Origin of the sequence: Pseudomonas sp. HN8-3 (assembly GCF_020790195.1) — a bacterium.
Lineage (GTDB): Bacteria > Pseudomonadota > Gammaproteobacteria > Pseudomonadales > Pseudomonadaceae > Aquipseudomonas > Aquipseudomonas synxantha_A.
Window position 1 is genome coordinate 3,029,951 of the sequence record NZ_CP086206.1, and the last position, 113,111, is coordinate 3,143,061.

Genomic DNA, 113,111 nt, shown 5'->3' on the forward strand with positions numbered 1-113,111 from the left:
ACAGCGTGGACTTCGGCCCGGTGGAGCAGGCCCAGCACGCCGGGCGCTGGGACGATACCGCGCTGATCCTGGAGGACGCCGCACGCCGTTTGCAGGCAGGGGGCGCCGAGTGCGTGGTGCTGTGTACCAATACCATGCACCTGGTGGCGCCGGGTATTGAGGCGGCGGTGTCGATTCCATTCCTGCATATTGCCGACGCCACGGCGGCCGCAGCCCTTGAGGCCGGAACCTTGACGGTGGGTCTGCTCGGTACCGCGTTTACTATGGAACAGGACTTCCTCAAATCCCGCCTCGCCGCCCAGGGCCTGACCGTGCTGATACCGGACGCGGAAGAGCGCAAGCAAGTGCACCGAATCATTTATCAAGAGTTGTGCGTGGGAGTCATCAGCGACGCTTCGCGCCAGGTGTATCAGCGGGTGATCCGGGCGCTCGCCGCGCGCGGCGCCCAGGCGGTCATCCTCGGCTGCACGGAAATCTGCCTGTTGATCCAGCCCGAACACAGCGCCCTGCCGCTGCTGGATACCACCGCGCTGCATGCGCAGGCTGCGGTGGCGTTTGCTCTAGCGGATTAAGCCGACTTGCGCAGGCGCGCCATGCTCAGGGTGTCGACAAACGCACCGTCACGCAGGGCGTAATCGCGCAACCGGCCCTCCACTTCGAAGCCGAACTTGCGATACAGGTGATGCGCGGCTTCGTTGTCGGCATACACCGTCAGTTCCACGCGGTGCAGGTTCATCCAGTTGTCGGCGACGTCCAGCGCGGCGGTCAACAGCCGCGAGCCGACGCCCTTGCCCTGCCAGGCAGTCGCCACGCCCATGCCGAATGAACCGACATGGCTCTGACGCACGCGCAGGTACTGTTCCAGGCCCAGTTGGCCAACCACTTCACCGCCATGTACTGCCACCAGCTGCAAGCGCCGCTCGTTATCCATCACCAAACGCTTGCGCCAGGCTTCCACCGATTGGAAAGGCATTTGCAGCACCTGACGGCAGACCGCCGGTTCGTTGTAGAGCGCGGCGACGCCCTCAAGGTGGGCCTCGGTAAAGCGCTGGATCACGATATGGGGCTCAGGTGTGTGCATTGCGTTTCATCCTTTGAAAGACCAATGGCGGACCAGTGTAGGGGCAAAGTCAGCCGCCTGACGAGCCCGGCGTTTTCCCACACATCAACCAGTGCCATCCTGCATCTGAACGATAGCAGTCCAGCCGTGCAACATCGATACTCAACCCAGGCCCTGCCCCCTGACCCCAGGCCCCGGCCTTCACCCTGTGACGAGAACAACAAAAAAAGTCCCACAGAGGAATACCTATGAGTCGCCTTGATCCCAATGGCCTGTTGCAGGCCTTCAGTACCCTGGCCCTGGATCTGCAGCGCCTGGCCCAACATCAAGACATCGAACATTTCCAGCACCATGCCCTGGCACGGCTGAGCCAGTTGCTGGCATTTGACAGTGCCTGGTGGGGGCGCGCGGCGGTGATTGACGGTATGCCGGAGGAGCACAACAGCTACCTGTACCATTTACCACCACACTACCTGGCGGACTGGCAGTCGATCCGCCATCTGGACGTGACCGTCGGCCGAGTGCATGCAACACCCGGCCAGGCCGTGATCATCGACATGCGCGACCCGGCCAATGGCAGCGCCTTGAATTGGCTGGGGCAGCGCCACGGCCTGGGCCAATTGCTGTGCGTGATCCATATCGACCCGCAAACCCACCTCAGCGACCACCTGACGCTATACCGCAAACCCGGTGCGCCCAGGTTCAACACCCATGACTGCCTGCTGCTCAATAATCTGATGTTGCATCTGGTGGCGGCAGTGTCCGCGAACCAGATCCGCACGCTGGTGGCCATGCGTGAAACCCTGACCAGCCCACGCAACCTCGCCTTGGCTGTATGCGACCCTCAAGGCGTATTGCAATGCGCCGAGCGCGGCTTTATCGACATTTTGCTCAGTGAGTGGCCGCGCTGGAGCGGCCCTACCCTGCCGGTACAACTGGATGAACGCGGCCATGCCGGCAAGCACATTCACATCCAGGTTTCGGCAGTGGGCGACCAGTTGCTGCTGGCGGCGCGCCTCAACCGTGCACTGCCCCAGTTGAGCCCGCGAGAGAACGACGTGGCCCAGGGGTTTGGCGAGGGCAAGACTTATAAGCAAGTGGCCCGCGACCTTGGCCTTTCACCCAATACGGTACGTCACCATCTGCGCGCCATTTACACCAAGCTGGGGGTCAACGACAAGGCGCGTATAGCGCACTTGGTACACGCCCCACCCGACTGATCCTCGCCCTTTCAACTTAAGCCTTTGCCACGCTCGTTTTCACGGTCGCGGGCAACTGTTGCCCGTTTTTTGGCTGCCCCTTACAAGAGACGCCTTGCCATGATTCATTCACCTCTACGCAAGATCACAGTGTTGCTTGGCGGCACGCTGCTCAGCCTCGACAACCAGGCTGCCGACCTTAACGCTCGGGACTTTTTTGGCGCACCGGCGGGCACCAGCCTGGGGGTGGTGTACCTGCCCGCCACCCGTGCCGGCGATTTCCATGGGCCCGCCGACAGCACCGGCAAGGCCGACCTCAAGGTCAACGCCCTGGCCTACCGCCAGGTGTATTTCACCGACGCCTGCGGCACGCTGTGTACGCCGCAGTTCATCCTGCCATTTGCCGACATTACGGCGCGCTTGCCCGGCACTGAGCAGCGCACCCGCGAGCGCGGCCTGGGCGATCCACAAGTGGGCGGCACGCTGTTTTTCATCAACGACCCGGCATCGCGCACCTACAGCGGCCTGTTGAGCCTGATCACCGTGCCTCTAGGTGAGTACCACAGCCAGAACCCGGATGTGTCCCCGGGTGCCAACCGTTGGGGCGCCACCTTTGTCTACAACTACACCCAGGGCATCGGCGATAACTGGGTGGTGGAAGCCAACCTCGAAGCCCAGTTTTACGCCAAGAATGACGACTATTTTGGCAGCGAACTCAAGCAAGCCCCGCTGTATCGCCTGCAAGCCTTTGCGTCCTATGACTTCAGCGCCGCCACTTACGGGGCACTGCGCCTGATCCAGGCGGATGGTGGTGCGCTGCGCATCAACAATCTCCGTATCGACGATACCCACAAACGCTACACGCAACTGGGCCTGGAACTGGGGCATTGGCTCGACACCCAGAACCAACTGATGGTCAGCCTTTCGCAAAACGTCGCTGCCTCCAACGGCTATGCCGGGACCGAGGCATTGCTGCGTCTGGTCCATGTGTTCTGATCCCCATTCCTGGAGTTTGAAAATGCCTACTCAACCCTCTGCGGCAAAGGCACGGCTGGCAGCAATCGTGCTGTTTGCCGCCATCACCCCGACCATCCTGATGACCGCACCCGCCGTGGCCGCGCAGTTGGCCAGCGAATGGCAACTGAGCCCGGCACGCATTGGCGATTTGTTTTCCGTGGAGCTGGGCGCGATGAGCCTGGCGACCTTGCCTGCCTGGTGGTGGCTCAAGCGCGTTGACTGGCGCACCGCGGCCCTGATTGCAGCGCTGCTGTTTATCGTGGCCAATCTGTTGTCGATGCGCGCCGACACCTATGCAGCGTTACTGGCGCTGCGCTGTGCCAGCGCCCTGGCCGGCGGCTCATTGATGATCCTCTGCTTGGCCAGCGCCGCCACTACCGCCAATCCCAGCCGTGTCTACGGGCTGTGGGTGATGGGCCAATTAGTCGTCGGTGCACTCGGGCTGATCGTACTGCCGGGCTTGTTCGAGCGGTTTGGACTGAACGCCTGCTACCTGATCCTGGCAGGCTTGATGACCCTGTTGCTGCCTCTGGCCCGGGCGTTTCCCGCTGGCAATGCCACGGCACCGGCAAACCACGGCCCTTCATTGCCTGGCTCGCGCTGGAAAGCCGCGCTGGGGGTCGGCGCGGTCCTGGCCTTTTACATCAGCCTGGGCGGTGTCTGGACCTTTATCGGTGCCTTGGGCGCCAGTGTCGGGATTTCCCCGCAACACAGTGGTGAGGTACTCGCCATCGCAACCGTAATGGGCATTGCCGGCGCCGCGAGCGCGTCGCTGATTGGCGGGCGACTGCCCCGAGCAATTCTGTTGCTCGGGGGTTATGCGCTGATGGTGGCGGCTGTGCTGCTTTTGCTCGGCGAGCCAGCGCTGCTGCGTTTTGCCCTGGCGGCGCTGCTGTTCAAGTTCACCTGGACGTTCATCCTGCCGTTGGTGCTGGCCTGCCTGGCCGCCCTTGATCACAGCGGCAAACTCATGAACGCCTCCAACCTGGTGATCGGCGGTGGCCTGGCCATCGGCCCGGCGATTGCCGGCCGCCTGATCGAGGCCAGCGGCGGGTTCACCCTCCTGCTGCTGGGCGCTGCCGTCATCACGTTGCTTTCCCTGGTGATGATCTTCACCAGCCGTCCCAATCACCTCACCGAACTGGAGCCGGTATGAACCGAACCACCGCATTTTTCTTCGATGAAATGAGCCTGTGGCACAGCGCAGGTGCGCACGCGCTGACATTGCCCGTAGGCGGCTGGGTACAGCCGCCGGCTGGCAGCGGTCATGCCGAATCCCCGGAGACCAAACGTCGCTTGAAAAGCTTGTTGGATGTGTCTGGATTGACGCGTCATCTGCACCTGCTTAGCGCACCGCCGGCCAGTGAAGCAGACCTGCTACGGGTGCACAGCAGCGCTTATCTGCAACGCTTCAAGGCCCTGAGCGATGCTGGCGGCGGCGAGCTCGGCCCACAGGCGCCGATTGGGCCGGGCAGCTACGAGATCGCGAAACTGTCTGCGGGCTTGACCATCGCCGCCGTAGACACGGTGCTCAAGGGTCAGGCGCACAATGCCTATTCCCTGTCTCGGCCGCCTGGGCATCACTGCCTGGCAGACAGCGCCATGGGCTTCTGCTTTCTCGCCAATATTGCCATTGCCATCGAAGCGGCCAAGGTCCATAACGGGCTCGGCAAAGTCGCAGTGATCGACTGGGACGTGCACCACGGTAACGGCACGCAATCAATCTTCGAGGAGCGCGCCGATGTGTTGACGGTTTCACTGCACCAGGACGCTTGCTACCCACCGGGCTACAGCGGCGAACGGGATCGTGGCCGGGGTGCCGGTCTGGGCGCCAACATCAATATCCCGCTGCCACCGGGCAGTGGTCACGCAACCTATGCGCATACGATGGAACGCATTGTGCTGCCCGCCCTGGAGCGTTTCGAGCCAGAGTTGATCATCATCGCCTGCGGCTATGACGCCAATGCCGTCGACCCACTGGCGCGCATGTTGCTGCACAGCGAATCGTTCCGGCTGATGACCCGCAGCCTGCGCGAGGCAGCCGAGCGTTTGTGCCAGGGCCGTCTGGTGCTGGTGCATGAAGGCGGTTACAGCGAAGCCTACGTACCGTTTTGCGGGTTGGCGACTCTGGAGGAATTAAGCGGCGTGCGCACCGCGGTGCAAGACCCAATGCTGGAGTTTGTGCAATTGCAGCAACCCGGTGCGGCGCTGCAAGCGTTTCAGGAGCAGTGGGTGGAGCGGTTGGCGCAGGGGGTCAGCGATTAGCAGCAAGGCGCCACACCCGCGCAATATCCGCGGCGCGCTCGCGCAACAGGCGTGGCGCCTCGCTGCAGGCTTGTTCCAGGCTCATTGGTCCCGACGGTAGGGCAAATGCTGCATCCACACCGTGGGCATACATCTGCTCGTAACCGTCGCCCAAGGTGCCTGCGATCACAATGACCGGTACGCCGTGCTGGCTGGCGATGCGCGCTACCCCGAACGGGGTCTTGCCGCGCAGGGTCTGAGCGTCGAAGCGGCCTTCGCCAGTGATGACCAGGTCGGCGCCGCGTACGGCGTCTTCGAGGCCGACCAGTTCGGCGACCACCTCCACGCCCGGACGAAATTGCGCACCGAGGAATGCCTTGGCCGCGAAGCCCAGACCACCGGCAGCACCACTGCCGGGTTCGTCGCGCACATCCTTGGGCAGCACCTGGGCGCAGTGGTGGGCGAAATGGTCAAGGGCGGCGTCCAGTTGTGCCACCTGCTCGGGACTCGCACCTTTCTGCGGGCCGAAAATCGCTGAGGCACCGTGAGGACCGCACAGGGGGTTATTGACGTCAGCAGCGATCTCAAAACGCACCTGCGCCAAACGCGGGTCGAGCGTTTCAAGGCTAATACACGCCAGGCGCGCCAACGCCAGCCCACCCGGGGACAGCGGCTGACTTTCTGCGTCAAAAAGTTGCACACCCAGGGCCTGCATCGCACCAGCCCCGCCATCGTTGGTAGCACTGCCGCCAATCGCCAGGATAATACGCTGCGCCCCCGCATCCAGGGCGGCGCAGATCAACTCCCCGGTGCCATATGTTGTCGTCGAACACGCGTCGCGCTGGCCGGGCGCGACCAGTTGCAAACCACTGGCCTCGGCCATCTCGATAATCGCGGTATGGCTGTCGGCCAACCAGCCCCAACGCGCCTCGACTTCGTCTCCCAGTGGGCCTCGCACGGTTTGCCGGCGCAACTGGCCATTGCACGCGGCAAGTACCGCATCCACCGTGCCCTCACCGCCATCGGCCATCGGGCATTCGACCAACTGCGCATCCGGCCAGACCTGGGCCAACCCTTCGGCAATGGCCTGGGCCGTGCCTGCGGCACTGAGGCTGTCCTTGAACGAGTCGGGGGCGATGATGATCTTCATGATGGGCTTTCTCCGGTTTTTATAATGCCCATGCTGCCAGTTGGCCTGGGCAATGACGCCGGTCCGATGCACAAGTGCAGGTGGGGTTTGTTGGTCATTTCTACAAAGCCTGCGCCTCCAGAGGCTGAGGCAACAACTGCACGCCCAGGTATAAGGTAAGCATACCGTCGAGGGTCAGCGGGTCGACGCCGCTGAGTTCGGCAATACGCTCCATGCGGTAACGCAAGCTGTTGTGGTGGATGCCCAAGGCATCGGCACACGCCTGGCTTTGCCCGTCGTGCTCGCACCAACTGCGCAAGGTCGCCAGCAGTTGCCCATTGCTATCCTTGGCCAGCACCTTGCGCAATGGGTTGAGCAGCTCGTCCAGCGCGTCGTCGTTTCGATGACGCCAGAGCATGACCGGCAGACGATAACGGGTGAGGGTCAATAGGCGTGTTTGCGGCAGGAGATCGCGGCCATAGGCAAGTAGATCACTGACCCTGCGGTAACAGCGGCGCAGCCCTGGCAAGCCATCCGCTTGCCCGCCAACCGCAACACGCAGGATAGTCCAACCCAGGCCGTCGAGCTTTTCCAGCAAACGCGGATTATCGACCTGCACAGCGGCAGGCCGGCACCACAGCAGGGAGAACTGCGCAGGGCTGACGCACCAACTGTCGGGATAGCGGCTGGTAAGCCAGGCACTCAAGGCTTCTGCCGATTGGCCCGGGCCCAGTTCGAACAGGTATGGCGTGCGCGCCAGATGCGGTTTGAGGCCCAGTTGCCGGGCTTCGTCCACCAGGCGGGGGGAGTCGCCATTGTCGGCCAGCAGCAAGGCCAGCAAATCATCGCAACGCTGGCGTCGCCATTGCTGCTCAGCTTGCTGATGGCGGTGGCTGACCAACATTTCAGCCGTCATACGCACCAGTTCGGCATAGGTGCGCAGGCCATCGGGTTCGCCGGTAATTCCCAGCACGCCGATCAGCCGCTGATCGTGCATAAGCGGCAGGTTAATGCCCGGTTGCACGCCCTTGAGATGCTTGGCGGTCTGCCCGTCGATTTCCACCACCCTGCCATTGGCCAGGACCAACTGCGCCCCTTCGTGACGAGTATTGATACGCTCCGGCTCACCGCTGCCGAGGATCAGGCCCTGGCTGTCCATGACGTTGACGTTATACGGCAGGATTGCCATGGTGCGATCGACAATCTCCTGCGCCAAGTCATGATCCAACTCGAACATGGGGCTAATTTCCTGAAAAGACGGGTTGTTCACCGGCACAGCGCAAAGGCGGCTTCGCTGTGCGCCGGCACAAAGACAGTCGCCCATCACGTCGCCGAGACTGTTGGGGCGGTCAACGTTACCCTCGCGCCGCGAAAAATCATAATAAAGAGAGAATCCCCATGTCACAGAGCGCTACTGCCGCACTGGCCAGCGATGACGATAAAAACGCCATCTACAAGCGCATTACCCTGCGCCTGATCCCCTTCATCTTTATCTGCTACCTGTTCAATTACCTCGACCGGGTAAACGTTGGCTTTGCCAAGTTGCAGATGCTCGATGCGTTGAAGTTCAGCGAAACCGTATACGGCCTGGGCGCCGGGATTTTCTTTATCGGCTACGTGCTGTGCGGCGTGCCGAGCAACCTGGCACTCACCCGGTTCGGCCCACGGCGCTGGATCGCGTTGATGATGATCGTGTGGGGGACGCTGTCTACCTGCTTGCTGTTTGTGACCACGCCGACGCATTTCTACACCTTACGCCTGTTTACCGGTGCCGCTGAAGCCGGCTTCTTCCCCGGCGTGGTGCTGTACCTCTCGCAGTGGTTCCCGACCTTCCGCCGAGGGCGGATCATGGCGCTGTTCATGTCGGCAATCCCGGTGTCCGGCTTGCTCGGCAGCCCGTTCTCTGGGTGGATCCTCAACCACTTCGCAGCCGGCCAAGGTGGCCTGGCGGGCTGGCAGTGGATGTTCCTGCTGCAGGGCATCCCGACTGTGATCCTCGGCGCCCTCGCCTACTTTCTGCTCAGTGACAGCTTCGCCAATGCCAAGTGGCTCAAGCCCCATGAACGCGCAGTGTTGGAAGCCGACCAGGCCACGGACCTGGCGAACAAGCCCGCAACCACCAGCGATTCGCTGGCCGAAGTCTTCAAGAACCCGGCGATCTGGGCGTTCGGCCTGATCTACTTCTGCATCCAGAGCGGCGTGTATGCGATCAACTTCTGGCTGCCTTCGATCATCAAGAACCTGGGGTTCAGCGACAACCTGGTGATTGGCTGGCTCAGCGCGATCCCCTATTTGCTGGCGGCGGTGTTCATGCTGCTGGTGGGCCGCTCCGCTGACTTGCGCAAGGAACGCCGCTGGCACTTGGTAGTGCCGATGCTGATGGGCGCCATCGGCCTGGTGATTGCGGTTAACTTCGCCACCACCCCGGCCATCGCCATCCTTGGCTTGACCATCGCCACCATGGGTGCACTTACCGGCCTGCCAATGTTCTGGCCGGTGCCCACCGCCATGCTCAGTGCCGGTGCCGCAGCGGGTGGCTTGGCGTTGATCAACTCCATGGGGCAGATGGCGGGGTTTCTCAGCCCGTATATCGTCGGTTTTGTGAAAGATGCCACTGGTTCAACCGATGTGGCGTTGTACCTGCTGGCGGCGGTGATTGTGGGTGGGAGTATGTTGGCTTTGCGGATGACGCGTGCGCTCAAGGTTTAACCTCCATGGGACGGCGCAGATGCTCTTGGAAGGCGTGAGGGTGTTTGCGTCGGCACACGCTGCCTTGAATGGAATTAAAGGCTTGCTTTTTATACCTGTCACTTTTGACAGTATTCAAATTTTTGGATCGCATTTAGCCTTCACTGTGAATTCATTTCACTTCTTGAAGGGCTATCGAGATGATCAGTAAAACAGCACAGGGCACCCAAGGTAAGTTAACAGTCACAGTAGCAGGCGCGCACAACCTGACCTTCCAAGGTGACGCGGATAAAATGGATATGTACCAGGAGCCAAATGGAATATGGCATTTGGTGGCGACAAAACGTCTCTCGCCAGAGCCCAACCATTTTTATGGCATTGATATTTATCTTCCCGCTGAGCTACCGAGTGACGAGACCGAACACAGCTATAGCTTTGCCGATGGGCACGCCAGGTTGCTCTTTTCTGCGTATGAAAACTCGGGCATTTCTCCCTATTGGGCAACTGCCGGGGAGATAACAGTGTCATTCGACGGTGAACGGATGCAGGCGTCTTTCTCGGGTAAAGCGCAGTTTGGTAGCGATAAACAAATAACGCTGACAAAAGGTGATGTCGACCTGACAGGCGTGTCAATGGTTCACAGCGCCCAGTATCCGGCCAAGGGTGAACTGGACCTGACTTTCGAGGGTGGGCCGCTACCGGGTTCTTACTCTTTCAAAACCGACCTGCGGATTGATAGCTCCGACTTCGGGGGCCACCGCCCGGATCGCCGAATCTTCATGGGCGACTATTACGATGACGGCTTGCCGCGGACTCGGAATATTTTTGCCATCGTGGTCTATAACGACGCGAAGGGATTGATCCATGACCTGGCCGGCAATAATGACGTCCGCGTTCAGTTTCAACGACTCGACACTTATGGGACGGTGACAGCCCATGCTGGGGTGCTGAAACTGAACGAAGAAGTCACTGACGAGCATGGCTCGGGTGAGTTTGCCTGTTCCTTTCGAAGAAATGACGGGCCTGAGTTTACTGCCATAGGGACGTTTACACTGGACAAGGCCCGTCATTAACCAAAGGGCACCGGCGGTGGGCGGTTACAGCTGCCCGCCGCCGTCGATATCGATGATGCTTCCCGTTATAAAGCTGTTCTCCATGGCCAGCACATACCCCGCCGCCACTTCTTCAGCCTGCCCTACCCGGCCAACCGGCAATGCCCCGCCTGCGTTGGCAAACATCGCCACGCGCTGCTCTTGCGCCAACCCGGCATAGGCCGGGGTGTCAATCACGCCCGGGCTGATGACATTGACTCGACGTGGCGCCAGTTCCTTGGCCAGTTGCTTGCCCAATGCTTCGGTCGCAGCGTTGATGCCGGTCTTGATGAACTGCCCCGGTGCCAGCTTGCGCCCCAACTGACCGGAAGTCAGGCTGATGCTGCCGTGTTCATTCAGGAACGGCAGCGCCTGTTGAATCGCACGCAGCGCGCCCCAGAGTTTCACATTGAAATTTTCCTGGGCTTCGTCAAGGTCGGTTTCGATCAGGGGCTTGGCCCGCACCGAAGGGCCCGAGGTGTAGACCAGGTGGTCAAAATGCCCCACCGTTTCGAACAATCGCTGCAACGACGCGCTATCGGTGACGTCCACCGGTTCGCTGCGTGCGCCTTTCTCGATGCCGGAGGTCAAGCGACGCCCGGCCAGCACCACGTGCGCGCCGCGAGCGATGGCCGCCTGGGCCACTGCCGCGCCGATACCGCTGCTGCCGCCAATAACGATGACGGTTTTACCGCTCAGAGAAGAGACCATGTGAAAACTACCTGGATAAGAAAGTGAGCCTTCATCTTCCCAGCTTGGCAATCGGCGAAAAATCCGGGTAAAACGACAAGATCTTTAAAGGATTTTTATCAATGGGCTCGATTCTCGACCTTGAAGTCTTTGTGCGCAGCGCCGACACCGGTAGCCTGACCGCTGCCGCCCGTAGCCTCGGCCTTACCCCAGCAGCGGCCAGTATTGCCCTCAAGCGTCTTGAAACCCGGCTCGGCATCCGCCTGCTTGCCCGCTCCACCCGCAGCATGCGCCTGACCGAAGAAGGCCGGCGTTATCTGGACAGTGTGCGAGTGGCGCTGGAAGCCCTGTCCGAAGGCGAACATGCCATCAAGCAACAAGGCCAAAGCCTCAGTGGTTTATTGCAATTGGCCGCTCCCTCGGACTTTGGCCGCAATGTGCTGCTGGGCTGGCTGGATGAGTTCAAGCTCGAGCATCCGAACATCCGCCTGCAATTGTTACTCAACGACAGCAATGCCGATTTGTTTCGCGACACCGTCGATATCGCCCTGCGCTTTGGCGTGCCGAGGGATTCCAGCCTGGTGGCGCTGCCGGTGGTGCCCGGCCACCAGCGCATCGTCTGCGCCAGCCCCGACTACCTGGCGCGCTACGGTGCACCGCAGGTGCCTGCAGATTTGGCGCAGCACAGTACGCTGCGCTACATGCGCCGCGGGCAGGCCAATAGCACCTGGTATTTCCGCCAGGGCACACTGCTGCAGGAGGTCGAAGTCAGCGGCGACTACCTCAGCGATGACGGCGAAATCGTTCGGCGCTGGGCGCTGGCCGGCCATGGCATTGCCTATAAAGCCAACCTGGATGTGGCCCGAGACGTCCAGGCCGGGCGGCTGGTGCCGCTGCTTCCCGACTGGCAAGGCGAACCCACGCCGTTCAACCTGATGTGCCCTCACCGTCTGCAAGTATCGGAGCGGGTGAAAGTGCTGCATCGTTTTTTACAGGCCCGCTGCCAGACATTGCTGCGCGGATGAAGAAATGCGCCCAGGGCTTGTTCCAGAGCCGTCGGGTCTGGTATTGCATGACTCACATTTGCCTGCAATGAGGAGCTTTGCATGATTTACCGCACATTGGGCCAGTCCGGGTTGAAAGTCAGCGCACTGACGCTCGGCACCATGATGTTTGGCGAACAAACCAGCACCGAAGACTCGCTGCGTATCATCGACAAGGCCTGGGACCAGGGTATCAATTTTATCGACACCGCCGACGTCTACACCGGCGGGCGCTCCGAAGAGATCGTCGGCGAAGCCATTGCGCGCAATCGCCAGGATTGGGTACTGGCCACCAAGGTCGGCTTCGGCCCCGCCGATGGTTTGCCCAACCGCAGCGGGTTGAACCGCAAGCGCATCTTCAATGCGTTGGAAGCCAGCCTTGCGCGCCTGGATACCGATTACCTGGACATCTACTATCTGCACCGTGAAGATCACGACACGCCTTTGGAGGTAACCGTGTCGGCCATTGGCGACCTGATCCGCCAAGGCAAGATCCGCTACTGGGGCCTGTCCAATTATCGCGGTTGGCGCATCGCTGAAGTGATTCGCGTGGCCGAGCGCCTGGGGGTAGATAAACCCATTATCAGCCAGCCGCTGTATAACATCGTCAACCGCCAGGCCGAGGTCGAGCAAATCACAGCGGCGGCAGCCTATGGTTTGGGTGTAGTGCCTTACAGCCCGCTGGCACGTGGGGTGCTCAGTGGCAAGTACGCACCTGACGTTACACCCGAGCCAGGCAGCCGTGCCGCGCGCCAGGACAAGCGCATCCTGGAAACCGAATGGCGGGTGGAATCGCTACGCATCGCCCAGCTGATCCAGCAATACACCCAGGGACGTGGCGTGGGGATTGTAGAGTTCGCAATTGCCTGGGTGCTTAATAATGCGGCAGTGAGTTCGGCGATTGTGGGGCCGCGTACCGAGGCGCAGTGGGATGCCTACACTCGCGCGCTGGACGTAAACATCACGCCTGAGGATGAGGCCTTCATTGATTCGCTGGTCACGCCCGGGCACTCGTCCACTCCGGGGTTCAACGACGTGGGCCATTTTGTTTCCGGCCGCGTGGCGTTGCGAGCGGGCTGAAATCTGCCTGATAGCATGGAGATTAAAATGTGGGTGGGAGCAAACTCCCGCCCACATTCTATTTCTCGCAAAAAACGCCATACTCCCCTCCTGGAACTGGATATGAATCGGCTTTCGCGAGGACAGTGTGTCTAAAGGTGTGGTGTTATCGGTCTTGGCCTCGGTGTTGTTTGCCGTGATGTATTACTTCACGTCACTGCTCACACCGTTGAGTGGTCTGGAGATTTTCGGCTGGCGCATGTTGCTTACAGTACCGTGCATGACGGTGTTCATGATCGTCAGCGGCGAGTGGCGGCGGGTGTGGGAACTGTTGCGGATGTTGGCGGCCAAGCCGCGCCTGATCGCCGGGGTGCTGGTGTCTTCTGCCTTGCTCGGCGTGCAGTTGTGGCTGTTTATGTGGGCGCCGCTGAATGGGCGCAGCCTGGACGTGTCCGTGGGGTACTTCCTGCTGCCGCTGACCATGGTGCTCACCGGGCGCCTGGTCTACGGCGAGCGGTTGTCAAGGTTGCAACAGATCGCCGTGGTGTTTGCCGCGCTGGGCGTACTGAACGAGTTGTATCAGGCTGGTGGTTTTTCCTGGGCAACGCTGGTGGTGATCATAGGCTACCCGGTGTATTTCGTGGTGCGCAAATACCTGACCACTGATCATTTGGGCGGGCTGTGGCTGGATATGGCGTTGATGCTGCCGGTGGCCTGGTGGTTTGTGCAGAGCGGCGAACAGGGTTTTGCGGTGCTCGATGTGCATCCCAAGCTATACGGGTTGATTCCGATGCTGGGCTTGATCAGCGCTTCGGCGCTGGTGAGCTACATCATTGCCAGTCGCTTGCTGGCCTTCAGCCTGTTCGGGCTGCTGAGCTACGTAGAACCGGTGCTGCTGCTGGCGGTGGCCCTGCTGTTGGGCGAAGGCATCCAAGGCGGGCAATGGCTGACCTATATCCCGATCTGGCTGGCGGTGATGGTGCTGGTGTATGAAGGGTTCAAACATCTAGTGCGTCAGCACCGAGCTTGAGTGGCTGGATGGAAACGGCGCAATGGCGTGGGGTATCCATTCCCCTCTGTCGAGTCAGGTCCTGACTTCGGTCGTCGGTAATTCAGGCGTACCTACGCTTTGTTCAATAACGTTGGCTGTGTTCTCCAACCTTTTCCTCCACTTACCGTAATGGGGGATGTTGCTCTGGATTTGACTGCCCACCCTTTCCAAGTTGGCATCCATCTCTGCCTTATCAACACCAAACACCTTGCCGACACGATTGTCGTGATTCAATTCAAGCAGTGTTCCTTTGATGGGGTCTTTCAGGATGGTTTCGATGGAATTCGCCACGTTGTCAGGAAGACCCAGCGCTTTCAACGCGGTGGCGAGGCCATGCCCAGGACTTCTGAGTTGCTTCAGGAACTCGTCGTAAAGACCCATTAGGTCATTAGCGCGCACGTTGTCCAGGGAGACACTGGTTATTTTCTTGCGGAACTCGTTGAAGGTCATGGGTTCAAGCGGTTTGTTTTGGTTCAACCCGTTTTGGACGAAATAAAATCTCCTCGCCTTGGCGTCCTTTTTTTGGCCGCCGCCTTGCAAGTTTCCATAAGCGTCGTAGCTATAGACGATGGCTTCTCCATCTGGCCGATACCCGACATAAAACGCCTTTCCATCTGGTTCCAGTTTATAGAGCTGCGTTCGCACCAGCCCGTCGACCTGAGCGAGTGGGACCGAGGCGTCTTTGTTCAACCGCTCGAAAATATCCCCCCGCTCATGGCCGAAACTACCCACGACCGCATTAATATCGCCAGCCGCGAACTCGCCGAACTGCTTGTTGACCCGTTCCTGCTGTTTGGGTGCTTCAGGATTGGAAAAATGCTGGGTAAATCGCTTTCGCTCAGTCGGGTCATTGGCTACGTCCTTGAGCCAGGCCGTCATTTCCTCTGCATCCTTGAACTCATGAAACGAGGTCACGTCATCTTCCGGCATATAAAGGACGAGATTAGGCCCATCTTCGGTAGGCAGCACCCGCTTGATCACCATCATGTCATTGGACTGGGCGCCATCAACCGCGAATGTCGAGACCTGCACTCCGGGCGCACCCGGTTTGTTGGGTGAGACCACAGCCTTCACCAACTGATAACCCTCGGCACTGAGGGTGTCGCCCAGGAACTCGGTTTCGCCATCATCCAGAAACTTCTTACGCGCCTGATTGACCAGGTCTGCATCATCGGATGAACGCACATAGCGAACTGGCTCGGTCTGTTCCGCTGGTAGGCTGGGCTCGATCGGGCGTTGAGGGGTAGGACAATTCACATTCATAAGCGGACCTCTTCGGAATGGAAGCGCAGGTTTTTCTGCGCTCCTCGCCTCTGTGTGATATTTGAAAAACCATTTGTTCCTATTTCACCGCCCGGCAATTACAACCCGATATAACAGACACAAAAAAGCCCGGTAAAAACCGGGCTTTTTCGTTATCCATTGAATTACTCGGCAGTCAGTACGCCACGACGCACCTGGTCGCGCTCAATCGACTCGAACAGCGCCTTGAAATTGCCTTCGCCAAATCCATCGTCGCCCTTGCGCTGAATGAACTCGAAGAACACCGGCCCCATCAGGGTTTCCGAGAAGATCTGCAAAAGCAGGCGCTTATCGCCTGCAATCGAGGAACCATCCAGCAGGATGCCACGCGATTGCAACTGGTCTACCGGCTCGCCGTGGTTCGGCAGGCGGCCTTCCAGCATTTCGTAGTAAGTGTCTGGCGGTGCGGTCATAAAACGCATGCCGATCTTCTTCAACGCGTCCCAGGTTTTGACCAGGTCGTCGGTGAGGAACGCCACGTGTTGAATGCCTTCGCCGTTGAACTGCATCAGGAACTCTTCGATCTGCCCGGCGCCCTTGGACGATTCTTCGTTCAACGGGATGCGGATCTTGCCATCCGGTGCGCTCATGGCCTTGGAGGTCAGGCCAGTGTATTCGCCCTTGATGTCGAAATAGCGCGCTTCGCGGAAGTTGAACAGTTTTTCGTAGAAGTTGGCCCAGTAGATCATGCGTCCGCGATAGACGTTATGGGTCAGGTGGTCGATGACCTTGAGGCCGGCGCCTACCGGATTGCGGTCAACGCCTTCGAGATAGACGAAATCGATGTCATAGATCGAGTTACCTTCGCCGAAGCGGTCGATCAGGTACAGCGGCGAACCGCCGATACCCTTGATCGCCGGCAGGTTCAGTTCCATCGGCCCGGTTTCAATATGAATCGGCTGGGCGCCCAGTTCCAGGGCCCGGTTGTAGGCTTTTTGCGAGTCCTTGACGCGGAATGCCATGCCGCACACCGACGGCCCATGTTCGGCCGCGAAGTAGGCGGCGAGACTGCCGGGTTCGTTGTTGAGGATCAGGTTGATCTCGCCCTGGCGATACAGGTGCACGTCCTTGGAACGGTGGGTCGCCACCTTGGTGAAGCCCATGATCTCGAAGATCGGCTCCAGCGTGCCAGGCGTCGGCGATGCGAATTCGATAAATTCAAAGCCCATCAGGCCCATCGGGTTTTCATATTGGTCGGTCATTTCGATGCCTCATCATTCTTGTAGGTAGCAATTGATCAGTTGCGAGCAAGGATGAGGTTCGAGGGTGGCGCACAGGAAAGACCCCGCACGCTGCGGGCGAGGAAGTCACCAAAGATGAGGGGGGAGCCGAGTAGCTTCATGGTGTCATCAGTCTCTGACGGCCGAGGCTTGCGTGAGCGCAAGTCCATATTCTTGTATGCGTAAACCGATTCTACACAGCGTAAACAGATTTGTCCGTACTCTTATCAAATCCCCATTGCCCTGCTTCGTGCAAGAGGTTTGTAGCAAGCGCGCCGGCTGGTTGAGCACCCGGGACACGCGTGAATAGGCCCTCAGCCCAGAATCAACAATCGGTAGCGAGCGTACTTGAGCAATGCCATCTATCATCGGCACATACCCTTCTTTTTTCAGCGACTGACTGTCCCTATGCCCCTGACCTCCAAAGGCCCACGAGGCCGAGCCACACGTTACGTCATCAGCGCAACCTGTGGACTGCTCCCGATTCTGCTGGGGGTCGCGATTCTTTACTGGCAAGCTGAACGCACACTTGAACAAAGCACCACACAAACGGCTCAGGAAGCAGTGCGCCAGTTCGATTTGATGCTCGACAATACCGCCCTCGCCGCCCGGGATTTGCTGCCATTGGCAGGCAAGCCGTGCGATAACGCGGCGAAACTGGCGCTGCGCGAACAGGTCACGCGCCGGCCGTTCGTACGCGCCACCACGTTGTCCTGGCAGAAAAACATTTATTGCAGCTCACTGTTTGGCGGCGACTACCAATCGCCGGTTAACCCGGACGACTATGTGGATGGCCGGTTGTGGTTGATGAATGGCAACCCTGTCACGCCAGATACTGCGTTACTGGTTTACCGCCTGGTGGAGGGTGAGCAAGGCGCGTTTGCCTCGATCGACAGCTACCACCTCACCAATGCCTTGCGCCTGATCAGTCGTTACGCCTATTTGGTGCTGCAAGTCGGGCCCAATTGGCTGGATGCCGACGGCAAAGTGCATAACGACGCAGTGCCCGTGTTCGCCGTGGCGCATCATCACCTGGCGTCGGCGCGCTATCACTACAGCGTCGAGGCCGGGATGCCTGCCGGGGAAACCTGGCGTTATATGCAGGCCCGCTATCCGGCGGTGTTCAGCCTGGTGGCGTTCTTTGGTGTGCTGGCTGGCATCCTCGCCCATTGGCTGCAAAAACGCTCGTCGGCACCCACCCACGAACTGCAACGTGCATTAAGCGCCAACGAATTTATCCCGTATTTCCAACCCGTGGTGCGCGGTGATACGCGTCAGTGGGCCGGTTGCGAAGTGCTGATGCGCTGGAAACATCCCAAAGAGGGCCTGGTGCGGCCAGATTTGTTTATTCCCCTGGCCGAAGACTCCGGCCTCATCGTGCCGATGACCCGCGCCCTGCTGCGCCAGACCGCCGCGCAACTGGCGCCCCATGCCGAACGCTTCAACCCCGGTTTTCATATTGGCGTGAACATTACCGCGCGGCATTGCCAGGACCTCGAACTGGTGAACGATTGCCAGGAGTTTCTCGCAGCCTTCCCGCCCGGCCAGGTCACCTTGGTACTGGAGCTGACCGAACGCGAGCTGATCGAGCCCACCGAGACCACCCGCAGACTGTTTGACGCCCTGCATCAGTTGGGGGTGATGATCGCGATCGATGACTTCGGCACCGGCCATTCCAGCCTCGGTTACTTGCGCAACTTCAATGTCGACTACTTGAAGATTGATCAGAGCTTTGTCGCCATGATCGGTGTGGATGCACTGTCACGGCATATTCTGGACAGCATCATAGAACTGTCAGCCAAGCTTGACCTTGGCATTGTTGCCGAAGGCGTGGAAACAGCAGAACAGTGTGAATACCTCGTCGCCCAAGGTGTGGATTTCTTACAAGGTTACCTGTTCGGCAAGCCGCTACCCTGCGATGAGTTCATTAAATCGTTAGGCAACCGATGAAAGATTGTTATTTGGACAGAAGACATGATTTACTCCAGAGGGATTAACTACTACAATTTTTCTGCCTGTGCAGAACTCGCAGAAGGGTCTTCTTCGTTGACGTCGTGTTAACGTTTCTGGCTTATAGCTTTGTCTGCAGTTGATATCAGCCACTACACTATTGGAGTACAGATTTTGTCCAGACTCGCCGAATTTCGCGCAGCAGAAAAAGCCCTTCAAGAGCAGCTGGCCCAGCTGGAATCCTTGAAGAATGACGCAGGCTTGAAGAAAGAAATCGAATTCGAAGAAAAGCTCAAAAAGCTGATGGACAGCTACGGCAAAAGTCTGCGCGATGTCATCGCCATTCTTGATCCAGCCCCGCGCAAGGCGGGTGCAACCATCGCCGCAGCGCCAAAGCAGCGCCGTGCACGGGTCGTCAAGGTTTACCACAACCCGCATACCGGTGAGCTGATCGAGACCAAAGGCGGCAACCACCGCGGCCTGAAAGCGTGGAAAGAAGAGTACGGCGCTGCCACGGTAGATTCCTGGCTGCGCGGTTAATCATCCCGCACTAAAAAAAGCCCCGCACATGCGGGGCTTTTTTGCAGTTGACGGTTCGAAAGCGAACTTAACCAGCCGTTCATTTTGTTCAAAACCACTAAAAAGGGTCGATTCAAAGTTTCAGGCTGTTACGCACCGAACTGACTTCGTCTTTGCTCGCCTCGTAGGCTTGCGCCTGGCCCGCGTAAGAAAATACATAGGCCTTATCTGTATCCACTGCGCCGACTAATGTTTGTGACAACACGTGCCGTCCATTTTCGGTTATCACGCAAGTAGTCTCCAACGCTTCAAGGCGACTCAGTGTCGTAGGATGCATCTTGCTGCACACGCTTTGATAACCGCCCTGAGCGAAATCTTTCTGAATCGATTTGCGCATTTCCAGTAACACGCCTGGAAGATTAACTTTATGTCCGGTTTCAATTGGCGTGCCGGTCAACTCCATGACCATCAGGGTTGCGCCGTTTTCATCATTTTTGATCGCGCGCTGGCGAGACACTGTTTGAGCCTTCGCGGGGACTTCGTCGTCAGGTATGACTTCTTCGACCTGCCAGCCGCTGGGCCAATGAATCTCCGGGTCGGCCGCCAATACGAACGGGCTCCCCAGCATCAGGCACAACGTACTCAACAGCGATTTACGAAACTCGATCATTATGAAAAACGCCCAGGGTTCAAGCCGCAAAGTTTGCGGCCCCGGACCCGCCGCTCGCAAGGGCCGCGTGCGTTTTTTCATTTGGCGCGGCAGGTAGCCCTTGCGTATCATGAGCCGGCAGCACGGATGCTTGCCGCACGCCAAGGGACCGCTTTGCCCCATTTTTTCTGGAGGGCCCATGAGCCTGCACGAACTGAACACCTTCCCGGGCGTCACTGCCCAACCTGACACCGCCACTGCAAATTTTGTGTTTAACCACACCATGTTGCGGGTCAAGGACATCACCAAATCGCTGGACTTCTACACCCGCGTGCTGGGTTTCTCCCTGGTTGAAAAACGCGACTTCCCGGAAGCCGAATTCAGCCTGTATTTCCTCGCCCTGGTGGACAAGGCCCAAATCCCGGCCGACGCCGCCGAGCGCACCCAGTGGATGAAATCGATTCCGGGCATCCTTGAGCTGACCCATAACCACGGCACCGAAAACGACGCCGACTTTGCCTATCACAACGGCAATACCGACCCGCGTGGCTTTGGCCATATCTGTATTTCGGTACCGGATATCGTCGCTGCGTGCGAGCGTTTCGAAGCGCTGGGCTGCGATTTCCAGAAGCGCCTGACGGATGGCCGCATGAAGAGCCTGGCCTTCATCAAGGACCCGGATGGTTACTGGGTCGAGATCATCCAGCCGGCGCCGATGTAACACGCGGCGCGTCTCGCGCAGTACGCAGGAATAAAAAAGCCCCATGATTGCTCATGGGGCTTTTTTGGTTTTTCGCGTGTCACTTATGCCGGGGCTGATGTGCGAATCAAGTGATCGAATGCACTCAGGGAGGCCTTGGCACCCTCGCCCACCGCAATGACGATCTGCTTGTAGGGCACGGTAGTGACGTCACCGGCCGCAAATACACCCGGCAGTGAAGTCTCGCCACGGGCATCCACGATGATCTCGCCGCGAGGCGTCAACTCCACCGTGCCTTTGAGCCAGTCGGTGTTGGGCAACAAACCGATCTGCACGAAGATACCTTCCAGGTCGATAGTCTTGAACTCACCACTGTCGCGATCCTTGTAGGCAAGGCCGGTGACTTTCTGACCATCGCCTTTGACTTCGCTGGTCAGCGCGCTGGTAATCACATCCACGTTCGGCAAGCTGTAAAGCTTGCGTTGCAGCACCGCATCGGCGCGCAACTTGCTGTCAAACTCAAGCAACGTGACATGGTTGACGATCCCGGCCAAATCAATAGCCGCTTCCACACCGGAGTTACCGCCGCCGATCACCGCAACGCGCTTGCCCTTGAACAGCGGCCCATCGCAGTGCGGGCAGAAGCACACGCCCTTGGCCTTGTATTCCTGCTCGCCCGGCACACCCATCTCTCTCCAGCGGGCGCCAGTGGCCAGGATAACGGTCTTGGACTTGAGGGTCGCACCGCTTTCGAAGCGAATCTCATGCAACTCACCGGCATTTTTCGCCGGCACCAGGCTGCTGGCGCGCTGCAGGTTCATGATGTCCACGTCGTACTGACGCACATGCGCTTCCAACGCACTGGCCAGTTTCGGCCCTTCGGTTTCCTGTACCGAGATAAAGTTCTCGATGGACATAGTGTCCAGCACCTGGCCACCAAAACGTTCAGCCGCTACACCGGTACGGATACCTTTACGGGCTGCGTAGATGGCCGCCGAGGAACCGGCTGGGCCGCCGCCGACAACCAATACATCGAACGCCTCTTTGGCACTGATTTTCTCGGCGGCTTTTTCGAGGCCGCTAGTGTCGAGCTTGGCAAGAATTTCTTCCAGGCCCATGCGGCCCTGGCCGAAGTTCACTCCATTCAAGTAGACACTGGGCACCGCCATGATCTGGCGTTCGTCGACTTCGGCCTGGAACAGCGCGCCGTCGATGGCCACATGACGGATATTGGGGTTCAGCACCGCCATCAGGTTCAGGGCCTGGACCACGTCCGGGCAGTTCTGGCACGACAGCGAAAAGTATGTCTCGAAGCTGAACTCACCTTTAAGGGCGCGGATCTGTTCAATCACTTCGACACTGGCCTTCGACGGGTGGCCACCGACTTGCAACAGAGCCAGCACCAGCGAAGTGAATTCATGACCCATGGGGATGCCGGCGAAGCGCAGGCTGATATCGGCACCCGGGCGGTTGATGGAGAACGATGGCCTGCGCGCATCATCGCCATCGGTTTTCAGGGTAATCAGCGTGGTGAGGCTGATGACGTCCTGTAAAAGAGCAAGCATTTCCTGGGATTTCGCGCCGTCGTCGAGGGAGGCGACGATCTCGATCGGCTGGGTGACCCGTTCCAGGTATGACTTCAACTGAGCTTTAAGATTGGCGTCCAACATACGGGCGATTTCCTGTTCATTCGGTTTATTGCAGACAAAAAAACGCCCGAGCGAATCTCGCCCGGGCGTTTTGAGGGCGGATGCAGCTTACTTAAGTGCGGATTCCCGCCCTTGATACGTCTTCACAGACTTAGATCTTGCCGACCAGGTCCAGGGACGGAGCCAGAGTGGCCTCGCCTTCTTTCCACTTGGCTGGGCACACTTCGCCTGGGTGGGCAGCGACGTATTGAGCAGCCTTGATCTTGCGCAGTAGCTCGGAAGCGTCACGGCCAACACCGCCGTCGTTCAGTTCAACGATCTTGATCTGACCTTCCGGGTTGATCACGAAAGTACCGCGGTCTGCCAAGCCGGCTTCTTCGATCAGTACGTCGAAGTTGCGGGAGATGGTCAGGGTTGGGTCACCGATCATGGTGTACTGGATTTTGCCGATGGCTGGCGAAGTGTTGTGCCAGGCAGCGTGGGCAAAATGGGTGTCTGTGGACACGCTGTAGATTTCGACGCCCAGCTTCTGGAATTCGGCGTAGTTGTCAGCCAGGTCTTCCAGTTCGGTTGGGCAAACGAAGGTAAAGTCGGCTGGGTAGAAGAATACTACCGACCACTTGCCTTTCAGGTCAGCGTCGGTCACATCCAGGAAGCTGCCGTTTTTGAAAGCGGTGGCTTTAAACGGTTTTACTTGGCTGTTGATGATAGGCATCGTTGACTCTCCGTCAGGGGTTAAGAAGTTGATGAGATGAATCCTACCGACTCTTTCGGTCGATGGCCCATTGGCAAACCTGATGCTGATGATTGGCTTTCTCTATCAAGTGGCGGTATTGATAGAAGAAATTTCAAATCAGCGGCTGGGTGGCCAAGGTCATGCCGAGAAACGGCGTCGCTTCAACATAGCGCATGGCGGATTTCATGTCGTTCCACCCGACGTAACTCATCAGCGACTTCAAGTCCCAGCCACTGCGATGGGCCCAGGTGGCAAAGCCGCGCCGCAGGGAGTGGCTGGTGTATTGCTCGGCGGGGATGCCTGCACGTTCCAGGGCCTGGCGCAATAATGGGATGACACTATTGGGATGCAGCCCCTCCTCGCCCAGGTTGCCCCAACGGTCGATGCCGCGAAAGACCGGGCCGCGAACCAGCGCCGAGGCGCTGAGCCAGTCGCTGTAAGCTTGCACCGGGCACAGGCGCAGCAGCGCTGGCGTCTGGTATGTCTTGCCCAGGTTTTCCCGATCGCCTTTGCTACGCGGTAGGTACAGGCTGATCCCGGCGCCGGGCACAGCCTGGACGTGCTCAATGCTTAATCGGACCAGCTCATCACTGCGAAACCCCCGCCAAAAGCCCAGCAGGACCAGCGCAGTGTCACGCTTGGCGCGCAGCAATCGGGGCTGGTCCTGGTTTTCGCTGGCCTGGCTTGCTTCAAGCGCCAGTGAAGTGACGACCTGCTCAAGATGCTGTAGCTGCAAAGGCTCTGCCTGCCGCTCGCGCGCTGGATGCACGGCACGAATCCCCTTGAGCACCTTGCGCACCACGGGCGCTTTCGTCGGATCGGCAAAGCCCTGGCTGGTATGCCACTGCGCCAGTGCCGAAAGCCGCAGTTTCAAGGTGTTCACCGCCAACACTCCGGCGTGCGCCACCAGATAACGCGCCACGCTGTCGCTGGTGGCCGGCAGAAACCCTCCCCAACTCACTTCGAAGTGCTCGATCGCCGCACGGTAGCTGCGGCGCGTGTTGTCGCGGGTCGCAGCGTTGAGATATCGATCCAGCTCGCTCATGGGTGTCGTTTCGTACTGCCGTCAGGAGAAGTGGCGGTTAAAACCGTTATGACACGGGATAATACGCCAATATCCCATCTGTTAAATCATGAATTTCAACGAGTTTTTATACATGTTATAGTACGTATATACATACCATGTACCACAGTACTAAATCGACGGAGACCCCATGGCTCGCGGCGGCATAAACAAAGCAGTAGTTCAAACGGCACGCTTGGCAATCCTTGCCCGCGGCGAAAACCCCAGCATCGACGCAGTACGGATCGAGATGGGTAATACCGGTTCCAAAACCACTATTCATCGCTATTTGAAGGAACTGGACGAAAGTGAAACCCGGCTGACCATTACCGAGGCGCCGATTGACGACGAGCTAGGCGAGCTGGTTGCACGTCTGGCCCAGCGCCTGAAAGAGAAGGCTCAGGAGCCGATTGACTTGGCGCTGGCGCAATTTGAACAGCAGAAAACCGCCCTGCTCGCCCAGGTTGAGGCGCTTGAAGAGGCACACACTCAGCTCAAGCAGCAATTTGATATCCAGGCCGCAGCCCTGGCGGAAGAAAGCGCTGCGCTGCAAACCGTCAGCACCAGCCTGCAAACCGAGCAAACCCGTAACGCCGGGTTGAGCCAGGCGTGCAGTGATTACGAGTTGCGGATCAACGACAAGGACGAACAGATTCGCTCACTGGAAGAGAAACACCTGCACGCACGCGACGCGCTTGAGCATTACCGCAACGCGATAAAGGAACAGCGCGAGCAAGAGCAGCGTCGCCATGAAGGCCAGCTGCAGCAGGTTCAAGCCGAATTGCGCCAGGCTCAGCAAAGCGCACTCGTACGCCAGGATGAAATCACCCAACTGCATCGCGATAATGAACGCCTGCTGATTGAGCAGCGAGTGACCACCAAGGAACTGAACGCATTGCAGGATCAGACCCGCAAGGATCAGGCCGCACAACTCAAGCTCAATGAGCATCTGAGCAAGATCGACAGCGAGCGCGCCCTGCTTCAGGAGCGCCTGCGGGTTGCAGCACTGGACAGTCAGGCACGCCAGGAGGCGCTACTTGAAAATCAGCAGCGCAACAAGGCACTGGAACTGGACCTGATCAAGGCCCAGGCCAGCATCGACGCGCTGCGCCTGGCCGCCGCCGTTGCAGCGGCGCCAGAGACAGCACAACCATCTTGATCAATCGGCCACAGGCGTGCGCATGGTGACGAACTCTTCGGCCGCCGTCGGGTGCACGCCGATGGTCTCGTCGAAATGCTGTTTGGTCGCGCCCGCCTTGAGCGCGATCGCCAGCCCCTGCACGATTTCGCCTGCATCCGGACCGACCATGTGGCAGCCCAAGACCTTGTCGGTGTCGGCATCGACCACCAGTTTCATCAGGGTCTTTTCCTGGCAGTCGGTCAAGGTCAGCTTCATAGGCCGGAAACGGCTTTCAAAGATCTGCACCTTGTGACCTTGCTTGCGCGCGTCTTCTTCCGTCAGCCCGACGGTGCCGATATTCGGCAGGCTGAACACCGCCGTTGCGATGTTGGCGTAATCCACCGCACGGTACTGCTCAGGCTTGAACAGGCGCCGCGCCACGGCCATGCCTTCAGCCAGGGCGACCGGCGTCAGTTGCACCCGACCAATCACATCGCCAATGGCCAGGATCGATGGTTCGGCGGTCTGGTAAAGATCGTCCACCTCAACGAAGCCGCGCTCGTCCAACTTCACACCGGTATTTTCCAGCCCCAGGTTGTCGAGCATCGGGCGGCGGCCGGTAGCATAGAACACACAGTCGGCTTCCAGCACGCGGCCATCCTTCAAGGTGGCCTTGAGGCTACCGTCGGCTTGCTTGTCGATGCGCTCGATATCGGCATTGAACTGCAGGTCCAGCCCGCGCTTGGTCAGTTCTTCCTTCAGATGGGTGCGCACCGAACCGTCGAAACCGCGCAAGAACAAGTCACCGCGATACAGCAAGGTGGTGTTGGCACCCAAACCATGGAAAATTCCGGCGAATTCCACTGCAATGTAACCACCACCCACCACCAGTACGCGCTTGGGTAGCTCTTTAAGAAAGAACGCCTCATTGGAACCGATCGCGTGTTCACGCCCTGGAATTTCCGGGATCTGCGGCCAGCCGCCGGTAGCGATCAGGATGTGCCTGGCAGTAAAGCGCTCGCCGTTGATCTCTACCTGATGCGCATCTACCAGACGCGCATGGCCTTCATGCAGGGTCACCCCGCTGTTGACCAGCAGGTTGCGATAGATGCCATTAAGACGGTTGATCTCTCGATCCTTGTTGGCAATCAGGGTTGCCCAGTCAAAGTTCGCTTCGCCCAATGCCCAACCGAAACCACTGGCTTGCTCGAAGTCTTCGGCAAAATGCGCGCCGTACACCAACAGCTTTTTCGGCACGCAGCCGACGTTCACACAGGTGCCGCCCAGATAGCGGCTTTCCGCAACGGCCACCTTGGCACCGAAGCCTGCGGCAAAGCGCGCCGCACGAACACCGCCGGAACCGGCGCCAATTACATACAGGTCAAAATCGTAGGCCATTTCACTCTCCTCGGCAGAACACCAGCATACCGACTTACATGGGGCTGAAAAACGAAAAAGCCACCCGAAGGTGGCTTTCTCTTGAAACAGTGCGGCAAGCGTGAATCAGTAGGCCTTGCCAGTCTTGTAGAAGTGCTCGTAGCAGAAGTTGGTTGCTTCGATGTAGCCTTCGGCGCCACCGCAGTCAAAACGCTGCCCTTTGAACTTGTAGGCAATTACGCAACCGTCTTTGGCTTGCTTCAACAGTGCATCGGTGATCTGGATTTCGCCACCCTTGCCCGGCTCGGTTTCTTCGATCAGCTTGAAGATGTCCGGGGTGAGGATGTAACGACCGATGATCGCCAGGTTCGACGGAGCATCTTCCGGCGCTGGCTTCTCGACCATGTCACGCACGCGGATCAAGCCATCGCCAATATCGTCGCCGGCGATAACACCGTACTTGTTGGTTTCGGTTGGGTTGACTTCCATCACCGCAACGATGGTGCAGCGGTATTTCTGGTAGAGCTTGACCATCTGGGTCAGCACACCATCACCTTCCAGGTTCACACACAGGTCATCCGCCAGAACCACGGCGAACGGTTCGTCACCGATCAGCGGGCGACCGGTAAGGATAGCGTGGCCGAGGCCTTTCATCTGAGTCTGACGGGTGTAGGAGAACGAGCACTCGTCGAGCAATTTACGGATGCCGACCAGGTATTTTTCCTTATCGGTGCCTTTGATCTGGTTTTCCAGCTCATAGCTGATGTCGAAGTGGTCTTCCAGGGCGCGTTTGCCGCGGCCGGTAACGATGGAGATCTCGTTCAGGCCGGCATCCAGGGCTTCTTCCACGCCGTACTGAATCAGTGGCTTGTTCACCACCGGCAGCATCTCTTTGGGCATGGCTTTGGTCGCTGGCAAGAAGCGAGTGCCGTAACCGGCTGCTGGGAACAAGCATTTCTTGATCATATGAGTCCTTACAAAGGGCTGTGCGTACGGAATTCGGCGCAGTCTAATCAGGCCGCAGTCACCTTACAATGGGTCCTGCTGGCGTTGCGATGTCATCATAGAGAAAAAATGTCGGCGTAAGTTCCGCTGATCTTGCAAAGGGGTTGCCCACGATCAGACGAAACACACCCGCCCCCCCTTTATTTAAAAGGGCTGCAATGGTTTTAGCACGCTTTTCGCCGCCTGGCACTGACCTGCAACAACTTGCGCCCCCCCTAGCCGTTTGGCGGTATCATGGCCGCCTTGAATCAGACCACGAGATTGCCAATAGATGTCAGAACCCAAAGGTGTAAACGGCTACCTGATCACGCAGCGTGCAGACGGCTGGCACTTGATCAATTTTCACGGCGACAGCGTTGCCGGAACATTTGCGACCGAGAGCCAGGCGATTGCCGTAGCTGAAGTGTTTGTGGATGAAGCAGGCCACGCGTCGAGCAAACGTCCGAAAAACAAGTAAGCCTCGCCACACCGCCACAAAAAAGCCCCGGTCGACGGGGCTTTTTTTTGGACGCCTGTATTTGTCGGCGCCGTGCGACCTCTCCGCCCTCGACACTTAGTTGTTTCGCTTCGTAATTAACTATTGTTTTTTAGTTCGCGTAATCCCATTCTTACATCCGCACCCCCAACTAACATATTCTTATTTATTAGAGTGTGGCTCATTTCCTACAGTCAAAAACAGATTTTTGGCAAATCGCCATATCCTTCCTATATATCCTTACACCGTGTAGCTACACAACTAACGGAATGTGCCGACTTACTTTCTCATGGCAAAACAGCACAATCACTTCCACTTCGAGCGTACCCGTGAATTGCAATACAACTAGTTGGAAACTGTGATTATTCAACAGCCGACTCGGCCGACGACTGGCCGGCGTTCCGGGAGCTACGTTTGGGGTGAAACAGTCAGTCCCGCTCGCAATGGTGACGGGGCTCTTCAATGACATTTTTATGCGGGCATCTGCAAATGAAAACCAAGTTCAAAACTGCGCTGTTTACCCTCGGGCTGTTCGCGGGCTCGATTTCTGGAGCTAACGCGGCAGATGGGACCATTACCTTTCTGGGATCGGTCCACTCGGGGGCCTGCTCCATCAAGCCTGAATCCGTAGATCAGAGCGTTCACCTGGGCGCAATCGCAAAGCATCAATTGCAGGCAGGCGGAAAGTCTGAAGCCCGCCGTGTGCTGATAGAGCTTGAAGGCTGTGACCTGGCGGGCCTCACCGACAACACCGTGACCACAACCTTTACCGCGGCGCCGTCAACCGACGTCCCTGGGGCGATCGGCACCGTCGGTAGTGCAGGCCGCGTGGGCATCATGATGACCCATGGCGGCAGCCCTGTTCAGCTCGGTGTGGCGACGGTGCCCCAGGCCATTTCTACCGGTGATAACACCCTGGAGTTCGGCGCCTATGTTCAAGGCGCTGCTACCGGCGACATCGTCCCGGGCGATTTCAGTGCAGTCACTAATTTCACCTTGGCTTATCAGTAAGTTTTCCCCCCGCCACTTTCGGTGGCGGGGGGCTGGTGGAGATAGCGGTGAAAACATTCATAAGTCTAGCGATCACCTCGTCGCTGGCGATGCTCATCAGCCCTTACGTTTTTGCGCAGACGCTTGCACAGGGCGAGGGTGTGGTCACGCTGGGCGGAGAAGTCGTTGACTCGGCTTGCGGGTTGGAGCTGACCAGTGCTGATCAATCCATTGAAATGACGCCCGAACCCATAGGTCGGCTTTTACGCAATGCGTTGGGAGAGCCTCACCCTTTCGAGTTGCGCCTGGTCAATTGCTCGCTGACCCGTCCCGACCCGCATCGCCCAGGGGCGACGTTGCCTGATTGGCAACATCTGCGCGTCACGTTTGACGGCCCTCGCGACAGAGAAGGCCGCTCCTTTGCCGCCTTTGGTGATTCACAGGGGATCGCCTTCCATATTTGGGATTCGGCCGGCCAGGAGAGTGTTCCGGGTGAGCAGATGGCGCCGCACCCCTTGGCGGAAGGTGACATGACACTTCACTACACGCTGCGGCTGGTGGGTAACGGGCTGCCGCTGGCACCTGGCGCACATCGCGTCGCCGTGCGGTTCAAGTTGGAATACTTTTGAACATTGATGGGTTGCTTTCATGCTGAATGCGTCGAAGATCAAAAACAAGCTGCGTCCGAGTCTGGTTGGCGGGCTGATGTCACTGGCAGGAACTGCATGGGCCGGCGGTGATATCGAATTCAATACGGACGTTCTTGATCTCAATGATCGCACCAATATCGATTTGTCTCGATTTGCACGCAGCGGGTTCATTTTGCCCGGCACCTACACGATGCTTGTACAGATAAATGGCCAGCCTGTTTCCGAGCAATCGGTGGCATTTTACCCGCCCGAGGATGACCCCAAAGGAAGCCAGGCGTGTTTGTCAGTTGACCTGGTGGAACAACTGGGCCTGAAGGCATCCGAAGCGGCCAGCCTGACCTGGTGGAAAGGTAGCGAGTGCCTGGACATTCACAGCCTGCCAGGTACGGAGGTCAGCGCGGATCTGGCGACCTCCACGCTGAGCATCAACCTCCCCCACGCCTACCTTGAATACAGCGCGATCAATTGGGACCCACCCGCACGCTGGGATGAAGGGGTGCCAGGGCTTTTGATTGACTACAACATGACGGCGCAGTCCAACGCTCAAAAAAACGAGCGTACCCGCAATCACCTCAGTGGTAATGGCACCGTGGGTGCCAATGCCGGGGCTTGGCGCCTGCGTGCCGATTGGCAGGGGCGTGTCGACAGCGCGAGGGACAGATCTGCCGGGGAGCAAAAACTGGAATGGAGTCGTTACTACGCTTATCGCGCGATACCTGCGCTGAAGGCGCGCCTGTTGGTGGGAGAGAACTACCTGTATTCGGATCTGTTTGACAGCTTCCGTTTTACCGGGGCGGCGCTCAACTCGGACGAAAGCCAGTTGCCACCTAATTTGCGCGGTTACGCCCCTGAAGTGCTCGGGGTGGCCAAAACCAATGCCAGGGTGGTAGTCAGCCAGCAAGGGCGCGTGCTGTATGAAACCCTGGTGGCAGCCGGCCCATTTCGCATTCAGGATCTTAATGATGCCGTCGCCGGCACGCTGGATGTGCGCGTCGAGGAGCAGGACGGCTCGGTGCAGACTTTCAAGCTCAACACTGCTGGTGTGCCCTACCTCACGCGCCCCGGGCAGGTTCGATACAAACTGGCAACTGGTCGCCCTTCCAGTCTTCAGTACGGCGCTGACGGTAATCTCTTTGGCACGGGCGAGTTTTCGTGGGGGGTCAGCAACGGCTGGTCGCTGTTTGGCGGCGCTATAACGGATAAGTACTACCGGGCGGCAACGATTGGGGCGGGACGTGACCTTTTGGCTTTGGGCGCCCTCTCGCTGGATGTTACCCAGTCCCACGCCAACGTGTGGAATGAAACGCTGTCCGGTAAATCCTTGCGCCTGCAATATTCGAAGAACTTTGAACAATACGACAGCCAAGTAACCTTTGCCGGCTACCGGTTCTCCGACAAGAACTTCTTGAGCATGAGTGAATACTTGGATGCTCGTCACTACGGAATGAATGGCGAACTGGCTGGGCGCGAAAAATACGATGAGCACGGTCAATACACGGGTGGATGGAAGCCTGTGGGTGGCAGCAAGGCGCTTTATACAGCCACTGTAAATAAGCAGTTTCGAGACTTGGGTGCCACCGTCTACGCCAGTTACAACAAACAAACTTATTGGACCCGACCGGCGACTCAACGTTGGAACTTGTCGCTGTCACGTTATTTCAATATTGGTACCGTCAAAAACATGAGCCTGTCTTTGAACGTGTACCGCACTCAGGATTATAACTATAAGGATAACGGTATGGCGCTGACGGTCAGTGTGCCACTGGGACGCAGCGGCACGCTATCGTTGGACGCTAACAGAACCGCGGGCAAAAACGGGTTTTCAACCCGCTACAGTGATCGCATTGATGAGCGCAACAGTTACCAACTCAGTGCGAGCGACAATTCGGCCAGCGGCTATCTAAGCCATGCGGGTGACCAGGCTGACTTGACGCTTGCTGCCAGTCGGCAGCAAGGCAACTACACCAGCCTCAGCATGTCAGCTCGCGGCGGTGGCACGCTCACGCCTCACGGGGCAGCGCTGCATCGTACCAACAGCATGGGCGGGACCCGCCTGATGGTCGATACCGGCGGTGTTGCTGATGTGCCGGTGCGCGGTTACGGCACGCCAACCCGCAGTAATGCGTTTGGCAAGGCCGTCATTTCCGATTTGAGCAGCTACCAGCGTACGGCCGCCAGTGTCGACCTGGAACGCTTGCCGAGCAATGTCGAAGCCACCCAGTCGGTCACCCAACTGACGCTCACGGAAGGGGCCATCGGTTATCGCGCCCTGGAACTCATTTCCGGTGAGAAAGCCATGGCTGTCCTGCGTCTGCCGGATGGCAGTGCGCCGCCCTTCGGTGCAATGGTCAAAAACACAAAACAGCAGGACACCGGGATTGTGAATGACGGCGGCAATGTGTACCTGAGCGGTATCCAGCCAGGCGAGCAGATGGTCGTCAGTTGGAGCGGCCGCGAGCAATGCACCCTCACCTTACCCGTCGTTTTGCCTGCGGATGGCCTGACCAATGCACTGCAACTGGACTGCCGGATGGCAGTCACCGATCAACCCTTGTCCGCGCCGGCAGAGCTGACCGGCAAGCACACCGCCCCGGAGACTACATCATCATGACATTGAACATACGCATCACACTCTCGACCCTCACACTGCTGGCGCTCAGCCTGAGCCAAAACGCCACCGCAGCGATTGGCCTGGACCGTACCCGGGTGATTTTTGATGGTGGCAAGGATGCCACCAGCGTGAGCATCACCAATAACAACACCCAGCTGCCTTATCTGGCCCAAGGCTGGATCGAGGATGAGCAAGGCCAGAAGATAACCACACCCTTGATCGTGTTGCCACCGGTGCAGCGCGTAGAACCCGGCAAACAAAGCCAAGTGAAGGTCCAGGCGTTACCGGCAGCCAAGTCCCTGCCCCAAGACCGGGAGACGGTCTATTACTTCAACCTGCGGGAAATTCCACCTCGCACCGATAAGGCCAACACGTTGCAAATCGCGTTGCAGACCCGTATCAAATTGTTCTACCGACCACAAGCCATCGCGCCCAGCCAACAAGAAGTTTCCAACCCCTGGCAGGAGCGCCTGACCCTTACCCGACAAGGCGAGCGTTATCAAGTCAATAACCCGACGCCTTACTACGTGACGCTGGTGGACGCACGTAGCAGCAAGGACGGCAAGACCGTCGCGGGCTTCGAGCCGCTGATGGTCCCGCCCAAAGGTGCTGTGACGTTAGGCCCGACGGTCAAAGCCCTCGGTTCCACGCCTCATCTTGCCTACGTCAATGATTACGGCGCACGCCCACTGCTGGCCTTCTCCTGCAGCGGTGAGACTTGCAAGGTGAACCTGCAAGCAGCACCGCCTAACCAGTAAGTCTGCCGCCGGAGTAAGCCATGAAACCGCACTATATGAAGGTACTGAGCGGCCTGTTACTGGCCTGTTGGGGGAGTGCGCAGGCCGCGGATGTCGAGGGTATGAATGGCGTGCTGAATATTTCCGGGTCCATGCATGAAACACCTTGCAGCCTGGAAATGAACTCGCTGCATCAAACCATTGACCTGGGCGTGGTATCCACCAGCCAGTTACGCCGGCCCGGCGATCAGGCAAACCAGGTGGCGTTCCAGTTGCGCTTTACCGATTGCAATCGCACCGCTGGCAGCATCCGCAGTGAACGCACCGGCAATCTTACGTGGAGTGCCTTTCAGCCGGTGCTATCGGTCGCATTCCTTGCGCCTGCGGATGCCGATGATTCACGGCTGGTCAAAGTGCAAGGCATCACCGGGATGGGCCTGCAGCTGACCGACTCGCTTGGGCGGGATGTACAACTGGGATCGAGGGGCGAACCGCTGTTCTTGCCCCTGGGCGGCAACACCAAAACCTGGAACGTCCGGCCCACTCGCACCTCCGCGCCACTGTCCAGCGGGGCATTCCGCGCCGTGGTGGATTTCAGGCTCAATTATGAGTAAGAGCAGAGCAATGGCTAAATCAAACGGTTCGTGGGCTGTATTTATCGCGAGCAACCTGCTATTGGCGCTCAGCCAGGGGGTTCAGGCCGATACCAACCTGACCATCCGAGCGGTCATCATCGCGCCGCCCCCGTGTGTCATCAACAGCGGAAGCACGCTCAACGTGCCTTTTGGCAATGACCTGCTGACCTCTCGGATTGACGGCGTCAACTACCGTCGAGATGTGCCCTACACCGTCACCTGCGCCTCCCCTTTCAGCAATGCGTTGACACTGGAACTCAAGGGCACGAGTGCCGCGTTTGACAATCGCGTGCTCGTGACCCGCAAACCGGATCTTGGCGTGAAGCTGTTCGTCAATGGCGCTGATTGGCCCTTGAACACGGCGGTGAACTTTACCTATCCCAACGTTCCGGTGGTGCAGGCAGTACCGGTCAAACGCGCAGGCAGCACCTTGACCGGTGGAACATTCGATGCGGCAGCCACTCTGGTGGTGGATTACCAATGAAATCGATCACCGATAAAGAGAACCGAGCCATGACCCTTTGGCCGCAGAGAGCGCTGCTCGCCTTGTGTTCCATCGGCCTTTGCAGTGGTGCATCAGCCAACCTGACTTTCAGCGGCACGCTGAATGAGCCGCCGCCTTGCACCATCGATGCCGGCAACACGATTGAAGTCGATTTTGGTGACGTCGGGATAAAGCGCGTCGACGGTGTGAGGTACCGCCAGGGCGTCGGCTACACCATTAGCTGTGGCACCGACACCCTGCCATGGGAGCTGAAGTTGAGCGTCAACGGTACCGCCACATCGTTTGACGGTTCAGCCGTACAGACCAGCGTGCCGGAGCTGGGCATTCGGGTTTTCCAGAATAACCAGCCGTTTCCACTCAACACACCCCTGGACATCATCCTGTCGTCACCGCCCGTACTGGAAGTGGTACCGGTCAAACAGCCGGGGGCAACCCTGGCGCCCGCAAGGTTTACGGCGGTGGCCACGCTGTTGGCCGAATACCAGTAGGAGTCGAATCAATGGGACACAAGCGCCATACAGCTTGGCCGTCTACTGCGCTGATACTGGCCCTGGGCCTGATCGGCGAGGGACAAGCAGCGGACAATCTGAGCTTCAAGGGCAACCTGGTTCAGGAGGCTTGCACGCTGCGTCCTGGTGACGATGCCGTCACGTTGGAACTCTGGGACGTCACCAGCAAACACCTCTATATCAACACACGCTCACAGGGCAAAGATTTCAGGCTGCACCTGGAGAACTGCGACACCACGGTTGGCTCCACCGTCACCATCACGTTTGGCGGCAGGGAAAATGCCGCGCTGCCCGGAATGCTCGCGCTGGACGCAGGAAGTGGCGCCTCGGGTATCGGGGTTGGCATAGAGACGCCGAGCAACAAGCCACTGCCGTTGAACACCGTCAGTGATGCGCAGGTGTTGAGTGACGGCAGCAATGTGATCGCGCTTAAAGCCTTTGTGCAGGGCGAGCCGCAGGCCATCAGTGACCAGACCATCGGGCAAGGCGTGTACAGGGTGACCTCTACTTTTACGTTGGACTATCCGTAGCCGCTCCTCGGCAGAGAACGGCATGGACAAACCCTTAACTCTCTTCCGGACGGTTTCAGCACGGGGCTGTATACCTGCGCAGCGACCTGCGGACAGAGGAGCAATGAGAGATCAAAAATGAAACAACTCTATGGAGCTATAGTGCTTCTCGTGCTGCTGAGTAGTGTCACCACGACCGTGCGAGCAGCGGATTGCCGCGTTAATGGCGGACCATGGCAATACGTAGGCGACGGCGGAATTCTTAACCTGCAGGTCCCCGTCAACGTTAGTCTCGGCTCGGACAGCACCCGTATCATTCTTGAAGGCGCGTGGCTGGACTGCCGATTTACCTTCTGGGCTGCTCACCCTACGCGCATAGACTTTTGGGGAACAGCGGCGCCAGCCGGCCCTCCCTGGGTGCCCGGTCCGAAATTTTCCAACCAAGGTACCGGCTTACGCATAAACGGCGCGTTTTATAACACTCCAGTGCCGTTTAACATCCGGATCGCGACCATGCCTAATAACGGTGCGGCGTATCCCATCAGTGTGGCCCCCTATATCTTGCTGCGAAACGATCCGAGCAACCCTATCGAGGTTCAAAGAGGGGATGTCCTGGGCATGCTGAATCTCTACCAAACGAACAATTACAGTTCGGGAACTACGAGGCTCGTACTCACGTACACCGCCGCGAACAACTTCGGCGTCTCCCCATCGACTTGCACGATCAACAATAACAACCCGATCGAGATCAACTTCGGCGACGTAAACCAGCGGGCGATCGGCAGCGATCCACTGACCACGCCCATTCGCACCAACCGCAGGCTAAGCTACTCATGCCCGAATAGCGGAATTACCACGCCGATAACCATCACCTACAAAGGCATCCCGTCGTCGTTTGATAATCGGCTCCTGACAATGACCAACCCCAACGTAGGTACCGCCCTTGTACGTGCAGGCTCTGCGGTTCGAGTCAACGGTTCATTCCTGACCCAAATTACCAACAGTGTAGGAGGCGATGATGTGACGTTTTCGCTGGTGGGACAAGCGGGCTCGCTCCCTGCAGCTGGGGCAATCAGCGGGAGCGGCGTGCTGGTGATGGGAGTGCCCTGACGGCCACCAACAGCTGACTTACGCTAACCAAAGGTGCGCAAGCGCAGTACTTGCAACGGCGACTGCACACCAGGTGGCAGTTCGCTATAATCCGCGCCAACGCCCCACGATAGTGTCAGCGCCCTCTACCCTCTCGACGAAGACCTTTTATGAAAAAAATCCTGGCACTGACTGCGGTACTAGCACTTGCCGGCTGCACGACCGCTTCCGACACTTTGCTGAAAAATGGCGAACAAGGCTTGACTATCGACTGCTCGGGCGAGGCCAACTCATGGGCCAGTTGCTACGAGAAAGCTGACGCCTCTTGTGCCGGCACCGGTTACCGCATCGTCGGCACCAACGGCACGCCAGCCCTCAAGGACAGCGACAAGACCCTGGGCCAGGACGTAGGCAATTTCAAGGGCCGCAGTGTGGTGGTGGTGTGCAAGTAAACCGCCGGACTACAGATGCACTTCGGCAAACTTGATACCCAGGCCGCGCAAGATTTCGATGAGGTCATCCAGGCGTGCAAATGACTCGACCTCGTCCTGATCGTCTACCAGGAAGTAACTGCGGCCGCCGCTTTTCTTGAAGAATACGATCCACTCGCCCAGATCGGCGGGGTTCTGGATGACATGGGTCGCCGAAATCTGACCTTCGGCCTGACGGGCTTTGACGTGTTCTCGTTTCATAACGGGCTTTCCAGAAAGAACAAATGCCGCTCGAACCCAAGGTTTGAGCGGCATCTTTATAGTGAATGCACGACAGTTTAACGGATGCCCTGCCCGATCAGCACGGACGCATAGGCAAAAAAAGCCCCAATCCTGCAGGATCGGGGCTTTTTATCGGATTCAGTGCGTAGGGTGAGACGCCTTGCCAGCGCAACCAGACTCAGCCGGAAATGCACTCTTCCCCAGCTTTCTTCACGTCGCCCGGCCGGATCGGCACGTTGGACATGCTTTCATAGAGCTTGATACTGCTACCACTGGAGCGGTCTTCGATTTCGAAGATCGCAGAAGGGTCCGCCGAAAACTTCTGCGGCACGATGACCTGGATACCGTCTTTATGGGGTTCGATCTGTGGCGGCCGACGGGTCGCCTCCAGTTTGCGCACAACACACGCCGCATATTCCTGCGGTTTCTTCCCTGAGATGACCACCAACGTTGGCGGGGTCTGCTTGATATCTGCAACCGAAGCACACCCAGCAATTGCCAAGGCCAGCACCAACACACTCCACTTCATACTAAAACCTCCGATAAAGACCCTACGACAGCGGGGATGGTAAATTTCTCCCAGCAACGTAGGATTTATCTCTGATAACACGGTAAATAACTGTTTTTAATTGTCGAAGTCGTCGACGACGGCCCGATAATAAACGCGCTGGGGCTGATAAACTCCATCTTAACCTACGTATCGTTCTGATTTTTCAGAAAAAGCCCTTCTGGAGACACCCGCATGAAATTCATTCACCAGCGTGAGCACCTCAACGAGGGAGACATTGTCGTTATCGAATGTTCACAGACCTGCAACATCCGCTTGATGAGCGATGCGAACTTTCGCAGCTTCAAAAATGGCGGGCGCCATACCTACCACGGCGGTGCATTCGATAAATTCCCGGCCAAGATCACTGCACCCAGCACCGGCTTCTGGAACATCACCCTTGATGTGGTGACCCGTCGCGCCATCAGCGTGACCCGCAAGCCTGCGCTGTCCCACAAGATCCGCATCGTTCGCCGCACCAGCACCAAGCTGAGCTGAACCAGCAACTGACAGGAAAAAAGCAGTGACCCCTACGACCAAATACGTCATCAAGTACAAGCTCAACGGCGAACGCCGCTTCGAATTTGCCCAGTTGCAAAGCAACAGCGTCGAAGAAGCCAAGCAAGCCCTGGCGGAAAGTCACGATGCCAGCGACGTAATTACCGACATCACCGTGAGCAAGGCGCTGTAAGTCATGCCGGGCCCTACTGCCGATTTGTTCGCCGATGATGCCCTGCAACAACCTGCCGGGCGCGAGCAGATCGGTGAAGAGTCCTACGTTCTAAGGGGCTATGCCCTGCCCTGGATTGAGCGGTTGCTACCTGAGTTGCGGCGTGTGCTGGCCCAGTCCCCCTTTCGGCAAATGGTCACGCCCGGTGGCTTTACCATGTCGGCAGCGCTGAGCAGTTGCGGCGAACTGGGCTGGACCACCGATACCCGCGGCTATCGCTACAGCCCACTCGACCCGCGCAACCAGCAACCCTGGCCGGCCATGCCGGATGCGTTGCGCCAACTGGCCATGGCGGCGGCAACCGAGGCCGGCTTCCGCGACTTTCTGCCTGACGCTTGCCTGATCAACCGTTACGTGCCAGGGGCAAAGATGTCCCTGCACCAGGACAAGAACGAGCGCAGCTACACCGCACCGGTGGTCTCAGTGTCCCTTGGCCTGCCGGCGATTTTCCTGTTCGGTGGCCATGAGCGCAGTGACAAAACGCAAAAAGTCTCGCTGTTCCATGGCGATGTGGTGGTGTGGGGCGGGGTTGATCGCCTGCGCTTTCATGGGGTGATGCCGATCAAGGCCGGCGAGCATCCGGTCATGGGGGCACAGCGCATCAACCTGACCTTTCGCACCGCCGGCTAATTTGACCGCAAGCTTCGGAGTTTTACCGGTGGGCGACCCGCTTAATCTGCCCCTGAACCGTCTGGAGTGCAGGCCATGAACAACGAACACGATCCGCGCTGGGCCGCCATCATTGCCCGCGATGCCAAGGCAGATGCCCTGTTTGTCTACGGCGTGAAAACCACGGGCGTGTATTGCCGCCCCAGCAGTGCTTCGCGTTTGCCACGCCCTGAGAATATCGAGTTCTTCGACACACCGGCCCAGGCCGAAGCCGCGGGTTATCGTGCCAGCAAACGCGCTACGGGCGATCAGACTCAACTGGCGGCTTACCATGCGCAGTTAGTCGCCGACGCCTGCCGGCTGATCGAACAGGCTGAAACGCCCCCGAGCCTGGATGTACTGGCAAGCCAGGCCGGGTTGAGCCCGTTCCACTTCCACCGTGTGTTCAAGGCCGGCACTGGCTTGACCCCCAAGCGCTACGCCAGCGCCCTGCGCTCACGTAAGGTCCGCGATGGCCTCAAGGGGCAGCAGTCGGTGACAGACGCCCTGTATGACGCAGGCTTTAACGCCAACAGCCGTTTTTATGAAGCGGCTGACCAGCTACTCGGCATGAAACCTAAGGACTACAAAGGCGGCGGCGTCAATAACAACATTCGCTTTGCCGTCGGCCAATGCTCGCTGGGCGCAATTCTAGTGGCGCAGAGTCAGCGTGGCGTGTGTGCGATTTTGCTCGGGGATGATCCGGATAAACTGGTGCGCGACCTGCAAGATCAGTTTCCCAAGGCAGAGTTGGTTGGCGCGGATCAGGATTTCGAACAACTGGTCGCCCAGGTGGTGGGCTTTGTCGAAGCCCCTGCCCTGGGCCTGGATCTGCCTCTGGACCTGCGCGGCACTGCCTTTCAGGAACGGGTATGGCAGGCATTGCGCGAAATCCCGGTAGGAAGTACCGCCAGCTATGCCCAGATAGCCGAGCACATCGGTGCGCCCACCGCCTTTCGCGCCGTGGCCCAGGCCTGTGGTGCCAACCACCTGGCGGTGGCGATTCCCTGTCATCGTGTGGTACGCAGCAATGGCGAACTGTCGGGGTACCGCTGGGGGGTGGAGCGCAAACGTGAGCTGCTGAAGCGCGAAACCCCCTCCTCATAAAATGCCATTCTCGTCCAGTGAATAAAACAGAGTGGCCCGGAGCCAACGGCCCTGCTAAAACAGCGAAATGCCCTACTAACGCTGGAGACGCATCCCATGAGCACCTGGCCAGACACCCGTATTCTCGACCTGCTGGGCATCGACGTGCCGATCATCCAGGCGCCAATGGCCGGCGCGACGACCACCGCCATGGTCATCGCTGCCCAACGCGCGGGGGCGCTGGGTTCCATGCCTGCCGCAGCGCTGAGTATCGAGCAACTGCGTGAAGCGGTCACTGTCATCCGCCAGGCCAGTACACGGCCGTTGAATCTGAACTTCTTCTGCCATCAGCCGCCTGTGGCCGATGAAGAGCGTGACCGCCATTGGAAGGATGTGCTGCAACCCTACTATCACGAACTTGGTGCCGATTTTGATGCGCCCACCCCCGTGTCCAATCGCGCACCGTTCAACGACGCGGCGTGCCAGTTGGTGGAACAACTGCGCCCGGAAGTCGTGAGCTTTCATTTTGGTCTGCCGGAAAAGTCCTTGCTCGATCGGGTAAAAGCCACGGGCGCCAAAGTGCTGTCATCGGCCACCACCGTTGAGGAAGCAATCTGGCTGGAAAAACACGGCTGCGACGCAATTATTGCCATGGGCATTGAAGCCGGTGGGCACCGTGGCCTATTCCTCAGCGATGACCTGAACAGCCAGATCGGGTTGATGGCACTGGTGCCGCAAGTGGTCGACGCAGTCAGCGTGCCGGTGATTGCCGCAGGCGGCATCGGTGATGCGCGTGGCATCGTCGCGGCCCTTGCCCTGGGCGCCTCGGCAGTCCAGATCGGCACGGCGTACCTGTTCACGCCCGAAGCCAGCATCACCGCCTCGCACCACCACGCGCTGCGCCATGCCCAGGCCAGTGAGACGGCACTGACCAACCTCTTCACCGGCCGCCCGGCGCGGGGCATCGTCAACCGCGTGATGCGGGAGCTCGGCCCGATCAACCCGAGCGCCCCGGCATTCCCCAAAGCCGGAGGTGCGTTAATGCCGCTCAAGGCCAAGGATGAAGCAGGTTTCAGCAACCTGTGGGCGGGCCAGGCACTGGGGCTTGGCAAAGACCTGTCCACTTATGACCTGACGCTTCAATTGTCCGAGCAGGCGTTGACCGGACTCGCGCGCCACTGACATCAGCGGCAACTTTGCACTGTACCGGCAATGGCCAACCGCTATATATTCCCATACATAGCGGTAGAGCCTTCTACCTGAACGCCCCGTACAGCCCAAGGAGTCGCTTCACGATGAACCGTATCTCGCGCCTGGCCCCCCTGCTTGCCGTGTTCGTGCTAGGTTCGGCCCATGCCGATGAAGTGCAGGTGGCCGTGGCCGCCAACTTCACCGCGCCGATCCAGGCAATTGCCGTCGACTTCGAGAAAGACACCGGCCACACGCTCATCGCAGCCTACGGTGCTACCGGGCAGTTCTATACCCAGATCAAGAACGGCGCGCCGTTCGAGGTGTTCCTCAGCGCCGATGACACTACCCCGCAGAAGCTCGAAAGCGAAGGCCAGACGGTCAAGGGGTCGCGCTTCACCTACGCCGTCGGCACCCTTGCGCTGTGGTCGGCAACAGCAGGCTACGTGGACGCCAAAGGTGAAGTGCTCAAGCACAATCAATTCAAGCACCTGTCCATCGCCAACCCCAAAGCCGCGCCCTATGGCCTGGCCGCCACCCAGGTACTGGCCAAGCAAGGTTTGACCGCGCAGGTCAAGGACAAGCTCGTCGAAGGCCAGAACATCACCCAGGCCTATCAGTTCGTGTCCACCGGGAATGCCGAGCTGGGCTTTGTCGCCTTGTCGCAGATCTATAAAGACGGCAAAGTCACCAGCGGTTCGGCGTGGATTGTTCCGGCATCGATGCATGACCCGATCAAACAGGACGCCGTGATCCTCAACAAAGGCAAGGACAGCGCCGCTGCCAAGGCGCTGGTTGAGTACCTGAAAGGCCCGAAAGCCGCTGCCATCATCAAATCCTACGGCTACGAGCTGTAAATGCCCCTGTCGAGTGCTGACTTTTCCGCGATCTGGTTGACCATCAAACTGGCGTCACTGACTACTGTGATCCTGTTGATCATCGGCACTCCGATAGCCCTGTGGCTGTCGCGCACCACCTCATGGTGGCGCGGCCCCGTCGGTGCAGTAGTCGCATTACCGTTGGTGCTGCCGCCAACGGTCATCGGTTTCTACTTGCTGTTGAGCATGGGCCCCAACGGTTACTTCGGCCAGTTCACCCAATGGCTGGGCCTGGGCACGCTTACATTCAGTTTTGCCGGGCTGGTGATCGGCTCGGTGATCTATTCCATGCCGTTCGTGGTGCAGCCGTTGCAGAACGCCTTTTCCGCCATCGGCACACGCCCATTGGAAGTAGCCGCGACCTTGCGCGCCAATCCGTGGGACACGTTTTTCACAGTGATCCTGCCCCTGGCACGCCCGGGTTTTATCACCGCGTCGATCCTCGGCTTTGCCCATACCGTCGGCGAGTTCGGCGTGGTGTTGATGATCGGCGGCAATATCCCGGACAAGACCCGAGTAGTCTCGGTGCAAATATACGACCACGTCGAAGCCATGGAATATGCCCAGGCCCATTGGTTGGCCGGCGTCATGGTGGTGTTCGCGTTCCTCGTATTGCTGGCGTTGTACTCCAGCCGCAAAACCAGGATGGGCTGGAGCTGATCGTGATGATTGATATACGTCTGAACTTGAAATATTCCGCCTTTGCGCTGGACGTGGACCTGCAATTGCCTGGGCGCGGGGTGACCGCGTTATATGGGCAGTCCGGCTCCGGCAAGACCACCTGCCTGCGTTGTATCGCCGGCTTGGAGCGCGCCGAGGAGGGTTTTGTACAGATCAATGATGAGGTCTGGCAAGACAGCCGCAACGGGCTGTTCGTACCACCGCATAAACGCGCCTTGGGGTATGTATTCCAAGAGGCAAGCCTGTTTGCTCACCTGTCGGTGCGGGCCAATCTGGAGTTCGGCCTCAAGCGCATCCCGCGCGCGCAACGGCGTGTGGATATGGCCCAGGCCACCGAGCTGCTGGGCATCGGTCACCTGCTTGAGCGTCACCCACAACACCTGTCCGGGGGCGAGCGTCAGCGCATCGGTATCGCCAGGGCCTTGCTCACCAGCCCCAGGCTGTTACTGATGGATGAACCGCTGGCCGCCTTGGACAGCAAACGCAAAAACGAGATCCTGCCGTACCTGGAGCGCCTGCACGACGAGCTGGATATCCCGGTGCTCTACGTCAGCCATGCCCAGGATGAAGTCGCGCGCCTGGCCGACCATATCGTCCTGCTCAGCGACGGCAAGGCCCTGGCCAGCGGCCCCATCGGCGAAACCCTGGCGCGTCTCGATTTGCCCCTGGCCCTGGGCGACGATGCCGGCGTGGTGATCGCCGGCAGCGTCATTGCCTACGACGCGCACTATCAGTTGCTCACCCTGCAACTGCCTGACTGCCGATTGCAGATTCGCGTGGCCCATGCGCCGGTGGCGGTGGGTAAACCGTTGCGGGTCAAGATCCAGGCACGGGATGTGAGCCTCAACCTGCAAGCGGACGAACACAGCAGCATCCTCAATCGTTTGCCCGTGACGGTCATCCAGGACATGGGGGCGGATAACAGCGCCCATGTTCTGGTACGCCTGGATGCCGGCGGCACACCATTGCTGGCACGTATCACGCGTTTCTCCCGCGACCAGCTGCAACTGCATCCGGGCCAGGTGCTGTGGGCGCAAATCAAGGCGGTGGCGGTGCTGGCTTAAGCAATTGGCACGACCGCAAAACGCTGCGGTCAATCAGACATACCGGCCTGATTTGTTGCCAAGGAACCCGCACCATGCCCGACTCTTCGTTGCCCGCCGACCTGCCCCGTGACCTGCATTATGTGGATGACACCCAGCCTGGAATCCGCCGTAAAAAGCTGCGGGGCAAGTTTCAATACCTGGACGCAAAAGGCCAGCGCATTACCGATGCTGATGAAATAAAACGTCTGAACGCACTGGCGGTACCGCCCGCCTACACCGATGTGTGGATCTGCGCAGACCCGCGCGGCCATCTGCAAGCCACCGGCCGCGACGCCCGTGGCCGCAAGCAATACCGTTACCACCCACGCTGGCGCGAAGTGCGTGACAGCGACAAGTATTCGCGGTTGCAGGCATTCGGCAGCGCCTTGCCAAAATTGCGCAAACAGCTGGAAGCCCAAATCGCCGAGCCCGGCTTTACCCGCGAAAAGGTGCTGGCCACGGTGGTGACGTTGCTGGACGCCACGCTGATCCGCGTCGGCAATACCCAATACGCCCGCGAGAATAAATCCTACGGCCTGACCACCCTGCGCAATCGCCATGTGGACATCAAGGGCAGCGAAATCCAGTTTCAGTTTCGCGGCAAAAGCGGTGTCGAGCACCAAGTGAGCGTCAAGGACCGACGCCTGGCCCGCGTGGTCAAGCGCTGCATGGAATTGCCCGGGCAGAACCTGTTCCAGTATCTGGACGAAGACGGTGAACGCCACACCGTCAGTTCCCATGACGTCAACGCTTACCTGCACGAACTCACCGGCGAAGACTTCACCGCCAAGGACTACCGCACCTGGGCGGGCACGGCGATGGCATTGGCGGTGTTGCGCGAGTTGGCGTGGCAGCCGGAGTCAGACGCCAAGCGGCACGTGGTAGGAATGGTCAAGGACGTGGCCAGGCAGTTGGGCAACACGCCCGCCGTGTGCCGCAAGTGCTACATCCACCCCGCGGTGCTTGAGCATTTCAGCCTCGGCGAACTGTCGAAACTGCCCAAGCCACGAGTGCGCAAGGGTCTGAAAGCCGAGGAAGTCGCCCTGGCGATGTTCCTGGAGAAGCTGGCCGAAGACTTGCCGCACAAAGCCAAGGTGGGTTAGCCTTTGCGCCCCTTCTGATTTACGGGACGAGCGCCGACGTGAACAACTAAGCCTTCCAGAATGTATCCGCAACGAGCCGCCTGGCGCGCTTGTTGGCCTGTTCGACATTTTTTTGGAGGTGCTGATGACTGACGTCAACCGGCTGCCCGTTCTTGTTTCCCTGCAACATGTGTCTTTCCAGTTCGCCAATGGCGAAACCTTGCTGGAGGACGTGAACCTGTCCATTGATCGCACCCACACCGGCATCGTCGGGCGCAATGGCCGTGGTAAAAGTATCCTGGCGAAGTTGATGGCCGGCATCCTGCAACCGTCTTCAGGCACATTGAAAAGACCACTCAGCCTGATCTATGTGCCCCAGGCGTTGACGATTCAAGCGGGAGAAACTGTCGCCCATATCACCGGCACCGCCCCTGCCCTGGCCGCCCTGGAGCGTATGGCACGCGGCGACGGCCGCCAGGGCGATCTGGAACTGATCGATGATCGCTGGGACCTCGCAGAGCGCCTACGCCTGGCATTGGATGCCGCAGGCTTGCCAACACTTGCCGCCGACACTCAATCCGACCGACTCAGCGGCGGCCAACTGGCCAGGGTCGCGCTGATCGGAGCGCTGTTGGCGGCGCCGCAGTTGTTGATTCTGGACGAACCCAGCAACCACCTCGACAGCGCCGGGCGCGAGTGGCTGTTGCGCGAACTGGCTGATTGGCGCGGCGGCCTGGTGGTGGTCAGCCATGACCGCCAATTACTCGACACCATGGCGCGCATCATCGAATTATCGCCCCTTGGCGTTCAGGTGTATGGCGGCAACTACGCTGCCTATCGACAGCAACGCGATACCCAACAGCACGCCGCTATCGCCGCATGGGAACATGCGCGCCAGGAACGTAGCCGTGAGCGTCGGCGCTTGCAAAAAGACCATGACAGCCTCCAGCGCCATGCTGCGCGCTCACGCAAGCAGGCCGAGACCGCCAACGTCGACCGTTTTACCAAGGCCCGCTGGAAAAGCGCTGCCAAGGAAGTCGTCAGCACGGTGCGCAGTGCCCACCACGATCACAAACACCAACTCGACGCCCAGGTGCGCCAAGCCTACGCGCGCGTAGTGGATGAGACGCCGACCCTGCTCGCCTTGCCAGGCTCGGCAGTACCCAACGGCCGGCAGGTCCTGACTCTGGAACGTGCGCAATTGCCCTGGCTCGACCCCAAGGCGTCGGGCACCTACCTGACGATCAGCCTGTCGGGGGCCGCACGCGTTGCCGTACGCGGGCCGAACGGTTGCGGTAAATCCACCCTGCTCAAATTACTTGCAGGCCAGTGGCAGGCGATCAGTGGCGGGTGCACAGTGGCGGTGCCCAGCGCTTATATCGATCAGCAGCTGGCGTTGCTGGATGACCGGTGCAGCATTGTCGAGCAGCTCAACCTGCTCGACACGCCGTTGGCCGAAGCCGAACTGCGCACGCGCCTGGCGCTGCTGCAGCTGGATGCTTCGCGGGTCACGCGGCCGACCGGGCAACTCAGCGGTGGCGAGCGCTTGAAAGCCGCCATGGCCGTTGCCTTGTGGCGTGATACACCAGCGCAATTGTTGCTCCTGGATGAACCCACCAACCACTTGGACCTGGAGTCGGTGCTTGCCTTTGAGCAGGCCTTGAAGGGATTTACCGGCGCGATGCTGGCCGTGTCACACGACCCTGCATTCTTGCAGGCGATCGAGCCGACTCATCATCTGACCTGGCACCCCACAGGCTGGCAACTGGAACGTGCCTGAAGTCATTGCGCATACACGCAAAGCGTCCTACGGTAGTGGCCGAATAATCTCATCGTGGAACCCAGCCCCATGCTGCCTTCGTCCCGCAAGCCTTACACCAATGCCACGCTCGCCCATCGCCAGCGCTGGCGTGGCCGCGTGGGCTTGATGCTGGTGGCCTGCCTGTCGGTGCTGGCGGGCATGACCGATGCCATTGGCTTTATGGCCAGCGGCGATTTCGTCTCGTTCATGAGCGGCAACACCACGCGCCTGGCGGTGGCCATCAGCGCGGGTGACCTGGGGCTCACCGGGCGTCTGGTGTTGCTGGTTGCCACCTTTGTGGTCGGTAATGCCTTGGGTGTGGTGGTCAGCCGTTTCAGCAAGCGCCACGCACTGCCGTTGTTGCTGTGCATCGGCGCCTTGCTCTGCGGCGCGGCGCTGTTGCCGGCGACCGACACCTTGCCCGCGTTGCTCGCGGCAATTATTGCCATGGGCATGCTCAACGCGGCGGTCGAAGAAGTGAACGGATTACCCGTGGGGCTCACTTACGTCACCGGGGCGCTCTCACGCTTTGGTCGCGGGCTGGGGCGCTGGGTAATGGGCGAGCGTCGCAATGGTTGGCGCGTGCAATTGATTCCGTGGGCCGGAATGTTTGTCGGTGCCGTGATCGGCGCACTGCTGGAGCAGCAAATGGGACTGCGCGCACTGTGGGTCAGTGGTGCATTGGCGGGGTTATTGGGGCTGGTGACATTGATGATTCCGCGGCGCTGGCACTTGGGTTTTATGCCGCGTTGAGGCTGAACAAAGAGGTGCTCGCTCGACGTTTAAGCCTCGACATCCGTGTACCGGTAAAGAGCCATCACGTCGAGCGAGCGATTGAATCATAAGGCAATGCCCGGCGGCTGTCCCGCCAGGCGTTTCGGAATCGGGTTAAGGCAAGGTATTACAGACAAGTGGCAAGCGCTGCCAGGCGACGTTTGGCTGGCATGTTGTCCTCCACGGCATAGTATTTGACGGTAGAACCCGCCCCTGTGCTTTGTATGTCAACAAAGTAGTCGCCGGCCGTGGTGTAGACGGTGTAGCCACCTGCCTCGGTGGGCTCTTTGAAACCGCCGGCATCAACGCCGAACACGCGCTCATCCTGCCAGCCGAACTGAATGCACTGGGCGACCACCAGGGTGGCCTTGTCCGATGCCAGGGTTTTATAGGGGCTGCCTGCACGCGCCTCTTTCATCTTCGAGCCCGCGCAACCGGCCAGTGCGGCCAGTACCAATGCGCCGATTACCATCTTGAACATGCCTGTGCTTCCTTGGAAAAACCGTGACTCTACCACTGTGCCGCGGCCAACTGACGCGCCCATGAACTTTGTTTCACTGTGACGGGCCAACCCGCCGTCTATAGTGGCCAAGCTCATTTTTTGGAAGTCTCCCTTCTGCCCGCCCTCCCGCGGGCTTTTTTTTGCCCTGGCGTCAGAACCACCAGCGAAACAGATAGAACAGCGCCATGCTCAACAGCACAGTGATCAGCACACTGCGCGTCCAGAACATCAAGGCCACGGCGCAGATACCTGCGAGCAAGTAAGGGTTGCTCGGGCTCAAGTTGAGCCGATGATCTGCCAGGAAAATAATCGGCCCGCAGATCGCCGTAAGCATCCCCGGCACGGCAAAACCCAGGAACTCACGGGCGCCACGATTAAGCCTCACCGGCAAACGTGGCTCAATAAACAGGTAGCGGTTGAAAAACACCACAAGGCCCATGGCCACAATCATCAGGTAAATCATCGCTGCCCAACTCCCAATCGCTTGCAGGCAAAACCTGCGCTCATCCCCAGTACACCCGAGACCACCACCGCCGACTCCCAGTGCAAATAACTCAACCACACCGAACACAGCAGCGAGACCGCGACACACACCACGGTCGGCACATCGCGCACCACCGGAGTGATCAGGGCGATAAAGGTTGCGGCAATGGAAAACTCCAGCCCCAGCTGATCAAGGCCCGGAATGCTTTTGCCCAACACAATGCCGGCCAGGGTGAACAGGTTCCAGATGATGTAAAACGTCAGGCCGACGCCCAATGCGTACCAACGATTGAAGGTCTGGCGGTCATAGTGGTTGACCAGGGCAAAGAATTCATCGGTCAGCAGGAAACCCAGGCTCATGCGCCACCGGACATTGAGCGACGACAGCGTGGGACGCATGTGCATGCCATAGAGCAGATGCTGGGAGGTCAGTAACAAAGTGGTGAGTACGATGGATATCAGGCTGGCACCGCTCTTGACCATGCCGATGGCCACCAACTGCGCCGCACCGGCAAACACGATGGCAGACAAGCCTTGGGCTTGCAGCGGGGTAAATTGCGCATCGATGGCCATGGAGCCGGCGAGCAACCCCCACGGGGCGCAGGCAAGAGACAAGGGAATAACGGCGATGGCGCCGCGAGTGAAGGCGTAATGAGGTAATGCAGTGGGCATGGAAACGGCTCATCGACGGACAGTCGACAAGCATGCCAGTGCAATCAGGGGCTTGTCTTGAACGATCTTGCTCAGGCGAGCCTCACCGAAACCTGCTCCACCGAATCCCGCGCTTCACGCAGTTCGTACGCGTCCTGGTTCAGCCGGTGGATGGTGTTGAGCAGGCGCTGGCGCAGCACTTCGTCACCGAGTTTTTCCACGGCGCGCATCAGGTCGAACGCCGCGGTTTCGTTATTTTCCGCGACGGAATCCAGGGTCTTGCGCAGGTTGCGAGTGGCACGGGTCACGCGGGTTCTTCCTTCATCAGCAATGAGCAGGCACTGTAGGACCTTTGTGTTTCATTTTAATTTCAAACAGTTGTGGCTGTTTCACGGGCATTTGATCCACATCAACTGAAACAGGATTTGACCGAAACATATGGAAATACGTATATTCGAATAACCATATATGGATACCCTGATCATGTCGGATCTCCTCTCTCCTCCCACCCTGTTCAAGTGCCTGGCTGATGCCACCCGCGCTCGGATGACCCTATTGATCCTGCGCGAAGGCGAACTTTGCGTATGCGAACTGATCCATGCCTTGGACGATAGCCAGCCGAAGATCTCCCGTCATCTGGCGCAACTGCGCAGTTGCGGGCTGCTGCTGGACCGCCGTCAAGGGCAATGGATCTACTACCGCATCAACCCGGCACTGCCCGCCTGGGTCACACAGGTGTTGGACACCACCCTGCAAGCCAACCAGCCATGGTTGCAGAACGACGCGCTGCGTCTGGATGCAATGGGCGACAGACCACAACGGGCCAGCACCTGCTGCTGAGCCATCGGAGCGTTTATTCATGCTTGTCGCAATTGCGATTTTCCTCGTCACCATCGTACTGGTCATCTGGCAGCCCAAGGGCCTTGGCGTGGGCTGGAGTGCCAGCCTGGGCGCGATCCTGGCCCTGGGTTGCGGGGTGATCAGCCTGGCGGACATCCCGGTGGTGTGGCACATCATCTGGAATGCCACCGGTACCTTCGTCGCACTGATCATCATCAGCCTGTTGCTGGACGAAGCCGGCTTCTTTGCCTGGACAGCCCTACATGTGGCGCGTTGGGGGCGTGGCCGCGGACGGCGGTTGTTTGCCTATATGGTGCTGCTGGGTGCGCTGGTGTCGGCGCTGTTTGCCAATGACGGTGCGGCGTTGATTCTCACGCCCATCGTGATGTCGATGCTGCTGGCCCTGCGTTTTTCACCGGCAGCGACCCTGGCATTCGTCATGGGCGCGGGGTTTATCGCCGATACGGCGAGCCTGCCATTGGTGGTATCGAACCTGGTAAACATCGTCTCGGCTGATTATTTCAAGATCGGCTTCAACGAATATGCCGCCGTGATGGTGCCGGTGAACCTGGTCAGCGTGGCCGCGACCCTGGCAGTGCTGCTGTGGTTTTTCCGCCGGGACATTCCCCAGACCTACGACCCGGCCGACCTGGAAGACCCCGCCAGTGCCATCCACGACCCCGCGACGTTCCGCGCCGGTTGGTGGGTACTGGGTATTCTGCTCATCGGCTGTTTCGCCCTGGAACCTCTGGGCATTCCCATCAGTGCGATTTCCGCCGTCTGCGCCGTACTGCTGCTGGTGATTGCCGCCAAGGGCCACAAGATTTCCACACGTAAAGTCCTCAAGGAAGCGCCCTGGCAGATCGTGATCTTTTCCCTGGGCATGTACCTGGTGGTGTATGGGCTGCGTAACGCCGGCCTGACCGACTACCTGGCCACCTGGCTCGACACTTTCGCCACCTATGGTGTGTGGGGCGCGGCTATGGGCACCGGGGTGCTGACGGCGCTGCTCTCATCGGCGATGAATAACCTGCCGACGGTGCTGATCGGCGCACTCTCCATCGAGTCCAGCCATGCTGTGGGCGTGGTCAAGGACGCAATGATCTACGCCAATGTGATCGGCAGCGACCTGGGCCCGAAAATCACCCCCATAGGCAGTTTGGCCACCTTGCTGTGGCTGCATATCCTGGCACGCAAAGGCATCACTATCACTTGGGGTTACTACTTCAAGGTCGGAATCGTGCTGACTTTGCCGGTGCTGTTGATCACCCTCGCTGCCCTCGCCTTGCGCCTGAGCGTTTAAAGGAGCCTGCAATGAAAGTGCTTTTCATGTGTACCGCTAACAGTTGTCGCAGTATTTTGTCCGAAGCCATGTTCAATCATATGGCGCCTGAGGGCTTCGAAGCGATCAGCTCCGGCAGTTTCCCCAAGGGCCAGGTTTTGCCCCGCAGCCTGAGCACGCTGCAGGCAGCCGGCATCAGCACCGAAGGTTTGTACAGCAAGGGCAATGACGCCTTTGAAGGCAGCCCGCCGGATGTGGTCATCACGGTGTGCGACAACGCGGCCGGGGAAGCTTGCCCTGTGTATTTCGGTGCGGCGGTGAAGGCGCATTGGGGGTTGCAGGACCCTTCCCACGTGCAGGGTGATGAAGCCCAGGTAGACGCTGCATTCAAGGCCACCCTCGACATTATTGCCGCTCGCTGCGAGGCGTTTTTTGCGCTGCCATTTGCCAGCCTCGGCGCGGATGAATTGAAGGTTGAACTTGAGCGTATAGCCTCAATGTGGGAGGGGGCTTGCTCCCGATAGCGGAGGGTCAGCTACAGATGAGCTGACTGACACACTGCTATCGGGGGCAAGCCCCCTCCCACATTTGGATCGTGGACCATTAAAATCTGCATGGTTTCTTAACCCTGCGCTGACGTATGCTTTCGCACTTTCCTGAAAGGACACGGGCATGCTGTCGATCTTTGTCTATGCGCTGGTATTCGGTTTTGTGTTTTGCCTGTCTCCTGGCGCGGTGCTGGCAGAGACCCTGCGTCGCGGCTTGCTGCATGGTTTCACACCGGCCCTGATGGTGCAGTTTGGTTCCCTCGTAGGCGATGCAGTCTGGGCAGTGATCGGCCTCACCGGTATCGCACTGCTGATTCAGCATGATGCGGTGCGAGTGCCACTGACGATCTTCTGCGCGCTGTACCTGGCCTGGCTGGGCATCCGCAGCCTGATTGATGCGTGGCAGTTACCCGCAACCGACAACGTCCCTGCCAGCTCAGGCAAAAATGCGTTGGCCGTAGGCGCGGCGATCTCCCTGGCCAACCCAAAGAATATTGTCTACTGGGGCGCCCTGGGCAGCGCCCTGTCGGGCATCGTCGGCGCAACCCCCAGCCAGGGGCAGACCCTGACGTTTTTTGCCGGATTCATGCTGGCGTCGGTGCTCTCGTGTTTTCTCACCGCCGCGTTGGTGAATCTGCTGCGCAAGAACGCATCACCGACCTGGCAACGCGTGAGTTATGCGGCGTGCGGTTTAGTATTGATCTATCTGGCGATACTCGCCGCGCAAGGTATATAAAGTTATCTGGCCAGTAACTTGAACATGCCTCTTGTCTGAACAAACTCTGAACGCGGACTAATTTAGTTAATCATGCGTTGACATTCTGTAACGCTCTGAGTAGATTGCCCGTGCCCGCAACTGGGGCCTTTTTTAAACCTCACAAAAGAAGCCAATGGACACAGTATCTAGTCGCTGTCCGAGCACCGCCTCTGCGGGCATCGGGCGCCAAACCCAGAATATGACAGGACTCGCCTTCCAGGTCCGGTAAGCTGCGCTAGAGCTCGATGCTCCACCGTAACTGCCTCACCGGTCGCGTGTCCGGTCCCGAGGTGTGTTATGACCTTCCAACTCATTGCTTTACCCGATGTACCTACACTGGCCGCAGCCTTGCGCGCCAAGCTGTGCCGCGAGCCCGTGGGCTTCAGGCCAACCCGCCCGGCCTTTGCTGCACCCTCCTCCCAAGTACGCCCGGTACCGCCGCTGGCGCACTGGCGTATCTGCCCTGACAGCGGCCAACTGGTGCAGCACTGGGATCACGCCGACCCTCAAGACCCACAGAGACCCAAGGTTTCCCGCCTGGCGCAAGCCAGCTTGATGCTCGGTCTTTACGTGAGCGCTCGCGCCGCCTGACCTGGCTGGAAACAACAACTTTCTTATTGACGCCCTGGAGTTCTTTATGAACAAGTCCAGTAGGAGCCCGCTGCGCGCAAGTTAATTAATGCGCTGTTAGCGGGCATTGTAGAAGTTACCTGAACACTTTATTTAAACCGATCGCGAAGTCCGCGGCTCGGCATGCTTTCGCTCGCCTATATGCAGGTAAGTACTGGGTATGTTTTGTCGAGAATTGGCGACAGGAGTACAGACAATGAGCGCCGTAAAAAACACGCCTCTGCACAAGAAAAATGGCACCGCTGCCGACACCAAGCTGTCGATGCGCGCCGCCCGTGAAGCCCAGAATGGCCTGGCGGCCACCCTCGCCAATGTACGAGCCACCCAGGACGGCCTGACCGAACTGGACGCCTCGGCGCGTCTGCAACGGGAAGGCTATAACGAAGTCGCCCATGACAAGCCGCCACACGCCATCGTCCAGTTCCTGCAGGCACTGAACAACCCGTTCATCTACGTGCTGTTGACCCTGGGCGGTATCAGCTTTGTCACCGACTATTGGTTGCCACTGCAGGCGGGTGAAGAAGTCGATCTGACCAAAGTCATCATCATCATGACCATGGTGTTGCTCAGCAGCCTGCTGCGCTTCTGGCAGGAACACCGCTCGGCCAAATCCGCCGAGGCCCTGAAGGCGATGGTACGCACCACCGCCACCGTGCTACGTCGCGAACAGGTCGGCGCCCAGCCCACTTTGCGCGAAGTGCCGATGCGCGATCTGGTGGCCGGCGATATCGTGCAGTTGTCGGCCGGCGACATGATCCCCGCCGACATCCGCCTGATCGAGTCACGCGACCTGTTTATCAGCCAGGCCGTGCTGACCGGTGAAGCCTTGCCGGTGGAGAAGTACGACACCCTGGGCGATGTCACGCAAAAATCCGCCTCCAACCTCGCCGCCGACCAAGGTAATCTGCTGGACCTGCCGAACATCTGCTTTATGGGCACTAACGTGGTGAGCGGCCGCGCCAAGGCGGTGGTGGTGGCTACCGGACCGCGCACTTACTTCGGCTCCCTGGCCAAGGCGATTGTCGGCTCGCGGGTGCAAACCGCCTTCGACCGTGGCGTGAACAGTGTCAGTTGGCTGCTGATCCGCTTCATGTTGGTGATGGTGCCGATCGTGTTCTTCCTCAATGGCTTCTCCAAGGGGGACTGGGGCGATGCCTTCCTGTTTGCCCTGGCGGTGGCCGTCGGCCTGACCCCGGAAATGCTGCCGATGATCGTCAGTGCCAACCTGGCCAAAGGCGCTACAGCCATGGCCAAGCGCAAAGTGGTGGTCAAGCGCCTCAACGCGATCCAGAACTTCGGTTCAATGGATGTGCTGTGCACCGACAAGACCGGCACCCTGACCCAGGACAAGATCATCCTTGAGCATCACGTCAACGCCTTCGGCCAGCGCGACGACGCGGTGCTGTCCCTGGCCTGGCTCAACAGCTTTCACCAGAGCGGCATGAAGAACCTGATGGACCAGGCCGTGGTGCAGTTCTCGGCGCAAAACCCCAAGTTCCAGGTGCCATTTGCCTACAGCAAGGTCGATGAATTGCCCTTCGACTTTGTACGCCGTCGCCTGTCGATCGTGGTCAAGGATGCCGCCGGTGACCAGTTGCTGGTGTGCAAAGGGGCCGTGGAAGAGATGCTGAGCATTTCAACCCACACCCTGGAAGACGGCGCCGCCGTACCCCTGGACGATCGCCGTCGCGAGGCACTGCTGGCGATTGCCAACGACTACAACGAAGACGGTTTCCGGGTACTGGTGGTCGCAACCCGCCATATCCCCAAGGCATTGGCGCGTCAGCAATACACCACTGCCGATGAACGCAACCTGGTGATCCAGGGCTTCCTGACCTTCCTCGACCCGCCGAAGGAAACCGCGGGCCCGGCAATTGCCGCGCTGCAACAGATTGGCGTGGCGGTCAAAGTGTTGACCGGCGACAACGCGGTGGTCACCAGCAAGATCTGCCGCCAGGTTGGCCTCGAACCCGGCCAGCCGCTGCTGGGCGTGGAAATCGAAGCCATGGACGACGCCACCCTGCTGCGCCGCGTGGAAGAACGCACGGTGTTCGCCAAGCTGACACCGCTGCAAAAATCCCGTGTGCTCAAGGCACTGCAAGCCAACGGCCATACGGTGGGCTTTCTCGGCGACGGCATCAACGATGCACCGGCGCTACGGGATGCCGACGTGGGTATTTCGGTGGACAGCGGCACGGATATCGCCAAGGAGTCGGCCGACATCATCCTGCTGGAAAAGAGCCTGATGGTGCTGGAAGAAGGCGTGCTCAAGGGCCGCGAAACCTTCGGCAATATCATGAAGTACCTGAACATGACCGCCAGCTCCAACTTCGGCAACGTGTTCTCGGTGCTGGTAGCCAGTGCGTTCATTCCGTTCATGCCGATGCTGGCGATCCACCTGCTGCTGCAGAACCTGATGTACGACATCTCCCAATTGGCTCTGCCGTGGGACAAGATGGACAAGGAGTACCTGGCCAAACCGCGCAAGTGGGATGCAAAAAATATCGGCCGCTTCATGATCTGGATCGGGCCGACCTCATCAATCTTCGACATCACCACCTTTGCCCTGATGTGGTACGTGTTCTCGGCCAACAGTGTGGAAATGCAGACGCTGTTCCAGTCCGGTTGGTTTATCGAAGGGCTGCTTTCGCAAACCCTGGTGGTGCATATGCTGCGCACCCGCAAGATTCCGTTCTTCCAGAGCACGGCCGCATGGCCGGTGTTGATGATGACCTGCATTGTGATCGCCTTGGGCATCTACGTGCCGTTCTCGCCGCTAGGCACCCTGGTGGGTCTGCAACCGCTGCCGATGGCGTACTTCCCATGGCTGGTAGGCACCCTGCTGGCTTACTGCTGCGTCGCTCAACTGATGAAAACGATCTACATCCGCCGCTTCAAGCAGTGGTACTGATCCCCCGCCATTCAAACGGTGGTGGTCGCCCGGCCGCCACCGTGCAATACAAGGATGCTCCCTATGCGCGTCTTGATCTGTGCAGGTCGTCATTACGCCGACACCAAAAAGTCCCGCCACGTGCTGGACGCTTACCACCGCCTGCACCCAGTGCAGGTGTTGATCCACGGCGGCAACCAGTTCCTCGGCAGCGAGATCGAGGAATGGGCGCGGGAAATCGGTATCGACGTGGTGCGCTACCCACCCAATTGGCAGCGCCACGGCAAACAGGCGGAACGCCAACGCAACCACTTCATGCTGGCCGACAGCCGCCCCGACCTGATCATCGCCCTGCCCGGCGGTGACGATACCTCGGAGCTGGTCTGCCAGGCCAAAGCCAGCGGCATTTCGGTGCTGACCGTAGAAAGCTGAATTCAAGCGAGGTGCACCATGCACACCCCACACAACCCGAAGCACCCGGACGGGTTTGCCAAATATCGCGCGCGCCATTTGCGCAGGGCGCGTCCCACCCTGCTGCTCTTGCCACCGGCCAAGCGCCGCGCCTTGCAGCGCAACCTGATCTTTATCGGCGTGACGCTGGGCACGCTGTTAATCCTCGCTCTGGTTTCCAAGGCGAATGCTGCCGGCGGCGCCTACGTGGTGGATGATGGCGCGATCAATGCGCCTGGCGAATGCAACATCGATGCCTGGCACACCGCCAATCGGCACGCAGGCAGTATGCACAACGAAACCTTGTCCCCGGCCTGCACGTTCAGTGGTATGCCATGGGTGCAGTGGGGCGCGGCGTTATCGCGGGCCACTGACGCGGGAAAGGGCGAAACGCAAGTCAGCCCACAGGTGAAGGCGCAGCTGTTGTCACGAGAAGACCTGGGGCTGGAGTTGGCAGTCTCCGTCGGGGCGCACATTGCCCTCGATCGTCAGCACGCATTCGACGGCGCTGACTTCAACGTGCCGTTAACGTGGCAGGCCATGGATGCATTGCGCCTGAACCTGAATGCCGGCTGGAACCATGCCTATAACGACGGCGCGCAACAGCACCGCCTGACCTGGGGCATGGGTTTCGAATACCAGCTTGCGCAGGTGTTGACGTTGATTGGCGAACGCTATGGCCAGGAAGGCGGTGAACAAGCATGGCAGGCGGGGCCGAGATTCCACGTCGGCAAGTTTGTCGACGTGGACCTGGTGGTCGGGCGCAGTTTGACTGGGGACCGTGCCCAGTGGCTGACCACTGGGGCTACTTTCAGGTTCTAGGCCTTGGCCTGTTGCTCCAGGTGTACCTGCAACTGGGGGTCGATTTGCAGCTGCCCGGCCAGATCGTCCAGGTAGTTTCGCTCGGCGTCCTGCTGATCATTAACCAGCAGGACGCTGGCCAGGTAAATCTCCGAAGCGATTGCTGGGTCCTTGGCATATTCAGCGAAATCTGCGGCATCCAGTGGCTTGGCGACTTCGGCGTCGAGCCACTGCTGCAGTTGTGGATCGTCGGTATGACGGCCGATCTCGGTAGAGATCATCTTTTTCTCTTGCTCATCGATCCTGCCGTCCGCCTTGGCTGCTGCGATCATTGCACGCAGTACGCCGTGGCTATGGGCTTCGGCTTCAGGCCCTTCAAGCTGGTCAACGGTCTGGATGGCTTGCTGCGGTGCATTCGCCTGCTGACGTTGCCACGCTTGATACGCCTGGAAGGCGGCCATGCCGAGAGATGCCAGCGCCGCGTAATTCATTCCGCCGCTGCTACGCGTCTGGGTCGTGCCGCCTGCCGGAGCGCCGCCCAACAAGCCACCCAGGCCACCCAGTAAACCACCCAAGCCGCCACCGGCTGATGCATTGCCGGTACCGGCGTTTTTCAACAAACCTCCAAGCAATCCGCCCAGGCCGCCGCCCGAAGCGCCGCCGCCTTGCTGCCCTGCTCGCCACAGTTGTTCCAGTAGATCGCTGGTATTCATGGTGTCGCCCTCCCGGGGCGCAATAATGGCGTTTATCAAACATAGTTCGCCTGCGATGGAACACCATGACCGCCGGGCGGGCAAGCTTTATGATGTCGCCACCATGCCGTCAAGGGAGAACCGCGGTGAACCGCATCGAGCATATTGGGTTGATGGCCCACTACAATCAATGGATGAACCGTAAGGTCTACGCCGCCGCCGGCACCTTGACCGACGCGGAGTTGACGGTGGATCGCCAGGCGTTTTTCGGCTCGATCCTCGGCACCTTGAACCACCTGATGCTGGGCGACACAGTCTGGCTCAAGCGCTTTGCCGAACATCCGGCGGGCTTTCGCGCGTTGGCACCGTTGAGCGACATCCCTACACCGGTGGATCTCAAGCAATTGGCCTTTGCCAACCTGAGTGAACTGTCAGCCCATCGCGCCTGGCTGGATCAATTGATCATTGATTGGGCCAACACGCTGCAGGAGTCTGATCTGGACCAGCGCCTGCGCTACCACAACATGCGCGGCGTGGCAGGTGAGAAGCCCTTCTTCGGCCTGCTGGTGCACTTTTTCAACCACCAGACCCACCACCGGGGCCAGGTGACAACACTGCTGACCCAGGCTGGCGTGGACGTGGGTACTACCGACCTGCTGGCACTGATTGACTGAACGCGGGCACAGCGCATTACACAAATCTTGTGGGAGCGGGCTTGCTCGCGAATGCGGTACGTCAGGCACTGAGCCAGTTACTGAAGCACCGCTTTCCCGAGCAAGCCCTCTCCTTTACTTCACCTTGCTGCTCAACGTCTCCACACTGCGCTTCAAATCATCCAGGCCGCGCTTGAGGCCGGCGATTTCGTCTTTCTGCCGATCTATCGTATTTTTCTGCTCATCCACCGTGCGCTTGAGACTCGACAACTGGCTATCACTGCTGCTGGAACTCGACCCGTCTTTACGCTTGAACTCGTCAAATGCACGATCCTGATCATCCATTTTGGTTTTCAGGCTTTGCAGCTCGCTTTCGCTACGCTTTTGCGCCGCTTGCAACGCCTCGATATCGCCGACGGAAATACTCGACGACTTCAACACATAGGTATTGCCCGCCTCTACCGAGGCGCCCGTCAATCTGTCTGTCGACGATGCACTGAACTCTCCCCACCGCACCGCACTCGCCGCCTGCGCCGGGCCAGCTATCGCCGCACCCAACAGCCCCACCACGCCTGCAGCCATCATCCAAGAACGCCTACGGACACTGAGCATCAACTGACTCCTTTGCGATTTGCCGGGATGGCATGTCGCTATGACTGTCATTTATGAGGCGTGTTCCTGCGGCGCAAGCATTCATCAGGACTTAACCCAAAGGCCCTGTAGATCACTGATCTGCCACACTTTTTCATCGGTATCTTTATGCAGGAAAGCGCGCTTCGAGGTTGCGCCGAAGCGACAGGATCTATATATTCCCAACCCTGCTACACCGCGCTACCGCCCGAATGGCGAAACTGGTAGACGCATGGGACTTAAAATCCCCCGCTCGTAAGGGCGTCCCGGTTCGATTCCGGGTTCGGGCACCATAGATATCAAGGGCTTGCCAGGGAAACCTGAGCAGGCCCTTATCTTTTCAGCTCCGCAATTCTCTCTAAGCTCTACGAAAACCAACTGGCTCTAGAAACTTCCATCATTGAGTTGCCGAGCCGGGTGGAAGCAGCGAGGGCTAAAGTGCTTATTTACTCCAGATTGAATACTAGGCAATGGGCCTATGCGAAAGAACTCGAGTGAATAACAACTATTTCAAAATCTTATTTAACCATTCGTCAGAATCGACGCGTTGGCAAGGTAATGACACCTTGCATTTTCCCGCCTGTAAGCTTGACTGCGGAAGCAGGTAGAACAATAAACCCATGCAACACATTGCATTTTACTTGGAGTCCAGCATTGAGCTGGACTCCAGTATCAATTGAATATGGCGCCAGCGAGTTAACCTAACTACGGATTTTCTGTAGCAGTGGCAAGTCTGCAGCTTTATTTTAAATAGGGAGCCAACTCATGGAATTTAAAATCCAAAAGGAATGCAAATATGGCTATCACAATCACAAACGGCGCAAGCAGAATTGTCAAGGTTGCAGTAAGTGCATGGCATACTGATACAACCCCCAGTGAGGACTACTACCCAATAGAGCAAGGTAATAGCGACACGTGGACGCGTAGCGATTCAAGAGGCTATTTAATGGTCGTCCAAGGTCTAGCAAAGACAAACGAGTACTACATTTCCTCCAGCAGCAAAATCGTTATCGAGGATGACCGTGTCAAAGATCACGGCCAATCTATTAGCCCACTAACGTCTGTAAATGCCTGATGTGTGTCGGTAAACGCATGTAGAGGTCACTCAAAACAGGAGACGGCCGAGAAAATTCATGCCCGGGCCGGAGTTGCCAACCCGACACATTAGTAAGTATTGGCACGTCCTCTTCAGTATTTTGGAGCTTCTATAGTTCCCCAATCTACGGGGTTTTTAAGAGTGGAGGCCAAGTTTTTTTGCAAGAGCAATCTACGGGCGAGTGAGATCAAATCGTTCGTTCGCTTTCGTTGTTATCTCGAAGCGAGAGCAATGCCAGGCAGAAGACAGCTGCATGACCGATCTCTACACACTGACCGGCTAACTGACCGAGTCAGCATGAGAGGGGATCTGGCCGTGATCAATATATTGAGGACGAGCCATCAATAGGCCACCACACTACTTAACCGCCTCTTGGATGCACCTTGAGAACCGTGAATTACCGCCCCGCAATAAAATCAGTCAATTGACTCACCAACCCAAGGTGTTTTAATAATTTTTAAGAATATATCAACAAGTTATATACCATATTTAATTTTTAAATAACACTAAACCCATAAGTCCTTTATAAATGACTACCACAACAAGAAGGCAACGAAAACGTGATAAGCATATAACACTTCAAATCAATGGACACGAAGGAATGTACTCGTATGACTATCTTGGCGAAAAATCTTGTTAGCCCACTCACCACTTCGGCGCAGCTGCGAACAAGTGAAGATTACCAGGCACTCTATAATTTTTCACACACCTATGATCGAGGAGGATTTAATTCCTCACAGGGCAAGCCGTCTTACACTATTGCGCAGGCCGCGGATGAAATAACTCGAGGAGGTTACTATTGGGGTGACAACGACCACAATGGGAAATACAACTTCACCTACAGCTTTCTGACTTCAGAAAGTCAAGCATACGCCTCCGAGAATGTTTCTGGCTTCAGCGCATTCAACGCTCAACAGAGATCCCAGGCAGCCCTTTCGTTCCAATCCTGGTCGGACGTCGCCAACATTTCATTCATCGAATCCAGAAGCGGAGGCGACGCACATATATCACTGGGTAATTATAGTAACGACCTGCAGCATGGAGGTGCCAGGTCGGCTTTCGCCTTTTACCCTAATAACAGCGGAAATAGCGATGCGTTGTTTTATACCAATCAAAACTATCAAGAAAATTTAACACCGGCAAACGGCAATTACGGTCGTCAAACCTTGACCCATGAAATTGGTCACACACTTGGACTGCAGCATCCAGGTTCGTACGACGCCAGTGTGGGTCAACCGTCGTATTCGGATGCGAAATATGCCGAAGATACACATGCTTACTCCGTGATGAGTTACTGGAGCGAGAGCAACACCAACCAGAACTTCAGTAAAGGTGGTGTCGAAGCCTATGCTGCGGGCCCGCTGATCGACGACATCGCCGCGATCCAGAAGCTCTACGGTGCCAACTACAGCACTCGCGCCGGTGACACGACCTACGGGTTCAACTCCAATACCGGGCGTGATTTCCTCACTGCCACATCCGATGCCGACAAGCTGGTGTTTTCGGTATGGGACGGCGGCGGCAAAGACACTCTAGACTTCTCCGGTTTCACTCAAAACCAGAAGATCAACCTCACTGCCACCTCGTTTTCTGATGTGGGCGGCCTGGTGGGCAACGTGTCGATCGCCAAGGGCGTCACCATCGAGAACGCATTCGGCGGTTCGGGCAACGACCTGATCATTGGTAACCAGGTCGCCAACCTCATCAAAGGCGGGGCCGGTAACGACCTCATCTACGGAGGTGGCGGCGCAGACCAATTGTGGGGCGGCGCCGGCAACGACACGTTCGTGTACGGTGCCAGTTCCGATTCCACGCCACGCGCTGCGGACAAGATCTTTGACTTCACCTCGGGCTCCGACAAGATCGACCTGTCGGGCATTACCAAAGGTGCGGGCTTGAGCTTCGTCAATGCATTTACCGGCCATGCCGGCGATGCTGTGCTGAACTATGCCTCGGGTACCAACCTGGGCACCTTGGCTGTGGACTTCTCCGGACACGGTGTGGCGGATTTCCTCGTCACCACCGTTGGCCAGGCAGCCGTCAGCGACATCGTGGCGTGATACAAAGCGCGGCGCTTGGCGCGCCGCGCTCAATGATTGGAAAGGAACTCACGATCAAATACTCAGTTCTACCCATGCAGCTGCGCCCCACTATTGCTGCAATGTGGAGCGGCTGCACTTCTCCCTAGTTGATTTCGGTTACGAAATTTTCGCGAGAGCGCCGTACTTTTTTCAGGTTTACCAGCCAGTCAGACTCTGCTGCCCGATACCCCAAAGGCAGGAGCACCACACTGCGCAGATGTCTGGCTCCCAGTCCCAGAATCTCATCGACAGCCGATGGGTCGAAACCTTCCATGGGCGTCGCGTCGACTTGCTCGGATGCCGCGGCGATTAAAGCCGAGCCCAGGCCAATATAGGCTTGGCGCGCAGCCGCTTGATAGTTGGCCTCCTGCCCACGCTCGGCGACTATACCGAGGAGCATTTGACGGTAATCTTCCCAACCCTGGTTGACGGTAGCTCGTACCGTATTGGTCAGGTCGAACATCATGTTGACACGCTCAGGCGTGATGTCATCCCAGGCGGCGAACACCAGTAAATGAGAGCAGTCGGTCACCTGGGACTGATTCCAGCTGACCGCCTTAATCTTTTCGCGAATTTGCGGATTGGTCACCACCAGCAATTCAAATGGCTGGAGCCCGCTCGACGTCGCCGTCAGTCGTACCGCCTCCAGGATTCGCTCCAGCTTTTCAGCAGGTATTGTCTTGGACGAATCGTAACTTTTCGTCGCATAACGCCAATTCAGCAACTCGGTTATTTTGCTCATTCTTCACATTCCACGTAGGTCAACGGTGTTTATCCAGCCCAATCCGATTACCTTCCGGATTACGCTGCGGCTTATACTGCGGATTAAAGTCAACTTGAAGGTCAAGCAAAAAATGAAGATAGGCGAGATTGCGCGACGTACCGGCCTTGCTGCTTCAGCAATACGCTACTACGAGGAGCAAGGCCTGCTGGACGCCCCCACGCGCGACATGAACAACTATCGCTATTACAGCGAGTCCACCATTAAACGCCTGGAAGTCGTGATCCACGCGCAAAGGCTGGGGTTTTCCCTCGACACCATTCGTGGCCTTTTCCTTCATGACGGGAGCTGCTCCAAATCCCTCACTCTGGAACAGATCAATGTACGTCTGGAGGAGATACAGCAAATCGAAGCCACACTAAAAGTGCAGCGTGAGGAGTTGTTGATGCTGCAACAAACCCTTGAAGAAAGCCTTCGTACTGGCATCGCACCGGGATTGGATTGCCCGCGCAGCGCTGAGCGATCAAGGCCTGATCGAGCCGTAGTCATGCGAAGCAAGCACATGATGGCTACCGGCAAGTGAGGAAAACGCGATACTGCGGGATATAGATTGCTATAAAACGATAAGCAAGAAAAAACCCCACAGCATCAGCGATCCTGTGAGGTTTTACCGCCAACTGTACCGATGCCGCATCAAACCACGCTGATCATCTCTGCGCTCAGCTGTGCCGCATTGAACCCCACCAGGGTGACACTGCTGTCCCCCGCCAGAATCACGCTGTCACTGCCGTTCTGGGTGGTGGACCCGATTACAGCATCGGCGCTCGCAAACAACGACTTGGCGAACACCAGCAGATCATGCCCGTTCTGATGGATGTTGAAGTCGCTGATCACGTCGTGGCCGAACCCGCGCTGATCGAACACAAACAAGTCGCTGCCCACGCCACCACTGAGCTGGTCATTGCCCTGCCCGCCGATCAAAACATCATTACCGCTGGCGCCATACAGCGAGTCGTTACCCATGCCGCCCAGCAACGTGTCGTTGCCGTCACCGCCGTGCAGCAGGTCATTGCCGGCGCCACCGTCGAGCCGATCATTGCCGTTCTGGCCGAATATCAGGTCGCGTGCTGCAGTGCCTTTCAGGGTGTCGGCCAGTTGGCTACCTTCAATGGATCTGGCGTAAGCCTTGTCGGCGCCGAACAGGCCATCGAAATCCAGCTTGCCGTTGGTGACCGTATAAGACGGCGTCAGCGTCTGCTCGATACCGCTGAAGATGCCACCGATAACAGGCAGTTGACCGAGCGTGTTGGCAAGGCCCGTTTCGAACTCGACATGCTCTACGCCATGCAGTTCTTTAAGGCCGTATTGGCCGCTGCTATCGTTCAAAAACAACGTACCGTCGCTCAGTTTCACGGCTTCGTAGGCGGACGCCGTACCTTTGAGAAAGACTTTGTCATCGCCTGCACCGCCAGCAACGATATCGGTACCGGTACTGACCCGGAAACTGTCGTTACCACTGAACCCGTCGAGGAAGTCATCGCTGCGACCATCCTGCAGCTTGTCTGCACTGTCGGTGCCCAGCAGGAAGGCCGGTGTACCGTAATGGTTGGAGGTGGCGGTCTGTTTGTCGCTGACCCAGGTGAAGCTGCGGCTGATCGCGTCGAGGTTGCTGATCACGATGGTGCTATCGCGCTCGATGTAATCGTAGAACGTCGACTGGGCGATGCGCTGGATGGGGTTGATGAAAATACCTTCGAGGTGCGCGGCCCATCCTGACAAGTTGGCGATGGAAAACGGACCGTTGGGCCAGGTTGGCAGGGCGTAGATCGTATCGAACAGCACAATATTGTCGGTCGTCGAGGTGTAACTGGCGTCACTCCCCTGAAGAGCGTCGATGATGGCGCTTCCCACGTTGGTTTCCTGACCGGTGAGGCGGTGCACCACATCGTTTTCAAAACCGAAGTTGTAGATTCCGTCGCTGTTGCTGGACTTGGGTGACTCCATGCCAAAGTAGTCCGAATCCTTGAAGAAACCGTCTGCCAGCGTGTCTTTGCCGATATACATACTGTTAGTGACTGAGCCACCCTGGCTGTAGCCGGTTACCAGCACATCCTTGCCGCTCAGGTTGTGGCCTATCGCGTAATCCTTGATTGAATTGAGCAGGTACTCATAGCCGTTGATATACGAGTTATCGATCATGGCCGGCCAGCCCAGCAGATCAGTCAGGGAGTTGGTGCCGGCAATGGAAAACCCCATTTTCAGCAATTGACCACTGTCATCGTATTGACCAAACACCCTGGCCTGGGAACCGAACACGCCATCGCCGGTGAAGCTTCCGGTGATATCGGTGTGACTGCTATCAACGCTCAGTTCATTGGCGCCGATTTCACGCCAGCCTTTGGGCAATGCAAAGGTGTTGCCCTCCCCCAGTACCGCACCTGGAAGGTTGTAGAGCGCGCCTACGGTCGCGACACCGCTGGTGTAAGTGGCGAGGTTCCAGGCATCTGAAATCAGCACACGGGCATCTTGACCCTTGTAATCGAATATAGCCATGTCAGTACTCCTTGAGCCCAGCGATCAACACCGAAGTCGACGGTAATAACTGATACGTCGGGCTAAACAATATGCATTGAAGTTGTTGTTGTGCATTCTGTTCAGGCTGCTTCTTTTCTTAATATCGACTTTTACCATTAAGGAAGCTTGTCAACATTAGCGTAGAAACATTGCCGTACATCGACCGACTATCGGATTGTAAGGAGCTGTTATTAAGCACCCATACAAAAAAAAGCGCCGGGAGCGCTATTTAACAAACAATAAGTGGGCGTTTGTTTTTTACGTGACTAATGGGTCAGGACTAATTAAACCCGCCGCGCGCGTTATGGATGACTTACTCAACCCAATAACGATCCAATATCAAATAGCGATGCAGATAACACTCGCCCTCAGGAAGAAAAAACTTCAGCACCTTGTCGCGCCGGCTTTTGATATCGGGGCACTTGCTGCCTGGCCAATTGCGCCTGCACGCCCGCGACAGCTTCAAGTACTCTCTGCGCCCACTGCCCATCCTGCGGGTCAACCACGACCACACGAAAGCCATGTTCATGACCTTCTATGCGCACGCCCTCGGAATCATCCACGTGTAAATCGATATCGAAGGCCGACGGAAGCTTCGACGGCGTGTTCAACAGCCCGCGCGCGTTGAGGGCTTGGTTATGCACGACGCTGTTCACCACGCCATCGACGCGTATGCCGTACAGCATCAGCCAACGCCTGATATACGAAGGCGCCCGGCCTGACGAGGTGTAAACCCAGATGCTGCACCCCTGGCGCCGTAGCTCCCGGGTCAGGGAGCGGGTGCCGACACGCAGCGGCTCGCCCCACCAGCGATGGACGCAGGCCGGCAACCAGCTGCTTTCCACGGGCGAGTGATCAAGTTGGCAGGCCAGGGTGTCGTCGATATCAAACGAGATCCGTACGCGTGGCCGTGTGAGCAGACGCGTGGACAGGGCTTGAACGAGTAGGTTGGCGGACGTTCGGCATTTGCCCGCAAAGGTTTGATACCTGCTCATCATTGGCCTCCCTGATAGATTGGTTGCGGTGCGTCGCTCAAGAAAAACACACCCGGATCAGGCGCTTGTTCCTCCAGGAACGCGGCGTACTTTTTCTTGATCTTGGGCAATTCATACAGGGCCTTCACCCCATGTTTGGCCGAGTTGCGGATCACCGAGGAGGGGTTGAAGTAGCCTTCGGCGTTTTCGAGTGTCAGCACGAACGGCGGCAACCCTGCACGCATCAGCAGGTAGCTGACGATCAGCGAGCCACTGCGGTTATTACCTTCGATGAACAATTGCGGTTTGCTGAGGATGCGTACATACACACCTGCTGCACGCTTCCACACCGATTCACTGCGGTAGGCGCAGTACCAATTGAACAAGTCCTTGATGCCACCCTCAACGTTGTTGAAGAAGTGCTCCTCGGTTGCGGCCAGGTGTTGCGCGTATTCCAGGCGGCGTGCCGGATCTCGACCACAGAGCACCGTGGCGTTGATCTCCAGCATCAGGTCAAGGTGGTGCAGATCAAACAGGTCCACGCCCTGGGCGACGTAGTCGTCAACCAGCGCATAACCTGCAAGCACATTCTCCAACACCTCGTCCGTCAGCGGGTCCCGCGGCTCGGTAAACTGCGTGCTGAGCTGGGCAAAGCGGCTCTGCACCTTACGCAGGGCGCGTTCAATCGCTGGCAAATCTAGACGATGCGTTACAGGCATTGGCATTCCCGAGAAGACGTTGGCGCAGGTGCGGCTGTTATCGAACATGGATGGTTCAGCTGAACTTGCCGCTGATGTAATCCTCGGTCATCTGCTCACGCGGGCTGCCGAAAATCTGCGCAGTCGGGCCCATTTCCACCAGGTAGCCAGTGCGCGTGCCTTGGGAAATATCCACCGAGAAAAACGCCGTGGTGTCTGCTACCCGGATGGCCTGTTGCATGTTGTGGGTCACCAGTGCGATGGTGTAGTCCTTCTTCAATTCCACCATCAGCTCCTCCACCCGGCGGGTCGCGATAGGGTCGAGGGCCGAACACGGCTCATCGAGCAACAGCACTTCCGGCTCGGTGGCGATGGCGCGGGCGATACACAACCGCTGCTGCTGACCACCAGAAAGCGACAAGCCACTGACCTTGAGCTTGTCCTTGACCTCATCCCACAGCGCCGCGCCTTGCAGGGCGTGCTTGACGCGGTCGCCGAGGTCGCCTTTGTAGCGGTTCAGGCGCAGGCCGAACGCGACGTTGTCGAAGATGCTCATGGAAAACGGGTTGGGCTGCTGGAACACCATGCCGATATAGCGGCGTACCACCACCGGGTCGACGCCCTTGCCATACACGTCCTGGCCGAGGAAATGCACGTGGCCCTCGAAGCGAAAGCCCTTCACCAAATCGTTCATGCGGTTGAGGCTGCGCAGCACAGTACTTTTGCCGCAGCCCGACGGGCCGATAAACCCGGTGATCTTGTTTTTTTCAATCGGCACATGGCTGTCACGCACCGCCATGAAGTTGCCGTAGAAAATCCTGTCCAGCTTGCAGTCCATGACCACAGGCGACTGGGTGACAAACGGAGCGGCTATTTGCGCAGTTGAGACGTTCAAAATTCAGATGCTCCCGTTCTTAATACTTGGGCTTGCCGAAGATACGGCTGACAATATTGACAACCAGCACAATCATCACCAACACCAACGAGGCCGCCCAGGCGAGCTCAAGCTGGTTGTCGAACGGCATGCCGGAGAAGTTGTAGATCAGCACCGCCAGCGAGGCCGTGGGGTTCATGACCGCGAGGTCGCCGTCGTGGTAGATCCAGTAGTTGCTGAACAGCGCGGTAAACAGCAGCGGCGCGGTTTCACCGGCAGCACGGGCCACGGCGAGCATCACGCCGGTGAGGATCGCCGGCAGGCCGGTAGGCAAAATGATCTTCCAGATCACCTGCGAGCGCGTACAGCCCATGCCGTAGGCGGCGTCCTTCATGATCTTGGGCACCATGCGCATCGACTCTTCGGCGGTGAGCACCACGATCGGCAGCATCAGTACCGCCAGGGCTACACCGCCCGCTGGCGCCGAGTAAGTACCGGTGGTCATGACCACCAGGGCGTAGGCGAACACCCCGGCCAGGATCGACGGCAGGCCCGTGAGCATCTTGGCGGCAAAGCGCGCAGTGTTCGCCAATTTGCTGTCCGGCCCCAGTTCGGCCAGGAAGATCGCCGCCATGATGCCGACCGGCACCGCGATGGCGGCAGCAATGCCGACCATCACAAAGGTGCCTGCCATGGCGTTGCCGAAACCGCCGCCGGTTTCGAAGCCGGTGGGCGGCAGTTCGGTGAACACTTCCAGGCTCAGGCGTGCGCCACCACGGGTGATCAGCATGTAGAGCACGGAAATCAGCGGCACACTGGCCAGCAGCGCGCCCAGCCAGACCAGCGTTGTCAACACCAGGCTGCGCAGGGCGCGGCCTTCGAACTTGCGCTGCAGGCTGGGCACCGCGGTGATTGGGGACGTGAGGTCAGTCATTGTTTAGTACCGCGCTGGGCGTAGAGCATGATCATGGAACCGATGACGTTCACCAGCAGCGTGATAAACATCAGCACGAGCGCGGCGTACATCAACACCTCGATCTCATTCGGCCCGGCTTCGGGAAAGTTCAGCGCCAACAAGGCCGCCAAGGTATTGGCCGGCGCAAACAGCGACAGTGAGATGTTGTTGGCGTTGCCCACCAGCATTGCCAGCGCCATGGTTTCACCCAGCGCGCGGCCGAGGCCGAGCACCAGCGAACCGAAAATACCAGTGGCGGCAGAAGGCACCATCACCTTGAGAATCGCCTCCCAATGGGTAGTCCCCATACCGTAGGCAGCCTGCTTGGTTTTCATCGGCACGCTGGTCAGGGCGTCCTGGGACACGGCGGCAATCGTCGGCAGAATCATGATCGCCAATACCAGCGCCGCAGGCAGCAACCCTGGCCCGCTCAAGGAGGTGCCGAAAAACGGGATCCAGCCCAGTTCACTGTTCAACCAGGTGGTCAGTGGCCGGATCGCCGGGATCACCACGTAGATGCCCCACAGGCCATACACCACGCTGGGGATGGCCGCGAGCAATTCAACGATGGTGCGAAACACCGCCGCCAGCTTCGCCGGCAGGAAATCCTGAGTCAGGAAAATCGCCATGCTGACGCCGAAAACCCCTGCAATCAGCAGCGCAATCAGGGCGCTATAGAGCGTGCCCCAAATCGCTGGCAGGATCCCGTACTTGCCTTGGTTGACATCCCAGACACTGCCAAAAAGCACGTCGAAACCGTGCTTCTCCATGCCGGGAAGAGCCTTGCGTCCCACCTCGAATACCAAGGCTGCGACCAACGCCAGAATCAGTACCACCCCGATTCGCGCAAGCCCACGGAAGGTGCGATCGACCAGGAAGTCTTTCGCAGAGGGGGGTTGGCAGGCAGAATCCGGGTTAACCGGAACGACGAAAGGTTTGATCATGGGCGAATTCCGGAACAAGGGGGGAAACGCTCCCGGCCTGGCTGACAGCCCAGGCCAAGAGCGACCTCACGGGTGTTACTGGATGTTGGCGGAAGCTTTACGCACCTGATCGACCACCGATTGCGGCAGTGGGATGTAGCCCATCGAGTCGGCGATTTTCTGCCCCTCGGTCAAGCTGTACTCGACCATTTCGCGCATGGCCTTGGCCTTGGCCGGATTACCGTTGTCCTTGCGGAAGATCATCCAGGTGTAGGACGTGATCGGGTAGGACTTGGCACCGTCCGGATCCGGCAGCCAGGCCACCAGGCTTTCCGGCATTTTCACTGCTGCCAGGGCCTCGGCACCGCTCTCGGCGTTCGGTACCACGTACTGGCCGGCCTTGTTCTGCAACTGGGCGAAGTCGACCTTGGCCAGCTTGGCGAAGCCGTACTCGATGTAGCCAATCGCGCCTGGCGTCTGGCGTACGGTGGCCGTCACGCCATCATTCTTGGGCGACTTGATGAATTTGTCGCTGGCAGGCCAGTTGACCGTGTTGCCCTCGCCCAGCGCCGTTTTGAATTCAGGATTGATGGTCGCCAAATGCTTGGTGAACACCGCCGTGGTGCCGCTGGAGTCTGCACGCACTACCACGGTGATCGGTGTGTCGGTCAGTTTCAGGTCCGGGTTGGCGGCGACTATCTGTGGGTCGTTCCACTTGGTGATCTTGCCCAGGAAGATATTGGAATACACATCGCGTGGCAGCTTGAGGCCCTTGGGGTTGCCCGGCAGGTTATACGCCAGCACGATTTCACCCGCGGTCATCGGCAGCAATTGCACGCCTTCGGCCACCTTGGCGATGTCTTCATCTTTCATGGCCGAATCACTGGCGGCGAAATCGACGGTTTTATTCAGGAAGTCCTGCACACCTGCGCCGCTGCCCTTGGATTGATAATCCACAGTGACGCCAGCGGTCTTCTTGCTGAAGTCCTTGAACCAGGTGAGGTAGATCGGTGCAGGGAAGCTGGCGCCGGAGCCGGTGAGGCGCACGTTTTCGGCGGCGAAGGTCATGGAGGAGGCACACAGAGAAACCGTAACGGCCAGTGCTGCAGACTTCATCAAGCTTTTCATTAAAAGAACTCGTTGTGGTGACGGGCTCCCGAACTGTGCAGCAGGGTTGTTACATTTTTATGAAAATTGAGTGGCGAACCGGGGTTTTGTCCCTGTTTGCCGCTACAACGATGTATTTTCGGGCGATTGGTTAGTAACAAATTGCGTCTAAAATGCTGCGATCCCCTATGGCGGCATAGGTATCTACACATCTTTTGATACGGCGCTGTACCTGTGGCGAGGGAGCTTGCTCCCGCTGGCGGCCTCAGGGCCGACCCGGGTGCTGGGTCAGATCGAGTACATATCCGTTATTTAAGTAACGGCCACTATTGGTTCCGCTCTTACAGCGGCTCACTTTTGAAAAGCGCAAAAGTGAGCAAAACGCTCTTGCCCCACCACTCGGCACCTCCCTCAGGCTCGGTGTGCCCGTAATCCGACAGGGATTTGGGGGGCCGCCGCCCCGCGCCATCCATGGCGCGGGGCGGCTAAACCCCTGTCGAATTCCGGCCAGCGTGGTTTAACGGGGCGCCTAAGATCAAAAGCAGATCAAGAGCAGCTCGCTTCGCATCGTGGTTACCGTAGGGGGCTGCAAACTGAAGTTGTGTAGATACCCATGCCTATGGCGAGGGCGCTTGTTCCTGCTGAGCTACGCAGCACCCCCGCCCCCGCAGGACTCATGGCTGGCGACAAATCAAGGCGGCCCCCCTGATCTCGGCGCCATCGGCCGTTTCCTTGCCATCTGCCACAGCCATGCTGTCTGCCCCAAGAACCGCCGCCCGGTTGAGCGCCCGTCGCAAGGTGTCATCCGGCCCAGACCCCTGCACGGTGAACATTTCAATCAGTCGACACTGGTTCGAAGACGAGGCAGTGACCAGGTTGACGTTAAAACCGCGCTCGGTCAGTTGGGTGGAACACGCAGGCAATACGCTTACCGCCGCAAATGCCAGCGTTACCGGAAAAAGATTGTGCATAGCATGACTGCCTCTAAGTATTAAGCGCTAAAACGCCTGGAGGTAACGTAGCGTCAGTTGCGTTCCTTGGGCGCGATTTTCAGCGCCACTTTCAAAATACAGGTTCGCAAAGAATGTTCGCTTGCCTTGCTGATACATCACGCCGGGTCCTATGCCTACCACTTGCTCCCTGGAGTCCTGTTGCCGATGGCCATCGATACGGTCATCGCTGATCTGCTTGAGTTGATACCCCGCCACGCCGACCCGCCAGCGTTCGGCAACGGCGTAGGACACCGCGAGGTTACTGTGGATCGCTTGGCCCGGCTGGATACTGCTGGCGTTCAGGACCGAGGCCGGGTCGTGATTACGACTGGACCATGCGTAGTTGAAACGGCCGCTCACCTCCAGGCGATCGGTCAACTCCCAGGTAAATACGTAATGAGGGTTGAATACCCAGACATTGCTGCCGGTAATGATGCTTGAATTCTTGTCGTAAGAGCCGGTGGGCAATGAAAACACGAAGTTCAGGCGCTGCCAGTAAGGCCGACCGAAGAACGAAACAGGCGCCCACTGCAACAGAAACGGGCTGACGACCATGTCGCCCTGGCGGGTGCGGCGGCCCTCGGGGCCATGATCGATATCCAGTTCCAGGTTCACCAGCGGCAACAATACCTCAGCGCCGTAATTGGCCCCCAACAGCGTCTTGTCACTGAAGTAGGCCAAGTGCGGCAGCACCGTGGTGCTGTGCACCTGCTGGCGCCCGGGCAGCGAATGGCCGTGGGCATCGTAGGCCGAGTGACTGCGGTAGTACTGCACTGGCAACTCGAACAGCGCGCCGGGGCCGGCGACCCCGTCCATGAAACTGGCATTGCCCAAGGCCAGGGGCGGCAGGCTGACACTGTCCGCCTCGCTGGTGGCGCAGGCCAATGCCGAGCTGATGCCCAGAACCCGAATCCATTGTGTTTGACGCATACAGCACCTTCATTGACTGCCGATTAAAAAACGGCGAATGGGTAATCCACGATCACCCGGTACTCATCGGCATTCGAGTTGCCACGGGTATTGCCCGGCGCGGTATAGCCTTGGCCGGATCGATGCGCGGCCCAGCGCAATGTGACGTTCAAGCCCTTGGCCTTGCCGCCCGGCACCGCATAACGCAGGGCGACGTCGCGTTCCCAGTGGTGCGCATCCTTGCCCGCAGCGTTATAGATGTAGCCGTAGCCGGTGCTGTTGGGGTCGACTCGCGTGAGGTTCGCTTCACCCCGGGTGTAGGAGGTGCTGAGCTGAATGTCCGGCGCGTTGATGAAGGCCAGGCTGGTCTGGTATTGGATCTTCCACGACTTTTCACCCGGGGCATTGAAGTCGGCGTATTGCTGGGAATTGTTCAGGTACATGAACGTGCGGTCGTCCTGCACGACGTAGTCGAACGGCGTGTCACCGTCGACCTTCTGCACACCGAGGGTCAGGCTCTGGCCTGCGCCGGACAGGGTCAGGCCGCCGGTGTAAGTATTGTTGTCGATGCGCCCCAAGTGGCTTTGGCCCTGGTCACGGGTCTTGAAGTAATGCACATACGGCGTCAGCGTGACCCCATGGTTCAACGTGAAGGGGTAGCTGACCCCAGCGTAATACTGGCTCCAGATATCGCTGAGCTGGCCGCCATACAGCGTCAGCGTAACCCCGCCCGGCGCACTGTAAACGCCGCCCAGCCAGCTCATGTGCGAACTCTCGCGCTTGGCCGCCACACCGGCCTTGTTGCCAGTGCCGTAACTGGTGGTCAGGTGGCTCTGGCCGCTCTGGTTGCGCAAGCGTGTGGAATCGACCCAGCCGGTATCGAGGGTCAGGTTTTGCAAGCTGTAGTTCTTCAGTGTCACACCGCGAAAAGTCTGCGGGACCACACGGCTCACTCCGCTGGCCACCAGTGGGTTATCCAGGTACTGGTCACCGGCCTGCACCAGGCTGCCAAAACCGCGCAGCTTGAGTGCCGCGCCCGCTGCAGAGAAGTCTGACTCCGGGGCCTTTTTCGAATCCAGCGGCAGCAAACCCGCCCCGCCACTGCCTCCACCGCCATCGAGCTTGAGACCATAGAACCCATGCACATCGACCCCCACACCAATCGGCGTGTCGGTGTAACCCGAGCGAAACGACAGGTACACACCTTGCACCCATTCACGCTGATCCAGGCGCGACGGCGTGTTGTGGTTATCGCGGCCCAGGTAGTAATTGCGCAGCAGCCCATTGAGGGACGAGCCGCCGACAAATCCCGGCGTCACCGCCAGTTCGGCTTTCTGTCGTTCATTGATACCGGTGCTGAGGTTATCCCGTTGGCCCAAGGAGTTATCGGCCTGCACGCCCGCCGCCGAGAGTGACACCGTGAGCGATATGGAGACACGCACGATCCGCTTGAAAATAGGCATCAGCGTTGCTCCTGTGGTTGTTCAATCACCGTCACGGTCGCCGTAGTGCCCGCGCGCAAGCGGCCCTATCCCAGGAGCAAGTGCAAGCTGCCAATACATCGGCAGCCTGCATTCCAGGCTTACTTGCCTTCAGTCAACGCGTTGTAGCTGGTGAACAGGTTGCGGTAGTCAGGGATGTGGTTGGAGAACAACGTCCCCAAGCCTTCGATATCGTTGCGCCAGTCGCGGTGCAACTCACAGGCCAGGCCGAACCAGGTCATCAGTTGCGCGCCGTTGGCCGACATGCGGGCCCAGGCCGATTGCTGGGTCAGCTCATTGAAGGTGCCGGAGGCATCGGTAACCACAAACACCTCGAAGCCTTCCGCCAGCGCCGACAGCGCCGGGAACGCCACGCACACTTCGGTCACCACGCCGGCAATGATCAGTTGCTTCTTGCCGGTGGCCTTGATGGCCTTGACGAAGTCTTCGTTGTCCCAGGCATTGATCTGCCCAGGACGGGCAATGTACGGAGCGTCCGGGAACAGCGCCTTGAGTTCCGGTACCAGCGGGCCATTGGGGCCGGTTTCGAAACTGGTGGTCAGGATGGTCGGCAGCTTGAAGTACTTGGCCAGGTCAGCCAGGGCCAGCACGTTGTTCTTGAACTTGTCCGGGTCGATGTCGCGGACCAATGACAGCAGGCCAGCCTGATGGTCGACCAACAACACAGCGGCGTTATCTTTGTCCAAGCGAACGTAAGGTGTAGACATCGTGATACTCCTGATAAAGAAGGTGACGCCCCGAGTGGGCGCCCGGTAAAGAACCCAGCGTGTTTACTTGCGCTGTGAGTCTAGTTCTTCGTGATTGTTTGCCACTTCCTGAGCCTTGATGTAGCTCTCGATCAGCAGTTGGTAGTGCGGCATCGCCTGGGTGTAGACGTTCGCCCACTCCTGGGCATCCGGACGGTTCCACGAACCTTGCAACTCCGAGAGCGTGCCCATGATGTCGATCGGCACCGCGCCGGCTTGGGCCAGGCGCGCGATGGTCAGGTCAGTGGCCAGCTTGGAGTGGTTGCCCGAAGCGTCGACCACCGCAAACACCTTGTAGCCTTCATGCACCGCCGCGATGGACGGAAACGCCAGGCATACGCTGGTCAGGGTGCCGGCGATCACCAGGGTTTTCTTGCCGGTGGCTTTGACGGCGGCGTGGAACTCAGGGTTGTCCCAGGCGTTGATTTCGCCACGGCGGGCGACGTATTGGGCATGCGGCGCGGCCTCGTGGATTTCCGGGATCAGCGGGCCATTGGGGCCTTGTGGAACCGAAGCGGTAGTGATGACCGGGATTTTCAACAGGGTCGCGGCCTTGGCCAACGCGATAGCGTTAGCGCGCAGTTGAGGAACATCAATGTCCTTGACGATCTGGAACAGACCACTCTGGTGGTCGATCAGCAACATGGCCGTGTCGGCGGGATCAATCGTCGGCTTTTGACCATTGAAGTTTGCAGCGTTACCTGATGCAGTCATTTGCATTTCCTCTTGCTTGGATAGACCTCCCTGGAATGGTGTGCCGGAACAGTGCCCGGCAGTGTCTGCACTTCCTGTATAGACACGCTCCGACCGGTATCCACGACTTGCGCCTGTAGGACACCTGCGAAAAAACAATGGAGCCACCTTAATCATCAGCTTCAAGGTTAGGTAGTGGCTGAACCGGGCCGCTGCATCTCAAAAATGGAACGATGTGCCGCCCCTTCCACATTGGATCAGGCTCGCCTCAATGGCTGGTCATGCCAGCCATGTGCATCATCCAGCGCAAGCCACTCGCAAGGATGCCGAGGGCGAGCACGCTGGCGAACCAGATAGCGATCAGCCAGAACACCCGCTGGTACCAACGGCCAGCAGGCCGCGGCTTTTCACCCTTAGTGGTAGCCATCGCCAATCCTCACTTTGCCGCGGAATACGTAGTAGCTCCAGCAGGTGTACATCAGGATGATCGGCAGGATGAACAGCGTGCCGATCAGGATGAACAACTGGCTCGAAGGCGGCGATGCAGCGTCCCACAAGCTGATGGATGGCGGCACAATGTTCGGCCAGATGCTGAAGGCCAGCCCGATATACCCCAGGAACACCAGCATCAGGGTGAATACGAACGGCCAGTGCGAGTGGTGTTGGCGCAACGTTTTCAACAGCCCCACCAGTGCCAGTACGCCCAGCAGCATCAGGCCGCCAAACACCACAATGTGCGCCTGGGCAAACCAGCGCAGGGCGATTTCCGGGTGCAGCCACGGCGTCCACACGCACAGCACCGCCACCACCGCCATCAGCGCGAAGGCCAAGTAGCGGCTGAACAGGCGCATGCGCGATTCGAGCATGCCTTCGGTCTTGACCAGCAACCAGGTGCTGCCCAGCAACGCGTAGGCCACCACCAACCCAACCCCGCAGAACAGCGGGAACGGCGAGAGCCAGTCGAGGCTGCCCCCGGCAAACTGGCGATTGACCACCGCAATGCCGGCGATGTAGGTGCCGATCACCACGCCCTGGCAAAAGGTCGCCAGGAACGAGCCGCCGATAAACGCCATGTCCCAGATATGCCGCTTCTGCGGGCTGGCCTTGAAGCGGAATTCAAACGCCACGCCACGAAAGATCAGCCCGGCCAGCATGAAAATCAGCGGTAGGTACAACGCCTCCAGGATCACCGAGTACGCCAGCGGAAACGCCCCATACAACGCCGCGCCGCCGAGTACCAACCACGTCTCGTTACCGTCCCATACCGGCGCCACGGTGTTCATCATCACGTCGCGCTCCTGCTCGTCCGGGATCAGCGGAAACAGGATGCCCAGGCCCAAATCGAAGCCATCCATGATCACGTACATCATCACCCCGAAGGCAATGATCACGCCCCAGATCAACGACAGGTCTATACCTACAATGCCCATGTGCAATCCCTTTGATCAGTTGGTGTGGTCGCCGGACGCGAGCGTCTCGGTGACAGCGGACAGAGGACGGCGCGGTGTGCGTTCCTGGCCGGGGCCGCCCTGTGGCGGATGGTCGTGATGGGGCTGCGGGCCCTTGCGCACCAGCTTCATCATGTAGCCGATACCCACGGCAAATACCGAGAAGTAGATCAGCACAAACAACGCCAGGGAGATGCTCAGTTGCGTGACGCTGTGATTGGACGCCGCGTCTGCGGTACGCATCAGCCCGTAAACCACCCACGGCTGGCGCCCTACTTCAGTGGTGATCCAGCCGGCCAGCATGGCGATCAGCCCGGTCGGCCCCATGAACAGCACCAGGCGCAGGAATAACCGATTGCGATACAGCGCGCCGTTACGGCGCAACGCCAAGCCCAGTATCCCAGTGAGGATCATCAACATCCCCAGCCCGGCCATGATCCGGAAACTGAAGAAAATGATGCTCGAGTTCGGCCGGTCTTGCTTGGGGAAGCTCTTGAGCGCCGGGATCTGTTTGTCCAGGCTGTGGGTGAGGATCAGGCTGCCCAGGTACGGGACTTCTATCGCGTAGCGGGTCTTTTCGGCCTCCATGTCAGGGATACCGAACAGCACCAGCGGCGTCGCGCCGTTACCGACGTTTTCCCAATGCCCTTCAATCGCAGCAATTTTCGCCGGCTGGTGCTCCAGAGTGTTCAAACCATGGGCATCACCGACGACCGCCTGGATCGGAGCCACGATCAACGCCATCCACAACGCCATCGAGAGCATTTTACGCACTGCCGGGGTGTCGTTTTTACGCAGCAAGTGCCAGGCCGCCGATGAGCCGACGAAGAACGCCGTGGCAACAAAGGCAGCGATTGCCATATGCGCCAGGCGGAACGGGAACGACGGGTTGAAGACGATGGCGAACCAGTCCAGCGGCACCACCCGGCCATCCACGATGGAGAAGCCCTGGGGCGTTTGCATCCAGCTGTTGGACGCCAGGATCCAGAACGTCGAGATCAACGTCCCGATGGCGACCATCACCGTAGAAAAGAAGTGCAAACCGCGCCCTACCCGGTTCCAGCCAAACAGCATGACCCCGAGGAAACCCGCTTCCAGGAAGAACGCCGTCAGCACCTCATAGGTGAGCAACGGCCCGGTGATGCTGCCGGCAAAGTCCGAGAAGCGACTCCAATTGGTGCCGAACTCGTAGGCCATGACCAGGCCCGAGACCACGCCCATGCCGAAGTTGACGGCGAAGATCTTCGACCAGAAGTGATACAGGTCCTTGTAGACCGCGTTGTTGGTTCTCAGCCACAAGCCTTCGAGCACCGCCAGGAAACTGGCCAGGCCGATGGTGATAGCGGGGAAAATAATGTGAAACGAGACCGTGAAGGCGAATTGAATTCGCGCAAGGTCCAGCGCCTCGAAATTTAACATGGCAATACCCTTATTGAAACACGATGCTCACGCGCACCCGGCCCGGCGTGCCTCAGGCCTCGTGGCCTGGGGCAAACGGATGTGCAGTGATCAGGGAAAACCAGGGCGCCATACTGGCCGCCCCGGTACGACTCAAGCGCCGTGGGACTGGATCAGATTGCTGACCGGCGCGGGTTCAAGCCGGATGGCGATGAACTTCGACGTCGGGGTAAAGGTGCGGTCGCCATAGCTTTCCAGCGGCACCAACGGGTTGGTTTCGGGGTAATAGGCGGCGGCCTGCCCGGCGGGAATGTCATAGGCGATCAAGGTGAAGCCGCTGACCCGACGCTCACGGCCATCGCCCCACAGCGAGACCATGTCGACTTTCTGCCCCGGCTCGTAGCCCAGTTTGCGGATGTCCTGTTCATTGACGAACACCACATCGCGCATGCCATAGACGCCGCGATAGCGGTCATCGAGCCCGTACAGGGTGGTGTTGTACTGGTCGTGGGAACGCATGGTCTGCAGGATCAGCTCCGGCTTGACGTCCAGGTTGCGCACGCCTTCGCTGACCAGGTGCGCCGGCAACACGCTGGAGACAAACTGGGCTTTGCCGCTGTTGGTTTTCCAGATGCGTCGCGCTGCGTCGTTGCCCAGATGAAAGCCGCCCGGGTGCAGCAGTTTGGTGTTGAAGTCCTTGAAGCCGGGAATGGTGTCGGCAATCAAGTCGCGGATGCGGCCGTAGTCGGCCACCGTCCACAGCCAGTCAATCGGGTGATTGCCCAGGGTCGCATTGGCGATCCCGGCAATGATTGCCGGTTCCGAACGCATCAGCGGCGATTTGGGTTTCAGCTGGCCGTGGGAGATGTGCACCATGCTGAAGGTGTCTTCAACGGTCACGCCTTGCGGGCCTTGTTCCTGGATGTCGATATCGGTGCGGCCCAGGCACGGCAGGATCAAGGCTTCGCGCCCCGTCACCAGATGGCTACGGTTGAGCTTGGTGGCGATATGCACGGTGAGGTCGCACTTGCGCAGTGCCGCGTGGGTGCGCGGGGTGTCCGGCGTGGCTTGGGCAAAATTGCCGCCCAGGCCGATGAAGACCTTGGCGCGCCCTTCTTCCATGGCCGCAATCGCCATGACCGTGTTGTGACCATGGCGGCGCGGGACCTTGAAGTCAAAGCGTGCTTCCAATGCGTTGATCAATTCCGGCGGCGCCAGTTCGTTGATGCCCATGGTGCGGTCGCCCTGCACGTTGCTGTGGCCACGCACGGGCGATAGCCCCGCCCCTGGCCGGCCGATATTGCCGCGCAACAGTTGCACGTTGATGATTTCCTGCACGGTCAGCACCGAGTGTGTGTGCTGGGTCACGCCCATCGCCCAGCACATGATCACCCGCTTGGCGCGTCGGTACATGCGTGCGGCCAGCTCGATATCCTCAAGGCTCAGGCCCGATTGCGCGACGATATGCTCCCATGAGGTGGCGTCCACTTGCGCCAGATAGTGCTCCAGGCCCGAGGTGTGCTGGGCAATGAAAGCGCGGTCGAAGACTGCCTCGCCATCGTTCTCCAGGGCTTCACGTTCCCATTTGAGCAGGAACTTGGCGATACCACGAAAGGCCGCCATGTCGCCGCCCAAGGCCGGGCGAAAGTACGCCGACGAGGTAGGTTCGGAACCGTTGGTGAGCATCTCCAGGGGATGCTGCGGGTGTTGGAAACGCTCCAGCCCACGCTCCTTGAGCGGGTTGAAACAGATCACCTGGGCTCCGCGCTTTACCGCCTCGCGCAGCGGTTCGAGCATACGTGGGTGGTTGGTGCCGGGGTTCTGGCCGATGACGAAAATCGCGTCGGCTTCTTCCAGGTCATCGAAGGTCACCGTGCCTTTGCCCACGCCAACACTGTCGTCCATGCCCAGGCCGCTGGCTTCGTGGCACATGTTCGAACAGTCGGGAAAGTTGTTGGTGCCGTAGGCGCGAACGAACAGCTGATACAAATAAGCCGCCTCGTTACTGGCGCGGCCCGAGGTATAGAACTCGGCCTGGTCCGGCGACTCCAGTTCGTTTAGGTGCTTGGCGATCAGGGCAAAGGCATCATCCCAAGTGATTTCGACATAACGGTCCAGGGAGTCGTCATAGCGCATCGGGTGTGTCAGGCGGCCCTGGTATTCGAGCCAATAGTCACTTTGCGCTGCCAGCGACGACACCGTGTATTTGTTGAAGAACGCCGGATTGACCAGGCGCCCGGTGGCTTCCCAGTTGACCGCCTTGGCGCCGTTCTCGCAGAACTTGACCATGCCGCTTTCCGGCGACTCGCCCCAGGCGCAACCGGGGCAGTCGAAACCGCCGTTCTGGTTGGTCTTGAGCATCGCACGAATGTTCTTGAGCGCGTTTTCACTGCCCAGCCAGTTTTTCGTCACCGCGATCAGCGCGCCCCAACCGGCGGCGGCCCCCTTGTACGGTTTATAACGTTCAACTTCGCTCATGATGTTTCTCCAGGACTTCACGCATAGGCAGCGCCTAACTTAAAGCCTTTATTGATGGTTATTTTCAGGCATTGCAGAACGCAAACAGTGTTTGCACCGATCTTTCCACGGTCTAGAAATCGGTTTACATATTCAGGCTAGGCCCTGCAAAAACATCTGTCTAATCACAAATAACGACCACGCCATCGACACCATCTATCAAGATTAAAATCTTTATTTTTCATAGTGATACGAACCTGGAAAGCCCCAATAAAATCGTTATAGATTTCATCGATCACTCAGTTGTTAATAGTGATTAGACGCCCTTGAAAAACAACTTTAGGCTTGAATCAAATAAGGCTCCCATCTCTGTCGAGCGCTCAAAAACAACGCCATGGCTACGCTCTTATTGAGTCGCAGCCGGAGGTTTCCATGACCGATAAAATCCTGATGGATAGTTTTTCTCGCCGGGTCGACTATCTCAGAATGTCGGTGACCGACCGCTGCGATTTCCGTTGTGTGTATTGCATGGCCGAGGACATGCAGTTCCTGCCGCGCCAACGCATCCTCACACTGGAAGAGCTGTATCAACTGGCTGAAAGCTTCGTCACCCTGGGCACTCGCAAAATTCGCCTGACCGGCGGCGAGCCGCTGATTCGCCCAGGTGTGGTTGACCTGTGCCAGCGCATCGCCGCCCTCCCCGGCCTGCGCGAGCTGTGCATGACCACCAACGGCTCGCAGTTGGGCAAGCTCGCAGCCCCCTTGTTCGACGCCGGCCTCAAGCGCCTGAATATCAGCCTCGACAGCCTTGATCCCCAGCGCTTTCGCGAACTGACGCGCACCGGCGACCTAGCCAAAGTCATCGCCGGTATTGACGCTGCGAATGCTGCGGGTTTTCAACACACCAAACTCAATTGCGTGGTGATGAAAGGCCGCAACGATCACGAGATCAACGACCTGGTAGCGTTCGCCATCGAGCGCGGCGTGGATATCAGCTTTATCGAGGAAATGCCCCTGGGCGTGATCAGCGAACACAGCCGTGCCGAGGCTTTCTATTCCAGCGCGCAAGTGCGCGAGCGCATCGCCGAACGCTACACCCTGATCGACTCGGCCGAATCGACCCAGGGCCCTTCACGCTACTGGCGCCTGGCCGAAGCACCGCATATTCGCCTGGGCTTTATTTCCCCCCACAGCCACAACTTCTGCGGCACCTGCAACCGCGTGCGGTTGACCGTTGAAGGCCGCTTGCTGCTGTGCCTGGGCAACGAGCATTCGGTCGACCTCAAGGAGGTGCTGCGCCGTTACCCGGGTGAACCGCAACGGCTGGAGCACGCCATTCTCGAGTCGATGAAGATCAAGCCGTACCAACACAACTTCGAGCTCAACGATGACGTGCAGGTGGTGCGTTTCATGAACATGACCGGCGGCTAGCTGGCCGGCTTCTCTTTCTTTGTACTCAGTTGACCCGAGGTACCCCATGCACAAACACTCGCCTACCCTGACCCATCTGGACGCCGCAGGCCGAGCCAGCATGGTCGACGTCACCGACAAAGCCGCCACCACCCGCGAAGCCCAGGCCCAGGCTTGGGTGCACATGTTGCCGGCCACCTTGCAACTGATCCAGGCCAACGGCCATCCCAAGGGCGACGTGTTTGCCGTGGCACGTATCGCCGGGATCATGGCCGCGAAGAAAACCCATGAGCTTATTCCGCTGTGCCATCCGCTGATGCTCAGTTCGATCCACCTCGAACTGCGCGCCATCGAGCCTGACAGAGTGCAGATCCTCAGCACCTGCCGGCTCAACGGCCAGACCGGCGTCGAACTCGAAGCCCTGACCGCCGCCAGCGTGGCAGCCTTGACGATCTATGACATGTGCAAGGCCGTGGATCGGGGCATGGTCATCGACCGAATCCAGCTGCTGAAAAAACACGGCGGCAAGTCAGGCACCTTCATTGCAGGAGACGCCCAATGATTCTGATCAACTACTTTGCGCGCTACCGTGAACAACTGGGCGTTGGCGGTGAAAAGCTCGTATTGGATGAGTCCCTGCGCACCATTGCAGACGTCAGGCAATTGCTATGCGCCCGCGGTGAGACCTGGCAGCAGGTGCTGGGTGAAACCAGCCTGATGTGCGCGCTGAACCAGGAACTCTGCACACCGCAAGCGCTGATCGAAGACTTCGACGAAATTGCGTTCTTCCCCCAAGTGACCGGAGGCTGACCCATGCCGGTTCAGGTGCAGACCGAACTGTTGGACCTGGGTGAACTGACCCGCAGCGTACACGCCGAAGACCCCGGCGTTGGCGCCGTGGCCACGTTCGTCGGTTATGTACGCGATATCAACCAGGGCGATCAGGTCAGCGCGTTGTTCCTTGAGCACTACCCGGGCATGACCGAGCGCTCACTGCAGTTGATCGTTGATCAAGCCCACGAACGCTGGCCGTTGCAGCGGGTAAGCATCGTTCATCGTGTGGGCGCGTTGCAAGTGGGTGAGGCCATCGTCTTCGTCGGCGTCGCCAGTCAACATCGCCAGGCGGCCTTTGAGGCCTGCGCGTTCCTGATGGACTACCTCAAGACTCGGGCGCCGTTCTGGAAGCGGGAGCAAACGCCAGCTGGAGAGCGTTGGGTAGAAGGACGGGAAAGTGATCGACTGGCGCAGGAGCGGTGGGCGCTTTAGATCTGAATGTGGAAGCGTACATCGCCCTGTGTAGGAGCGAGCTTGCTCGCTCCTACAACTGGCATTAGCGTGCCCGAATCAGAACAACTCAGAGAACGGTATAAACCGCGCCGTATCACCCATCTGCAACCTGCTGCCCTCGCAAATTTCAACCAACCCATCCGCCCACGACGCCCCCAGCATCACTCCGGAACTCTGGTTCGGATACAGCACCGCCCTGCCCGCCTCGATCCTGGCTCGCAGGTACTCGCGGCGACTGCCGGCCTTGGGCCAGTCAAACCCCACATTCACCTCAAAGCTCATCAGCGTGACATCATCGACGCCCTGGATACGCAGTAGATAAGCCCGGGCCAGCAAGCCGAAGGTCACCAGTGCCGAGGCCGGGTTGCCGGGCAGGCCAATCACCGGTACTCGGCCAAACGAACCGACGGTCAGGGGTTTGCCCGGTTTGATCGCAAGTTTCCAGAACAATGGCTTGCCGCATTCACGCAGTACCTGGCCGAGGCAATCGGCATCGCCGGCCGACACGCCGCCGGTGGTCAGAATCAGGTCGGCCGCCTGTTGCAGCTGCTCCAGCTTGAGCCGAGTCAGTTGCGACTGGTCGGGCAGAATGCCGCCGTCGATGACCTCACAACCCAGTGCCCCCAGCCAATGGCTGAGCAAAGTGCGATTGCTGTTGTAGATGCAGCCAGGCTTGAGCGGTGTGCCCGGCTCGGCCAGTTCATCGCCGGTGGACAGCAGCGCCACCCGTGGCCGGCGTACCACCGACACATGGGTACAGCCCTGGGCCGCCGCAATGGCCAGCTCGAAAGGGCCGAGTCGCTTGCCGGCCTGCAGTAATACCTCACCGGCGCGGTTTTCCTGGCCTTGGGTGCGGATATTCTGGCCCTCGCGCAGCGGCTGGGTAAAGCGCACACGCGCATCGTCCAGCACCTCGGCGTTCTCCTGCATTTCGATGCAGTTGGCCCCGTCCGGCACCGGTGCGCCGGTGAAGATGCGCGCACAGGTACCGGGCTGCAGCGGTTCAGGCGCTTGACCGGCGAAGATCTGCTGCGACACCGGCAGTGGCTGGCCGTGCCAGTCTGTGAGGTTCAGGGCGTAGCCGTCCATGGCACTGTTGGGCCAGGGCGGCAGGTCCAGGCTCGCCACCAGGTCATTGGCCAGCACCCGTTGCCGGGCATCGCTGAGCAGCACCGGCTCGCTGTCGTGCAGGCGGTGCTCCTCGGCCAGGGCCAACAACGCAGCAATGGCCTCCTCCACCGACATCAGCGCGGCGCGGCTCATCCTCGCGTGCCGCACAGAGCCACCGGCTTGAGGTGCGGCACGAAGTTACATGGTCGGTGGCGCGCATCGAGCTGCTCGGCCAGAATACCTTCCCAGGCAGTACGACAAGCACCCGTCGAGCCCGGCAGGCAGCACACCAGCGTGCCGTTGGCCAACCCGGCCAAGGCGCGGCTCTGCACCGTGGACGTACCAATATCAAGAATCGAGATCGCACGGAACAGCTCACCAAAACCATCAATGTGCTTATCCAGCAAACAGCCCACCGCCTCGGGGGTGCTGTCGCGGCCGGTAAACCCCGTGCCGCCGGTAATCAACACCACCTGCACGCGCTCATCGGCGATCCAGGCCGCCACCTGGGCGCGAATTTTGTACAGGTCATCCTTGAGCAGGTTGCGCTCCAACAAGCTGTGCCCAGCTTCCAGCAGGCGACTGACCAGCAATTGCCCGGAGGTGTCATTGGCATATTCGCGGGTATCGCTGACCGTCAACACGGCAATATTCAGGGGTACAAACAATGCATCCGACGTGACGCTCATGTGATTCTCCGGCAGGCAATTATCAAAACAATGGCCTGAGGCTAAAGCGCTGAAACGATGGCTGTCTAATCGTTACGACTGACCGGGTTATCGAGCGTTTCTATCACGGCTTTTACTGCCGGCCCTGGACTGCTATCGAGTGCATCAATCACTCTGTCAATACAGGTGATTGGACGTGCCTGCCGTTACAATGAGATCGTCTGCTCATTCATTCGCCGGGTTGCGCGGGGTTCCAGCACCTTGCGCCATGAACGGCTTTTCACTTATTCCCAGGCAGGTGCCTTAATGGACATAAAGCAACTCAAATTCCTGATCGCGCTGGAGCAGACCCGGCACTTCGGCCAGGCTGCTGCACGCTGCCATATCACCCAGCCGACCCTGTCGATGCGCCTGCGCAACCTGGAAGATGAGCTTGGCCTGGAGCTGGTCACCCGCGGCCAGCGCTTTGAAGGCTTCACCGAAGCCGGCGAGCGTGTGCTGGCCTGGGCGAGGACGCTGCTCGCCGCCCATGACGGCCTGTTCGCCGAAGCCGCCGCTTGCCGTGGCCAACTGGTCGGTAACCTGCGCCTGGGCCTGGTGCCCCTGAGCGGTTTCAACCCGATCAGTTTCATTCAGGACTTGTCCCACACCTTCCCGGAACTCAAGTTCAGCCTCACATCCATGAGTTCGGACAGGATCATCGAAGCGCTGGGCACCAACCAGCTGGACCTGGGTGTGTGCTACCTGGACCACGTCAACCCCAACTACCTGGATTTTTTCGAAATGGGCGAGACCCGTGTCGGGCTGCTCTACGACACCCGCCACTTCCATTTCGAAGGCACCCAAATGAGCTGGGAAGACGCCGCCGAACTGCCACTGGGGATGATCAGTAACGGTATGCACTACCGCAAATCCATCGACCTGAGTTTCCGCAGCCGTGGCCTGGATCCGCAGCCCATCCTCGAAAGCGATTCCACCTATCAACTGTTCCAGGCGATCCACGAAGGCTTCTGCTGCGCGATCATGCCGTTGGACAGCGGCCTGGAAAGCCCGATCGAGAACCTGGCGTTCATCAACCTGCCGGACGCCAGCGTCCTCGCGCCCCTGGGCATGGTGATGCGCAAGACCGAACCACGCTCGGCCATTGCCGAGAAGTGTTTTGCCGAAGCCAGGAAGTTGTTTGCGATCAAGGGCGAGGGTTAACGCGCACAAAAAAGGCGCTCCGTAGAGCGCCTTTTTACCGCCGTTTGCGTTACTGCACACTTACCTGACGCAGTTCAGGCTTGGTTTCGCCACCAATCGTGATGCGTTTGGGCTTGGCCTCTTCAGGCACCTCGCGCTGCAGGTCGATGCTCAGCAACCCGTTGGTCAGGGCTGCACCGCGCACTTCGATGTGGTCCGCCAGGCGGAACGACAACCGGAAGGCACGTTGAGCAATGCCTTGGTGCAGGTAAGCGACCTTATCGTCGGTTTCGCGTTTACCGCCGGAAACCGTCAAGACGCCCCTTTCGACCTGGATATCCAGATCCTCCTCGGTCAGGCCGGCAACCGCGATGACAATCCGATAGGCGTCATCACCGTGCTTTTCCACGTTGTGAGGTGGATAGGAATTCGGAGCCTCGCTACGCAGCGCCGACTCGAACAGGTCGTTGAAGCGGTCAAAGCCCACCGATTGACGGAACAGTGGGGCCAACGAAAGGGTAGTAGCCATTTTAAAATCTCCTGAGTTTCTCCAAGTGATTTAGTACGCGACCCGCGTTCGGCATCGCGTGATCAAAAATTTATGGACGAGAAAACGGAATTCAAGAGGGCTGCAAGAAATTTTTTCTTGCGCCAATGAGTATCGCAAAAACCGCAGCGATACCGCATGTGCTCTAATCTGAATGCCAGGCGTGCTTTAACCCGTGAGCGCCTGAGACAGCCCTTGAGGTACAAAAAATGAAAATGACATTCCCTGCCCTGGCATTGGGCATCCTGATTTCCCAAGGGGCCCTGGCCGCCGGAGATGGCACTGCCGCACTGGGCGGCGGTGTCGGCGGCGCGTTGGGCAATGTGGTAGGCCAACAGCTCGGCGGGTCCACCGGTGCGGCCATCGGCGCAGGTGTGGGTGGCGCAGCGGGTGGCGCGGTCGGCGCGCAAAAGGGCAATAAAACCGAAGCGGCGATTGGCGGCGGTTTGGGCTCGGCAGGCGGGTCGGTGATTGGCAATCGCCTGGGCGGCACCACCGGTTCGACCATCGGCGCAGGCGTCGGTGGTGCAGCCGGAGGCGCGCTGGGCAATAACCTGGCCGACGACGAAAGCAATCATCGCTCAGGCGGCGCCAAGCACAAAGGCAACAAGCATAAGCACAAGAATAAGCATCATTGATCGGCTTGCCATAATGCCAGGTGTAGGAGCGAGCAAGCTCGCTCCTACGTCGGGCCAATATCCATTTACATCGGCGTGCTGCTCACTACCCGCAACGCCAGCCCTTCATAGGCATCCAGCGTAATCGTGAACGTGCCCTCCTCTGTCAAATCGCCTTCCACGCGCTCATTGATGATATCCACCACCGGCCCCGGTGCGATGTTAGGCAGGTGCAGGGATTCGGTGATCGGCGTGGCACCAAAGTTCAGCGCAGTGATCTGCGTCCCCTTGCCCGCCGGCAGTTCGTGAACCATGACCAGCAACCCCGGATGCTCGACATCCGGTATCAGGATCTGACGGCTCGCGGCGATGTCGTAGGCGCGGCGTACGCTGAGGATTTTCTGCAATTGCGAAGCGAATGAGTCCGGGTCCTGCAACTGGTGGTTCAGGCTGCCGTACAGGCTTTTGGAGCGCGGCATCTGCCCGGCCGACAGCTCGGCCTCGGGATTCAGGTCGACCAGATCGTAAGCGCCGCGATGTATCCAGCGGGTATCACCATCGGCCATCAGGTGCGCCACGTCTTCGGCCGCCAACGGCAGCGCACCCACCAGGTCCCAGCCAGACAGGGCAAACACCCCAGGCTGCATGGCGTTGTACATCACCAGCAGCAAATGGATCTGGCGAATCTGCTGGATATCCGCAGCGGTAATCGCCTCAAGGTCACGAATGCCCAGGGCAGCAGTGATGATGCTGACCGTGGTGCAGGACACACCGTTGGTGACGAACTTGAGGTTGTACGGCGCATGTTCACCGGTCAGTCGTTCGTACATCTGCTCGCGGATATGCTCGCGCAGGATGTTGCCGGGAAAGGTCTGGCCCTGGAACAGGAAGGTGTCATGGGCGTGCAGCGTCCAGAAGTGCACCAACTCCAGAGTCAGTTCGTCGTGGTTCTGCAGCGCGTGGATCAACGAACCCGGGTCGATGCCCAACGTGTGCATCTGGCGCAGCATCAGGCGCAGGAATTCAGTGTCGCCCATCAGCAACGCGTGCTGGTAGGCCGGCCGGGTGATGAAGTCGTATGACAGGTCTGCACCGCCGTGGGACATGGAGGCAATGTCATCCACAGTCAGGTTGAGTTCCTGGAAACTGAAACCGCCCGCCTTGCGAATTGCGCCGCCGAGCAACTGGTTGCCGGTGATCGACAGCGGATGGCTTTCCGACCAGGCCGTGCCGTCCAGCTTGCGCTCCACGCCGAGAAAACCGTTGGCGTCCAGGCGCAGGATCTTCGCGCCCATCACATCAATGGCGTGCAACGCATCACCGATGATCATCTGCTGCGCGGCGAACGAGGGGTCCAGCCAATTGAGCGACGGCTGGCCTTCCTTGAAGTAATGCAGGTACACCCATCGCCGTGGTTTGCCATCCACGCCGACCACCTCTGGCGTGGCGCTCCAGTCGGTTTCCTTTACCCCGGGTTCGAAGAAGATCACCCGCTGCAACTGGCCAACGATGTAGTGCTTGTCGCGCAGTGCGTCCACCTGCACCGGGCTGAGGTTCTGTGCATCACGGCCCTCGACCACGTCCGGCAGCAACGGCCAATCTTCCTCACGGATTTCCACCATGTGGTACAGCCCGGGGTAGTCCTCGTAGGCCATCTCCGCCAAGCGAAAATCCGCGCCCTTGCCGGTGTGGGATGGGATTACATCGTCGATGATCACCGCATTGTGCGCGGCGGCCATGCGCGTCAACGCCTGTAACTGCGCCTCGGTGCCCAGTTGCGGGTCGATGTCGAAGCTGATGCGGTCGAAATTGCCGTCGATGGTCGGGGTATGTTCGGTGCCAGCCAAGCCACCAGACTTTTTCAATGGGCCGTTGTGAATGCCTTGAATGCCAATTTTCGACAAGGCATGCCAGAGGGTTTCATCCCCCAGCGCTTCGAGCACCGTGCCGCCTTCGCGGGTGACAATCGACGCCGGGTAGGCGGTGAACCACACTGACGACAAGGCTGACGCATCACGCGGCCGGGTATGCGCGTAGGGCTGCTGCCACAAGCGCCCTTGCCCGGAGTAGAGCTTGGCTCGCTGCCGCGCCGCGTGCAGCATCGATTGTTGCACCAGCCAGTTCACATGATCGTTGTTCGCCGCGGTCATAAGCTCGGTACCTGTGGTCGTTAAAGGTTACTCGTAAGCATATGAGGGGCCTGCGCGCCATTCGTTGCATTGAAATAGAGCCAGGGCCGGCAGCAATCTAAAATGTGGATAGCGGTGTGTCAGTCAGCATATGTTTATCTGACCCATAGCTATCGGGAGCAAGTCGAATCGTCGCACCGCCCCTCCCACACTGGATTTTCGTCTGTCTTGTCTCTTGGCGTTGTCTGCCGATACTGCCTGGGGGTGAACCCGGTCGATGCCTTGAACTGGCGGGTAAACGCGCTGTGGTCGGTGTACCCGCATTGCAGCGCCACCTCGGTAATCGGCAGCTCGGTATGCAACAACCGCCGGGCATGTTCCAGGCGTACCTTCTGGATCATTTGCCGCGGCGTGAGGTGGAAGACGCGCTTGCAGTAGCGCTCCAGTTGCGCCACGGATATCCCGGCAATACGGGTCAGTTCACCGAGGGTCACGCGACGGTTGAAATGGGCGCGGATGTGTTCATCCACCGCCGCCAGGCGTTGATAACCCGGATGGGTTTCGCTGGCCGATTGCAGGTCTACCGAAATCCCGGCCAAGCCAATGATTGCACCGAGCCGGTTGTACAGCGGCCATTTGTGCGTGAGGCACCAGCCGGGTTCGCGGGTGCCGTAGAGGTGTAATTCAAGCTGGTCTTCCAACACCCGCCCCTGTTCGAGCACACGCCGATCCTGCTCGGTATAGCCCGGCCCCAGTTGCGCAGGGAACACCTCGGCGCTGGTCTTGCCCAGCAGCGGTTGCAACTGCCTCAGGCCGCAGCGCTGCACCAGGGTGCGGTTGGCGAGCACGTAGCGGGCGTCGATGTCCTTGATAAAAATCGCGGCGTTGGGCAGCACGTCGAACATCGGTAATAACTGCTCTACCCCGTTCAATAGCTGCTCGATGCTGTCGGGGCGGCTGCCGTGGAGAAGGCTCGCAAACGCGCTGTGCAACATGACTTTCACCGCCCTTTTATTGATCGACGGCCAGCAGATTGCGCCATGTGCCGGGCGCTGTCGAGTGCGGGAAATTGTGCTGAATTCGTCATTCATCCCCACGTAAAACATCAATCGCCGCCGGGCTGGCGGGTTCACGATAGCGCCACTGCATGCCTATCCAATAACTCACAAGAAGGCGCCGCTATGTCAGGCCAAGGCAAGTTCAAGAAACAGTTGTCACTGATGGACCTCACCTTTATCGGGCTGGGAGCCATCTTCGGTTCGGGTTGGTTATTCGCCGCCAGTCATGTGTCGGCCATCGCCGGCCCGGCGGGGATTTTTTCCTGGTTGCTGGGTGGATTCGCCGTGCTGTTGCTGGGCATTGTCTATTGCGAACTCGGCGCCGCCCTGCCCCGCGCCGGTGGCGTAGTGCGTTACCCGGTGTACTCCCATGGCCCGTTGCTGGGCTACCTGATGGGCTTTATTACGCTGATCGCGTTTTCCAGCCTGGTGGCGATTGAAGTGGTTGCCTCGCGCCAATACGCCGCAGCGTGGTTTCCGGAGTTGACCAAGGCTGGTTCCAGCGACCCGACCACCCTGGGCTGGCTGGTGCAGTTCGCGCTGCTATGCCTGTTCTTTATCCTCAACTACCGCAGCGTCAAGACGTTCGCCATCGCCAATAACCTGGTGAGCGTGTTCAAGTTCATCGTGCCGTTGCTGGTGATCGGCGTGCTGTTCACCTTCTTCAAACCGGCGAACTTCCAGATGCATGGTTTTGCACCGTTCGGCCTCTCGGGCATTGAGATGGCGGTGTCGGCTGGCGGCGTGATCTTCGCCTACCTGGGGCTGACGCCGATCATTTCGGTGGCCAGCGAAGTCAAAAACCCGCAGCGCACCATCCCCATCGCGTTGATCCTCTCGGTACTGTTGTCGACTGCCATCTATGTGCTGCTGCAAACCGCGTTCCTCGGCGGTGTGCCCACCGAAATGCTCGCCAATGGCTGGGCCGGCATCAGCAAGGAGCTGGCCCTGCCGTATCGCGATATCGCTCTGGCGCTGGGTGTAGGTTGGCTGGCTTATCTGGTGGTGGCCGATGCGGTGATCTCCCCCAGCGGATGCGGCAATATCTACATGAATGCCACCCCGCGCGTGGTGTATGGCTGGGCGCAGACCGGCACCTTTTTCAAGATCTTCACGCGCATCGATGAAAAGTCCGGCATCCCGCGCCCGGCGCTGTGGCTGACCTTTGGCCTGTCGGTGTTCTGGACCCTGCCGTTCCCTTCCTGGGAAGCGCTGATCAACGTGGTGTCCGCCGCGTTGATCCTGAGCTACGCCGTGGCCCCGGTGACCGTCGCCGCTCTGCGCCGCAATGCACCGGACATGGCGCGGCCGTTCCGGGTCAAGGGCATGGCGGTATTGGGCCCGCTGTCATTCATCATCGCCGCGCTGATCGTGTATTGGTCAGGCTGGAACACGGTGTCATGGCTGTTGGGCCTGCAAATCCTGATGTTTGTGGTGTACCTGCTGTGTGCACGCTGGGTACCGACCGCGCACCTCAATCTCAAGCAGCAAATACGCTCCTCGGCCTGGTTGATCGGCTTCTACGCCGTGACCATTTTGCTCTCCAAGCTCGGCAGCTTTGGCGGTATCGGCGTGATCAGCCACCCGTTTGACACGCTGGTCGTAGCGGCCTGCGCCCTGGGCATCTACTACTGGGGCGCCGCCACCGGTGTGCCGGCCCACCTGGTACGCCTGGAGACCGAAGACGATGAAAGCGAAGCGGTCACTGACAGCCACTACGACACTCCCCTCCCGGCGGCCACTCACTGATGGAACCTTCCATGAAGCGACTGCATGTAATCGATTCCCACACCGGTGGCGAACCCACGCGCCTGATCATGAACGGCTTCCCGGCTTTGGCGGGCACCACCGTCGCCGAGCAGCTTGAAGATCTGCGCACTCATCACGATCAATGGCGTCGCGCCTGCCTGCTGGAGCCACGGGGCAACGATGTACTGGTCGGTGCACTGTACTGCGCGCCGGTCACGCCGGGCGCCACCTGTGGAGTGATTTTCTTCAACAATGCCGGCTACCTCGGCATGTGCGGCCACGGCACTATCGGCCTGGTCGCCTCCCTGCATTACCTCGGCCTTATCGCGCCAGGTGTCCACACCATCGACACCCCGGTAGGCCCGGTGGCAGCCACGCTGCACGAAGACGGTGGCGTAACCCTGCGCAACGTGCCCGCCTACCGCTACCGCCAGCAGGTACCGGTGCAGGTGCCCGGGTATGGCGTGGTGCTGGGCGACATCGCCTGGGGCGGCAACTGGTTTTTCCTGGTGTCGGACCACGGCCAGGCCCTGCAGATGAGCAACGTTGACGTCTTGACCGACTACACCTGGGCGATGCTCAAGGCCCTTGAGGCCCAAGGTATTCACGGCGCAGACGGCGCGTTGATCGACCATGTCGAACTGTTCGCCGACGACGCCCAGGCCGACAGCCGCAACTTCGTGATGTGCCCCGGCAAAGCCTATGACCGCTCCCCCTGCGGCACCGGCACCAGCGCCAAGCTCGCGTGCCTGGCCGCCGATGGAAAACTCGCGGCGGGGCAGACCTGGGTACAAGCCAGCATCACCGGCAGCCAGTTCCAGGGCCGCTATGAATGGGACGGCGAACGCGTGCGTCCCTTCATCACCGGCCGCGCGTACATGACTGCCGACAGCACCTTGCTGATCGACGAGCAGGACCCGTTTGCCTGGGGCATCTGAGCCTTTTATTTATTAACCTGAATGGAGTTAGCACCATGAGCGACAACATCTTCACCGGCTGCATGCCCGCCCTGATGACCCCCTGCACCGCCGAGCGCCAACCGGACTTTGACGCACTGGTCGCCAAAGGCCGCGAGCTGATTGATATCGGCATGAGTGCGGTGGTGTATTGCGGATCCATGGGCGATTGGCCGCTGCTCACCGAGGCTCAGCGTCAGGAAGGCGTGGCGCGTCTGGTCGCGGCCGGCGTGCCGACCATCGTCGGCACCGGCGCGGTGAACAGCCGTGAGGCGGTGGCCCACGCGGCCCATGCCGCCAAGGTCGGCGCCCATGGCTTGATGGTGATTCCCCGCGTGCTGTCCCGTGGGGCTTCGGTCACCGCGCAAAAGGCCCACTTCGCGGCGATCCTCAACGCTGCGCCCAACCTGCCGGCGGTGATCTACAACAGTCCCTACTACGGCTTCGCCACCCGCGCCGATCTGTTCTTCGAACTGCGCCGCGAGCACCCGAACCTGATCGGCTTCAAGGAGTTCGGCGGCGCCGCCGACCTGCGCTACGCCGCAGAAAACATCACCTCCCAGGACGATGACGTGACGCTGATGGTTGGCGTCGATACGCAAGTGGTGCACGGCTTCGTCAATTGCAACGCCACCGGCGCCATCACCGGCATCGGCAACGCGTTGCCGCGGGAAGTGCTGCAACTGGTGGCCCTGAGCAAAAAGGCCGCCAAGGGTGATGCCAAGGCGCGACGCCAGGCCCGCGAGCTGGAAGCTGCGCTGGCGGTGCTGTCGTCGTTCGATGAGGGCTGTGACCTGGTGCTGTATTACAAGCATTTGATGGTGCTCAACGGCGATCAGGGCTACGCCCTGCACTTCAACGAAACCGATGTGCTCAGCGCTGCCCAGCGCCGCTATGCCGAGCAGCAGTACGCGCTGTTCCGCCAGTGGTATGCCAACTGGTCGGCTGAACAGAACGTCGCTTGATTTTCTGTAGGAGCGAGCTTGCTCGCTCCTACAACACCCCTCTGTTTTTCAGGATGCCCCATGACTCTGACAGGCAAGATGCTGATTGGTCAGCAATCCCTTTGCGGCCATCGCGATGCGATCCGCGCTATCAACCCCGCCACCGACACGCCACTGGAACCCGCCTATGCCGGCGGCGATGGCGAGCAGGTCGAGCAGGCCTGCGCACTGGCATGGGCCGCGTTCGATACTTACCGCGAAACCACCTTGGCAGACCGCGCCGGGTTTCTTGAAACCATTGCCGATAACATCGAAGCCCTGGGCGATGAATTGATCGAACGCGCCAGCGCCGAAACCGGCCTGCCCCGCGCACGCATTCAAGGTGAACGCGGTCGTACCTGCGGGCAACTGCGCGCCTTTGCCCGCACTGTACGCCTGGGTGAATGGCTCGACGTACGAGTCGATACCGCGCAACCCCAGCGCCAACCGCTGCCCCGCGCCGACCTGCGCCAGCGACATATCGCCCTGGGCCCGGTCGCAGTGTTTGGGGCAAGCAACTTTCCCCTGGCCTTCTCCGTGGCGGGCGGCGATACCGCATCGGCACTGGCAGCCGGTTGCCCGGTGGTGGTCAAGGCCCACAGCGCCCACCCCGGCACCAGCGAACTGGTGGGCCGCGCCGTTGCCCAGGCGGTCAAACAGTGTGGTTTGCCCGAAGGGGTATTTTCACTGCTCTATGGCGCGGGTAACGAGGTGGGTATCGCACTGGTGACCGACCCGCGCATCAAGGCCGTGGGTTTTACCGGGTCACGCGGTGGCGGTATCGCCCTGTGCCAGGCCGCGCAGGCACGCCCTGAGCCGATCCCGGTGTATGCGGAAATGAGTTCGATCAACCCTGTGTACCTGTTTCCTGCCGCGCTTGAAGCACGGGCCGAGCCATTGGCCGAAGGTTTCGTCGCGTCACTGACCCAAGGTGCCGGCCAGTTCTGCACCAACCCTGGCTTGGTAATCGCCGTGAAAGGCAGCGCCCTGGACCGATTTATCAAGGTCGCCAGTGATCTGCTTCCACGTTGCCCGGCGCAGACCATGCTCACCCCGGGCATCTTCAGCGCCTACGAAACCGGCGTGAGTGCATTGGCCCGGCACGCCCAAGTCGCCGCCAAGGGCCTGGCGGGAGCTGGGCCGAACCAAGGCCAGGCCCATCTGTTCGTAACTCAGGCCCAGGCATTCCTGAGCAACGAACACCTGCAGGCCGAGGTCTTCGGCGCCGCCTCGCTGGTGGTGGAATGCGGCGATGCCGAGCAAGTGCGACGGGTATCCGAACACCTGGAAGGTCAACTCACCGCGACCTTGCATATGGATGACCTGGATCTGCCACAAGCCCGGGCCCTGCTGCCCGTGCTGGAGCGCAAGGCCGGGCGCCTGTTGGTCAACGGCTGGCCGACCGGCGTGGAAGTCTGCGATGCGATGGTGCATGGCGGGCCGTTCCCGGCGACCTCGGATGCGCGCAGCACCTCGGTGGGCACGGCGGCGATCCAAAGGTTCCTGCGGCCGGTGTGCTATCAGGATTTCCCGGATGCCTTACTGCCCGCTGCGCTCGGGCACGACAACCCGCTAGGGCTGCGGCGCCTGCTTGACGGCCAGAGAGAGGCGTAGCCATGGCCCAGCCCAATCAAGCAGACATTGTGGTGGTGGGCGCCGGCATCATCGGCGTCGCCTGTGCCTTGCAGCTGGCGCGCCAGGGCCGCCAAGTGCTGGTGGTCGACGCGCAGGCGCCGGGCATGGGCGCCTCCTACGGCAATGCCGGTCACCTGGCGACAGAGCAGGTATTTCCCATTGCTGACCTGTCGATCCTCAAGCGCTTGCCGGCCATGCTGCTGGACCCCATGGGCCCACTGCGCCTGGACTGGACCTACCTGCCCCGCGCCCTGCCCTGGTTTATTCGCCTATTGTTGAATCTGCGACCGGCAAGCTACCAGCGCACCGTGGCCGGCCTGCGTGCATTGAACGAAGGCAGCCTGGGCGCGTGGCAGCGCTTGCTGCACTCCATTGGGCAAGCGCATTTGTTGCGTGAAGACGGTTCACTGCTGGTGTTTGAGCGCGCCGAATCCCGCGCTGCCATCGATGCGTTGCAGCAGCGCATGACTCAGCAAGGCGTAGCGGTGAACTTCTGGAGCGGCGATGCGGTGCGCAAGGCCGCGCCACAACTGAGCGACGCGATACAAGGCGGATTGTTCTTCCCCACTACCGGGCACTTTGTCGACCCGTACACCGTGGTGGGCGAACTGGTGAACGCGGCCAAGGCCGAGGGCGTGCAATTTCTGAAGCAGCGCGTGTTGGATGGACGCCTGGAGGGCAACGGCGTTTCATTGATGACCGACCAAGGTGTACTGACAGCGCGCCAAGTACTCATCGCCTGCGGTGCGCACTCGGCCAAACTCACCACCGCACTGACCGGCAAACAGGTGCCGCTGGACACCGAGCGCGGTTATCACCTGATGCTGCCCCACGAGCATCAGCGCCTGCCCTTTGCCGTCACCTCGCTGGAGCGCAAGTTCATCATGACCCCCCTGTCCGGCGGTTTGCGCCTGGCCGGCACAGTCGAATTCGCCGGCCTCGACCGCCCGGCCAATATGCAACGGGCCTGGCAACTGCATCGCTTGAGCAAAGGACTGTTTCGTCACGACCTCAGCGACCGTGGCGCCACGCCGTGGATGGGGTTTCGGCCGTCCCTGCCCGACTCGCTGCCGATCATCGACCGGGTGTGCGACGGCAAAGTACTGCTTGCGTTCGGGCACCAGCATTTGGGGCTGACACAGGCGGCGGTGACCGCCGAAAGGGTTGGGCAACTCGCGACGGGAGAGCGGGTGGCTGAGTTACGGCCCTATCGATTGGAGCGGTTCTAAGCCTTGTCGCTGCATGAGCGAGGCACTGTATAAGGCATCAGCGGTGTCTTGGATTTCATCGTGCATCCATAGCTTGTCCAGCCAACCGATAGGGATAGCGTGCACACCATAATATGCACCTGCCAATTGACCTAAGATTGCGGCGGTGGTGTCAGCGTCATCCCCCAGATTTGCGGCAGCAAGCACAGCCTCAGCGAAACTGGCAGTGTGATCGAAGCACCAGAATGCGGCCTCCAGGGAAGCCACCGCGTAACCTGAGCCGACGATTTCGGTGTGCGTTTTATCGCGGTATTCGCCGCGTGCGATAGCCGTGACCTTTGGAGCTGACAAAGAGGTGTTTGAGAAGCTCAGCACTTCACCTTTCGAAACACCGCTCAGTGCGTTACCGATGGCTTCTGCCAGCAGTTGGCAACACTCGATGGCTTCCTGGGCAGCATGGGTTGTGCGTGAGCTTTGCGCAGTGAAACGGCGGATGTTCTCCAAGTCTGGGAAATAGAACAACACCACAGGCGCAAGGCGCATCATTGATCCATTACCGGCGGAATAGGGATTCGTTGAGCCCGAAAAACCGTCGCCAGTTTGCTGAAACATCGCCAACGCATCGCGAATCGTCATCCCGATATCGAAACACTCACCGGTAGAGCTCAGATACCCGCACTTCCACCAATTCAGATAACGTCCCATCTGGTCGTTCGCATCGAAGCCGCCCTTGTGCAACAAGCTTTCGGCCAGACACAGCGCCATGGACGTGTCGTCCGTCCATTGGCCAGGCTTGAGATTGAACGGCCCGCCTCCAAGCATATCTGTGACGGGAGAAAAGCTGCCGCGGGGCATGAATTCAACCGTGGTTCCTACTGCGTCGCCGCACGCCAGCCCAAGCAAGCTGCCGCGATAACGATCCATAAGCGTTATGACCATTTACATTCCTTCAGAAGGCGCTTCAACTCCTGCCACGTTACCTGACCAACCGCTTCTCCTTGGAGGGGCGATATCCGAAATACGCGCTGTAGCACTTGCTGAAATGGCTCGGCGAGACAAACCCGCAAGCCACCAGCACATCCACCTGGGACAGCTCCGTATGCTGCAACAGGCGCCGCGCTTCGGTCACACGCAGTTCCATGTAGTAGCGTTGTGGCGTAGTTCCCAGTTGCTCCTTGAACAGGCGCTCCAGTTGGCGGCGGGAGCGACCGGCATAGACGGCGAGTTGATCGAGTTCCAGGGGTTCTTCGAGGTTGGCGTCCATCAACTTCACCACTTCACGCAGCGGTGCGCTGACACAGACGTTTTCGGTGGGTTTGATACGGCGATAGCGCGACTCTTCGAACGCCAGGATATCTTCGATACCTTCGACCAATGCTTTGCCATGCAGGCTCTTGATCCAGTCCAGCGCCATGTGGAAAGCACCGGAGGGGCTGGACGCAGTGAGGCGATCACGGTCGATCACGTAGGGCTCGCTGGTGACCTGTGCGCCTTTGGATACTTCCGCCAGCGCCGGACGGTGCTCGGGGTGAATGGCGCAGCGATAGCCCTGTAACAGGCCGGCGCGACCGAGAAACCACGAGCCGTTCCACAGACCCGCCAGGCTGACACCCGCCTCGGCCGCGCTGCGCAACAGCTGGATAAAGGGTTCGCTGGCCTTGAGTTCGGTGCGAAAGCCCCCGCAGATGACCAGCAGGTCCAAGTCCGGCAAGACCGCAGGTTCCAGGCTCGCATCGGGGCGGATGACCAGGCCCAGGTCGCTGATGACTTCGCCTTCGCCCCAACCGAAGGTGCGCGAAGCAAATAGCTCGGGGCGCAACAGATTGGCGGTCACCAGCGTGTCCAGGGTCTGGGTGAAAGCGGGCAGAGAGAAGTGTTCAAGTAGCAGGAAACCGACGCGGGTCACCAACGCTGCTTGCCGGGAGGGATCGTTGAGGTAGCGCAGGTTCTTGCCTTGCATGCCACCGCTGAACTGGCGTCTTTCCATCGAGGGTGGACCCACTCTTATTGTTGATGCAGTGGGCGCTATCTTAGGGGCAAATGCGGTGGCTGTCTCAGGGGCGGCGCTGATCTTTATAAAAACTGTTGGCTTGAAAAGCCCCGGCGCAGGCGCTAACGGGCAATCTGATACGGTTTTTTCTTTTCTATCTGCGCCTGTATTGAAAACCGCTCCAGGCGGACAATAGCCCCATCCCGACATTCCTGTCGTCCCCCCCTTCCCTTCGGAGGCCTTATGACCAAGATGGCAATTTTCCTGTTCGGCTTTTTGGTGCTGACCATTGGTATCGGGATGCTGGCGACTATTTCGCCGGTGTAGACGCATTTCAATTCAGGAGCGCGTTTCACAAAGCTTTCACAGACGTGCGCCTATTGTGCCTACAGCTCCTGAAAACATCCCCTTTAGCCCGCCCCCCATCGCGGGCTTTTCTTTGTCTGTAATTTTCCCTTGTGCACCGGTATGACTACCCTGTCGTACACGCTTAAGCTTTTTACCCCACACAGAGTGCACGCTTTTGATAGACGACCTCGACGGCCCCAGGACAGCGCAACAGGAACTGTTCTACGACCTTGAAGACGCCAGCGCGGTTATCGGCTGGTCGGTGGTGCAACTGACGGCATTGGCAGCTGGCGGCGCATCCAATAACGTAGCGACGTTAACGAAAGTCTGCGCGCTACTCACAGCTCAGCAGCAAAGGCTTGAAGCCTACGCAAGTGAAGTCAAGGCCCAGAGAATCAATAGATCCGAGGCCAGTGGCTGACGCCGAGCCTCGGAGCATCGAACTGAAACCGGCGCGAATGGCTGGCCCGGATTTATGCTCAATCAGCGGTTTTGCGCGGAAGGCTGCTGATTACCACCTTGTTGTTTTTTTACACGCTTGCGTGACCTGAGCTCGTATTGATGGTGAATAAACCAGGCAATCAACAGCACGCCCGTCACGGCGAAAACCAGGGTCAACAGCTCTATTGCGGTGCCTTCGTGTGAAAACATTTTTTCGTCCCTCATCCTGAAGTCGTTTGACCGAAAAAAGCCAAACCGAAATTGTTTGTAATAATTCAAACATTTTCAGGGTAGTTGGCAAACACACACGTGACAACCCCAACCGAGCTGGAACCGTTGATCTAGACCTGTCACTCGTCGAAAACCGGCCATTTTCTCGAACGTCACCGGCTTTAGGTCTCGGTTACTGACTAGTCCCGGAAGCGTCCTGCTCGACCACCATATCCAGTACGTAGACCTTCGAAGGCGCGTCTGCGGGCGGATTCTTCCATTCGTATTCCTTGACCCGCAGCACAGTGCGCACGCCGTCATGATGCTCGAAGCCTTCGATAGACTGATACAGCGGATGCCACGCATCCTGGGTCGCAAGTTGCAGGCCGGCGTCGTCATAGCGTCGCTCGCGCACTTGAAGGCACTGATAGTCAGGAATCATCGGGTGACTGCACTTGACGGTCTTGGCGGCCACCTCCAGGAATTTGACCTCACCCTTGCTCCCGTAACGCGTCTGCGGCGTAGCCTCGCCCTGCAGCTTGAGCACCGAGCCGTTGGCGGTAGTCAGTTGCAGCATCGGCGCCGTGTTGTCGCCGGTGATGACAGCACGCAGGTCGCCCTTGAACAGTCGAGCGACCTCTGCGTCAAGGTCCATCAGGCTCTTGTCGCAAGCCATAAGCGTTGAAGCCAGTGACTGCACTTTCAACACCCCATCCTGATACTGATAGCCGCCGAACTGGCCGTTGCAGCCACCGCTGATATTCAGATTCTTGTCACCGAAGGAAACGCGCAGCTTGCGTTCGATGCCTTTATTCAGAGCGAAGAGAGGTTTACCCGCGGCATCATTGGCCGAAACCAGGTTCCAGTAATAGGCGGGTAAAGCCGGCTGGGCTACAGCAGCCGAGGTAGTCGTGAGCATGGAGGGCGAGTCCTCATGGCTTTTGGAGGTGGAGGCACAGCCCTGGATCAGTGCAGCGCAAACGGCTGCAAGAAGAATGTTCTGTTTCATGGTTGTCTCGGTCAGCTTTGATAAGTACGGACATAGTCCTGCGCTTGCCAACATACGCACTGAATAAGTGCACGGGAAGCGTTGCCAAATCACAGACAATAAAAAACCCCGTAGACGTTAATCTACGGGGTTTTCAAGAGTGGAGGCCGAGGTCGGAATCGAACCGGCGTAGGCGGATTTGCAATCCGCTGCATAACCATTTTGCTACTCGGCCTCAAACGATCAATGCCCTTGTCGCTGACATTCACCGCATACAAACTGGAGTGGGCTATGTGAAGCCTGCCTCTACTCTAACTCATTGAATACATTGAAGTTTTTAATGCTTCATTGCGTTCGATGGGCGCCATTATGTACTCATTTGCCTATGCCTGCAACCCCTTGATTTCAAAAAATATTCTGCTCTGGCATCAAGGGGTTGCGGGTCTGCCCTATTCCTTGACGGTGTGGAGCTGGTATTGCGGATCGGCCTTGATCTGAGCGTCGGTGAACGGCAACGGGCGCAGTTTTTTCTCGGAGAAGGCCTGGGTCTGGTCCTTTGAGTAAGGGGACGCCGGGTTGCTGGATTCGGAGAACGCCAGCACGCCGACTGCGTTGGGGCCGTCGTTATCGAAGGTGACGATTTGCAGGTAGCTGGTACCGCTGACGACCTCGCGTTTGCCGTCGGCGCGGGGCACGGTTTGCATGGCGTTGTAGACACCCAGTTCTTGCGGGCCGCCGTGGATGGGGGTTTGGCCGCTGACCTGGATCTCACCCCAACGGCTCAGGCCGAGTTGGTTGACGTCTGCGCTGGAGGCCAGCATGGCTTCACGCAGCGCGGCGGCCACCGGCGCGCGATCGATGGCGAGGCCGCGGGGCGTGGTCAGGGGGTGGGCCGGGTCAAAGGCGACACGCCAGGCATCGGGAGTTTGCTGCAGGTGCTGCATCAGGTTGATGAAGTGCAGCAGGCCGATGCCGCTGTCGAGGTTGGCGCGCCGATCCCAGGTTTTCAAGCTGGTGCACAGTGGCTGGAGCGCGGCGGCGTCGGTGCCAAGTTGCTTGGCGCAAAAATCGAGCAGGTCCGGCATGACTTGGCCCGCCAGGTACACCTCGTTGTCCATGACCATGTTTTGCAGGTCGCTGACGCTGATCGGCTGTTTGTCCAGGGATTGCAGGCGTTGCAGGGCGAAACGTGCGCGTGGACTCAGGCCAATATTGTCCTGGCTGATCACCGGCGAGAACCCGCTCAGCGGCGCCTCGGGGTTAGCCATCCAGGCAGAGTCGTTGGAGTGCTGTACATAGTCGATGCGTTGCAACTGCGGCAACTGCGCCGCCGTGAAGATCCCTGCTTGCGCAGCCTTGGGGTCGATGTCCCAGGCGCAGGCGCTGCGGCTGCCGTCGAGTATGATCATTTGCAGGCCGGCCCGTGGGTCGCTGCATTGCGCCAGTTTGGCGGCGCTGACGTTGGGTACTACCGACAGGTTCATGTACAGGCTCTGCCCCTGATCATCGGCAGCCAGGGTGTTGACCCATGGGATGCCCTGAAGGGAGTGCACCGCAGTTTGCAGCTCAGTGATGCTGCCCGCACGGTTCATGGCATGCCACTGTTGCAGTACGCGGTCGTTGCCCAGGTTCGCGTCGCGCAGGCTGAAGGCGTATTTGTTGTCCCAGTCCAGCTTGCCGGGCCATTGCACCACGGGGCCGAACTGCGAACTGTAGACGGTGTGGGCAACGTCCTTGAGGCTGCCATCGGCCTGTTTGACCTGCACGGTCAGCGTGGTTTTATCCAGGGCAACGGACTTGCCGTCAAGCATATAGCGCGTGGAATCCTTGGGGTCCAGGGTCAGTCGGTACAGGGTGAAATGCTTGGAGGTGTCCACTGTATGCGTCCACGCCACGTGCTGGTTGAAGCCGATATTCACCACGGGTAAACCTGGCAGTGCGGCACCCATTACATCCAGTTGGCCAGGGATGGTCAGGTGCATTTCGTAGAAACGCATGCCACCCACCCATGGGAAATGCGGGTTGGCCAGCAACATCCCACGGCCATTGAAAGAACGATCACGCCCCACCGCGACGGCATTACTGCCCCGGTCGAGGCTGAAGCGTTGCTGATGCGCGGCGGCCTGTGCAAATGCCTGCGCGCCGGGTTGCACACCGGCGATGGCTTGGGGCGGCGTGGCGCCCACCAAGGCTTCGGCGAACTGGCCAACGCCACCTTCTACCAGCAACCGGCGCGTCAGTTTGACCAGATCCTCTTTAACCAGCGGTCGTACCCACGCCGCCTGGCATTGTGCGGGCGCGCCCTGCTCCTTCAAATAGCGGTTATAGCCGGCCACGTAGCCTTCGATACGCTGGCGGATCTGCGGGGTCTGCGCACGCCAGAATGCCTGCACCGCGCCGGGTGTATTGAGCCAGGTAAAGAACACATCGCTGGCAAGGTTGTTGCGTTCCTCCAGGGTTGCCTGCTCGGGGCCGAAATAGCGCGCGCGCTCGCCGTTCACCGTGACCACTTCATTGGCCAGCAGGCACAGGTTGTCCTGGGCATACGCGTAACCGATGCCAAAGCCCAGGCCGCGCTCGTCATTGGCGCGGATATGTGGCACGCCGTAAGTGGTACGGCGAATATCGGCCGACGCCTGAGCCACATGCTCGCGCGCCGAGGCCGCAAAGCTCAGCCCCAGCAACACCCCTGCCACGCAGCCCCTGAATAACCCGTTGGAAATAATCACGCAGACCCCGCAGTCAAATTGAATACCCTCGGTAGATACAACTACCCCACCGTAAGGACGCAATTAACCGGGAAGAATTTAGCCACGAACGGGGCTTATCCAGGCCGGCGACAGTGTGACAAACCTGATACCGACAAATTTTCTACATTCGGCACTTCATGATTTTGCTCTCTCGTTCGTCTTATTGAATAAGAGCACCATCATTTTCCTGATCAGGCTCTGATAAGGAGTTTTTGCATGTACAACCCGCAAGTGCCCACGGATGGACATTCACCGACAGCCGAGGCCAACTATGGCAACGGTTCACAAGGCTTTGGCAAGGCGCCCGAACAGCAGGGCAACCAGCGCATTCGCCATTTGCTCAAGTGTTTCGGTCTGCGCACCAGCCTGATTCGGCTGAAGGTCATCGACGCCCTCCTCAACGCCGCCGACAATCAGCGCACCCTGGGGGTGCGGGGCGTGCACAGCCACTTGCTGGAGCTGGGCATCCCGTTGTCGTTTCTCAGTGTGCGTGAGGTGCTCAAGCGTCTGTGCAGCGAGGGCGTGATCACCCTCAATGCCGATAAAAGCTACAGCCTCCATGAAGAGGCTGCCAAAGTGCTCGAAGGTCGCGCCTGAGTCACGCCGCGCTGATCAGAAGTGCGGCTTGACCTTGCGACGCATGATGCCGTTGATCACCACTACCACCACGGCAATCGCAATGGCCAGGTACTGGAAGGTCTTTTCGCTGATCACGCCAATGTTCTGCAGGTAGGACAGGCCGAACATCGAGGCCAGCACGGCCAGGGCGATCAGAATCGAGTATTTCAAGCGTTGCTTTTGGGTCATGACGAAGTTCCTGAACCTTAAAGAATGTATCCGCTGTGTTTCGCCGCACGTACCCGAAAATCGGGACGAACCGGGTCGGCTGCGTCTCATGTTACAGGCGATCAAAAATTTTGGCTTGTTCGGCGCTCACACGGGCCGTCGGTTTTAATCGTTGAGAGGGCAATCTTCTCGCGTCTTGCTGACTTGATTTCTCACACACCACAGGTAGCCATGCGGGAACCGTAATGCCCAGAGCGCACACGAATCAGTGCGCTCAGGCTACAGGTATGTAGCCTTTTGGAGCGTTGACGTTTCCATGCCTGAAAGGTGAGTGACTGTGAACATTCAACATGCTGCCCCACTTCGTAGTTTGCAATTTTCGCCGCTATCTACCGACCTTCCCCAAACACCGCCAGATGTTGACGCTCAGGTGGGCGATACCACCGCCACCGCTGAGCCAGCGCTGCCGGATGGACGCCAGACACTGAGAAAAAAATTAAGCGACCGCCAGGAGCTGCATAACCTTGCCAAGGCCCTCGATACGGCGCTGGAGAAACTGCCCGAAGACGCAACACCAGAGGCCGTGGCCGCGTATTTCCTGTCCACCCATCTCACGCTTGCGTCCGCCGATGCGTCCCCACGCACCGCCAGCCTCGAATCGCTCATCAAAGCAGCAAGCCCTTACTATCCCAAGACCCGAGTAGAGCTGCAGGAGCTTGCCCAGAACCTCTGCGAGCACGTCCAGAAGCACCCATTGGGCAACTTGAGTGGTGCTCTGGCCTGGACACTGCCATTGAGCATTGAACATCAGCGCACGGCCTACAATGTCATCGCGTCGAATAGCGCGAATCTGCCAGGCTTGCCACTGCCCAAGCCTGGCGTCGGCGCCCTGGACTACCTTGCCAACGCCGTCACCCTGTCTCCACAACTGATGCAAGACCCTGCTGCCGCGCTGGAGAAACTGCTCGACTCACCGCAAGCCGCAGCGCTAGGCGCCGCGGTTCAAGCCAGTGTGGGCGGGATTGCCACAAGCAGCAGCGCCAATGACTATGTGCTGGCGACCATCCATTTGAGCCTCGACCCTGAAGCGCTGGATCAAAAATCCAATCGAAACATAGTGGCCGGCTTTGATTTGGGCGTCGAAATCCACAGGGACTCATCGCCCGCCTCCGTGGTTGAGGCCCTTGCCAATCACCTGAGCAGCACTGGCCGTACTTCCCCTGCTACCGCCGCGCTGGCAGCCCGGTTGCTGCTGATGCGGGTCGCCCCCCAGTTTTTGATCAAAGACATTCCAGCGTCAGTACGTTGCCACAGCCAGGCGTGGGCAAACTTATGTATCGCGGTGGCCGGTATCGAAGCCCACACGCCCGGGAGGACGATGAACATGAACTTCGCCGAAGTGATGTGCGCAGACCCGTCGCAATACCCAGCCAGTGAAGCGGCAAAGAAAAATGCACTGATTGACTGGTGTGTGGCCAACGACGTGATTTACCGCTTCGACGACGCACACTACACCGCGGAGGATTTCGAGTACGCCCGCACAGCTTTCAATGCTCAACATGAAGCGTTGAAAGAGGCGTCCGCTTTGCTCGACAAGCCCTTGCCGAATCGAGAAAGAATGGCACAAGAACGAATCGAGCAGCACTTGGGTGATGACTTTCCTCTGGATGACAAACTCTTTTGTCTGAATTATCACAAGATGGGGCTCAAGGGCCAACGCTTCGGCCCTCTCTACTCGCTGCGCGAGCTCACCATGCAAGGGCTGAAAATCAACACCAACGACTGGGTGATCCGCAATAACACCAAGGGCGTCAACCTGGGTGCCGTCGCTCTTTTCACCCACAGCCCACACTTCAACGTCCCCCAGGAATTTGATAAACAATTCGCCGAAGTAACGACCCATTGTAAAAAAATCCACCATTACACGTGGATGAATGCCATTACCCAGTTGCCTGTCGCAGATCGAGAGATTTTAAACAACGCAAAGCTTAGTTTTTATCAAGAGAACACCTACCGCAGCTCGCCTATTCCGTTTTGGCCAAACAAACTGTTCCACACCAGCCCAAGAGTTTTGATGCAAGCAGAGCTCAAGGGCGAGAAACACGTTTACGAATTCGACCCGGTCACCGCGACTATCAAAAAAGCTTCTTCGGGACGCATCGCAGCGGATGAATACATAGCCAATGAAGTCACCAAGATCGAAGCGCTCCCACTCAGCAAGAACCTGAATAATCTGGGTGTCGAAAAGACCCGAGAAGGCCCCCCTGTCAATACATTCAAAAACCCACGCATCCACGACATCGCCCAGATGATAGTCAACGCGCAAGGCGTCGACAGTGACGCCGTCAGGCGGCAAGCAGAAGGTAGGACGTCTACGGAAAGGAACCGTGACACCCTCAATACCATCGGCGAATTTATCCTCGACCTGATTCCGCTGAGAACGGCCATCGTCAATTGGCGTAACGGCAACTATAAAGATGCGGCTGTCGATCTGGCATTTGACGCCTTCGGTTTTCTCACTGCCGGCGTGGGCACCGCGTCAAAACTGCTGAAGGGCGCGCATAAAACCAGCAACGCCATCAGCAAACTGGCGCGCGCCACCCGAATAATCGGCGCCGACGTCTTGAGCGCTTTCAATCCGCTGGGTGGTTTAGGCGATGCGGCGGTGGGCGCCGGCAAGCTGGCCCTGGCAGGTGCCGGCGCCGCCGGTGACGGCATACAGCGTCTGCGAGGCATGGCCAGGGGCAGCGACCTGATCGAGGCAGGCGCGCCCTTCGATGATGTCGCTATCGGCCTGTTCAAGCGTGGTGACAAAAACCTGGAAGCCTCTGCCGTTCTACATGAGGGCAAATGGTACGCCGTGGATGCGGGCACCCGGGAGCCTTACGGCCCGCCTCTCGATGCGTTCGTTCCGACGCATACTTACATGCCTGTGGCATACGCCCCGAGTCATTCGCAAGCGCATCGATTCGACCCGATAGGTCGACCTACACGTCCCAGGATCAGCAGCAAAGTCACAAGAAAGGAGCTGCCCAAAGGCAGCTATGTAGAAAGCATGAAAGGGAAACTGGAGCCAGGGCACTTCCTGCGCGGTGACGGCAAAGATGAAACCCTGAAAAAATTCATCGAGGAAATGTACGAGACCTATGACGCCCTCAAAGAGGGCGCCCTGCCACCACGCATAGTGGCGCCGCAAATCTCCAAGACCGCGCCCGCAGCCGAAGTGATCACAGAGGCACTGAAAGTTTCCAATGGCATCGTGTTCGGAGAGTCCCATAAAGAGATGGCCAGCTTTAAGTTGCTCTTCGACAACGTTGAGAAATTCAAACAGGAGGGGGTGAAGAAGATCTATTTCGAGGGCGTCATCGACTTACCTTCCAAGGGCATTGTCGATGATGGCATCGGCAACCTTGCCAATCCCGACCTCCCTCGCACCCAACCGACATTTGACGAGCTCAAAGCCAAATTCGAATTGCATGGCATCGAAGTGTTGCCGCTTGATCACTATTATTTAACCCGGCATAAAGACGCAAAACTAGGCCGCACCGAGACAGGGTTCGGCTCCAGGCAACGCCTCGAAGAGTTCAATTACTATGCGTCAGAAGTGATCCAGGCCAACTCCGGAACGGAAAAGTGGCTTGCCTTGGTCGGTCAATCACACATGAATACCACTGAGGGTGTTCCGGGCTTGGCCGAGATGACAGGCAGCATCAGTATCGGGGTCTTCGACAAACCTTCGCCCAACGTAGGAAACCCTCTCTCCCCCACAGACTTGCCAGGTGACCTGGTTATTCAGGTTTAACCCTGCCCTGCGCTTCGAGCGACAGTGTGTCGCTCGAATGTGCGTGTTTATCCCCGCTGCACCCAGCGCTGGTGCAGCCCACGTGCCAGCGCATCCAGCGCGAACCCCAACAGCCCGATCACCACCACCATCGCCATCAACTCCGAATACGCCAGGCGATCACGGGTATCGAGGATGTAATAGCCCAGCCCTGCACTGACCCCGAGCATCTCGCACGGCACCAGCACGATCCATAGGATACCGATGGCCAGGCGTACGCCGGTCAGCACATGCCCGACCACACCAGGAATGATGACTCGACGCAACGTCTCCCAGCGCGTGGCACTCAGGCTCTTGCTCAACTGCAACCAACGCGGGTCGAGTTGACGCACGCCGGCTGCGGTGTTGAGCACGATCGGCCATACCGCGGCAAACGCCAGCAGGAAATAGATCGGCTGGTCGCCTACCCCCATGAGCATCACCACGATAGGCATCCAGGACAGGGGCGAGATCATCCGCAGAAACTGGAAGGCCGGCGTAGTCGCCGCCTCCAGATTGCGCGAACTGCCCACCAGCAGACCCAGTGGCACCCCGATCAACAGCGCAAGAAACAGCCCGACAAAGATACGCTTGAGGCTCACGGCGATGTGCAGGTACAGCTCACTGCGGCCAAGCAATTCCCACAGGCTGCTTGCGGTGGCCGCCAGCGAAAAGCGCGCCGACAGGCCATCGGCCTCGCCGAACACTTTCACACCCAGCCACCACAGCAACATCAAACCTGCCAAGCCGCTCAACCCCAGCGACCAGCCCAGGATTCTACCGTTGTTCAAACGCCAATCTCCTCATGCCGCTCATAGCCGTCCGGCAAGCCGAAGGTTTTCATGCCGCCCACCGCTTCGATCGCCTGACGCACAAAGCGATCATCCACCAGGTCCTTGGCGACAAACGCCGGATCGAGGTCAGCGAGGAATTTCTTGTCGCCTTCGATCAGAGTGTCCTTCAAGCGCCGCACCAGTTCCTCGGTATAGCTCGGAAATGGATAAGGCTGGAAATCGATGCGGTGCTCGTCCCAATTGGCATGCTGGATCGCCCCGTCCGCCAAATAGGCGGCGCGGTCGCTGGCAGCCGGGGCCAGGACTTTGCTCAACACCGGCTCGGCGTGTGGCGTGTAACGGTTCGGGCCATCCTTGGACAAGAGTTTCACCGCCTCTTCGCGGTTGTCGCGGGTCCACACCTGGGCCTTGACGATGGCGTTCACCACCTTCTGCGACCACTCCGGGCGGTTGGTCAGGTCGTGCTCGTGCATGAACACCACGCAGCACGCGTGGTTGCGCCATACATCACCGGTAAAGCGCTGCACGCGGCCGACCTTGAGGTTCTCGGCCAGCGCGTTGAACGGCTCGGCGACGATATAGCCGTCGATGCGCTTGCTGGCCAGTGCGGGCGGCATGTCCGACGGCGGTAATACGATCAGGTTGACTTCATTGGCGGCAATCGAACTGCCGGTCGCACGCGTCACCGGCGTGAGGCCGTTGTCGCGGAACAGTTGCTGCACCACCACGTTATGGATCGAGTACCAGAACGGAATCGCCACCGACTTGCCGCCCAGTTGCTTCACGTCGGTTATGCCTGGCGATACGGTCAGGCCCGAGCCGCCCACATGGTTCCAGGCCACGACTTTGGCCGGCACCTTGCTGCCGTAGCGCGCCCACACGGTCATCGGTGACAGCAGATGAATCACGTTGACCTGCCCTGAGATGAACGCCTCGATCACCTGAGCCCAACTGCGCAACAGCACCGGACGTTCGGCCTTGATGCCTTCGGCTTCGAACAGGCCGTTGTTGTGGGCAACCAGCAACGGCGTAGCGTCGGTGATCGGCAGATAACCGATACGCACCGGCGCGTCGGGCTCAGTGGCGGCGCGCGCCTGCAGGCTGCTCAACAGCGGCAAGGCGCCGGCGGCACTGAGCACCGCCGAGAGTTTGAGAAAGTCACGGCGCGAGTGGGTCAGGTCATCCAGACACATGGCTAAGCTCCTGTTGTTCAAGGGGGTTGGGTTGAGGGCGGCTCGCCTGCCGTAAGGTTTTCAGAATATCGATACGCAGCGCGCCGATGGCCTCGACCTGTTCGTCCCGAGGTTGCGGCAAGTCGATATGCCATTCACCCAACGTCCGCGCCGGGCGGTTACCCAGTAGCAGGATGCGGTCGGACAGCAGTAGCGCTTCGTCAATGTCATGGGTGATCAATACCGCCGCCGAACCTTGCTCACGGTTGACCTTGAGCAGCAGGTGCTGCATGTCGGCGCGGGTCACTTCGTCCAGCGCACCGAAGGGTTCATCCAGCAGCAGCACTTGAGGCTGGCGGGCCAGGCAGCGGGCCAGCGCGGTGCGCTGGGCCATGCCGCCGGACAGTTGCGCCGGGAACTGCTGGCGCGCATGTTCCAGGCCTACCGCCGCGATGGCGTGGTCGACACGACGGCGGCGCTCTTCAACACTCAAGTGCGGCTGGCGGGCGAAGTCCAGGCCGAAGGCGACGTTTTTTTCCAGGTTCAACCAGGGCAACAGGCTGGGGTCTTGAAAGGCCACCGCCACCCGTGGGTGCGGACCGCTCAAGGGTTCGCCCAGCACGTGCACACGACCGGCCTGGGGTAGCTGCAAGCCGGCAAGCACACGCAGCAGGCTGGATTTGCCCACGCCGCTGGGCCCCAGGATCGACACCACTTCGCCCGCCTGCAACTGCAAGTCAAACCCTTGCAGTACCGGGCCGCTAGCATACCCCAGGCAAATCCCCTGGGCCGTCATGACCGCCTGGCTCATAGGTTGGCCTGGCGCTGCAACTCAGTGCGCAGTTGCACCAGGCTGGGCGTCACAATCGGCACAAATGCCGACTCGCGCCAGCGCCGCGCAAAGCCACTACCGTGGGCGGTGAGGTAGGCTTTGCCGCCACTGGCCTGCAGTTCAAGCTGCACGGCGCTGGCGGCGGTTTCTGCCAGGGCAATGCGCAGCTTGAACAAGGGGATCGGCTCGGCAGCAAAACGCCCAGCCAGCAACCCGCTCTTGAGCTCGCTGACCAGATGGTCCAGCGTCGCCCGCAAGGCTTCCAGCTCTTCGCGCAACACCGTACGGCTGGCCCCCAGATGATTGGCCACCTCGGCCAGGGAGCGGCGGGCCAGGCCAATCGACATGCCGCACTGCAAACCAAGGAACGCCGGGCGCACTGCCGGCAGGAACTTGCGCGCGTCCTCGTGCAGCAACCAGTCACGGCTCAGCTCCACGCCTTCCAGGCCAAGGGCAGCGGTGTTGCTCGATTGCAACCCAAGCAGCTCCAGATCGCGGGAGCGCTGCAAGCCCGCCACTGAATCCGGGATCGCCAGGATAAACGGCGTACCACCGCCCGCATGTTCGATAGCAGCTGCGGCGACAAAACCATTCTTGCGCAGGTTGGTCACCCAATGCAGACGACCGTTGAGCGTCCAGCCATGCTCGTTGGGCTCGGCGCTGATCTGCAACGACTCGATACCCGATATGAACTTCATCGCATTCGACAGCCCGGTGGCTCCGGCCAACTTGCCGCTGAGCAGGTCCGGCATCAGGTGTTCGCGCAGGCGCTGATTGGGGCTCTGCAACAAGTACTCGATAAACGAGCGCTGGCCCCAGCACACAAATGCCGCCGCCAGGGAATGGCTGGCCACATTGGCGATGGCCTCGACCGCACCCGCCACATCACCGCCCAGCCCGCCCAGTTGGGTGGGCACACCGATTTTCAGAATATTGGCTTCTGCCAGGCGTGGCAGCACTTCCTGTGGATCGCAACTGCCCACGTCCAGGGCCTGCGCTT

At 59.1% G+C, this 113,111-nt stretch carries 114 protein-coding genes and 2 tRNA genes (2 of these 116 running past the window's edge); 63 read left to right on the forward strand and 53 right to left on the reverse strand.

Annotated elements, in window-relative coordinates; translation table 11 throughout:
* Positions 1 to 572 carry the 3' portion of an aspartate/glutamate racemase family protein gene (locus tag LJX92_RS13235; protein ID WP_103735153.1) on the forward strand. The gene continues 121 nt to the left of window position 1, outside the view, so only the last 572 of its 693 coding nucleotides appear in the window; its start codon lies off the left edge, out of view; the stop codon is at positions 570 to 572.
* On the opposite strand, the gene LJX92_RS13240 is transcribed toward LJX92_RS13235, so the two are convergent.
* Entirely contained in the window at positions 569 to 1,081 is a 513-nt protein-coding gene (locus LJX92_RS13240; RefSeq protein WP_032875400.1) for a GNAT family N-acetyltransferase, read from the reverse strand. The two genes, LJX92_RS13235 and LJX92_RS13240, sit on opposite strands and share 4 nt — an antisense overlap.
* A 227-nt stretch (positions 1,082 to 1,308) precedes the next feature.
* Here LJX92_RS13240 and LJX92_RS13245 point away from each other — a divergent pair, with 227 nt between their 5' ends.
* From LJX92_RS13245 to LJX92_RS13260, 4 genes are all read left to right on the forward strand, one after another.
* Positions 1,309 to 2,280, forward strand: a complete 972-nt coding sequence (locus tag LJX92_RS13245) for a helix-turn-helix transcriptional regulator (protein WP_032875402.1) — start codon at positions 1,309 to 1,311, stop codon at positions 2,278 to 2,280.
* A 99-nt stretch (positions 2,281 to 2,379) separates the two neighbouring features.
* Positions 2,380 to 3,255, forward strand: coding sequence for a transporter (locus LJX92_RS13250; RefSeq protein ID WP_228308372.1), 876 nt, complete (start codon positions 2,380 to 2,382; stop codon positions 3,253 to 3,255).
* A 22-nt stretch (positions 3,256 to 3,277) separates the two neighbouring features.
* On the forward strand, positions 3,278 to 4,432 hold the full coding sequence (locus tag LJX92_RS13255; protein WP_228308373.1) for an MFS transporter: 1,155 nt from the start codon (positions 3,278 to 3,280) through the stop codon (positions 4,430 to 4,432).
* On the forward strand, positions 4,429 to 5,541 hold the full coding sequence (locus LJX92_RS13260; protein WP_216091400.1) for a class II histone deacetylase: 1,113 nt from the start codon (positions 4,429 to 4,431) through the stop codon (positions 5,539 to 5,541). Before LJX92_RS13255 ends, LJX92_RS13260 begins: the two co-directional genes overlap by 4 nt.
* Here the strand turns inward: LJX92_RS13260 and LJX92_RS13265 are convergent.
* On the reverse strand, positions 5,531 to 6,670 hold the full coding sequence (locus LJX92_RS13265) for a glycerate kinase (RefSeq protein WP_228308374.1): 1,140 nt from the start codon (positions 6,668 to 6,670) through the stop codon (positions 5,531 to 5,533). The genes LJX92_RS13260 and LJX92_RS13265 overlap by 11 nt on opposite strands.
* Before the next feature lie 100 nt (positions 6,671 to 6,770).
* Positions 6,771 to 7,886 carry a sugar diacid recognition domain-containing protein gene (locus LJX92_RS13270; protein WP_228308375.1) on the reverse strand — a complete coding sequence of 372 codons (1,116 nt, stop codon included), beginning with the start codon at positions 7,884 to 7,886 and terminating at the stop codon, positions 6,771 to 6,773.
* Between the two features lie 161 nt (positions 7,887 to 8,047).
* Here LJX92_RS13270 and LJX92_RS13275 point away from each other — a divergent pair, with 161 nt between their 5' ends.
* Both LJX92_RS13275 and LJX92_RS13280 read left to right on the forward strand, forming a co-directional pair.
* The gene (locus tag LJX92_RS13275; RefSeq protein WP_228308376.1) at positions 8,048 to 9,358 is read left to right on the forward strand and encodes an MFS transporter; all 1,311 of its coding nucleotides are present in this window, start codon (positions 8,048 to 8,050) and stop codon (positions 9,356 to 9,358) included.
* Between the two features lie 179 nt (positions 9,359 to 9,537).
* On the forward strand, positions 9,538 to 10,410 hold the full coding sequence (locus LJX92_RS13280) for a hypothetical protein (RefSeq protein WP_103735147.1): 873 nt from the start codon (positions 9,538 to 9,540) through the stop codon (positions 10,408 to 10,410).
* Positions 10,411 to 10,434: 24 nt separating this feature from the next.
* Here the strand turns inward: LJX92_RS13280 and LJX92_RS13285 are convergent, their stop codons facing one another.
* Positions 10,435 to 11,139 carry an SDR family oxidoreductase gene (locus LJX92_RS13285; RefSeq protein WP_223018334.1) on the reverse strand — a complete coding sequence of 235 codons (705 nt, stop codon included), beginning with the start codon at positions 11,137 to 11,139 and terminating at the stop codon, positions 10,435 to 10,437.
* A 101-nt stretch (positions 11,140 to 11,240) separates the two neighbouring features.
* Here LJX92_RS13285 and LJX92_RS13290 point away from each other — a divergent pair, with 101 nt between their 5' ends.
* The 3 genes from LJX92_RS13290 (at position 11,241) to rarD (ending at position 14,250) form a co-directional block, all read left to right on the forward strand.
* Positions 11,241 to 12,143, forward strand: coding sequence for a LysR family transcriptional regulator (locus LJX92_RS13290; protein WP_148853353.1), 903 nt, complete (start codon positions 11,241 to 11,243; stop codon positions 12,141 to 12,143).
* Positions 12,144 to 12,224: 81 nt separating this feature from the next.
* The gene (locus LJX92_RS13295) at positions 12,225 to 13,241 is read left to right on the forward strand and encodes an aldo/keto reductase (RefSeq protein ID WP_005788244.1); all 1,017 of its coding nucleotides are present in this window, start codon (positions 12,225 to 12,227) and stop codon (positions 13,239 to 13,241) included.
* 127 nt (positions 13,242 to 13,368) lie between these two features.
* Positions 13,369 to 14,250, forward strand: coding sequence for an EamA family transporter RarD (gene rarD, locus LJX92_RS13300; protein ID WP_032875435.1), 882 nt, complete (start codon positions 13,369 to 13,371; stop codon positions 14,248 to 14,250).
* A 54-nt stretch (positions 14,251 to 14,304) separates the two neighbouring features.
* Here rarD and LJX92_RS13305 read toward each other — a convergent pair whose 3' ends face one another.
* Positions 14,305 to 15,534 (reverse strand): dermonecrotic toxin domain-containing protein, encoded by a 1,230-nt coding sequence (locus LJX92_RS13305; protein WP_228308377.1) that lies wholly within the window; start codon positions 15,532 to 15,534, stop codon positions 14,305 to 14,307.
* Positions 15,535 to 15,698: 164 nt separating this feature from the next.
* Positions 15,699 to 16,775, reverse strand: coding sequence for a 4-hydroxyphenylpyruvate dioxygenase (hppD, locus tag LJX92_RS13310; protein WP_032875438.1), 1,077 nt, complete (start codon positions 16,773 to 16,775; stop codon positions 15,699 to 15,701).
* Between the two features lie 426 nt (positions 16,776 to 17,201).
* Here hppD and LJX92_RS13315 point away from each other — a divergent pair, with 426 nt between their 5' ends.
* Together LJX92_RS13315 and LJX92_RS13320 are read left to right on the forward strand one after the other, a co-directional pair.
* The gene (locus tag LJX92_RS13315; protein ID WP_032875441.1) at positions 17,202 to 18,743 is read left to right on the forward strand and encodes an EAL domain-containing protein; all 1,542 of its coding nucleotides are present in this window, start codon (positions 17,202 to 17,204) and stop codon (positions 18,741 to 18,743) included.
* A gap of 174 nt (positions 18,744 to 18,917) precedes the next feature.
* Positions 18,918 to 19,283 (forward strand): histone-like nucleoid-structuring protein, MvaT/MvaU family, encoded by a 366-nt coding sequence (locus tag LJX92_RS13320; protein WP_032875443.1) that lies wholly within the window; start codon positions 18,918 to 18,920, stop codon positions 19,281 to 19,283.
* Between the two features lie 112 nt (positions 19,284 to 19,395).
* Here the strand turns inward: LJX92_RS13320 and LJX92_RS13325 are convergent, their stop codons facing one another.
* A complete protein-coding gene (locus LJX92_RS13325) occupies positions 19,396 to 19,932 on the reverse strand; it encodes a DUF4946 domain-containing protein (protein WP_078821338.1) in 537 nt (178 codons plus the stop codon).
* A 178-nt stretch (positions 19,933 to 20,110) separates the two neighbouring features.
* On the opposite strand from LJX92_RS13325, the gene gloA reads away from it, so the two are divergent.
* The gene (gene gloA / locus LJX92_RS13330) at positions 20,111 to 20,632 is read left to right on the forward strand and encodes a lactoylglutathione lyase (RefSeq protein ID WP_005788230.1); all 522 of its coding nucleotides are present in this window, start codon (positions 20,111 to 20,113) and stop codon (positions 20,630 to 20,632) included.
* Between the two features lie 83 nt (positions 20,633 to 20,715).
* Here gloA and ahpF read toward each other — a convergent pair whose 3' ends face one another.
* The 3 genes from ahpF to LJX92_RS13345 form a co-directional block, all read right to left on the reverse strand.
* Entirely contained in the window at positions 20,716 to 22,281 is a 1,566-nt protein-coding gene (ahpF, locus tag LJX92_RS13335) for an alkyl hydroperoxide reductase subunit F (RefSeq protein ID WP_032875448.1), read from the reverse strand.
* A gap of 130 nt (positions 22,282 to 22,411) precedes the next feature.
* Complete coding sequence (ahpC, locus tag LJX92_RS13340; RefSeq protein ID WP_005788226.1) at positions 22,412 to 22,975, reverse strand: alkyl hydroperoxide reductase subunit C; 564 nt, start codon at positions 22,973 to 22,975, stop codon at positions 22,412 to 22,414.
* Positions 22,976 to 23,108: 133 nt separating this feature from the next.
* Positions 23,109 to 24,041, reverse strand: coding sequence for a site-specific integrase (locus tag LJX92_RS13345; protein ID WP_228308378.1), 933 nt, complete (start codon positions 24,039 to 24,041; stop codon positions 23,109 to 23,111).
* Positions 24,042 to 24,210: 169 nt separating this feature from the next.
* On the opposite strand from LJX92_RS13345, the gene LJX92_RS13350 reads away from it, so the two are divergent.
* A complete protein-coding gene (locus tag LJX92_RS13350) occupies positions 24,211 to 25,218 on the forward strand; it encodes a DNA-binding protein (protein WP_228308379.1) in 1,008 nt (335 codons plus the stop codon).
* Here LJX92_RS13350 and gorA read toward each other — a convergent pair whose 3' ends face one another.
* Both gorA and galU read right to left on the reverse strand, forming a co-directional pair.
* Complete coding sequence (gene gorA / locus LJX92_RS13355) at positions 25,219 to 26,577, reverse strand: glutathione-disulfide reductase (RefSeq protein WP_228308380.1); 1,359 nt, start codon at positions 26,575 to 26,577, stop codon at positions 25,219 to 25,221.
* A gap of 105 nt (positions 26,578 to 26,682) precedes the next feature.
* Positions 26,683 to 27,522, reverse strand: coding sequence for a UTP--glucose-1-phosphate uridylyltransferase GalU (gene galU, locus LJX92_RS13360; protein ID WP_003173830.1), 840 nt, complete (start codon positions 27,520 to 27,522; stop codon positions 26,683 to 26,685).
* Between the two features lie 310 nt (positions 27,523 to 27,832).
* Here galU and LJX92_RS13365 point away from each other — a divergent pair, with 310 nt between their 5' ends.
* The 11 genes from LJX92_RS13365 to LJX92_RS13415 all read left to right on the forward strand — a co-directional run bounded on the left by LJX92_RS13365 (position 27,833) and on the right by LJX92_RS13415 (position 36,723).
* Positions 27,833 to 28,018: a hypothetical protein gene (locus LJX92_RS13365; RefSeq protein WP_032875460.1), complete on the forward strand. Its 186-nt coding sequence runs from the start codon at positions 27,833 to 27,835 to the stop codon at positions 28,016 to 28,018.
* Positions 28,019 to 28,525: 507 nt separating this feature from the next.
* A complete protein-coding gene (locus tag LJX92_RS13370) occupies positions 28,526 to 29,047 on the forward strand; it encodes a fimbrial protein (protein WP_032875466.1) in 522 nt (173 codons plus the stop codon).
* Between the two features lie 47 nt (positions 29,048 to 29,094).
* Entirely contained in the window at positions 29,095 to 29,655 is a 561-nt protein-coding gene (locus tag LJX92_RS13375; protein WP_032875469.1) for a fimbrial protein, read from the forward strand.
* Between the two features lie 19 nt (positions 29,656 to 29,674).
* Positions 29,675 to 32,287, forward strand: a complete 2,613-nt coding sequence (locus LJX92_RS13380; protein WP_228308381.1) for an outer membrane usher protein — start codon at positions 29,675 to 29,677, stop codon at positions 32,285 to 32,287.
* Positions 32,284 to 33,045 carry a fimbria/pilus periplasmic chaperone gene (locus tag LJX92_RS13385; protein ID WP_103735141.1) on the forward strand — a complete coding sequence of 254 codons (762 nt, stop codon included), beginning with the start codon at positions 32,284 to 32,286 and terminating at the stop codon, positions 33,043 to 33,045. The genes LJX92_RS13380 and LJX92_RS13385 overlap by 4 nt, the downstream gene beginning before the upstream one ends.
* Before the next feature lie 20 nt (positions 33,046 to 33,065).
* Entirely contained in the window at positions 33,066 to 33,638 is a 573-nt protein-coding gene (locus LJX92_RS13390; RefSeq protein WP_032875475.1) for a fimbrial protein, read from the forward strand.
* Between the two features lie 10 nt (positions 33,639 to 33,648).
* A complete protein-coding gene (locus tag LJX92_RS13395) occupies positions 33,649 to 34,143 on the forward strand; it encodes a fimbrial protein (protein WP_032875478.1) in 495 nt (164 codons plus the stop codon).
* A 29-nt stretch (positions 34,144 to 34,172) separates the two neighbouring features.
* Positions 34,173 to 34,652: a fimbrial protein gene (locus LJX92_RS13400; protein WP_032880956.1), complete on the forward strand. Its 480-nt coding sequence runs from the start codon at positions 34,173 to 34,175 to the stop codon at positions 34,650 to 34,652.
* Positions 34,653 to 34,663: 11 nt separating this feature from the next.
* Positions 34,664 to 35,203 carry a fimbrial protein gene (locus LJX92_RS13405; RefSeq protein ID WP_103735139.1) on the forward strand — a complete coding sequence of 180 codons (540 nt, stop codon included), beginning with the start codon at positions 34,664 to 34,666 and terminating at the stop codon, positions 35,201 to 35,203.
* Between the two features lie 117 nt (positions 35,204 to 35,320).
* Positions 35,321 to 36,292 carry a fimbrial protein gene (locus tag LJX92_RS13410; protein ID WP_032875484.1) on the forward strand — a complete coding sequence of 324 codons (972 nt, stop codon included), beginning with the start codon at positions 35,321 to 35,323 and terminating at the stop codon, positions 36,290 to 36,292.
* A gap of 149 nt (positions 36,293 to 36,441) precedes the next feature.
* On the forward strand, positions 36,442 to 36,723 hold the full coding sequence (locus LJX92_RS13415) for a hypothetical protein (protein ID WP_032875487.1): 282 nt from the start codon (positions 36,442 to 36,444) through the stop codon (positions 36,721 to 36,723).
* Between the two features lie 9 nt (positions 36,724 to 36,732).
* Here the strand turns inward: LJX92_RS13415 and LJX92_RS13420 are convergent, their stop codons facing one another.
* The gene (locus tag LJX92_RS13420; RefSeq protein WP_032875489.1) at positions 36,733 to 36,963 is read right to left on the reverse strand and encodes a hypothetical protein; all 231 of its coding nucleotides are present in this window, start codon (positions 36,961 to 36,963) and stop codon (positions 36,733 to 36,735) included.
* A gap of 199 nt (positions 36,964 to 37,162) precedes the next feature.
* On the reverse strand, positions 37,163 to 37,513 hold the full coding sequence (locus LJX92_RS13425) for a hypothetical protein (protein ID WP_005788197.1): 351 nt from the start codon (positions 37,511 to 37,513) through the stop codon (positions 37,163 to 37,165).
* 213 nt (positions 37,514 to 37,726) lie between these two features.
* Here LJX92_RS13425 and LJX92_RS13430 point away from each other — a divergent pair, with 213 nt between their 5' ends.
* The 11 genes from LJX92_RS13430 to LJX92_RS13480 all read left to right on the forward strand — a co-directional run bounded on the left by LJX92_RS13430 (position 37,727) and on the right by LJX92_RS13480 (position 47,463).
* Complete coding sequence (locus LJX92_RS13430) at positions 37,727 to 38,029, forward strand: DUF1883 domain-containing protein (protein WP_003173824.1); 303 nt, start codon at positions 37,727 to 37,729, stop codon at positions 38,027 to 38,029.
* Between the two features lie 25 nt (positions 38,030 to 38,054).
* Positions 38,055 to 38,222, forward strand: a complete 168-nt coding sequence (locus LJX92_RS13435; protein ID WP_164699482.1) for a hypothetical protein — start codon at positions 38,055 to 38,057, stop codon at positions 38,220 to 38,222.
* 3 nt (positions 38,223 to 38,225) lie between these two features.
* A complete protein-coding gene (alkB, locus tag LJX92_RS13440; RefSeq protein ID WP_148854595.1) occupies positions 38,226 to 38,891 on the forward strand; it encodes a DNA oxidative demethylase AlkB in 666 nt (221 codons plus the stop codon).
* Between the two features lie 75 nt (positions 38,892 to 38,966).
* Positions 38,967 to 40,016, forward strand: coding sequence for a bifunctional DNA-binding transcriptional regulator/O6-methylguanine-DNA methyltransferase Ada (gene ada / locus LJX92_RS13445; protein WP_228308382.1), 1,050 nt, complete (start codon positions 38,967 to 38,969; stop codon positions 40,014 to 40,016).
* 96 nt (positions 40,017 to 40,112) lie between these two features.
* Complete coding sequence (locus LJX92_RS13450; protein WP_228308383.1) at positions 40,113 to 41,177, forward strand: NAD(P)H-dependent flavin oxidoreductase; 1,065 nt, start codon at positions 40,113 to 40,115, stop codon at positions 41,175 to 41,177.
* 113 nt (positions 41,178 to 41,290) lie between these two features.
* Positions 41,291 to 42,040: a molybdate ABC transporter substrate-binding protein gene (gene modA / locus LJX92_RS13455; RefSeq protein ID WP_228308385.1), complete on the forward strand. Its 750-nt coding sequence runs from the start codon at positions 41,291 to 41,293 to the stop codon at positions 42,038 to 42,040.
* Complete coding sequence (gene modB / locus LJX92_RS13460; RefSeq protein WP_032875497.1) at positions 42,041 to 42,721, forward strand: molybdate ABC transporter permease subunit; 681 nt, start codon at positions 42,041 to 42,043, stop codon at positions 42,719 to 42,721.
* 5 nt (positions 42,722 to 42,726) lie between these two features.
* A complete protein-coding gene (gene modC / locus LJX92_RS13465; RefSeq protein ID WP_032875499.1) occupies positions 42,727 to 43,806 on the forward strand; it encodes a molybdenum ABC transporter ATP-binding protein in 1,080 nt (359 codons plus the stop codon).
* Positions 43,807 to 43,880: 74 nt separating this feature from the next.
* Positions 43,881 to 44,930 (forward strand): DNA topoisomerase IB, encoded by a 1,050-nt coding sequence (locus LJX92_RS13470; protein ID WP_005788182.1) that lies wholly within the window; start codon positions 43,881 to 43,883, stop codon positions 44,928 to 44,930.
* Positions 44,931 to 45,054: 124 nt separating this feature from the next.
* Complete coding sequence (locus tag LJX92_RS13475) at positions 45,055 to 46,689, forward strand: ABC-F family ATP-binding cassette domain-containing protein (RefSeq protein ID WP_228308386.1); 1,635 nt, start codon at positions 45,055 to 45,057, stop codon at positions 46,687 to 46,689.
* Positions 46,690 to 46,758: 69 nt separating this feature from the next.
* A complete protein-coding gene (locus LJX92_RS13480; protein ID WP_032875504.1) occupies positions 46,759 to 47,463 on the forward strand; it encodes a YoaK family protein in 705 nt (234 codons plus the stop codon).
* A gap of 148 nt (positions 47,464 to 47,611) precedes the next feature.
* On the opposite strand, the gene LJX92_RS13485 is transcribed toward LJX92_RS13480, so the two are convergent.
* From LJX92_RS13485 to LJX92_RS13500, 4 genes are all read right to left on the reverse strand, one after another.
* Positions 47,612 to 47,965 (reverse strand): hypothetical protein, encoded by a 354-nt coding sequence (locus LJX92_RS13485; protein ID WP_005788175.1) that lies wholly within the window; start codon positions 47,963 to 47,965, stop codon positions 47,612 to 47,614.
* A 172-nt stretch (positions 47,966 to 48,137) separates the two neighbouring features.
* A complete protein-coding gene (locus LJX92_RS13490) occupies positions 48,138 to 48,449 on the reverse strand; it encodes an AzlD domain-containing protein (RefSeq protein WP_005788173.1) in 312 nt (103 codons plus the stop codon).
* Positions 48,446 to 49,141, reverse strand: a complete 696-nt coding sequence (locus LJX92_RS13495) for an AzlC family ABC transporter permease (protein ID WP_005788171.1) — start codon at positions 49,139 to 49,141, stop codon at positions 48,446 to 48,448. The genes LJX92_RS13490 and LJX92_RS13495 overlap by 4 nt, the downstream gene beginning before the upstream one ends.
* A 71-nt stretch (positions 49,142 to 49,212) precedes the next feature.
* On the reverse strand, positions 49,213 to 49,428 hold the full coding sequence (locus LJX92_RS13500; RefSeq protein WP_005788169.1) for a hypothetical protein: 216 nt from the start codon (positions 49,426 to 49,428) through the stop codon (positions 49,213 to 49,215).
* Positions 49,429 to 49,603: 175 nt separating this feature from the next.
* Between LJX92_RS13500 and LJX92_RS13505 the strand changes: the two genes are divergently transcribed.
* From LJX92_RS13505 to LJX92_RS13540, 8 genes are all read left to right on the forward strand, one after another.
* A complete protein-coding gene (locus LJX92_RS13505) occupies positions 49,604 to 49,960 on the forward strand; it encodes a metalloregulator ArsR/SmtB family transcription factor (RefSeq protein ID WP_078821421.1) in 357 nt (118 codons plus the stop codon).
* A gap of 19 nt (positions 49,961 to 49,979) precedes the next feature.
* Positions 49,980 to 51,263, forward strand: a complete 1,284-nt coding sequence (locus LJX92_RS13510; protein ID WP_103735133.1) for an arsenic transporter — start codon at positions 49,980 to 49,982, stop codon at positions 51,261 to 51,263.
* Between the two features lie 11 nt (positions 51,264 to 51,274).
* Positions 51,275 to 51,766 carry an arsenate reductase ArsC gene (locus LJX92_RS13515; protein WP_032875512.1) on the forward strand — a complete coding sequence of 164 codons (492 nt, stop codon included), beginning with the start codon at positions 51,275 to 51,277 and terminating at the stop codon, positions 51,764 to 51,766.
* A 148-nt stretch (positions 51,767 to 51,914) separates the two neighbouring features.
* Positions 51,915 to 52,526, forward strand: coding sequence for a LysE family transporter (locus LJX92_RS13520; protein ID WP_032875515.1), 612 nt, complete (start codon positions 51,915 to 51,917; stop codon positions 52,524 to 52,526).
* Positions 52,527 to 52,844: 318 nt separating this feature from the next.
* Positions 52,845 to 53,138, forward strand: a complete 294-nt coding sequence (locus tag LJX92_RS13525) for a hypothetical protein (protein ID WP_148854601.1) — start codon at positions 52,845 to 52,847, stop codon at positions 53,136 to 53,138.
* A gap of 235 nt (positions 53,139 to 53,373) precedes the next feature.
* A complete protein-coding gene (gene mgtA / locus LJX92_RS13530) occupies positions 53,374 to 56,088 on the forward strand; it encodes a magnesium-translocating P-type ATPase (protein WP_032875522.1) in 2,715 nt (904 codons plus the stop codon).
* 63 nt (positions 56,089 to 56,151) lie between these two features.
* Positions 56,152 to 56,499 (forward strand): DUF2493 domain-containing protein, encoded by a 348-nt coding sequence (locus LJX92_RS13535; RefSeq protein WP_005788155.1) that lies wholly within the window; start codon positions 56,152 to 56,154, stop codon positions 56,497 to 56,499.
* A gap of 18 nt (positions 56,500 to 56,517) precedes the next feature.
* Positions 56,518 to 57,339 (forward strand): hypothetical protein, encoded by an 822-nt coding sequence (locus LJX92_RS13540; protein WP_228308387.1) that lies wholly within the window; start codon positions 56,518 to 56,520, stop codon positions 57,337 to 57,339.
* Here the strand turns inward: LJX92_RS13540 and LJX92_RS13545 are convergent.
* Positions 57,336 to 58,031, reverse strand: coding sequence for a tellurite resistance TerB family protein (locus LJX92_RS13545; protein ID WP_228308388.1), 696 nt, complete (start codon positions 58,029 to 58,031; stop codon positions 57,336 to 57,338). The genes LJX92_RS13540 and LJX92_RS13545 overlap by 4 nt on opposite strands.
* A 125-nt stretch (positions 58,032 to 58,156) precedes the next feature.
* On the opposite strand from LJX92_RS13545, the gene LJX92_RS13550 reads away from it, so the two are divergent.
* Positions 58,157 to 58,684 (forward strand): DinB family protein, encoded by a 528-nt coding sequence (locus tag LJX92_RS13550; protein WP_228308389.1) that lies wholly within the window; start codon positions 58,157 to 58,159, stop codon positions 58,682 to 58,684.
* A gap of 114 nt (positions 58,685 to 58,798) precedes the next feature.
* Here the strand turns inward: LJX92_RS13550 and LJX92_RS13555 are convergent, their stop codons facing one another.
* Entirely contained in the window at positions 58,799 to 59,275 is a 477-nt protein-coding gene (locus LJX92_RS13555) for a hypothetical protein (protein ID WP_228308390.1), read from the reverse strand.
* A 224-nt stretch (positions 59,276 to 59,499) separates the two neighbouring features.
* Here LJX92_RS13555 and LJX92_RS13560 point away from each other — a divergent pair.
* From LJX92_RS13560 to LJX92_RS13570, 3 genes are all read left to right on the forward strand, one after another.
* Positions 59,500 to 59,586: transfer RNA gene (locus LJX92_RS13560), tRNA-Leu, on the forward strand.
* A gap of 503 nt (positions 59,587 to 60,089) precedes the next feature.
* A complete protein-coding gene (locus LJX92_RS13565; protein WP_228308391.1) occupies positions 60,090 to 60,368 on the forward strand; it encodes a hypothetical protein in 279 nt (92 codons plus the stop codon).
* A gap of 632 nt (positions 60,369 to 61,000) precedes the next feature.
* A complete protein-coding gene (locus LJX92_RS13570) occupies positions 61,001 to 62,449 on the forward strand; it encodes a serralysin family metalloprotease (protein WP_032803527.1) in 1,449 nt (482 codons plus the stop codon).
* 124 nt (positions 62,450 to 62,573) lie between these two features.
* Here the strand turns inward: LJX92_RS13570 and LJX92_RS13575 are convergent, their stop codons facing one another.
* On the reverse strand, positions 62,574 to 63,212 hold the full coding sequence (locus tag LJX92_RS13575) for an NAD(P)H-dependent oxidoreductase (RefSeq protein ID WP_078821309.1): 639 nt from the start codon (positions 63,210 to 63,212) through the stop codon (positions 62,574 to 62,576).
* Between the two features lie 94 nt (positions 63,213 to 63,306).
* On the opposite strand from LJX92_RS13575, the gene LJX92_RS13580 reads away from it, so the two are divergent.
* A complete protein-coding gene (locus tag LJX92_RS13580; RefSeq protein WP_228308393.1) occupies positions 63,307 to 63,774 on the forward strand; it encodes a MerR family transcriptional regulator in 468 nt (155 codons plus the stop codon).
* A gap of 110 nt (positions 63,775 to 63,884) precedes the next feature.
* Here the strand turns inward: LJX92_RS13580 and LJX92_RS13585 are convergent, their stop codons facing one another.
* From LJX92_RS13585 to LJX92_RS13660, 16 genes are all read right to left on the reverse strand, one after another.
* Positions 63,885 to 65,744, reverse strand: coding sequence for a calcium-binding protein (locus LJX92_RS13585; RefSeq protein ID WP_228308394.1), 1,860 nt, complete (start codon positions 65,742 to 65,744; stop codon positions 63,885 to 63,887).
* Positions 65,745 to 66,133: 389 nt separating this feature from the next.
* Positions 66,134 to 66,760: a hypothetical protein gene (locus tag LJX92_RS13590; RefSeq protein WP_032875543.1), complete on the reverse strand. Its 627-nt coding sequence runs from the start codon at positions 66,758 to 66,760 to the stop codon at positions 66,134 to 66,136.
* A complete protein-coding gene (locus tag LJX92_RS13595; protein ID WP_032880962.1) occupies positions 66,760 to 67,458 on the reverse strand; it encodes a hypothetical protein in 699 nt (232 codons plus the stop codon). Before LJX92_RS13595 ends, LJX92_RS13590 begins: the two co-directional genes overlap by 1 nt.
* A gap of 55 nt (positions 67,459 to 67,513) precedes the next feature.
* On the reverse strand, positions 67,514 to 68,275 hold the full coding sequence (pstB, locus tag LJX92_RS13600) for a phosphate ABC transporter ATP-binding protein PstB (RefSeq protein ID WP_019817112.1): 762 nt from the start codon (positions 68,273 to 68,275) through the stop codon (positions 67,514 to 67,516).
* Between the two features lie 76 nt (positions 68,276 to 68,351).
* Positions 68,352 to 69,245, reverse strand: a complete 894-nt coding sequence (gene pstA, locus LJX92_RS13605) for a phosphate ABC transporter permease PstA (RefSeq protein ID WP_005788134.1) — start codon at positions 69,243 to 69,245, stop codon at positions 68,352 to 68,354.
* Positions 69,242 to 70,210 (reverse strand): phosphate ABC transporter permease subunit PstC, encoded by a 969-nt coding sequence (gene pstC / locus LJX92_RS13610; RefSeq protein ID WP_005788132.1) that lies wholly within the window; start codon positions 70,208 to 70,210, stop codon positions 69,242 to 69,244. The genes pstA and pstC overlap by 4 nt, the downstream gene beginning before the upstream one ends.
* Before the next feature lie 75 nt (positions 70,211 to 70,285).
* A complete protein-coding gene (gene pstS / locus LJX92_RS13615; protein WP_005788130.1) occupies positions 70,286 to 71,317 on the reverse strand; it encodes a phosphate ABC transporter substrate-binding protein PstS in 1,032 nt (343 codons plus the stop codon).
* Positions 71,318 to 71,970: 653 nt separating this feature from the next.
* The gene (locus LJX92_RS13620; protein ID WP_223018350.1) at positions 71,971 to 72,267 is read right to left on the reverse strand and encodes a hypothetical protein; all 297 of its coding nucleotides are present in this window, start codon (positions 72,265 to 72,267) and stop codon (positions 71,971 to 71,973) included.
* A 27-nt stretch (positions 72,268 to 72,294) separates the two neighbouring features.
* The gene (locus LJX92_RS13625; RefSeq protein ID WP_223018351.1) at positions 72,295 to 73,218 is read right to left on the reverse strand and encodes a SphA family protein; all 924 of its coding nucleotides are present in this window, start codon (positions 73,216 to 73,218) and stop codon (positions 72,295 to 72,297) included.
* Positions 73,219 to 73,241: 23 nt separating this feature from the next.
* Positions 73,242 to 74,660 (reverse strand): OprD family outer membrane porin, encoded by a 1,419-nt coding sequence (locus LJX92_RS13630; protein ID WP_228308395.1) that lies wholly within the window; start codon positions 74,658 to 74,660, stop codon positions 73,242 to 73,244.
* Between the two features lie 119 nt (positions 74,661 to 74,779).
* Positions 74,780 to 75,406, reverse strand: a complete 627-nt coding sequence (gene ycaC / locus LJX92_RS13635) for an isochorismate family cysteine hydrolase YcaC (RefSeq protein WP_003191542.1) — start codon at positions 75,404 to 75,406, stop codon at positions 74,780 to 74,782.
* Positions 75,407 to 75,469: 63 nt separating this feature from the next.
* Positions 75,470 to 76,159 carry an isochorismatase family protein gene (locus tag LJX92_RS13640; protein WP_032875555.1) on the reverse strand — a complete coding sequence of 230 codons (690 nt, stop codon included), beginning with the start codon at positions 76,157 to 76,159 and terminating at the stop codon, positions 75,470 to 75,472.
* A gap of 247 nt (positions 76,160 to 76,406) precedes the next feature.
* Positions 76,407 to 76,565 carry a DUF2474 domain-containing protein gene (locus LJX92_RS13645; protein ID WP_103734436.1) on the reverse strand — a complete coding sequence of 53 codons (159 nt, stop codon included), beginning with the start codon at positions 76,563 to 76,565 and terminating at the stop codon, positions 76,407 to 76,409.
* A complete protein-coding gene (gene cydB, locus LJX92_RS13650; protein WP_032875558.1) occupies positions 76,552 to 77,568 on the reverse strand; it encodes a cytochrome d ubiquinol oxidase subunit II in 1,017 nt (338 codons plus the stop codon). Before cydB ends, LJX92_RS13645 begins: the two co-directional genes overlap by 14 nt.
* A gap of 15 nt (positions 77,569 to 77,583) precedes the next feature.
* Entirely contained in the window at positions 77,584 to 79,005 is a 1,422-nt protein-coding gene (locus LJX92_RS13655; RefSeq protein ID WP_032875561.1) for a cytochrome ubiquinol oxidase subunit I, read from the reverse strand.
* Positions 79,006 to 79,137: 132 nt separating this feature from the next.
* Positions 79,138 to 81,462, reverse strand: coding sequence for an FdhF/YdeP family oxidoreductase (locus LJX92_RS13660; protein ID WP_032875563.1), 2,325 nt, complete (start codon positions 81,460 to 81,462; stop codon positions 79,138 to 79,140).
* 411 nt (positions 81,463 to 81,873) lie between these two features.
* Between LJX92_RS13660 and moaA the strand changes: the two genes are divergently transcribed.
* The 4 genes from moaA to moaE are packed head-to-tail and all read left to right on the forward strand — an operon-like array spanning position 81,874 to position 84,117.
* A complete protein-coding gene (gene moaA, locus LJX92_RS13665) occupies positions 81,874 to 82,872 on the forward strand; it encodes a GTP 3',8-cyclase MoaA (protein ID WP_228308396.1) in 999 nt (332 codons plus the stop codon).
* Positions 82,873 to 82,918: 46 nt separating this feature from the next.
* Complete coding sequence (gene moaC, locus LJX92_RS13670; RefSeq protein WP_103734433.1) at positions 82,919 to 83,413, forward strand: cyclic pyranopterin monophosphate synthase MoaC; 495 nt, start codon at positions 82,919 to 82,921, stop codon at positions 83,411 to 83,413.
* The gene (gene moaD / locus LJX92_RS13675; RefSeq protein ID WP_078821301.1) at positions 83,410 to 83,661 is read left to right on the forward strand and encodes a molybdopterin converting factor subunit 1; all 252 of its coding nucleotides are present in this window, start codon (positions 83,410 to 83,412) and stop codon (positions 83,659 to 83,661) included. Before moaC ends, moaD begins: the two co-directional genes overlap by 4 nt.
* Positions 83,662 to 83,664: 3 nt before the next feature.
* On the forward strand, positions 83,665 to 84,117 hold the full coding sequence (moaE, locus tag LJX92_RS13680; protein WP_078821300.1) for a molybdopterin synthase catalytic subunit MoaE: 453 nt from the start codon (positions 83,665 to 83,667) through the stop codon (positions 84,115 to 84,117).
* Between the two features lie 78 nt (positions 84,118 to 84,195).
* On the opposite strand, the gene glp is transcribed toward moaE, so the two are convergent.
* Positions 84,196 to 85,401, reverse strand: a complete 1,206-nt coding sequence (gene glp, locus LJX92_RS13685; protein ID WP_228308397.1) for a gephyrin-like molybdotransferase Glp — start codon at positions 85,399 to 85,401, stop codon at positions 84,196 to 84,198.
* Entirely contained in the window at positions 85,398 to 85,937 is a 540-nt protein-coding gene (gene moaB / locus LJX92_RS13690) for a molybdenum cofactor biosynthesis protein B (RefSeq protein WP_005788101.1), read from the reverse strand. The genes glp and moaB overlap by 4 nt, the downstream gene beginning before the upstream one ends.
* A 285-nt stretch (positions 85,938 to 86,222) precedes the next feature.
* Between moaB and LJX92_RS13695 the strand changes: the two genes are divergently transcribed.
* Positions 86,223 to 87,119 carry a LysR family transcriptional regulator gene (locus tag LJX92_RS13695; RefSeq protein ID WP_032875580.1) on the forward strand — a complete coding sequence of 299 codons (897 nt, stop codon included), beginning with the start codon at positions 86,223 to 86,225 and terminating at the stop codon, positions 87,117 to 87,119.
* A 49-nt stretch (positions 87,120 to 87,168) separates the two neighbouring features.
* Here the strand turns inward: LJX92_RS13695 and LJX92_RS13700 are convergent, their stop codons facing one another.
* Positions 87,169 to 87,627, reverse strand: a complete 459-nt coding sequence (locus LJX92_RS13700; RefSeq protein ID WP_103734430.1) for an Hsp20 family protein — start codon at positions 87,625 to 87,627, stop codon at positions 87,169 to 87,171.
* Between the two features lie 227 nt (positions 87,628 to 87,854).
* On the opposite strand from LJX92_RS13700, the gene LJX92_RS13705 reads away from it, so the two are divergent.
* A complete protein-coding gene (locus tag LJX92_RS13705) occupies positions 87,855 to 88,283 on the forward strand; it encodes a glycine zipper domain-containing protein (protein WP_043047676.1) in 429 nt (142 codons plus the stop codon).
* Between the two features lie 65 nt (positions 88,284 to 88,348).
* Here LJX92_RS13705 and treS read toward each other — a convergent pair whose 3' ends face one another.
* Together treS and LJX92_RS13715 are read right to left on the reverse strand one after the other, a co-directional pair.
* Positions 88,349 to 90,412, reverse strand: coding sequence for a maltose alpha-D-glucosyltransferase (gene treS / locus LJX92_RS13710; protein WP_216091432.1), 2,064 nt, complete (start codon positions 90,410 to 90,412; stop codon positions 88,349 to 88,351).
* A 149-nt stretch (positions 90,413 to 90,561) separates the two neighbouring features.
* Entirely contained in the window at positions 90,562 to 91,386 is an 825-nt protein-coding gene (locus LJX92_RS13715; protein ID WP_228308398.1) for an AraC family transcriptional regulator, read from the reverse strand.
* 186 nt (positions 91,387 to 91,572) lie between these two features.
* On the opposite strand from LJX92_RS13715, the gene LJX92_RS13720 reads away from it, so the two are divergent.
* Genes LJX92_RS13720 through LJX92_RS13740 form a run of 5 tightly spaced genes read left to right on the forward strand, consistent with a single transcriptional unit; the run spans position 91,573 to position 98,001 of the window.
* Positions 91,573 to 93,198 carry an APC family permease gene (locus LJX92_RS13720; protein ID WP_228308399.1) on the forward strand — a complete coding sequence of 542 codons (1,626 nt, stop codon included), beginning with the start codon at positions 91,573 to 91,575 and terminating at the stop codon, positions 93,196 to 93,198.
* 11 nt (positions 93,199 to 93,209) lie between these two features.
* Positions 93,210 to 94,136: a 4-hydroxyproline epimerase gene (locus LJX92_RS13725; protein ID WP_032875595.1), complete on the forward strand. Its 927-nt coding sequence runs from the start codon at positions 93,210 to 93,212 to the stop codon at positions 94,134 to 94,136.
* Positions 94,137 to 94,171: 35 nt separating this feature from the next.
* A complete protein-coding gene (locus LJX92_RS13730) occupies positions 94,172 to 95,119 on the forward strand; it encodes a dihydrodipicolinate synthase family protein (protein ID WP_057012563.1) in 948 nt (315 codons plus the stop codon).
* A 60-nt stretch (positions 95,120 to 95,179) separates the two neighbouring features.
* Positions 95,180 to 96,751 (forward strand): aldehyde dehydrogenase (NADP(+)), encoded by a 1,572-nt coding sequence (locus LJX92_RS13735; protein ID WP_228308401.1) that lies wholly within the window; start codon positions 95,180 to 95,182, stop codon positions 96,749 to 96,751.
* A 2-nt stretch (positions 96,752 to 96,753) separates the two neighbouring features.
* Complete coding sequence (locus LJX92_RS13740) at positions 96,754 to 98,001, forward strand: NAD(P)/FAD-dependent oxidoreductase (protein ID WP_148854340.1); 1,248 nt, start codon at positions 96,754 to 96,756, stop codon at positions 97,999 to 98,001.
* Here the strand turns inward: LJX92_RS13740 and LJX92_RS13745 are convergent.
* Positions 97,972 to 98,919, reverse strand: coding sequence for an ADP-ribosylglycohydrolase family protein (locus tag LJX92_RS13745; RefSeq protein ID WP_103734425.1), 948 nt, complete (start codon positions 98,917 to 98,919; stop codon positions 97,972 to 97,974). The genes LJX92_RS13740 and LJX92_RS13745 overlap by 30 nt on opposite strands.
* 37 nt (positions 98,920 to 98,956) lie before the next feature.
* On the reverse strand, positions 98,957 to 99,940 hold the full coding sequence (locus LJX92_RS13750) for a GlxA family transcriptional regulator (protein ID WP_050549421.1): 984 nt from the start codon (positions 99,938 to 99,940) through the stop codon (positions 98,957 to 98,959).
* Between the two features lie 553 nt (positions 99,941 to 100,493).
* Between LJX92_RS13750 and LJX92_RS13755 the strand changes: the two genes are divergently transcribed.
* Entirely contained in the window at positions 100,494 to 100,739 is a 246-nt protein-coding gene (locus LJX92_RS13755) for a hypothetical protein (RefSeq protein WP_032875609.1), read from the forward strand.
* A gap of 62 nt (positions 100,740 to 100,801) precedes the next feature.
* Here the strand turns inward: LJX92_RS13755 and LJX92_RS13760 are convergent, their stop codons facing one another.
* From LJX92_RS13760 to LJX92_RS13775, 4 genes are all read right to left on the reverse strand, one after another.
* Positions 100,802 to 100,984: a hypothetical protein gene (locus LJX92_RS13760; RefSeq protein ID WP_143508449.1), complete on the reverse strand. Its 183-nt coding sequence runs from the start codon at positions 100,982 to 100,984 to the stop codon at positions 100,802 to 100,804.
* Between the two features lie 178 nt (positions 100,985 to 101,162).
* A complete protein-coding gene (locus LJX92_RS13765; RefSeq protein ID WP_228308404.1) occupies positions 101,163 to 101,888 on the reverse strand; it encodes an META and DUF4377 domain-containing protein in 726 nt (241 codons plus the stop codon).
* 230 nt (positions 101,889 to 102,118) lie between these two features.
* A tRNA-Cys gene (locus tag LJX92_RS13770) sits at positions 102,119 to 102,192 on the reverse strand.
* 214 nt (positions 102,193 to 102,406) lie between these two features.
* Positions 102,407 to 104,686 carry an acylase gene (locus LJX92_RS13775; protein ID WP_228308405.1) on the reverse strand — a complete coding sequence of 760 codons (2,280 nt, stop codon included), beginning with the start codon at positions 104,684 to 104,686 and terminating at the stop codon, positions 102,407 to 102,409.
* 237 nt (positions 104,687 to 104,923) lie between these two features.
* Here LJX92_RS13775 and LJX92_RS13780 point away from each other — a divergent pair, with 237 nt between their 5' ends.
* Complete coding sequence (locus tag LJX92_RS13780; RefSeq protein WP_032875618.1) at positions 104,924 to 105,304, forward strand: fe2+ zn2+ uptake regulation protein; 381 nt, start codon at positions 104,924 to 104,926, stop codon at positions 105,302 to 105,304.
* A 15-nt stretch (positions 105,305 to 105,319) separates the two neighbouring features.
* On the opposite strand, the gene LJX92_RS13785 is transcribed toward LJX92_RS13780, so the two are convergent.
* Entirely contained in the window at positions 105,320 to 105,514 is a 195-nt protein-coding gene (locus LJX92_RS13785; protein ID WP_005788056.1) for a hypothetical protein, read from the reverse strand.
* A gap of 316 nt (positions 105,515 to 105,830) precedes the next feature.
* On the opposite strand from LJX92_RS13785, the gene LJX92_RS13790 reads away from it, so the two are divergent.
* Positions 105,831 to 109,295, forward strand: a complete 3,465-nt coding sequence (locus LJX92_RS13790; RefSeq protein WP_228308406.1) for a membrane-targeted effector domain-containing toxin — start codon at positions 105,831 to 105,833, stop codon at positions 109,293 to 109,295.
* Positions 109,296 to 109,342: 47 nt separating this feature from the next.
* Here LJX92_RS13790 and LJX92_RS13795 read toward each other — a convergent pair whose 3' ends face one another.
* The 4 genes in view from LJX92_RS13795 to LJX92_RS13810 are tightly spaced (at most 53 nt apart) and all read right to left on the reverse strand, a layout consistent with a single transcriptional unit that may run on beyond the window.
* Entirely contained in the window at positions 109,343 to 110,047 is a 705-nt protein-coding gene (locus tag LJX92_RS13795; RefSeq protein WP_177464484.1) for an ABC transporter permease, read from the reverse strand.
* Between the two features lie 53 nt (positions 110,048 to 110,100).
* Positions 110,101 to 111,300 (reverse strand): ABC transporter substrate-binding protein, encoded by a 1,200-nt coding sequence (locus LJX92_RS13800; RefSeq protein WP_228308407.1) that lies wholly within the window; start codon positions 111,298 to 111,300, stop codon positions 110,101 to 110,103.
* Entirely contained in the window at positions 111,287 to 112,090 is an 804-nt protein-coding gene (locus LJX92_RS13805) for an ABC transporter ATP-binding protein (protein WP_005788050.1), read from the reverse strand. Before LJX92_RS13805 ends, LJX92_RS13800 begins: the two co-directional genes overlap by 14 nt.
* Positions 112,087 to 113,111 carry the 3' portion of an acyl-CoA dehydrogenase family protein gene (locus LJX92_RS13810; protein ID WP_032875625.1) on the reverse strand. 37 nt of this gene lie beyond the right edge of the window, so 1,025 of the gene's 1,062 nt are visible here — the last part of the coding sequence; its start codon lies beyond the right edge, outside the window; it ends in the stop codon at positions 112,087 to 112,089. Before LJX92_RS13810 ends, LJX92_RS13805 begins: the two co-directional genes overlap by 4 nt.

Coding starts and splice junctions, on each gene's coding strand:
- LJX92_RS13240 (WP_032875400.1), bottom strand. CDS start 1,081: ATGCACACACCTGAGCCCCATATCGTGATCCAGCGCTTTACCGAGGCC.
- LJX92_RS13245 (WP_032875402.1), top strand. CDS start 1,309: ATGAGTCGCCTTGATCCCAATGGCCTGTTGCAGGCCTTCAGTACCCTG.
- LJX92_RS13250 (WP_228308372.1), top strand. CDS start 2,380: ATGATTCATTCACCTCTACGCAAGATCACAGTGTTGCTTGGCGGCACG.
- LJX92_RS13255 (WP_228308373.1), top strand. CDS start 3,278: ATGCCTACTCAACCCTCTGCGGCAAAGGCACGGCTGGCAGCAATCGTG.
- LJX92_RS13260 (WP_216091400.1), top strand. CDS start 4,429: ATGAACCGAACCACCGCATTTTTCTTCGATGAAATGAGCCTGTGGCAC.
- LJX92_RS13265 (WP_228308374.1), bottom strand. CDS start 6,670: ATGAAGATCATCATCGCCCCCGACTCGTTCAAGGACAGCCTCAGTGCC.
- LJX92_RS13270 (WP_228308375.1), bottom strand. CDS start 7,886: ATGTTCGAGTTGGATCATGACTTGGCGCAGGAGATTGTCGATCGCACC.
- LJX92_RS13275 (WP_228308376.1), top strand. CDS start 8,048: ATGTCACAGAGCGCTACTGCCGCACTGGCCAGCGATGACGATAAAAAC.
- LJX92_RS13280 (WP_103735147.1), top strand. CDS start 9,538: ATGATCAGTAAAACAGCACAGGGCACCCAAGGTAAGTTAACAGTCACA.
- LJX92_RS13285 (WP_223018334.1), bottom strand. CDS start 11,139: ATGGTCTCTTCTCTGAGCGGTAAAACCGTCATCGTTATTGGCGGCAGC.
- LJX92_RS13290 (WP_148853353.1), top strand. CDS start 11,241: ATGGGCTCGATTCTCGACCTTGAAGTCTTTGTGCGCAGCGCCGACACC.
- LJX92_RS13295 (WP_005788244.1), top strand. CDS start 12,225: ATGATTTACCGCACATTGGGCCAGTCCGGGTTGAAAGTCAGCGCACTG.
- LJX92_RS13305 (WP_228308377.1), bottom strand. CDS start 15,534: ATGAATGTGAATTGTCCTACCCCTCAACGCCCGATCGAGCCCAGCCTA.
- hppD (WP_032875438.1), bottom strand. CDS start 16,775: ATGACCGACCAATATGAAAACCCGATGGGCCTGATGGGCTTTGAATTT.
- LJX92_RS13315 (WP_032875441.1), top strand. CDS start 17,202: ATGCCCCTGACCTCCAAAGGCCCACGAGGCCGAGCCACACGTTACGTC.
- LJX92_RS13325 (WP_078821338.1), bottom strand. CDS start 19,932: ATGATCGAGTTTCGTAAATCGCTGTTGAGTACGTTGTGCCTGATGCTG.
- gloA (WP_005788230.1), top strand. CDS start 20,111: ATGAGCCTGCACGAACTGAACACCTTCCCGGGCGTCACTGCCCAACCT.
- ahpF (WP_032875448.1), bottom strand. CDS start 22,281: ATGTTGGACGCCAATCTTAAAGCTCAGTTGAAGTCATACCTGGAACGG.
- ahpC (WP_005788226.1), bottom strand. CDS start 22,975: ATGCCTATCATCAACAGCCAAGTAAAACCGTTTAAAGCCACCGCTTTC.
- LJX92_RS13345 (WP_228308378.1), bottom strand. CDS start 24,041: ATGAGCGAGCTGGATCGATATCTCAACGCTGCGACCCGCGACAACACG.
- LJX92_RS13350 (WP_228308379.1), top strand. CDS start 24,211: ATGGCTCGCGGCGGCATAAACAAAGCAGTAGTTCAAACGGCACGCTTG.
- gorA (WP_228308380.1), bottom strand. CDS start 26,577: ATGGCCTACGATTTTGACCTGTATGTAATTGGCGCCGGTTCCGGCGGT.
- galU (WP_003173830.1), bottom strand. CDS start 27,522: ATGATCAAGAAATGCTTGTTCCCAGCAGCCGGTTACGGCACTCGCTTC.
- LJX92_RS13365 (WP_032875460.1), top strand. CDS start 27,833: ATGTCAGAACCCAAAGGTGTAAACGGCTACCTGATCACGCAGCGTGCA.
- LJX92_RS13370 (WP_032875466.1), top strand. CDS start 28,526: ATGAAAACCAAGTTCAAAACTGCGCTGTTTACCCTCGGGCTGTTCGCG.
- LJX92_RS13380 (WP_228308381.1), top strand. CDS start 29,675: ATGCTGAATGCGTCGAAGATCAAAAACAAGCTGCGTCCGAGTCTGGTT.
- LJX92_RS13385 (WP_103735141.1), top strand. CDS start 32,284: ATGACATTGAACATACGCATCACACTCTCGACCCTCACACTGCTGGCG.
- LJX92_RS13390 (WP_032875475.1), top strand. CDS start 33,066: ATGAAACCGCACTATATGAAGGTACTGAGCGGCCTGTTACTGGCCTGT.
- LJX92_RS13395 (WP_032875478.1), top strand. CDS start 33,649: ATGGCTAAATCAAACGGTTCGTGGGCTGTATTTATCGCGAGCAACCTG.
- LJX92_RS13400 (WP_032880956.1), top strand. CDS start 34,173: ATGACCCTTTGGCCGCAGAGAGCGCTGCTCGCCTTGTGTTCCATCGGC.
- LJX92_RS13405 (WP_103735139.1), top strand. CDS start 34,664: ATGGGACACAAGCGCCATACAGCTTGGCCGTCTACTGCGCTGATACTG.
- LJX92_RS13410 (WP_032875484.1), top strand. CDS start 35,321: ATGAAACAACTCTATGGAGCTATAGTGCTTCTCGTGCTGCTGAGTAGT.
- LJX92_RS13415 (WP_032875487.1), top strand. CDS start 36,442: ATGAAAAAAATCCTGGCACTGACTGCGGTACTAGCACTTGCCGGCTGC.
- LJX92_RS13420 (WP_032875489.1), bottom strand. CDS start 36,963: ATGAAACGAGAACACGTCAAAGCCCGTCAGGCCGAAGGTCAGATTTCG.
- LJX92_RS13425 (WP_005788197.1), bottom strand. CDS start 37,513: ATGAAGTGGAGTGTGTTGGTGCTGGCCTTGGCAATTGCTGGGTGTGCT.
- LJX92_RS13430 (WP_003173824.1), top strand. CDS start 37,727: ATGAAATTCATTCACCAGCGTGAGCACCTCAACGAGGGAGACATTGTC.
- alkB (WP_148854595.1), top strand. CDS start 38,226: ATGCCGGGCCCTACTGCCGATTTGTTCGCCGATGATGCCCTGCAACAA.
- ada (WP_228308382.1), top strand. CDS start 38,967: ATGAACAACGAACACGATCCGCGCTGGGCCGCCATCATTGCCCGCGAT.
- LJX92_RS13450 (WP_228308383.1), top strand. CDS start 40,113: ATGAGCACCTGGCCAGACACCCGTATTCTCGACCTGCTGGGCATCGAC.
- modA (WP_228308385.1), top strand. CDS start 41,291: ATGAACCGTATCTCGCGCCTGGCCCCCCTGCTTGCCGTGTTCGTGCTA.
- modB (WP_032875497.1), top strand. CDS start 42,041: ATGCCCCTGTCGAGTGCTGACTTTTCCGCGATCTGGTTGACCATCAAA.
- modC (WP_032875499.1), top strand. CDS start 42,727: ATGATTGATATACGTCTGAACTTGAAATATTCCGCCTTTGCGCTGGAC.
- LJX92_RS13470 (WP_005788182.1), top strand. CDS start 43,881: ATGCCCGACTCTTCGTTGCCCGCCGACCTGCCCCGTGACCTGCATTAT.
- LJX92_RS13475 (WP_228308386.1), top strand. CDS start 45,055: ATGACTGACGTCAACCGGCTGCCCGTTCTTGTTTCCCTGCAACATGTG.
- LJX92_RS13480 (WP_032875504.1), top strand. CDS start 46,759: ATGCTGCCTTCGTCCCGCAAGCCTTACACCAATGCCACGCTCGCCCAT.
- LJX92_RS13485 (WP_005788175.1), bottom strand. CDS start 47,965: ATGTTCAAGATGGTAATCGGCGCATTGGTACTGGCCGCACTGGCCGGT.
- LJX92_RS13490 (WP_005788173.1), bottom strand. CDS start 48,449: ATGATTTACCTGATGATTGTGGCCATGGGCCTTGTGGTGTTTTTCAAC.
- LJX92_RS13495 (WP_005788171.1), bottom strand. CDS start 49,141: ATGCCCACTGCATTACCTCATTACGCCTTCACTCGCGGCGCCATCGCC.
- LJX92_RS13505 (WP_078821421.1), top strand. CDS start 49,604: ATGTCGGATCTCCTCTCTCCTCCCACCCTGTTCAAGTGCCTGGCTGAT.
- LJX92_RS13510 (WP_103735133.1), top strand. CDS start 49,980: ATGCTTGTCGCAATTGCGATTTTCCTCGTCACCATCGTACTGGTCATC.
- LJX92_RS13515 (WP_032875512.1), top strand. CDS start 51,275: ATGAAAGTGCTTTTCATGTGTACCGCTAACAGTTGTCGCAGTATTTTG.
- LJX92_RS13520 (WP_032875515.1), top strand. CDS start 51,915: ATGCTGTCGATCTTTGTCTATGCGCTGGTATTCGGTTTTGTGTTTTGC.
- LJX92_RS13525 (WP_148854601.1), top strand. CDS start 52,845: ATGACCTTCCAACTCATTGCTTTACCCGATGTACCTACACTGGCCGCA.
- mgtA (WP_032875522.1), top strand. CDS start 53,374: ATGAGCGCCGTAAAAAACACGCCTCTGCACAAGAAAAATGGCACCGCT.
- LJX92_RS13535 (WP_005788155.1), top strand. CDS start 56,152: ATGCGCGTCTTGATCTGTGCAGGTCGTCATTACGCCGACACCAAAAAG.
- LJX92_RS13540 (WP_228308387.1), top strand. CDS start 56,518: ATGCACACCCCACACAACCCGAAGCACCCGGACGGGTTTGCCAAATAT.
- LJX92_RS13545 (WP_228308388.1), bottom strand. CDS start 58,031: ATGAATACCAGCGATCTACTGGAACAACTGTGGCGAGCAGGGCAGCAA.
- LJX92_RS13555 (WP_228308390.1), bottom strand. CDS start 59,275: ATGCTCAGTGTCCGTAGGCGTTCTTGGATGATGGCTGCAGGCGTGGTG.
- LJX92_RS13565 (WP_228308391.1), top strand. CDS start 60,090: ATGGCTATCACAATCACAAACGGCGCAAGCAGAATTGTCAAGGTTGCA.
- LJX92_RS13570 (WP_032803527.1), top strand. CDS start 61,001: ATGACTATCTTGGCGAAAAATCTTGTTAGCCCACTCACCACTTCGGCG.
- LJX92_RS13575 (WP_078821309.1), bottom strand. CDS start 63,212: ATGAGCAAAATAACCGAGTTGCTGAATTGGCGTTATGCGACGAAAAGT.
- LJX92_RS13585 (WP_228308394.1), bottom strand. CDS start 65,744: ATGGCTATATTCGATTACAAGGGTCAAGATGCCCGTGTGCTGATTTCA.
- LJX92_RS13590 (WP_032875543.1), bottom strand. CDS start 66,760: ATGAGCAGGTATCAAACCTTTGCGGGCAAATGCCGAACGTCCGCCAAC.
- LJX92_RS13595 (WP_032880962.1), bottom strand. CDS start 67,458: ATGCCTGTAACGCATCGTCTAGATTTGCCAGCGATTGAACGCGCCCTG.
- pstB (WP_019817112.1), bottom strand. CDS start 68,275: ATGGACTGCAAGCTGGACAGGATTTTCTACGGCAACTTCATGGCGGTG.
- pstA (WP_005788134.1), bottom strand. CDS start 69,245: ATGACTGACCTCACGTCCCCAATCACCGCGGTGCCCAGCCTGCAGCGC.
- pstC (WP_005788132.1), bottom strand. CDS start 70,210: ATGATCAAACCTTTCGTCGTTCCGGTTAACCCGGATTCTGCCTGCCAA.
- pstS (WP_005788130.1), bottom strand. CDS start 71,317: ATGAAAAGCTTGATGAAGTCTGCAGCACTGGCCGTTACGGTTTCTCTG.
- LJX92_RS13620 (WP_223018350.1), bottom strand. CDS start 72,267: ATGCACAATCTTTTTCCGGTAACGCTGGCATTTGCGGCGGTAAGCGTA.
- LJX92_RS13625 (WP_223018351.1), bottom strand. CDS start 73,218: ATGCGTCAAACACAATGGATTCGGGTTCTGGGCATCAGCTCGGCATTG.
- LJX92_RS13630 (WP_228308395.1), bottom strand. CDS start 74,660: ATGCCTATTTTCAAGCGGATCGTGCGTGTCTCCATATCGCTCACGGTG.
- ycaC (WP_003191542.1), bottom strand. CDS start 75,406: ATGTCTACACCTTACGTTCGCTTGGACAAAGATAACGCCGCTGTGTTG.
- LJX92_RS13640 (WP_032875555.1), bottom strand. CDS start 76,159: ATGACTGCATCAGGTAACGCTGCAAACTTCAATGGTCAAAAGCCGACG.
- LJX92_RS13645 (WP_103734436.1), bottom strand. CDS start 76,565: ATGGCTACCACTAAGGGTGAAAAGCCGCGGCCTGCTGGCCGTTGGTAC.
- cydB (WP_032875558.1), bottom strand. CDS start 77,568: ATGGGCATTGTAGGTATAGACCTGTCGTTGATCTGGGGCGTGATCATT.
- LJX92_RS13655 (WP_032875561.1), bottom strand. CDS start 79,005: ATGTTAAATTTCGAGGCGCTGGACCTTGCGCGAATTCAATTCGCCTTC.
- LJX92_RS13660 (WP_032875563.1), bottom strand. CDS start 81,462: ATGAGCGAAGTTGAACGTTATAAACCGTACAAGGGGGCCGCCGCCGGT.
- moaA (WP_228308396.1), top strand. CDS start 81,874: ATGACCGATAAAATCCTGATGGATAGTTTTTCTCGCCGGGTCGACTAT.
- moaC (WP_103734433.1), top strand. CDS start 82,919: ATGCACAAACACTCGCCTACCCTGACCCATCTGGACGCCGCAGGCCGA.
- moaD (WP_078821301.1), top strand. CDS start 83,410: ATGATTCTGATCAACTACTTTGCGCGCTACCGTGAACAACTGGGCGTT.
- moaE (WP_078821300.1), top strand. CDS start 83,665: ATGCCGGTTCAGGTGCAGACCGAACTGTTGGACCTGGGTGAACTGACC.
- glp (WP_228308397.1), bottom strand. CDS start 85,401: ATGAGCCGCGCCGCGCTGATGTCGGTGGAGGAGGCCATTGCTGCGTTG.
- moaB (WP_005788101.1), bottom strand. CDS start 85,937: ATGAGCGTCACGTCGGATGCATTGTTTGTACCCCTGAATATTGCCGTG.
- LJX92_RS13695 (WP_032875580.1), top strand. CDS start 86,223: ATGGACATAAAGCAACTCAAATTCCTGATCGCGCTGGAGCAGACCCGG.
- LJX92_RS13700 (WP_103734430.1), bottom strand. CDS start 87,627: ATGGCTACTACCCTTTCGTTGGCCCCACTGTTCCGTCAATCGGTGGGC.
- LJX92_RS13705 (WP_043047676.1), top strand. CDS start 87,855: ATGAAAATGACATTCCCTGCCCTGGCATTGGGCATCCTGATTTCCCAA.
- treS (WP_216091432.1), bottom strand. CDS start 90,412: ATGACCGCGGCGAACAACGATCATGTGAACTGGCTGGTGCAACAATCG.
- LJX92_RS13715 (WP_228308398.1), bottom strand. CDS start 91,386: ATGTTGCACAGCGCGTTTGCGAGCCTTCTCCACGGCAGCCGCCCCGAC.
- LJX92_RS13720 (WP_228308399.1), top strand. CDS start 91,573: ATGTCAGGCCAAGGCAAGTTCAAGAAACAGTTGTCACTGATGGACCTC.
- LJX92_RS13725 (WP_032875595.1), top strand. CDS start 93,210: ATGAAGCGACTGCATGTAATCGATTCCCACACCGGTGGCGAACCCACG.
- LJX92_RS13730 (WP_057012563.1), top strand. CDS start 94,172: ATGAGCGACAACATCTTCACCGGCTGCATGCCCGCCCTGATGACCCCC.
- LJX92_RS13735 (WP_228308401.1), top strand. CDS start 95,180: ATGACTCTGACAGGCAAGATGCTGATTGGTCAGCAATCCCTTTGCGGC.
- LJX92_RS13740 (WP_148854340.1), top strand. CDS start 96,754: ATGGCCCAGCCCAATCAAGCAGACATTGTGGTGGTGGGCGCCGGCATC.
- LJX92_RS13745 (WP_103734425.1), bottom strand. CDS start 98,919: ATGGTCATAACGCTTATGGATCGTTATCGCGGCAGCTTGCTTGGGCTG.
- LJX92_RS13750 (WP_050549421.1), bottom strand. CDS start 99,940: ATGCAAGGCAAGAACCTGCGCTACCTCAACGATCCCTCCCGGCAAGCA.
- LJX92_RS13760 (WP_143508449.1), bottom strand. CDS start 100,984: ATGAGGGACGAAAAAATGTTTTCACACGAAGGCACCGCAATAGAGCTG.
- LJX92_RS13765 (WP_228308404.1), bottom strand. CDS start 101,888: ATGCTCACGACTACCTCGGCTGCTGTAGCCCAGCCGGCTTTACCCGCC.
- LJX92_RS13780 (WP_032875618.1), top strand. CDS start 104,924: ATGTACAACCCGCAAGTGCCCACGGATGGACATTCACCGACAGCCGAG.
- LJX92_RS13785 (WP_005788056.1), bottom strand. CDS start 105,514: ATGACCCAAAAGCAACGCTTGAAATACTCGATTCTGATCGCCCTGGCC.
- LJX92_RS13795 (WP_177464484.1), bottom strand. CDS start 110,047: ATGTTGCTGTGGTGGCTGGGTGTGAAAGTGTTCGGCGAGGCCGATGGC.
- LJX92_RS13800 (WP_228308407.1), bottom strand. CDS start 111,300: ATGTGTCTGGATGACCTGACCCACTCGCGCCGTGACTTTCTCAAACTC.
- LJX92_RS13805 (WP_005788050.1), bottom strand. CDS start 112,090: ATGAGCCAGGCGGTCATGACGGCCCAGGGGATTTGCCTGGGGTATGCT.